We start from the raw sequence: 115,343 nt of genomic DNA, 5'->3' as shown, positions 1-115,343 counted from the left end.
TGCCTGAACGACATAGGTAAATAAAGTGTTAAAAAGACACAAGCTGTGAAATATATGCACTGTGTTACATAGCCCAGATATTCCCGCTTAAAAGCTTCATGCCCTTCTTAATTGGTTCGAGATTTAACCTTCCTGACTCTGAAATTTGCAATTAAATCAGTGTGTTAATTCGTAAGGTAACCAGAAGGTTTAATTCGAAAATTTTCCGTAATCTTTGTTCCATCAATACAGCCCAAAGCTAGGGGATAAGGAATGTTTTCAACAATGCTTAGTAAAAATATTAGTAAAAAACCCACAGAAAAGCTTTTTAACTTTTACCAGGATTCTTCACTTTCGCGCATGATTAATTTTCTCAATGAAGCAGTTGTCGTTATAGATGTTAACGGCACTATTGAAATGCTTAACTCTACATCCGCCTCATTACTGGGAATAGAAAAAGACAAATTGCTAGGACATAATTTACTTGAGCTAGTTATAGATGATACGGGTAAGTCTCAAACTTATGTTATTGAGAGCTTAGATGCAGGCCAAAGAGGTTTAATTTCCGCCCCTCCTATGGAAGTTAACCTTCAAGCAGACAAAGACAACCAAACACATGTGTGTGTTGAAATGTCGATATCAACGTTACCAGAAGCATTCTCATCGGCTAATACACTGTATCTTTGTATACTCCGCGACCTTACGCTTCACAAGGCAGAGTATGGTTCGCTATTACACAAAGCTAATACCGACTATTTAACAGGGCTAGCTAACCGCCATAGGTTTGCCGAATACCTTGATAAACAGTGGGATGTTTGCGAGCAAGACGATGTACCTCTAAGTATTATATTTATTGATATCGACCACTTTAAAGACTTCAACGACCAATATGGCCATATAGCGGGGGATAGATGCTTAAAGAGAATAGGGGAAACTATTTCGTTAAGCCTTCCTAATCGCGATACCTTAGCCGCACGCTATGGCGGTGAGGAGTTTGCCTTGGTGTTGCCCCGATGTTCAGCACAGACCGCCCAATTATTAGCGATACGTATTAAGCGACATATATCGCAATTAAGTACCAGGCAGTTTGCGTTATCGCAAGAATCAGAGTTAACAGTAAGCATGGGTGTGGCAACGCAAATGGAGAATCGCTACAGTTCAAAAGAAGGTTTGTTGAACGCGGCTGATACATTGCTTTATCAGGCTAAGTCTCAGGGAAGAGATCAGATTTGTTTTTTGTGAAATAGAATGGGGCTTCCTCACGAAGCCCTAAATTTTTAAACTGGTTTTCTATTTATAATTTGTGGATCACACATGAACCGTTCGCCGGTTTGGGTATCAAGTACCCATACTTCTATGTAGATGTCGTCGGCAACATCGTCACCGTCATCAACACCAATGTGAATGCTGGCATCGGTTTTATCCTCTAAAGTTACATCACCAGGGCTGGTTGCGGTAACCCAACGAAAGGCGTAACGGTCATTTAAAGCGGGCGAAAATTCGATATTCAATTTACGATTGGTATTGCTATCAAATGCAATAGCTTCGGGTGTGTAGCGATAGTAGTAGCCTTCACCAATTTCCACATGTTTGGCATCGGAAGGCGGCACTTCATCTGGTGCCCAAAGCTGTAAGGTAAAGGTGGCCGTGTTAGTCGCTTCAGTTGAATTTATTGTTGATGTGGCTTCTTGTGCTAACGTTGAGAAAGAGAGTAGTACCGCTAAAAAAAAACAATGGTTTAAGCAATATTTTACTATTCTTATATATAGACTTCATTTTTATTCCCTTCAAAAATTGAATATTAAATACGCTACTTTTAGTAGCGCATAAAAACTATATCAGTATTGTTTGGTGTATAGAATAAAAACAGGGAGGCTTAAGTAAGTCCTCAGATATTAAAGCGCATTTTAAACCAGAATTGGCAGCTAACAGCCGCCAATTCTATAAAACTAATTTTTCTGTTTATTAATGATTTGTGGATCTTGACTGGTATAAACGCTCGACTTAGGTGCTGTAACTAGTTTCATGCAAATACTTTCTGTTGCTGAGTCTGAATCTACAAAGATAATGGTTTGCCCATCTTCAGTTATACTGTAAGTCAAGTCATTATCTAAATCACCAGATATGACTGGGCCCACGAATTGTAAATCGCTAGACTCTTTCTTCAAAGTATACATTATCATGCTACTGGACTCAGTTACTGTTACATTACCTGTTGCAGGGTTGCCTGAGGTATCATAAATAGCATATCGAGGTGGAGTTTCGTCCGTAAATACTGAAACCATAAACTGAAATATCGGTGTTGGATTAGACATATTTTATTCCTTTTATAAATAATCAAAGTAGAAAGGTTTGGTCAAAGTTTTTGCGTGAGCTTTCAAAGTACCATTTATTTTAGAAGTATTGTTAGTACATTGACTCGCAAAAAAATGCGGTAAAATTGCATCGGGGTGATAAGATTTTTCGACGATTTTCGATGTGGTAAGTTGAAGCTCATGACAAAGTAAACTTTTGCGCTCATCGGTAAAAATGTTTTCACTTCTAATAAATTGAGATAATATTTTTTTTGTTTTTAAACTATATTCTGTAAAGCTTGGCTCACGGGACTTTAATGAAGACTCAATAATTTCTGGGGTAATTGAGCGTATATATTTTTGAATTTGAGTAATAATTTCCCAGTGCGAATTCATTTGAAAGTATTCAATTAAGGGAAAAAGTATCCATTCTGCATTAGATGCAATTACCTTGGCTAATACCTGCTGAGCATCAATAGAGCTTTTAAAACTTGAATCACTTACTAGTAAAAGTGCTTCTATACGAAAAAAAGCCAATTGCCATTCACTGTTGTTAATATCTTGCGAGATCGCCTGTTTTACAATTATATAACTTTTCTCTAGTGTTGTGCCGTAGTTTTTTTTCAGCATTAACTTTTTAGCTAAGAGCGCTTTTTGAACAAGAACTGCAACATAAGGTTCAATGGCGGCAGCATTAGAACTATGAAGTATATATATATCTTCAAAAGCTTGTTCAGCATCCTCGTACAATCCATAAGCTTTTTCATATTCCCCAGTATGAACAGTAGCCGACGCTATCCACGACAGGGTATCGGCAGCATAAAGTTGAGCATCAAGATCATCAGGGTTTTGTTCAGCGATATATTGTTTGAGCTTTAGTGATGCACTGAAGTATTCAATCGACTTACTAAATTCGAAGTTTTCATATTCAAGAGAGCCCAAAGAGTTTTGTGCGTAGGCCACTTCTAGCATAGCGTCTGTATTGTCTGGGGCTATTGATAGCATACGTTCGCTATAAGCTAAGTAACGCTCGAATGCCGTTCTGGCTATGTCCATCAAGCCATCGTTATAAGCGATGTGGCCCAACCAAAATGCGTTTGCACCCGCGGCTTTAAGTAGCTCGAAGTGATTGGGTGCATCGCTCAACAGCGCCTTTATATGTACATCGGCTTCTTCGTAAGCTTCTTTCGCGGTGGCTACATCGTCTCTATAAAATCGTACTTCTGCCATAGCTTGCAGTGAAAGCGCATGTTGAAAACGCAGTTCGAAACTAGGTTTTGGCGGGCTAATGGTAAAAAATCCATATTCACTCGTTTGCTGAGCTTGTTCAACATAACTCAGTGCTTGTTCGCTGATACCTTCCAATAAGTCCATACGTTTTACGCTACGTAGTTTATTGGCAAAGTCACCTATCATATAGCCCATTAAATTTTCAGCTTCTAATCGCTTCCTTTCGGCCAGTTGTTGCGATTGCTGACTTTGTAGCATGGCACCAAATGAAACTACGGTTAAACAAGCAAGGGCTGCAAAGGTAACCCCGCGAATAACCCGTTTGCGTTGCACCGTTTTCTGTGACGCCCGAATGAGCGCTAATTCGTCATTCGTCAGTGTTAAGCTAGTGTCGGCTTTTAACGCCAAAGCATCAGTTAAGGGCTTACCTTGTGTAAGTAAAAACGCCTTACTTTTGTTATCTTGCAGCCATTGTTTGGTTTGTTGTTCTAATCTGCCTTTGCTTACCAGCGCGCTTTGGTGTTGTTGAATCCAACCTTGTACTCGCTGCCAGCGCCTAAGGACGGCTTCATGCGCCACTTTAAAGCAGGCTTTGTCTTGATAAAGGTGCGATACAAATAACCGATGCTCTACCATTAGCTCGACAAAGTTTTTCTCGTTATCGTTACTAAGCTCACTCCACAATGCGGTGCGGCTGGTTAAGTTACTGCCATCTTGGGTAAGCGTTACAATTAGAGGAAGCACGCGGTCGAGTGCCGTTTTCACTAACACCGGCATCTGTTGGTAAAGCTGTTCAGCTTTGTGGCCAATTGCGCCTTCTATACCGCCCAACTGTTTGTAGGTACTAACTTGCAGCAAGTTGGCTGTTCGCTGCAAGTACAGTTCTTGTAAGGTGTATTGTAATAATGGAAGACAGTTGGGTTCTGCCGCGGCATCGGTAAGTATAATGTCGTCTAACGTAACATCGGTATGGTTATCTTCTTCCCACTCTAGCCCTGCGGCAATAGCTGGAAGGCGTATCATTTGGCTTAATTCACTGGCCGAAGGGGGCGTAAGGTCGAAATGTGCTCCACGCTCTTTATTTTTCATTAGGGTGGGGTAGGCAGCTAAGTGATGGTAAAAATCATTCCGACATACTAAAAGCATTAAAATGAAGCCACTTTCTGCTAATGCTTCAAGCAGCGTAAACACCGCTTCCTTTTGGGTACTATCAACATGGTTAGTGGCCAAATAGGCTTCAAGGCGATCGAGTACTATTACATAGCAAGGGAAAGCGACGTTATTGTACTGGCTTGCAGTTGTAAGTTTAGTTTTCGCTAAATGAATAACCGGCTTAGGGTCGCGTTTCAGTTTTGCCGCTAATGAATCGGCACTTTCCCCTTCAAACAACGGGGCATCGTTGATATCCCAATCTAACATACAGGCGGCAAGTTCTTCCACAATCTGTGCCGTCTGAATATCTGCAATATCAATACTGGCGTAATCGATGGCATGAACACCATTGGCGCCCTTGTTGTTTAATAACCTAGGTAATAAACCTGCGTGCACTAACGAGCTTTTACCTGAACCGCTAGGGCCGATAATAAGGGTAAAAGGACGTTTTTTGGTAAATTGATCCGAAAGCCTAGCCAGTAAATTTTTTACTGCCGCATTTCTACCGTAATACACTTGGCTTTCTTGTTGCGTAAACGCGGTTAAACCAGGGAACGGAGATTGACCCTGCCAATCGGTTTCGGCGGCACGTGTTTGTTCATCTTCTAAAAACTGAACATCGGCAATAACCCGATAACCTCGTTTACGTATGGTTTCTATAAAAGAAGGGGCACTGGCTTTATCACCTAATGCTTTACGTAATTGGGTTATGGTTTTATGAATAGGGTTATCGCCAACGGGCGCGTCTGGCCAGCACTGGGTAATAATGTCGTCGGCGCTAACCACTTCACCCGCTTGCTGACACAATAGCAATAGAACGTCCATTGCTTTGGGTTCAACGGTGCGCTTCGTTTTACCTAATATAAGGGTGTTTGAGGCTGGCTCTACTTGCCAGTCGCCCAAATAAAATTGCTTCAACATGTATTCAATTTGCTCAAAAGAAACCAATCAGAACAAACCTAACCTACTTTAGTTGTAAGGTAAACGAGTTACGCTGAGTTAGCACTACATTGGAACTATAAAAGTTAACTAAAAATACCTTTAAATTTTAATAATATAAAAAATATTAACAAAAAGTGAAATTTGATCCTCACCCCCTAGGTCTATACTACTACACGTGCTTACCGCACGTTAAAACCAGACTTATACTTTTGAGGGTAGACAAAATGAAACAAATTAAAAAATCTTCTGTTGCTACGGCACTCGGTGCGGTTGTTATTGGCTCGTTAGCATCTACGGTTGCTATGGCTGAAGTTAACCCATTTTCAATGCAGTCATTAGAATCTGGCTATAGCCAATTCGCTGCTGAAGGTAAATGCGGTGAAGGCAAGTGCGGTGGTGATAAAGCTGCCAAATCTGCAGATGGCAAAGCAGTTGAAGGTAAGTGCGGCGAAGGTAAGTGTGGTGGCGACAAAGCGGCGAAAGCAACCGAAGGTAAATGTGGTGAAGGCAAGTGCGGCGGCGATAAAGCAGCTAGCATGGCTGAAGGTAAAATGGAAAAAGCTAAAGAAGGAAAATGTGGTGAAGGTAAATGCGGTAGCATGTAACACTACGGCAAGTACAGTATAAAAAGGCCGTCATTCGATGGCCTTTTTAGTGTGAAATTGGGGTGGAATAATGAAGCATATTCAAGGTGCAGGTTTAGGTTTTCGTCGCGAGATGTTAGATGAAGTGTTACCAACACTGCCTAGTGAGGTCGATTTTTGGGAAGTTGCGCCCGAAAACTGGATCCCTTTAGGGGGAACATACGAACGCCAGTTTGCCCAAAGTATTCAACAAGCGCCTTTTACCACACACGGTTTGTCCCTTTCTATCGGTAGTAGCGACAAGCTTGATATCGAATTCGTTAAAACCGTAAAGCACTTTTTAGACACCCACAATATCGATTTATATAGCGAGCACTTAAGTTACTGTTCTGGTAACGGGCATATGTACGATCTCATGCCAATACCGTTCACAGAAGATGCAGTTAAACATGTGGTAGGCCGCATAAAGCAGGTTCAAGACATTATCGAGCGGCCATTGGTGCTAGAAAATGTGTCTTATTATTTGGCGCCTGGGCAAGAAATGTCTGAACTAGATTTTACCAATGCGGTACTAGCGGAGTCAGGTTGCTTGTTACTGCTTGATGTAAACAACGTTTATGTAAATAGCATTAATCACAAGTATGATGCTTACGATTTTATAAACCGCTTACCTAGCGATAAAATTGTATATGGTCATATTGCTGGGCACTTCGATGAAGCCCCAGATTTAAAAGTAGATACCCATGGCGCTGATGTTATTGAACCCGTATGGGATTTACTAAAACACGCTTATGAAACTCATGGCGTATTCCCTACATTATTAGAACGTGATTTTAATATTCCCGCGATGGAAGTATTAGTAAAAGAAGTGCAGCGTATTAAAGCGATACAAGCCCAGAGTATTGCAAATCACCAAACCGTTTTTGCAGGGCAGTCTGCATGAGCGAGAATTTTAAAACCGTCCAGCAACAGTTTGTTAACGCAATTAAAGATCCAGATTCGTTTGAAACAAACAATGCTGACATTAAACGCCGCATGGATATTTATCAGTCCCTTTTTTTTAATAACATTATGGGTTTTATAAGCACAGGTTTTCCGGTGTTAAAGTCATTGGTAAGTGAAGAAAATTGGAATGATTTGGTGCGCGCCTTTTTTATTCATCACGAAAGCCGTTCACCGTATTTTTCAGACATTAGCAAAGAATTCGTAGAGTATTTGTCAGCAAACCCAGAACTCGCATTTCAATTACCTGAGTTCGCCGCTGAACTTGCCCACTATGAATGGCTAGAATTAGATATCAGCATTCGAAAAACTCCTCATAAGGTGGTGTATTTTGAAGCTGGCGAACAGGTAACAAAGGTGAGCGTTTCCCCGCTAGCAACCCTTGCTTCATATGCATACCCAGTTCACTTAATTGGTATGGACTATATTCCCGATACCCCCGCACCCGAGCAACAGTTCTACGTGGTGTATAGAAATGAAGAACAGCACGTAGAATTTGTGCATTTAAATCCGCTGACTGCAGTTTTATTGCATACCATTGAACAGCACGAACAAGGCATAGAAATAGAGGCCTTAGGCGAGCAGCTTTGTAAGCAATTAAACCACCTACCAGAACACACTGTGCTTCAAGGTATGCAGCAAATAGTAAGCGATATGCTGCAAAAAGGTATTTTGTTACCTAGTTGAGGAGTTTGCTGAACACTAAATCACCAGTTTTTAACTGGCACTTAAGTGCAGAAAGGCTAAAGTTGTACGCGAGTGTATAGCTTTGGCTGTTAAATGTTGGGAAAGTAGGCAATTGACTACAATAGCGCTGTCAATCCGGTCTGCTTTCGATTAACATTTACGACCATTTTTTTGTTAGTTAAATTGTTTAGGTAGTGCATATGGCAGACAATTCAGATTTCAAAGAAGTCTACAATAAGTGGTACTTTCTAGCTTCTATCGTAACTTTACTCGCGTTTCCGCTGATGCATATCATCTGCGGCTGGTTTACCTTCTGGTTATAACGCAGACATTCAAGGCATAATTGTGACTGCACAGTATATAAAATCAGTTGTTAAAACCGTTCCTGACTATCCAAAGCCAGGTATTTTATTTAGAGATGTTACTAGCGTACTAGAAGACCATAAGGCTTTCAGTAGTTGTATCGCATTGTTGCTTGAAGAATTCCAAGATATGGGATTCAACAAAGTAGCAGGAACCGAAGCGCGCGGATTTTTATTCGGCGCACCATTGGCCATCGAGATGGGCATTGGTTTTGTTCCAGTAAGAAAACCCAACAAATTACCCCGTGAAGTGGTGAGTGAAACCTACGACCTTGAATACGGTACTGATACGTTGGAAATCCACAAAGATGCTATCCAGCCTGGCGATAAAGTTTTACTTATCGACGACTTGTTAGCAACTGGCGGTACCATCGAAGCATCAGCAAAGCTAATCCGAACATTAGGCGGCACCATTGAGCATGCTGGCTTTGTTATCGGCTTACCTGAACTAGGTGGTCGTGAAAAGCTAACCGCGATGGGTATCAAAAGCTTCACGCTTTGTGAGTTCGACGGCGAATAAGGATAAAAATACAAGCAATGAGTTATCAGGTATTAGCACGTAAATGGCGCCCGGGTAAGTTTAGTGAACTCGTAGGGCAGGAACATGTTGTTTCAGCTATTTCGAATGCGTTAGATAACGACCGCTTGCACCACGCGTACCTATTTACCGGTACGCGAGGGGTAGGTAAAACCACCATTGCTCGTATATTTTCCAAGAGTTTAAACTGCGAAGAAGGGCAGGGGTCTAACCCTTGTGGTCAATGTAATACCTGTAAAGAAATAGAGCAGGGTAATTATGTTGATTTGCTTGAAATTGATGCGGCATCACGCACAAAGGTAGAAGATACCCGAGAGCTACTTGATAACGTACAATACAAGCCTACCCGCGGCCGGTATAAAGTGTATCTTATTGATGAAGTACACATGCTGTCTAAGCATAGCTTTAATGCGTTGTTAAAAACGTTAGAAGAGCCACCACCTCACGTTAAGTTTTTACTGGCCACGACCGATCCACAAAAGCTTCCTATTACTATTTTATCTCGTTGCTTGCAGTTCAATTTAAAAGCATTGTCGCGAGAGCAAATAGTTGGGCAGCTTAATCATATTCTAGAGCAAGAAACCTTACCCTTTGAGCCGCAAGCGCTAGCGTTGTTAGCCCGCGCTGCACAGGGGAGTATGCGTGATGCCTTAAGCTTAACCGACCAAGCTATTGCACAAGGTGGTAATGCGGTTAACGCCTCAGTCGTTACCGACATGCTAGGCTTGATGGATAAAAATCAGCTTGTGAAGTTATTGCATGCGGTGGTGAGTAAAACGCCAGCCGATGTTATGCAATTGGTTCAGGATATGTCGGAACAAGCACCAGATTACGATCATGTGCTTGCCGAATTAGGCAGTACGCTACATCAAATAGCGTTAACCCAATGGGTGCCTGAAGCCTGTAAATTAGAAACAACTTCAGCCAAAGCTATTTACCAACTTGCTAAATCAATTTCTGCTGAACAAGTGCAGTTGTTGTATCAAATTGCGCTGCAAGGAAGGAAGGACTTACCATTCTCATCAGACGGCAGGAGCGCATTAGAAATGACGTTAATGCGTATGATGACATTTGCACCTAGTACGCCTTTAGCTGATGCGCCATCTGAGATAGCCAGCGGAACGGTTGATAGTTCGTTGCCTATTGCATCGGCGGAAAAAAAAACACTAATTTCTGAGCAAGACGCGCAAAGCACGACTTCTACCGCTAACTCTCTTAGTGCTAAAAGCACAGACGCTGGGTCATCGTCAGCCGGTGAAGAGGCTTTCAGCAATGAACAAGATGCTCACAGTGCAAATGTTCAAGATGCAGAAACTGCTACTGATGAAACCGACCGCGCACGAACTCACGAGATTTCATCTTCTTCTGACATAGCAGATTTAGCCACTTCACAGAATACCCCCCCTGAACCAGGAGCCTCGGCTCATGAAAAAGAGTCGTATGGCGAAGCCGCTTCGCAACAGGTAGCGTCTTTTGAACAGGCAGAGCCTTCGCAACAGGTAAAGCCTTCCCAGCCGGTAGCGTATTCAAAAGATGGCCAGCCGTCAGATGCCAATCAGTCTGTAATAAATAATCAGCCTACAGGTAGTGATCATTCTACAGGTAGTGATCATTTTACAGGCAACGATCAGCCTACGGGTAGCAATCAACCTGCAGGTGAGTATGGCAAGCCAGTCAGAAGTTTGGCGTCAGAGCATACTCCTTCAGATTCGGCCCCGTTTAATGATATGCCGCCAGCAGATGCATACATGGACGATATGCCACCGCCTTACGATGATGATGAGTCGTCATTTATGCCGCCTGATTTCGCCGATGCTCAGCGGACAAATACACCGCTATCTGATGAAGGCCCTGACACGCAATCTACACATTTTGCTTCGCAGCAAGCTGTTGATTCTGTGCCAGCCGCTACACCCACACCAGAGGCACAGCTAACATCCACTGCTGATATGCTCGCGCTACGACAGCGATTAAAGCAAAAACGTGATGAAAGCGCAGAACAAGCGGCGAAAAAGCCTGAAGCGACGAACGAAACTACTAGCTTTGTAGATAGAATGAGTAAGGCTTCAAGCCAAAGCTCTCTTGACCCTTCTAGTGAAGGCCGAGATGATAGGCAATCTAAAGGCACGGCTGACGACATCAGTGCTCAACAAGAATCAACTACTGCACCGGCAACTGCGCCATCAAGCTCTGATACTTTTAATGCAAATTTAGATGTTGGCTCTAACACGACTTCTAACGCTAGCATGCAAAACCAAACCGATATGCCCCCGTGGGATACTGGTATGCAGCATAATGACGAGCCGTTTACTGCCAACGAGCAAGATACCCACTTTGATTCACCAATGCCTGACGCGGCGCAGTATGGCGGCAATAGCGAAACAGCTCGTAATGAGCCTCAGACTTTAGAATCAGAGCCTTTAGAACCTCAGCCTTTAGAATCAGAGCCAAGCGATACCCGTAATGAATTTAGTGCTGAGCCAGTAAATCAGTTCAAAAGTCAGTATCAAGGTAAGCTAGCTGCGTATTTGGATGATGGTAGTAAGCTTGTTCATGCGAGCCAAATTGATAAGTGGAGCAATGACGTAGAGCAAATGCCTATTGCAGGTTTGCTTAAACAATTGGTGCTTCATGCCTCTTTTTTGCGAAATGATCAGGGTATAACGCTTGAAATTGATAACAGTCAGGCGCATCTACTAAAAGACAGTGCAAAACAACAGTTGCTTGATGTATTGCATCATAGTTTTGGCGAAGGGGAGAATATTACCATCACCCTTGGCTCGCCAAAACAAACGCCCTATGCGTTGCAACAAGACATTATTGCTATGCGCCAAGCGCATGCACAATCGGTAGTACATACCGACGAAACAATACAAGCGTTGTTATCAGCGTTCGACGCATCAATAGTGACCGACTCGGTTAAAGCGCGATAGCAATATTAACTAACACTAAGACAAAGTGAGAAAAGAATATGTTTAAAGGTGGAATGGGCAACATGATGAAGCAGGCTCAGCAAATGCAAGATCGTATGCAGAAAGTGCAAGACGATTTGGCAAAGCTGGAAGTCACAGGTGAAGCCGGTGCAGGCATGGTTAAGGTAACCATGACATGTAATCATAACGTTCGCCGCGTAGACATTGACGACACGTTAATGGAAGACGATAAAGACATGATTGAAGACTTGGTTGCCGCTGCATTTAACGATGCCGTTCGCCGCGTTCAAGAAACCAGTAAAGAAAAAATGGGTGACGTTACTGGCGGAATGTCACTTCCACCAGGCTTCAAAATGCCGTTTTAATGTGAATGTTTTAGTAACGCTTACCGTAAGTTAAGCATTACGTTGTAACAAAAAGCCCCGGTGAAACCGGGGCTTTTTGTTCGTCAGTATTCAAATAATACTAAGGGCGTCCGTATTACCACTGGTGTGATTAGACAGTGATTTACGTATAAGGTTAATGCCAAGTATTCGAATATATAGTTATTGCAACTTCGTTTTCGCCATCGCTATAAAACGAAACAGTAAATCAAAAACGCCTTTCATGTTTGCTTATACATGTCTCAACTGTTTAAGAGCGTGTAATTAATTTCTCATCGCCATCAAACGTTTTAACCGATAAGGTAAATGCATCGTAAGGGTAACTTTCAGCTTGGTCTTTAAGTATTCCCAACGCAATTTCTTCGCCCATTCTCAAACTATCGTAGTAGTCACTGAAAAAATGCACTCCACCCATATTTCTTCCAATCGATATATTAGCGGCGAGTTTGTTAAGCTCAGCTTCTAAGGTAATCACTTCATCAGAATCTTCAATAGTTAAGGTATCGTCGTTGTCAGTTGCTACAATCTTAACGGGTTGCCAATTATCCCGTTCAGCAATTTCTGGTTTTACGAAGCAAACAGATTCTCCTTTTCGGGCTAACTGCGCATTAGTATCGAAAAATGCTTTAAGTACGGTCACGCACGCTCCTGCAACAGTTGAGTGCCCTGCACCGTAAGAAGGGTGCATGGGGGACCCTTCAGCAAAGGCCATCGGTAGTAAATCTTCCGTGTGAAAAAGTTCATTGATCTTAGCCAATGTGTCCGATAAATCGGCTTTCATGTTCTCGAAATTTGTACTGGCCGCGCCTCCCACAGCAGCTTTGAACGCATCATTGTCAGATTTGGCTATTCTTGCTGCTAGCACTTCAGGGCGCAGGCGTCTATGCACTTGAAATTTTTGATACCTGACCGCTTTCAGCGCTCGAGTTGCCACTTCTGTTACCAACGATAGAATATGTGGCCCACCAAACAAAGCAAAACCTCCCGCTCGCGAGTTAGGAAATTCCCCAGAAAGGTTTACGAAGTTACTATCAAAAGGAGCAAAGTCTTGGCTCTCTTTTTGGCTTAGTAGTATTAGGCAGGCATTTAAATAGGCTTGATAGAGGGCGTCGAAATGAACGTATGTCGCTAAATCTCTTGGGGTTTTAATAAAAGTGAGTTTTAACTCTCCACTGTTTTCTTCATAGTTCCCCGTTCCTGTCTTTGGAGTGTTATTCCGGCTGTAACCGTTTTGAACCGCTACCCACTCGTCAAATTCCAACATGAAATTCTTATCACTTGCTTTTGGTACTTTTTGATTGATGGTTTGCGCGCCGTAATTAATAAGGCCGGATTCAACACTACTTTTGGTATTCCCTCCCCCCATCAACATGAAGCAAGAGAGGTAGGGACCGATACCTACGCCTGGCGAGGACCCCCTGAAAACTGTTCCGGGCGTAAGCACTTTGTCACCACAGGCGTTTTTTGCAGTGAGTCTGGGGCGTCCACAGAAGCCGCGCATTGCATAACTTAGCTTATTTAGTCTTTCGCATGGGCCTGCAATCTCATCTGACAATTCGCTGAACTTATTGAGAGCGGTGTCTCGTAAAACCGCTAGTTCATAAACTTCGGCCATTTCAAAGGTTAGCTCACTTGAGCCAAGCCCTGGCGGTGGCGCCATTGTCACTTCTTGTGCATCAGGGCCTTGAACATCAAATACAAAGCCCGCAGTTGGCGCTTCCCAAAGCCGGCGTTTGCCCTCGGCTGTAGGTACATCTATCGCGTGGAAAGGCGATATTTCCCCTCCATTAATTGCATCTATTAATGCCTCACAGGTTTCTGCATTTTGAACAAGGCCAGTTTCGGGATTGTGTTCTAATCCTTTGGTAAAGCTCATGGCGTAGTTGATACTCGACTTTTCATCGCCATTATTTATATGCATCACTTGAGAATGGATGGACTGATGCCTATTTAGCGAAGCGATACGAATACGGTAGTCTAGTGAGTCTTTTGAACGTTGATTTTGAGTTTCATTCATTGAAGTATTCCTTTTCGTTGAATAGTAGTGGTTATTCACTACTCCAGTTGTAGCTAACTGATGACGGGGATACATCATTGAACAACAACTGCCAGCCCTCCCTGTCTAGCGGCCTAGAATTAAACACTATTGGTTAAAATTTGTACACTGCGTTATTCTGTTAAATTGAGTTTTAAGTCTTGTTAAAGTTTAAGTCTCAGATTTGTAGTTAAAAAAATTTGCAGTTTTTTTAGATTAAAAGTGGAAGATGGGTATTAATTGAAGCGAAATAGAGGGGGGAGCAGAGTACTTCGCTTAATAAGGAAAGTGGTTGTAAAGCATTTCTGCAATACAACCAAACTAATTAGCGTTTTATTTGGGGCTTTATCAACAGCAAATTTACTAGCGTTTGCTGGTCGGGGAAGCCTGTAACTGCAATACCTTTTGCCCGTTGATATTGGGTAATAGCCTCCACGTATGACTTGTTAAAAGCGATGTCAGACGATTCGGTATCAATGTTATACCCACTTGATTCTAACGCCTCAACAGTCATATCAAGCACCGTTTGATAAATATAAATAGTACTGTCGTTAATCGACATCTCGATAATATCGGAACGTGTAGACATGCGTGTTGGCAAAAACGCTTGCAGCATAATATTAGTGGCATCTAGAAATTTTTGATCTGGATTATCGGTGCAATGCTTATTTAGCATCAATAACATCAGTTCAGTAGTCTGCCATGGCGTTATATCAAACGTTTTTTGCTGCAACGCATTGAACGCCGTGATGTAACCTTCTAGCCAGCCGCCGTATAAATATGTTTTTGAACCTTGCTCAGAATACGTACTTGCAAATTCAGAGCAGCTGCGTTTCGCTGTCCCTTTTGTGTTGAACGCGCCTTCTTCATCTGCCGCTACGGCACAAAATGAGAATAAAATAACTACTAAGGTTACGACATACTTCTTCATCTTTACTAAATACGGGGGCGGGTTTAGCACCCCCTCTCCATTACTTTTACGTTTACTTGCGTTTGCGAACTAGCGAAATGCCAACAAGTGAAAGTAAGAATATTGCAATCGTTGAAGGTGCTGGCACGCTGGTGGTAGATGTCACAATAGCAGCTTGGGTTATTGTATACGAACCTGGGTCAGCAAAAGAAACACCGGTAACGAATGCTGTTGGATCTGTAGGGTCTAACATAAGGTCTTCATTAATACCTGTCAGGGTGAACGTTGAGACAGGAAAAGGGAAGTCGAAGGTTTGTCCCGCCATTAAAGCTTCTGTGTACTCATCTCCTAACGAATTGCTAAAGGTGATTAGGTACCCATCGTCATCATTTACGCTGAGTAAAGTCGGTGCGGTAACACTGGCAAATTGACCACTGTTCCCGGCGGTGTACGTGTAGCCGGTCGATACATCTGGATCGAACCAAATGGTTTCGCCTGCATCAACCTCCGGTAGCGTGAATACAAATTCGCTCTCTTCACCTACTTCAACATCTTCATCCGGCATTAACGGTGTAAATTCCGACTCACCATTTTCTACGGCAAAATTACCAAAGCTGCTTAAATATACTGTTGTGTCTAATGCATCGTCTGATGCATCAGCTAGCAACATAGTAAACGTATTTCCAGTACTGCCTGGCTCTACGGGAATATCGAATTGTAAAAGCGGAATGCCATTTGGTGCTAATAAACCGTTCAATTCTGTGCCTTCAATGGCCTCGAAGTCAGGGTGGTCGATTGAGATAGGGGCAAATACACCGTCTACGGCAAGCTCAGCCACAGGTGCAAAAGCTACATTAGCACCGTTAAATAATAGGGCAAAGCCGTCGGTATATTCACTATCAACATAGCCTGGAAATTCTTCTGAGCCGAAGGCCGCAATAAATGACACAGTACTCACATCATCAGATACATCAAAAGTAATATCTAATTGCACAGCATCGAAATGTTCAGCTTGCCCGGTAATTGGGGTTAAAATTGTGTTTTGTGCCGCTGAGGCTGGGTTTTGAGGTACATATTCCTCGCCGCCACCATCTTCTGGCCCTGGCTGCTCATTTCCGCCTTCTAGCCCAGGCTGCTCATTTCCACCTTCATTCGTTTCACTTTGCTCAAAAATCTCTACAGGGTTGTTAGAAAACTCTGCTTCTGCCAAGTTGCCGTCATTGGCCGAGGGAAGAGGGATTTCGACTACTTCAGAACCATTATCGATATATTCATTCGGCCCATCGACATAATCGCTTACTTGACCTGTACTAAAGACAATACCGCCAGCACTTGGAAGACCGTAGGTTACTGAGTTATTAGTATAAAAGCCAGCTTGACCAAATTGGCCCGACAGCGATTGCTCGGTAATTGTTAAGCCTGAATTATTAATAAATAGCGCATCGGTTAAAATTTCGGCTGAGTCACTGCTTTCAATAACAATTGCATTGGCATATTGAGCAGAAAATAAAAGGCTAAACGAGAAAGTACTAATTTTTATGATTTTTTTAAAGGTAGGCATTTACTACATCCCTGATGTTCTAAAATTTTTATTTTTTTGAATGATCAATTTATGAAGTTCGAAAATGCCTCAGCAAGAAATTGGCCAGTTTTTAATTTATTGAATTTATTGGTTATTTTTAATTTCTAATCTTTCTGTGTAAAAATTATTGACGGTTTAGGGCTGTTTGGAAAGTGTGTTATTTCTATCACTTAAATTTATATCTATCTATAAATGGTTGAAAATGAAGTTTATGTTAACTAAGTCTATGTATTTTAGTGGGTTCTATTTTATTGATAGCACGTTAGCGCTGTGTATGTGGAGTCTTTACATAGCCTAGTTTCAGCTTTTTATTAAACGAAGGCTTTACCTATAATTTCGGATTGGTTTGCTTCAACTGATTGGTCAGTAAGTTCGGCATAAAACGCTTTAGTTATGGTAGACCATCAGTAATAATACGTTCCATCTTAATCTTCAGAAATATCAACATTTTCATGCTGAAAAAAAGTATTATCCTGTCGGTGACAGTAGTCGCTGTTGTAGCCATTACCTTATTTGGCATTTCAACTCACAGGCTATATAGCAAAAAACAGTTATCCGTAGACCCTAAGTTGAATGAAATTTCTGGTATCGAATACGATAAAAAAGGGTTTCTTTGGGCTATTAATGACAGTGGGGATGATCCCAAATTATATCGTTTAGATGATAACGGCGACATTACCAAAGAAGTCATGGTAGCCAATGCTAAAAACATTGATTGGGAAGATATTACCCAAAACGACTTCGGGCACTTTTTCCTAGGCGATTTTGGTAATAATGATAACGACAGAAAATGGCTGACTATTTACAAGATAGAAAACCCTATCGATATTAAAACCGAGTCGACGAACGCCGAAATTATTAAGTTTACCTACCCTGAAATGGACGGGAAAACACCGGTTAAACCGAATGATCGTAACTTTGATTTAGAAGCCTTTGTTGCGCTAGGGCGCCACCTTTATTTATTCACCAAAAATAGAACTGAGCCCTTTGATGGTATTACTAATGTATATAAAGTGGGTGATCACGCGGCTAACTTTGATGCCGAATTAATCGACTCTTTTAAAACCTGTACTACCATGGAGAAACTGTGCTGGATAACGTCGGCGGCATTAAGCCCCGACAGAACTAAGCTAGCGCTATTGGATTCCACTAGTATTTGGTTATTCGAAAACTTCAAAGGGGATAAGTTCTTCTCCGGCGATGTTTACCGCATTGATTTAGGGTTGATTACGCAAAAAGAGGCGGTCACTTTTAAAGACGACAACACCATTATATTTACCGACGAGAAATTTAAAGGTATTTTCGGCGGAAATGCGTATGTGATTAAACTCGATGAAGTGCATAAAAAATTGATTCGAAAGGCAGCAAAGCCAAAAGAAAAAATAATTGAGCCAAACTAGCCTATAGCAAACTTTTATTGAGAGTGTGCAACAAGCACTTTTAGTGAGTAACATGCGTAATTGTTTCGTAACCGATTTAACATGATAAGTAGTTTGTATGAAGTTTAGCCCGTTACTGAATGAATTAATTCAAGCGTTAACTTGCCTTCCTGGGGTAGGTAATAAGAGTGCCCAGCGAATGGCGTTTCATCTTTTGGAACGCAATCGTAAGGGGGCGATAGATTTAAGTAATGTGCTGCACAACGCCATGGAGCATATTCACCACTGTCAGCGCTGCAGAACGTTTACAGAAGATGAGCTGTGCGAGATTTGCCGACATCCCGAGCGCGAGGCCAGTGGCTTATTATGCATTGTTGAAAGCCCGCAAGATGTATTGGCAATCGAGCAAACGCTTAGTTATAAAGGCCAGTACTTTGTATTGATGGGGCATTTGTCGCCTATCGACGGAGTAGGGCCTGAAGAAATTGGCCTCAATGAATTAGAAACCCGTTTTAGTGCAGGTGGCATTAACGAAGTTATTCTAGCCACCAACCCCACGGTGGAAGGTGAAGCCACTGCGCATTACATAGCCCAGCTTTGCGCGGCACATAATGTTGAAGCGTCTCGTATTGCTCACGGTGTGCCCGTTGGTGGCGAGCTTGAATATATAGACGGAAATACCCTTACTCACGCCTTTTCTGGTCGCCGCAAACTCTAAATTGCGGCGCTTCCCCAATAATATTTTTTCGCTTTGCTGTTGAAAACTGCTAGTTCGGCCTTACCTGTTTGAAAGTAACGTGATCCATTCAACGAGGAGATATTGGATTATGGCTGAAGCAGCCCATAAAGAAACCCACGGTTTTCAGACGGAAGTAAAACAACTTCTACATCTGATGATTCATTCTTTGTATTCAAATAAAGAAATCTTCCTACGTGAGCTTGTATCTAACGCTGCCGATGCAGCAGACAAGCTACGTTTCCGCGCACTAGAAAACGACAGCCTTTATGAAAATGATGGCGACCTAAACGTAAAAATTAGTGTTGATAAAGAAGCGGGCACGGTAACTATTGCTGATAACGGCATTGGTATGAACCGCGATGAAGTGATAGCCAACTTAGGTACTATCGCAAAGTCGGGTACAAAAGATTTCTTCAGTAAGCTTTCTGGCGACAATGCAAAAGACTCACAACTGATTGGTCAGTTCGGTGTTGGCTTTTACTCAGCATTTATCGTTGCTGACAAAGTGACTGTTCGCACTCGTGCCGCTGGCGCAGATGCTTCACAAGGCGTTGAGTGGATTTCTGAAGGCGAGGGTGAATTCACCTTAGCAGAAATCAACAAACCAACTCGCGGTACTGAAATTGTATTGCACCTTCGTGAAGACGAAAAAGAATTCGCTGATGATTGGCGTTTACGTTCAATTGTTAGCAAATACTCAGACCACATTAGTATTCCGGTTAAAATGTGGAAAGAAGAAGTGCCTGAAAGCGAAGGCCCTGATGGCGAGAAGACCCCAGCACAGCCAGGTGAGTGGGAACTTGTCAATAAAGCTACTGCTTTGTGGACGCGTGAAAAGTCAGACATTTCTGATGAAGAATATAAAGAATTCTATAAGCACATTTCTCACGATTTTGCCGACCCATTTGCATGGGCGCATAACAAAGTTGAAGGTAAGACAGAATATACAAGTTTGTTGTACATTCCTTCTAAAGCCCCGTTTGATATGTGGAACCGCGACCAAGCGCACGGTTTAAAACTGTATGTTCAGCGCGTTTTCATCATGGATGACGCCGAGCAGTTTATGCCTAATTACTTGCGCTTCGTTAAAGGTCTTCTAGACAGCAACGACTTGCCACTTAATGTGTCTCGTGAAATTCTACAAGACAACAAGGTAACCCAAGCATTGCGTCAAGGTTGTACTAAACGCGTACTTCAAATGCTTGAGAAAATGGCCAAGAACGACGCCGATAAGTACCAGTCATTCTGGAACGAATTTGGTAACGTGCTGAAAGAAGGTCCTTCTGAAGACCATAACAATCGTGAAAAAATTGCTGGTTTACTTCGCTTCTCATCAACCAACGGTAACTCTGATGCACAAACCGTTTCGTTGGCAGACTACATTGAGCGCATGAAAGAAGGCCAAGATAAGATTTACTACGTAACGGCAGACAGCCTACAAGCTGCTAAATCTAGCCCGCACCTAGAAATCTTCCGTAAGAAAGGCATTGAGGTATTGCTAATGGGTGAGCGCATTGACGAATGGTTAATGTCGCATCTAAGTGATTTCAACGAAAAGCCGTTTGAATCTATTGCGAAAGCAAACTTAGATTTAGGCGACCTTGAAGATGAAGATACTAAGAAAGCCCAAGAAGAAGCAGAAAAAGAAGTAGAAGGTATTGTTGAGCGTGCTAAAGCAGCCCTTGGCGATAAAGTCGTAGACGTTAAGTTTACCCACCGTCTAACTGATTCTCCGGCGTGCATTGTTGCTGATGACAACGGCATGACTACACAGATGATGAAGTTGATGCAAGCTGCAGGTCAGCCTGTGCCTGACGTTAAGTACCTATTCGAACTTAACCCAGAACATGCTTTGGTTAAAACCTTAGCAGAAACGCAAGACGAAGATTTGTTTAAGCAATGGGTTGGTGTATTGTTTGACCAAGCGGCATTGTCTGAACAGGGTAGTTTAAAAGACCCTTCAACGTTTGTGCAAAACTTAAACACTTTATTAATGAAGTTAGCGAAATAAGCTTCATTATTAAAAGTTAATTAATATAAAACGGGCGTAATGCCCGTTTTTTGTTTCTAGGGTCTTTAAATCTATTTTGCACGTTAATTTATGCTATATTTTCCTCCTTTAGCTAACTTCATTCGGTACGTTTGAAAGTAAGCAGTGAGTTAAGACCAAAGTCGGATTTTATAACGGGCCATAAGTAGTATATATATTCATCATAAGTGTTTAGTTTCCCTCTACAGTAGGGCTTAGACTTGTCACTGTGGTGCTGAATGTGTAAAGTGCCCCAAGTAAAAAAGTTCAAAATCATAAGCGGAGAACGCACTCATGCGAATTATTCTTCTCGGCGCTCCTGGCGCGGGTAAGGGCACACAAGCTCAGTTTTTAATGGGCAAATATGGGATCCCCCAAATTTCTACCGGAGACATGCTTCGTGCTGCTATAAAAGCAGGTACGGAAATGGGCCTTGCAGCCAAGCGTGTAATGGATGAAGGTAAGTTGGTATCTGACGAAATCATTATCGGGCTGGTTAAAGAGCGTATTGCGCAAGACGATTGTAAAGATGGTTTCTTGTTAGATGGCTTCCCACGTACAATTCCTCAAGCTGATGCAATGAAAGAAGCGGGTGTTTCTGTCGACCATTGTATTGAGTTTGACGTACCGGATGATGTAATTGTTGAGCGTATGGGTGGCCGTCGTGTTCATCCTGCTTCAGGTCGTGTTTACCATGTTGTTTACAACCCACCTAAAGAGGAAGGGAAAGACAACGATACTGGTGAAGACCTTATTATCCGTGATGATGATAAAGAAGAAACAGTACGTAAACGTCTTGCGATTTACCATGAGCAAACTAAGCCGTTAGTTAATTACTATAGTGCTGAAGCTGATGCTGGCAACTGCGAATACCACAAGTTAGACGGCACACGCCCAGTAGATGAAGTAAGTGCAGAGCTTGCTGAACTTCTAGGTTAATTAAGCTTGTTGATTTGTAAAGGCCGCTACTGCGGCCTTTTTTGTTACTTGTATGTTATAAGCGAATAGCGTTTAATAATTGCAGAATAACTAATATAAACGTGGAGCTAACTCATGGTATTACCTATAACGGCGTTTTATGCCAGTCTGTTGGGGATTTGCTACCTATACTTGTCTTTTTTAGTAATAGGGGTTCGTAGAAAAAATCAAATTAGCTTGGGTGACGGTGGTAATGAAGACCTGAAAAGGCTCAGTCGCGCTCATGGAAATTTTAGTGAATATGTTCCTATTACCCTCATTATGGTCGCTTGCTTTGAAGCGAATACTGGGCAAGGTTGGGCGGTACATGCACTTGCATGTGCACTTTTATTCGGACGCATTTTCCATGCTTATGGATTAAGACATCATAGTGGAGCAAGCTGGCAGCGTATTGCAGGTATGATGCTGACATTTTTGGCCATGTTAGTCGCGGCCATTGCTAACTTAATGCTTATTCATTTTGGATTGTGATTGCCTGACATTCAGGCAATCACAGTGAGTGCTAACGTTTAGAACCTAAACGTTGCTTTGGTATATACGAAGCGGCCGCGTGGATTGTGGATACTACCCACATACCCATAAAGGTCGCTATCGCCATCGCCAATAGCAAAAGGTGGTTCTTCATCAAGTACGTTGTTTACGCCAAGTACAAGTCGGATAGTATCAGTCACGTTGTAGCCACCTTGAATATCCACTAGCACTTGTGAATCGACCATTCGGGATGTGTTTTCTTCAAAATCTAACACGCCGTCGAAGTCGATATCCGGTGTATCTTCAAATTCACCCACAAAACTAATATTCAAGTTAGCGTCAAACGCACCTTTGCTCCACGTTGTGCCAAACAACCAGCGGTGCTCAGGATACCCATACTCACCAGTGTAATCTAAACCATCCTTTTCAAACTCGGTAAGATAAGACCAATCAAGATTGAACTTCACGTCACCGTAGTCGTTTAGGGTAAGCATGTAGTTTGCACTTAAATCGATACCTGCAGCTTCTTGTGAAGACACGTTTTGGTAGGTATTAAATATCTTTTGGATAACCCCTAAGCTAGCGCTGCCTTGTGGATCTAAGCGTACGCAAATTTCGCTATCTTGGTTATTACACTCAGTGTCGTATACCAAACCAAATTGCTGCTCATCAATTTTGTTGTCTTGGGTGATACTCCAAATATCAACGCTTAGACCAAGTTCTTGTGTAGGTGCCCAAATAGCGCCCACATTCCACGATTCAGACTCTTCCGCTTCCAAATCTGGGTTACCCGCAAACTCAATATTATAATCTAATGATTCGCAGTCTAAACCTGTTGCTTCACAGCGGTATCTATCTACAAAGAACACACTCTTCTGCGAAGGGCCTAAACCTACTTGTGCCAATGATGGTGCTCTGAACCCTTGCGCCCACGAAGCACGAAGGGTAACTTCGTCGCTTGGCGCCCAGCGTAGCGCAACTTTCGGGTTGGTCGTGTTACCAAAGTCGCTGTAGTCGTCGTAACGACCCGCCAATTGAAGCTCTAGTTGATCATAGAGCGGAATTGATAATTCTAAATAGGCGGCGTATTGGTCGCGCTCTGCGTTAGCAGAAACAGATTCAGTACCAAAAATGAGCCCTTGCTGGAATTGAATGTCTGGAATGTCTGATACTTGCTCTTCACGGTACTCTATACCCGCTGCCATCATGACCATTTCATCACCTAACGCAAACGCTTCGCCAGTAATGTGAGCATCGAAGCTAGTCATGCGTGATTCACCTCGGCGAACCAAGCTGGTGGTAATGGCATCAATAACCTCAGGTGAGTTAGTTACACCACCGAAAGGATTGTAGTTACCTAGGTCAATCTGTTCCTGTAGCCAATCTACGCGAACCCAACCTTGCGATTGATCGCCGCTTTGTTCAGAACTACTTCTGCCTTTTTGGACAGATGCTTCCCAATCGTAGTCAAAAATTTGGCCTCGTAAGCCTGCTACAAACCTAAGTGTATCGGTTTCAATATCCCAGCGTCTGGCGCCCGCATCCACAGGGCGGTAACGGCCAATATCAATATCTTGCCCGAAAGGGTTATCAGGATGGGTGCCAGGTACGGTTAAGCCCGCATCTTCATCAAGGGGCGTGGCTGCACCGCCAGCTTCAGAGGTATTGTGCTGTACGGCGACTTCCATAAACGCGGTAACATCTGACGAAATTTTATAATCGAATTGACCAATAAAGCCGACGCGCTCCGATGCAGGAATAGTGAGGCCGTATGGGCCATAGTCGAACAAACAACTACCAGATGCAGTGGCGCTATCGGCTGGGCAATCGGGATCGATAGTTTTAACGCCGTCAACATAGAAATAACCTGGATACCCGCGAGAAGAACGAAAATCCATACCGCCATAAGGCGATTGATTGGCAGTACCAAACCGGCCCATTTCGTCAGCGCCTAGCTGGCTGTTGTTAAAGTAATCGAGAATGACAGTAGCGCTGCTTTTTTCACTTTGGCTGCCCCACAGCATATTAGCCGTGGTTTCGCCGTAGCTTGGCCCTGTGGTACCGCCATAGCCTACGTTTACTTCTAAACCATCATAGTCTTTCTTCAAAATAACGTTTACTACACCGGCCACGGCATCTGAACCGTAAATAGCTGATGCACCGTCTTTTAAAATATCGATGCGTTCAATGGCCGATACGGGAATAGCATTAATATCAACAAATGAATTGGTAATGCTTTCTGCAAATGCACTGATGGCAACACGTCGGCCATTAATAAGTACTAAGGTGGCATCTGGACCCATACCTCTAAGGGACACAGAGGCCGCACCATTTGCGGTTGAGTCTTGGCTATTGTTACGGGTTGAGAAAGTACCCGCACCGGTGGCCGGCATGCGTTCTAGTAATTGTTGTAAGTTCTCATACCCCATGCCTTTTATCATGGTGGCATCTATCGATTGAATAGGAGAGGGGCCTTCAATATCGGTTCGTTTGATACGAGAGCCTGTTACTGCTATACGTTCTACTCCCTCAGCTTGTTCTTCTGCTTGTTGCGCTTGCGAGGAAGAGATTGAGGAGAGTCCAGCCAGTGCGAGTGTGAGCGCACTAAATTTAACACCATGTTTCATTGTGATTTCCTTATGGTTCCATTTAACTTGTTATTTTTTATCTCAGTAACGCGAATGGTTACTAATTAATCAATAGCATTAACGTGGGTAAAGTAGCAAGCTGGCAAGCTATTGTTTTTGAATAGACTTAGTTACAAATTGTGTACAAATGGAAAATGAGCAGAGACCAGAAGCGCTGAGGCTCATCGTTGACATAGAGTAACTGGCAAATGTAGGCAAATTTGTGGGAAGTTGGGTAAGGCAGTAATAAAAGAGAGGGAGGGCATACCCGTTTGAGGGCATGCCTGTCGAACTGATATTATTGAAGCGCTAGCAAAGAACGCTCTCCTCTTGGTAAGTAGTAATTTTCTTTGTCTAATGAAAAAGCCACACGGGTAGCACGTCCTTGGACCTCTTCAACAGGAATAAAGCCGTAATAACGTGAATCTACGCTGTTATTTCGGTTATCACCCATCACCAACACATGTTTATCAGGTACAACAACTTCATTAAATGACGAGCGCGCCCCTTGTACAGGTAATAGCTGAATACTGCGCTGACTATCGCCTATATTTTCTTGGAAAACATAGTGGTCGCGCCTCTGTATTACGGCGTGCTCATCATTTACGGTTAGCGTGTTGTTACTCAAGCTAACCGTGTCGCCAGCAATAGCGACAACGCGCTTAACTAACCGCGTATCGGCCGCGCTACTTTGAATAACCACAATGTCACCACGGGCGATATCTCCCGTTTGGCTAAGCACCACATTGGTAAAAGGCAGTTCAAGAGTGTATGCACTTTTATTTACCACAATGCGATCTCCCACCTGAATGGTGGGCTCCATAGAACCCGTAGGTACATGATAGTAATCTGCCACACTGCTTCTGAATGAAAACATCAGTACAACAAATAGTATGAAAGGTAAGTTTCTTTTAATAAACGAGCCAGTTTGTTGCTTCATTTTAATTCCTAACAATAGGTGGTTAATACGGCGTAATTGTAGTTCGTTGCCACGTACTAAATAGGTTATGGCGCTAATAGCCGTAAAGGAGCTAGAAGTATAGAGGGTTTAGATTGGGAACAGTTCATACTGAAAGTGTTTCAAGATGTGTGTTCTTTATTTCACGCTAGCCTTCAGTTTTCATGCTAGTGCTTGGTCGATTCTGACAGGCGGTTGAGTGTTATAAGCTTTACTATTGAAGTACTGCAATGTACGTTTTGCGGCCCCTGATGCCAAAATAAGCATGACGCTGTTTGAAGAAAAAATTCCTGAATTCAAATTTTAGTCGTGAATACGAACTTCAGCGCAATACCAGACGCTCGTGGTTACTGAATACCGCATACATTCCAACGCTTGATTAGCGTTTTACCCAAGCGCCCTCATAACAGCTTTAGGCTCTTTAGCTACGACATTTAATAAAGCAAGTGCTGGTCCTTGTGGATTGCGATCACCTCGTTCCCAGTGACGTAAAGTTGAAACGCTGATGCAAAGCTTTGAAGCGAACTCCATTTGGGTTAGACCAAGATTACGGCGTATTTCTACAACGTTGACTTCTGGTGCTCTATGGATTTTAGCTTCGACTTTTTTTCCTTCAGTAAAATCGATGGCTTCTTGCAAACCTTGAGCGATACTATTGAATGCATTAGTCATTATATTTCTCCAACGCTTTTGTAGTTAGCAGCTTGACTAGTTTAGATAAAGTATTTCTGTCTGCTTTGACTAAATTAGCTTTTTCGTTTTTGCCAAATATTGTTAATAGAAAAAGTGGAATACGTTCATCATGATAATAATAAATAACACGTACACCCCCACTCTTACCCTTATTACCTTTGCTCCAACGCAACTTTCTAATCCCACCAGTACCTTCCATAACATCGCCTGCTTTCGGATGTTCAGATAAGTAATCAATGACACCTTTTCGTTCAGATTCACTTAATAGCGCATCTGCTCGCTTTATAAATTCTGGTAGTTCGGCTATTGTCGTTCTCATAGCACCATAGTAATCCAATGGATTACTGTATTCAACTTAAAAAACTTAAACTGCACGTCTAACTATCAATTCCTTCAGATATCTCAAGGGCGTCCTCTACTTCGATGCTTTGTTAGTATTTATAAACCCTCAGCGCGAACAGCCCTTTATGGCACAACTCGGAAATTTAAAACCTAAACCCTGAGGGTCTACTGTTTGTTTATTTCCGACTGTCAGCAATACCGAGACTTTACATAACACCGGTTAGCACATAAAGAATACATCATAGGATGAGAATCAGCTTACACGATGCTTTGCTAAGCTAAACCTTAGCGAAAAAACTGTCCTAAGGCAGATTGCATTATTTAACTTCAAGCTCCATCACAACACCGTCTTCGTCATCTTCCTCGGTTACAACAAAGCCGAACTGTGAATAGAACTTTCGCATTGCATGGTGCCCTGGCATATAGAGTATTGTTATCTTTTTACAGGCAGGGATTACGCTCATTTCTTTAATAACTTGTTCGGTCGCAATTTTTCCAATGCCTTGCCCCTGATGTTTGACGTCAACCATAAATTGCGCAATATAAAACTCGTCGGGTAGGTTTTCTTCTAACTCCTGATAATATTGAATAAAACCTACAGCTTCATCACCTTGATAAATAGCTCTGTTAACATAATGAGGGTAGAAGCTTGATTCGGCGATAGATTCCGAATTTAACGCCACATAGTTTTCTTGCTCTTTTGTAATTTCTAGATGAATAATATCTAGCCAATTGTCTTTGGTGACTTCTCGTAAACTAATATCCATATAAATCCTCAATGCTTCCCAAAAGAGATAAAAATATTTAGGCATAGTGATAAAAAACAATGCTACAAGGAGAAATAAATAGAAAATCAGTGAGGCAATAAGATGAGAGGTTCATGAAAATAAAAAGGGAGCAAGTTACGCTAGTAACTTGCTCCCTACATGTTATGTGTTGTAATTTCGCTCAATGAACTTGGGCGATGAACACTTACTTTTGACGTTCACGCAATACAGATAGTGCATCATCAAGCGACATGTCGCTTGCTTGCAGCAATACGGTTAGGTGATACAGCAAATCAGCGGCTTCGTTTTTAAGCTCTTCTTTGTCGTGTACCGTAGCAGCAAGTGCGGTTTCAACACCTTCTTCACCCACTTTCTGTGCAATACGCTTAATGCCTTTATTGTACAAGCTAGCGGTGTAGCTGCTTTTCGGATCTGCGCCTTTACGGGCAGCCAATAAGCGCTCTAAATCAGCCAGAAAGGTAAAGCTAGGCGTATTGCCTTCAAACCAGCAGCTTTCAACGCCTGTATGGCACGTAGGGCCGTTAGGGTTGGCTAACACTAATAGCGAGTCGAAATCGCAATCGGCGGCTACGCTGACTAAATCTAAGGTATTGCCTGAGGTTTCGCCTTTTTGCCACAAACGCAGTTTTGAGCGACTAAAAAAAGTGACTTTACCGCTATCTAGTGTAGTGGCTAGTGCATCTTGGTTCATGTAACCCTGCATTAGTACTTTGCCTGAAAGGGCGTCTTGTACTATGGCTGGAAGCAGGTTGTCCATTTTTTCCCATGCTAGGGTATTACTGTTTTCGGAAGTTACAATCACGGCTTTATTCCTTGTGCGTTTGGTAGGGCGTGACGCTTACGCATAGGTACGCCATTAGCGGTTAAATCGGCCTTTAGGTCATCAATGTTAATAATGCCTTTATGGAATACGGAAGCGGCTAGCGCGCCATCAACATCGGCTTGTTGAAATACATCGTTGAAGTGAGAGATCTCACCGGCACCGCCAGAAGCAATAAGGGGTACTTCGCACACTTCACGTACTGCGCTAAGCTGGGCTATATCATAACCTTTGCGTACACCGTCTTGGTTCATGCAGTTAAGCACAATTTCACCGGCACCGCGTGACTGCACTTCTTTTATCCAGTCTAGGGTTTGCCATTGGCTCTTTTGAGTGCGGTTCTCATCGCCAGTAAACTTATACACTTCGTATTGCCCGGTGGCGTCGTTGTAAAAGCTGTCTACCCCAATGACTACACACTGCTGGCCGTAAACGTCATGCATGGCATTAATTAATGCAGGGTTGTTTAGGGCAGGGGAGTTAATTGAAATTTTATCTGCGCCCATTTCTAAAATGCGCCCAGCATCTTCAATGCTTTTGATGCCGCCGGCTACACAAAATGGAATGTCGATAACCTGTGCAATACGGCTTACCCAGCTTTTATCTACCACGCGCTCATCTGAGCTTGCAGTAATATCGTAAAACACCAGTTCGTCAGCACCCGCTTTTGCGTATTGCTCTGCTAAGGGTACGATGTCGCCAATAATTTCGTGATTTCTAAATTGAACGCCTTTAACGACTTTGCCGTCGCGAACATCCAAACAAGGAATTATGCGTTTTGCCAACATGCGATAGCCTCCTTCACGGTAAATTTACCTTCAAGTAAGGCACGGCCCAAAATCACACCGCCAACGTTGGTTGGTTTCAACGCCGAAATGTCGTTTAAGCTACCTATGCCGCCAGATGCTTGCCAGCTAACATTAGGGAAGCGTGCACTTATCTCTTCGTAAAGTTCTACATTAGCGCCTTGTAGTGTGCCGTCACGGCTAATGTCAGTGCAAAGCACATGTGTAGCACCAACTGATGCAAAGTCGTTTAGCAAGTCTTCCAAGGCTACCCCTGAATTCTCCTGCCATCCGTGAGTGGCAATCAGCTTTTCGCCGTTCTCACTAATGTTAATATCTAAGGCTAATACGATATGTTCAGCACCGTATTTGGTTACCCACGATTTCACCAGTTCAGGCTGTTTAACCGCGAGTGATCCAATCACCACGCGGCTTACGCCAATATCGAGTAACTGGGCTACTTCTTCTTCACTACGAATACCGCCGCCGGCTTGAAACTGCATGCGCTTGGTATCTACCATTGATTTAATCAAGGTAAGCTGGCGCTTGCTGGTGTCTTTCGCGCCAGTTAAATCAACAATGTGCAACCACGTAGCGCCTTGGTCGGCATAGTCGTTTACCACGTCTACTGGGTCGAATTCGTATTTTGTTTTTTGCTCGTAGTCGCCCTGATACAAACGCACTACGCTGCCATCGATAAGATCAATTGCTGGAATAATCATTATAGGTTCACAAAGTTAGTCAGTAGTTGCGCACCAGCATCGCTGGAGCGTTCAGGGTGAAATTGTACGCCAAAGAAGTTGTCTTTATTAATGGCCGCTGAAAACGGGTTACCATAGTTACAGCTGGCTAGGGTATGGGCGTACTCTGGTACCGCAAAGCTGTGCACAAAATAGAAATAGGTATCTTGTGGGATGCCTTTAAACAAGGTGTCGTCGCTATGAGAAACCGTATTCCAACCCATGTGCGGCAAACGCAAGCCATTCGCTTCCATACGAGCAACACGACCAGGCATTAGCGACAAACAAGGAATGTCATCCTGCGTATCTCCTAAGCGGTTCTCTAAGCTACCTTCAGCGCTGCTTTCTACCATTAACTGCATACCTAAACACACGCCTAGTACTGGCTGGGTTAGGCTTTGCAATGTGCTTGATAAGTCTTTTTGCGTAACGCTTGCCATGGCAGCAGCTGCAGTACCCACACCGGGTAAAAATACTTTGTCGGCGCGGGTGATCACATCTTTGTCGTCAGATACTTCAACGGTTACACCTAAACGCTCTAGCGCAAAGCGAACCGATGAAATATTTGCGCAGCCTGTGTTCACAATGACAATCTTTTGTCGTTGTGATTTTTGTATTTCAGGCATTAAAGCGCTCCTTTACTGCTAGGCAGTGCATCACCTTGTCGCGTAATGGCTTGACGTAACGCACGGCCAAATACTTTGAATAAACTTTCTACCTGGTGGTGAGCATTCCCTTCGCTGGTGGAAAGGTGAAGCGACAGCCCCATGCTTTGCGCCAATGAATAGAAAAAGTGCGGCACCATTTCAGTGGCCATTTCGCCCACTTGGTCGCGGCTGAAATCAGCTTCAAACTTAAGGTGAGGGCGGTTTGAGATATCCATAATACATTCTGCGCGGCACTCATCCATAGGCAGGGCAAAACCAAAACGGCCAATACCACGTTTATCACCGAGGGCTTTCTTAAGGGCTTCACCCAATGCTAATGCAGTGTCTTCCACACTGTGGTGATCATCTATGTGCAAATCGCCATCTACGGTCACGTTTAACTCAAACCCACCGTGGGTCGCAATTTGGTCGAGCATGTGGTCGAAGAAACCCAACCCAGTGTGGATGTGCGACTTCTCGGTAGAGTCTAAATCTACGCGTACTTTAATGTCGGTTTCTGAGGTAGTGCGGATAACTTCGGCAATACGTGAAGACGACAACAAGGTTTTCTGGATGTGATCCCAGTTCAAGGTGTCAGGGTTATATTGCAAACCTTTAATACCCATGTTCTCGGCAAGTTGCATGTCGGTCATGCGATCGCCAATCACGTATGAACGGGTGAAATCCACCTTTCCTTGCTGAAGGTAATCTTTCACTAACCCCAGTTTAGGCTTACGGCAAGTACAGTTGTCTTCTTCAAAGTGCGGGCAAATAAGCACGTCGTCAAATGTAATGCCTTGGCTTTTAAAAATAGCCATCATGGCATTATGAGGCGCGTCAAAATCAGCTTGTGGAAAGCTGTCCGTGCCTAAACCATCTTGGTTAGTGACCATGACAAACTTAAAGCCTGCGGCTTTTAGCTTTAATAACACAGGAATAACGTTTGGCTCGAAAACCAGCTTTTCTAAACTGTCTAGCTGTTTATCTACCGGTGGTTCTTCTACAAGTGTACCGTCGCGGTCGATAAATAAAATGGCTTGCTGACTCATGCCGCTAGCTCCTTTTTAAATTCGTTGATCAGTTGCAATAAACGCTGGTTTTGTTCTTCAGTACCAATGCTTACTCGCAAGCAATTTGTAAGGTTAAGCTGTTTAGATTGGTCGCGTATTAATAACCCTTTGCTCACCAAATATTGCATGAGTTCGCTAGCACGCTCGTAGCGAAATAGCACAAAGTTTGCTTTTCTATCGCCAACCAATTCAAAGCCGTCAATATCGGCAAGCGCGGTTGCCAGTAGGTCTTTTTCTCTATTGATGGTATCTACCTGCAACTGAATTAATGTCAGTGAGTCAGTAGATAACGCCTGTGCAGCAATTTGTGCCACAGGCTCTGCAATAGGGTAGGGTGCAATAACTTTTAGCAACGCTTGAATAACCGGCGCTTGGGCTAGAGTAAAGCCGCAGCGTAAACCCGCTAACGCAAAGGCTTTTGAAAGCGTGCGTAGTACTACTAGGTTAGGGTAATTCGCTATTTCATTTGCCCAAGTATTTTCGGCATCAAACTCGATATAAGCTTCATCAACCACCACTAGTGCACTATCAGAAAAGTGGTTGAGTACTGTCCGAATATCTTCCCTGGCAACCTGTGTACCTGTTGGGTTGTTTGGTGCACAAATAAAAATAACATTAGCGTTATCGATTGCACACACGCCTTCAACGTCTAAGCTGAAATCGCCTTTTAGTGGCACTGTCGTAATACCCACATCACAGGTTTCTGCGCTAATCGCGTACATGCCGTAAGTAGGCGGGCAAATAACAATATTATCTTTGCCTGGGGTGCAAAAGGTACGAATCAGTAATTCAATGCCTTCGTCTGCACCACGGGTAACAATCAATTGTGAAGTATCAATGCCTGCATAAGCCGCATAGCTTTCAACTACTGATGATGGCTGGCACGACGGGTAACGATTAAAGTTACTCGCATCTATGTCATACTCATTCGCATAGGGCGACTCGTTAGCATTTAGCCAATCTTGGCCGCCTGAATATAAACGCCTTGCCGACTCATAAGGCTTAAGCGGCACCAAATTAGCATTAATCAGGTTATCAATAAGCGTATCAACAAGAGCAGGCATTAAGCATCTCCCTTATTGGTAACGTTTGCTAGCTTTTGCATACGCAGCGCTACCGCTTGTTCGTGAGCATCAAGGCCTTCAGCGCTGGCTAAGGCCATAATAGCGGGGCCTAAGTTACGCATGCCGTCTGCTGATAACTCTTGAATAGTGTAGCGACGCATAAAGTCGAGCAAACCTAAGCTAGAGTAGTTCTTCGCATAACCGTAGGTAGGTAATACGTGGTTTGTACCCGAGGCATAATCACCGGCAGATTCTGGAGACCAAGGGCCTAAGAATATCGAACCTGCATATTTGATTTTCGGCAGTAGGCTGCGAGCATCTTCTATTTGCACAATTAAGTGTTCAGGCGCATAAGCATTGCTTACTAAAATGGCGTCATCTACTGAATCTGCCAAAATATAGCGGGCATTCTCCATCGCAGGGCGAGCAATATCGGCACGTGAAAGCGTAGACAATTGGCGTTCAACCGCTGCTTTTGCTGCCTCAATCAAGGTTTCGCTATTAGACACTAAAATGGCTTGAGAATCTGGGCCATGCTCTGCTTGAGAAAGTAAGTCTGAAGCAACAAATTCAGCATCGGCAAATTCATCTGCTAATACCAATACTTCAGACGGGCCTGCTGGCATATCGATTGCTGCACCATCAGCACGTAAGCTTACCTGCTGTTTGGCTTCAGTCACAAAGCTATTACCCGGGCCGAATATTTTATCAACTTGCGGTATAGAGTCTGTACCTAATGCCATGGCTGCAATGGCCTGTGCCCCGCCACAAAGATATATGGCTTCAATGCCACATTTTCTTGCGGCATACGCAATTTCAGGGGCAATTAAGCCTTGCTTGTTGGGTGGCGTACAAAGCAGTTTGTTTTCACAACCGGCTACCAGTGCAGGCACACCCAACATCAATACCGTAGAGGGCAAAGGAGCGCTACCACCTGGAATATACAAACCTACCGCATCAAGAGCTGTGAAGCGTAATTCGCAGTTCACACCAGGTGTAGTGGTTAGGGCAATATCACTTGGCAACTGCGCATCGTGAAACGCTTTAATATTGTTAAATGCAATATCAATAGCGCCAGCCACTTCTGCGGTAACCGAGCTTGCTAACGTGTCGATGTTTTCTTGCGATAACACTAACGATTGCAAATCAGGGTAATCAAACTTACGAGTGAAGTCGATAACAGCTGCATCGCCTTTACTTTCAACGCTAGCGATAATGTCGCCCACGGTTTGTTTTAACTGTTGGCTATTGGCCATAGCCGGGCGCGAAAGCGCTGTTTTTTTCTCAAGCTTTGATAGAGATGACCAGATAATCATAATCTTTTGCCTTTTAGCCCATCATTTTTTCGATAGGCATAACTAATATTGAAGAGCAGCCTAGGGCTTTTAGTTTTTCCATGGTTTCCCAAAATAGGGTTTCAGTAGAAACAACATGAATAGCCACATGCTCTTCATTGCCAGACAAAGGCAATACGGTTGGGTTTTCAGCGCCAGGTAACAAGCTTTTCACTTGTTCTAGATAAGCTTTTGGTGCGTGAAGCATGATGTACTTGCTTTCTTTCGCCAGCAACACACCATCAACACGCGGCATAAGACGATTAATAAGCGTTTGCTTTTCATCACTCATGTTGCCGTCGGCACGTTGAATTAATACTGCTTTTGAGCGGAAGATGACATCCTCTTCAACCAGACCGTTCGCTTCAAGGGTAGCGCCCGTTGATACCAAGTCACAGATAGCGTCGGCAACGCCAGCGCGTGGTGCAACTTCAACTGAACCGGTAAGCATGACTGCTTTAGCATTAATTTTTTGCTCTGCAAAATAACGCTCTAATAGGAATGGGTAAGTGGTAGCCACTTTCTTGCCTTCTAAAGACTGAATGTTGGTGTAGTCCATTTCAGTAGGCACGGCGATAGACAAGCGACAGCCGCCGTAGTCTAAACGACGTAATACTTCATAATCAGAAGGCTTGTTAGATGCTTTGCGTTCTAACATTTTTTCTTCAAGTTCGTTTTCGCCAATGAAACCAAGGTCGGCTACGCCGTCCATTACTAACCCTGGAATATCGTCGTCGCGAACACGTAATAAATCGATAGGCTCGTTGGTAGAATGCGCAATCAGCAGGCGATCACGAATGTTTAATTTAATGCCAATAGCCTTAAGTAGCGCGATGCTGTCATCGCTTAAACGGCCTGATTTCTGTATGGCAATTCGAAGTCTTTTGCTGTTACTCATTGAAACGTTCCTTTCACGTTGTACTACTTTTTACTGTCTTAACGATTACGCCTAAAACGAAAAACCCCCGGAAGTTTCCTTCCGAGGGTCGAGAATTTTTTCTATCTGCGCCACTGGAAGGAATAATAGACCTTCCAGCACGAACCTGAAAGGCTATGCTTTATGATGGTGGTGATGTTTTACAGCGCAGTTATTCATTTGATTTCTTAATACCTATTTCCGAACGGCTGAAACATTAGCGGTTTGCCCCCTATTTTGCAAGGCGAAAGTGAACTCTTTTTGCAGTTTCAGTCTAAATTAATATGTATATAGTAAAACTTTTTGATCTGAGCCAATGTGATCGTTTTCCCTATTAAGTAAAGTAGATGATGAAATATCACAAAATTGACCTTAGCGGGTTGGGGTAGCCATGAGTAATGACTTAATTTTTTCCATTTTACCGCGCAACACCAAAGTGCCCATCGAATCTGATAATAGGGTTAAAAAAGTGGTGCGCAGCGAAAAGTCAGAGGCGCTCAATCAAGATGAAAAAGAGCAACATGATGAAGTGCATATTGTTGATGAAATGGCGCAGCGGGAACGGCACGAGGAAAACAACGAAAAGAAAGAACACCCGAGCAACCAAGTAAATCGCCAACAAGAAGACAGCCAAGACGATAATTCAATAGGACAGCAATTGAGCGAAACTGAAAGCAGTGAATTAGATACCGCAGATGCAACAGGTACTAAAATACCGCGGGGCATCAAGCATGTGGATATTACCATTTGATTACAGCAGGCTGCTTTCGGCTTCCTTACCATCATCTCTTAAATGTTGCCCCTCAGTATCTCTGCAGTAACAAAGACACATCAGCGAGTTTATATTATTTACTGCCCCGTTGTTTAATTGCACGCTTTAGTTCAGTAGGCAGTAAAAACGCATAGCTGATAAACATAAGCGCGATGCCAGTCACAATAAACAAATCATCTGCATTTAAAGAAAGTAGCGCTGTCATAATAATACCTCTAGGCGTTGAGAAGGAATGTAATAAACTACAACCCAATATTACCACTTCAGTGTCTATAAAATAGGGGGAGGCTACCCAACTTTAGTTTAAAAATCAGGCGTTTTTAGACTAATTGACTAATCACAGGTTATTGGTGGTAAGCGCATATCGCCTAATCTTCACTGGCAACACGGATCAGACAGAAAGCCAGAAGCAGGGTTGCGAGCACACCAAACCCTCCAGCCACCGCTGATGGTAAGAAAGCGTTACGGCCAAATACAATCAAAATTCCATTGGCGAGTATAGCAACAACACCCACTAGCGCAGTTAGTCCACCTAAGGGCTTAGCGCCATCTTTCATTTTTGCAATGCCAAAAATAAGCGCCGCAAAACCCAGCAGTAGCTTGGCAGCGTAATAAATCATGAAAGACAAAGCCACTACTGCGCCGGCTAATGGCCCTATGCTCTCGTTTTGACCAGCAGCCTCACGAAAGGGGGTAAACAGAGTAAGGCCAACACTCACTTGCACTAAATTAAGGGCTGCACTGAACGCAATGGCAGACCATCCTACATGGTAATGTTTAGCGCGCACCATTGCAGCGCCGGCAAAGGCCATAAGGAAGGTGAAAAGAATACTTTCCGTTCCCCAAAATAGCTGCCGTGGAAAATCGATGCCAGCCATGCGAAGCAGGGTATAAAGTGCTTGTGTAGCTGCCAGCAAAAAGAGTAAATACGATGTCACCCTAACTGTGTGTTTATTCGTAAAATCCATGGTTTTCCTTTGTTTTTTGTCTAACGTCTCTCTATTTAGTTTGTAGAGACATTTAAAATATCTACCCTAACACTTCAGATAAGGCTTCTTGTGCGCGCTAGCCGCCGCAGTCTAACCTAGACCCAATAACAAGCCTTGTTACAGCAAATTGCTAAATAAACTTGCACATGCCTAGGCCTAGTGTTTGACCGTCACGGGATGTGAACCCGAATTTTTCATAGAATTTCTCTTTACCATACGCTGAAAGTAATCCAACGGTTGAACCAACAGGGCAATGCAAAGTGAGATAGCGGTTGATGGATTGCATGATTTGAAAACCCAAGCCACGTTTTTGGTGTTCGGGGTTAACAATAATGTCTTGAACATAGAAGTACATAGCGTCATCACCTATTACCCGTCCACAGCCAATAAGTTGATTTTCTAAATAAAGTGAAACCCAGAATAAAGAGGAATCTATACTACTTTGAATGATTGAAAGTTCTGGGTTTTCCCAACCTACGATGCTTCGAAGTGATGCGAAGTCGACAACTTTCGGGGGCTCTTCTTTCAAAATAATCTGGGATGCTGACATTCTATTGCCCCATTAATTTGCTCTTCAGTTAAATGGTGGTAAACAACCTAAGCCAAATCCTTTTTTTATTGCTAACGCTTAGTCTTTCTCGAGAATTCTATACTGCATCAATATGTTATATTTTGGTAGTGAAATCAATGTCATAATTTATAGCCGAATAACAAAAACAAAAACAAAAACGAAAACAAAAGTCAAAACCATATATATAATTTAATAAAGCAATATCCCAGATGTGTTGTCGGCGGTTACAGCTGGAAAGGAGGTAGGAGAGGGCGCAAGGCTGCGGGAATGGAATTCACTGAAGTTGAGGCTATTTACCGGTGTGCAAGTCGCTTTCTTAAAAGAAAAACTGGCACTGGCCTTTTTAATAAAAATTAAAAAGGCCAGTGCCAGATTGTTATTTTTAGCGAAATCTAGCTTTTATTAGTTAAGTTCTTTATCTACCCAGAACTTGGTACCTTTCACCGTGGCTTGCAACGCTAAGCCGCTTTCGGTCATGGTATAAACCGTCACATTGCCTAAATAGCCTTCGCCTTCCGCTGACATTCCTTTGTTACCGGCTTTAGCCGCGGCATCAGCGTTACCGCCTACAGTCCAACCATTCTCGATAAAGTAGCTCATGGCTTTTTGCGTGTGGAAAACCATCACTACGCGGTAGTCTTTCGCACCTAGTCCAAGACCAACACCGCCTTCGGCCATATTCATGTAAGTTTTCGTACCAGTAATTTGGTTGTTCACTACGCCGTAACCCGTACCTGCAGCGAAGAAAATAACGTTAATGTTCGCGTTGGTGAATACTGCATAACCCGCTGCATCACGCACTTGAGAGCGAGTATCAGGCTTTTCTGTATATAGCCTAGCCAATGCATTTTGCTGCATATCTAAAATAGCTTGTCGCTTTTCAGCAACACTACCGTCACCCATAGAGGCACAGCCCGTTACTGCAAGTAAAACTAAACCTACCAACGAAAGTGAAGTTAAGCTTTTGAAATTCATATTTTTTCCTTCGATTCAATTTTAAAACGTACTGTCTAAACTTTGGGCTTAGGTATTAAATAAACCTAAACGGGTCGGTTTAATCGTTTATTGCATGTCGCTACAATTCTAGTACGCAAAAAATGTGCTCAAAGGTTAGTTTTGAATGTAAATGTTATTGCTACTTTACCTTCTCAACCTTGAAACCTTGCTGTTCTAGCATGTTCAATACGCCCAGTTCGCCTGGCAAATGCAATGCGCCTACCAGCACAAATTCAGTGGGTTTAGTTGCCAATGCTTTCACTAAAAATTGCATCCATGCTTTGTTTCTAGACGATAGAAGCGTATCGAATATATCAGGGTATTCGGATTTGAAATCAGCCATGCTTTCTTCGTACATTGTGTCGAGGTCGCCTGCTTTCCAACTCGATTTTAACTTAGGTAAAACCTCGGGGAGGGTTTCAACATCTTCAAGGGTGTATTGAATAAACGCATCTTCATCGCCGTTACCCATTTGCTGAATAAATGAAAGTTGTTGCTCTGGGCTTTCTAGCCAAAGAATGGTTTTATCGTCGTTTTTGCCGCGATTAAAGAAATATTTATCTACGCCCTCACTGGTTAGCCCCATGATTTGTAGTTCAATCATGCTCAAAGTAATGCTTAAAAATGCAGGCTTATACATCATAAAATTAGAAAGTGATAAACCACGGGCTTCCATATGTGCTGATAAATTCGCTATGGTTTTTTCTGAAAGCTCATCAGCAAGGCTGTTACCCGAGGTGTAAGTCAGCTTGTCCATCATAGACTGTGCAAATGCTTGTGTTTCTAAGGCATCTAGGTCTGTTTCAAACACTAAGGTTTCTGACTGTTGGTAAGCGGTGTTGTAAGCGTCAGGAAGGGGATAGTCGCTTTCGCTGAGTAAGTGGAGCGTACCGCCAATGTAAAGGGTGTTTTCGCCGTTACTAACTTTAAAAACTGAGGCAGAAAAGGCTGGCGTGGTTAGCGCTACTACATAAGTTGTAAGTAAAAGCGCTAAGCTAAAAGCACGTGGGCTGAATTTCATCATATTGTCCTATTAGATGATAATCAGCCACTTTACCGAGTAAGTTATCTCTATTCAACCAAGGTCTATTTAACCAGCATTCAACGACTTTCTTACCAACTAGCCACAGGACAGCAAATGTCAGGGCCGCTCACACCTAGGTAGCTCACACCTAAGTAGCTAACACAAAGGAAGCTCACGCAAACCTGGTAATAGAAGGGCAGTTAAGAAAAGAGCTACTAGCGATGCCAATCAATTTCGAGTTCCAGCGCATCTGGAATCTGTGACTGCCCTACCATTTCCTCGTAAGGGGTGGTTTGACGCAGCCAAACATGTTCAAACTCCTTGGAATTAAAGTGGTCTTTAATTTCATTTAGACAATGAAATGTCTTTGGTCGAGACGTTTTGTCTCTTACTAACGTGCGGGATGCACCTAGCCCTGTTGCCGCTAAATAGCTACCGCCTTCAATTGACTCTATGTACAGATTCATAATTGTTCTCCGAGATAACACGACTAGACACTACTATTTGTAGTTCATAGGCGGAAAAACGGATATTAAATTTAATTTAAACTTCGCGTCGCCTCACTAAAACCAAAGCGGCGCTTACACGTATTGCTAGATGCTAAGCTAGGTTTTCCACCAATGATTACGGCATACCATGATGCCTTCGTTACCTAGTGTTTCTTTTAGTAATGCGCGATCTTCAAGATTGAGGAACTCCCCTAAGACAATACGTTGTTCGCCATCCACTAGGCTGACAGTGGGAAGGCGCCAGTCGTTTTCATCTTCGGTAAATTCAATATGCGCGGACGGACGAGTAAAAGTGAGTGTGCGGTGACGTGTGCAAAAATGAATAGTGTGTGGGGCAATATCAATGGTTTCCCACCGGTAAGTGCTGCGGGACACTTGGTACATGATAAAAATAAGCAATACAACTTCTACACCAGCAAAGGGTAATATTACCCAAACGCCTACCAACGCCCAGCCAATAGCGATAGTGAATACAGCAACGGCAAAAATTAACATCAGCCATTTAGTATCTTGCCAGCTTGCTGAACGGTTAGGCGTGAGCCGCAACCTTTTCTTACCTTGGAGCGAGATTGTTTCTAACATAAAGTTCAAAGGATAAAACGGGAGCTACCTAGTAATATTAGTAGGCATTGGGTATTTTGCCGTCGTGATTTGTTTAAATAAAAACACTAGCCGTACACGAGAGTTCCATCTCCATGCGCCGTTTAGGAGAATGTGTTGAATCGTTTATTTCAATGGGTAATACAAAGCCCTTTAAAAATGCTTTTGGTTGTACTGTGGGTAGTGGTGATTTTTTCTCAATCCGCGCCGCTAGTGCTTATTGCCGAAAATAGCCTTTTTAGTTTGCTTGGCATTATTGGCGCTATTTTCGCCAACGCGACTGGTGCGGGTGGGGGCGTGGTATTTGTTCCTTTCTTTAACCACTTAGCGTTTTCCTCTCAGAGTGTGGTAGCCACCAGTTTTGCTATTCAATGCTGCGGCATGACTGCTGGCGCTATCACGTGGTGGCGTTATAAACGTTGTCATCATCAAACCGACAGTCAATGGCGCGCGTTACCTACAAGCTTAATGCTAAGCGTACCTGCCTCACTGTGTGGTGTGTGGTTCGCTCAGTTTGGCCCAGAGAAGTTTAGTGTGCTTTCACCCTTAAAAGGAGGAATAGAACAGATTCACTTAGGGTTTGGCGCATTTTCTATATTGCTTGCTGTGGCTATTTTTGCCTCTATTCCTTTTTTAAAACGGGTTGCCTTAAAACAAGATGCTGAGCAATTCGATATTGTCGCGCTGCCAGTTATTTCTTTTTTCGGGGGAATTGTTACCGCTTGGCTTTCTGTAGGGGTAGGCGAGCTGGTGGCTGTTTACCTTATCATTAGAGGGTTCAATGTGACGATGGCGATTGCTGTTGCAGTCATCTTGTCAGCCTTTACCGTTTGGGGCGCTGTGATTTACCACGTGTTAGTAACCCAAGCCGTAGTTTGGGACGTAGTGATATTTGCAGGTGCAGGAGCGATTATTGGTGGCATGTTAGCAAAGTATGTTGTGCTGGCTTTTTCACCCCAAAAACTTAAACTTTTCTTTGGCACTTGGGTTCTTTTGCTCGGCGTATCTGGTTTACCTATTTTCTAAGTGCATATTTTGTAGAGGAATAGTTTGGCAAAAAAGGATGCATGGATGACAATTCAGACAACTCCCAAGAAAATTTACCGTGTAACGCAGCCTGAATGGTCGAAACAAGCCGTTATCTATCAGGTGAATACTCGCCAGTTTTCTGTATCTGGTACATTCAAAGAGGTGACGAAACGCTTAAATCATATTTGTGATTTAGGTGCTGATATTCTTTGGCTTATGCCTATTCACCCAATAGGTGAAAAAAATCGAAAAGGTGAACTTGGTAGCCCGTACGCGGTTAAAGACTATTTGGATATTAACCCTGAGTTTGGCAATGCAGACGACTTTCAAGAGTTGGTGCAAGAAGCGCACAACCGGAATTTAAAAGTTATCCTAGACTGGGTGCCTAATCATAGCGCCTGGGACAACCCTCTAGTGGATACTCATCCTCATTGGTATGCCAGAGATCACCACGGTGAGTTTCGCCCGTCTCCTTGGTGGGATTGGTCAGATATTATCGAGTTTGATTACGACGAACCTGCGCTACGTGAGTATATGATTAATGCCATGCGCTATTGGGTAGAACGCTTTGACATTGATGGTTTTCGATGTGATGTAGCGGGGTATGTGCCGAACGATTTTTGGCATCAAGCGCGTGTTGCCTTAGATGCTATAAAACCCGTATTTATGTTGGCAGAGTGGGAAAATCGCGATTTACACGAAACCGCTTTTAACATGACTTATGCATGGAGCTGGAATGAAACCATGCATGAGCTCGCTCATGGGCGATGTTCTCTTGATAGACTGAGAAAATATTATTCATGGAATGAACGGGCGTGGCCGCACAGTGCTTATCGAATGACGTTCGTGAGTAACCACGATAAAAATGCGTGGGATGGTACTCAGGCAGAGCAATTTGGCGATGCGTTGGAAGGCGCCATTGTATTGTCGGTGTTAGGCGAAGGTATGCCGCTCATTCATAATGGCCAAGAAGCCGGGGAAACAAAGCGGTTAGCGTTTTTCGAACGTGATCCCATTGAATGGCAACCTCATCGCATTGGTGATTTGTATAAAGCGCTCATTAAGATAAAAAAATCTATTCCTGCCTTGGGCAATGGTGAATTTGGTTCACGTATGATTCAGGTGCCAAGTAACGCTATGTCACAGGTATTCAGCTTTGTGAGAATGGATGAACACAATAAAGTGTTAGTGATCATCAATTTTTCAGACACTTTAGGCAAGGTCACGTTTAATGACCCTATTCTTAATGGTCATTATTATAAGTGCACGCTCGATTCAAGCTCTTCCCACCACGAGAGTAAAAGCGAAACCGAACACTTGCATATTGATAAGGCCGTTCAAATTGACCCGTGGGGCTATCAGGTATGGATTAGCTCTCATTAAATGGTAAGTATGGCTGAGCTTATATGGGGGAGGTTGCATGGCTGAGCTCATATGGTAGAGCTCGCATACATCCGAAACTAGGGGGGAGTAAACGCTAGTGGTAAGTGAAATCTGTCATTCGGGATGGAATTTTTATGAATACTAACCATTTTTCGAAAAACTTTGGCATAATGCACCGCTTTGTGGCCTAGCGGCCAAATCTTCACTTTTACGTTAAGTACACTATGCCAACTATCGATGACATCTTTTCTTCCACGGGTTTACTTGCTAAGACTATCAATGGCTTTGTTCCCCGTGAAGCGCAAACAGAAATGGCGCAGGCGGTAAAAGAAGCCATTGATGAAACCGGCAGCCTAGTGGTTGAAGCCGGGACAGGTACGGGAAAAACTTTCGCGTATCTTGCACCAGCACTGCTGGCAGAGGGCAAAGCGATAGTGTCTACAGGAACGAAAAACCTGCAAGAGCAGTTATTTCATCGCGATTTACCTTTAGTGAAAAAAGCCCTTAGCAGCAGGCGTAAAACGGCGTTGTTAAAAGGCCGTGCGAATTACCTTTGCCTGCACCGACTAGAACAACATGGCGGTAACTCCACGTTAGTGGAAAAAGAGGTGTTAGGCCAGCTATCTGAAGTGAAACTATGGTCTACCACTACCAAAACCGGCGATATGGGCGAGCTGAAAAGCTTACCTGAAGATGCTCGGGTGCTGCCATTAGTGACGTCTACCGTTGATAATTGCCTTGGTCGGGACTGCCCTGATTATGAAGAGTGTTATTTGGTTAAGGCACGGCGTAAGGCGTTAGATGCCGACATTATTGTGGTCAATCACCACTTATTTTTCGCTGACATGGCATTAAAAGATACGGGTTTCGGTGAGCTTATCCCAGAAGCCGACGCCATTATATTTGATGAAGCCCATCAAATACCCGATATTGCCGCAGACTACTTTGGTGAGTCGCTTTCTACCCGCCAAATTCAAGATTTAGCCAAAGATATTACCCTTATTTTTAGAACCGTGTTGAAAGACGCGGCTCAGTTAGACAAAGCAGCCGACAAATGCCGCATGATTGCTGCAGATTTGCGCTTGTTATTCCCCGATACTACCCAACGGGGAAACTGGGCCGAAGCCTTGATGCGTGACGATGTGCGCTTAGAAGTGGGTAAACTAGCAGAAGCGCTAGGGGTTTTACATGAAGTGTGTAAGCTGCATATTGGTCGCGACAAAGATTTAGATAATCTTTATGAAAGAATAGTGTCCGTTAGGGAGCAACTTGACTCGTTAAGCGATGAGAAACAAGAAAATGTGAGCTTGTGGTATGAAACCACAACGCGCCATTTAATTATGCATTTAACGCCGTTGTCTATTGCAGCTAAGTTCCGCCGTTTTGTGGCATCGCCGCCTCGCGGGTGGGTATTTACCTCGGCGACCTTAATGGTTAACGGCGGCTTTGAACATTTTCAGCGCAGAATGGGGTTAGAAGACTCAAGAACGTTAGGCTTAGATAGCCCCTTTAACTACCCTGAACAAGCCATGTTGTGTGTACCGCGGTATTTGCCCGAGCCAAATAGTTTTTCAATGCGTGAAACCTTGCTGAATACGGCAAAAAGGTTAATTAAAGCCAGTAAAGGCCGATGCTTTTTGTTATTTACCAGTCATGCCATGCTGCGTGAAATAGCCGGTAAGCTAGAAGATGAAATTGATAACCCGCTGTTAGTACAAGGCACAACAACAAAGCAGGCGTTATTAGATGCGTACTTGGCCGACGAAAAAGCCGTGTTAATGGGCACGGGCGCTTTTTGGGAAGGGGTAGATGTACGAGGGAATGATTTGGTGTGCGTCATGATAGATAAACTGCCATTCGCATCACCAGACGACCCGTTATTGCAAGCACGAATGGACGATGTTAAAAAGCGCGGCGCTAATCCATTTGGCGTTATTCAAATACCCCAAGCCGTCATTGCGTTAAAGCAAGGTGCAGGGCGCTTAATTCGCGACCCTACCGATAAAGGTGTATTGGTAATTTGCGATAATCGCTTAGTCACCAAACCCTATGCGAAAACTTTTATAGGTAGCTTGCCGAATATGCGCAGAACCCGCAGTCTAGACGAAGTAGAGTCTTTTCTTGCAAGAATTGATGAAGAGTAAAAAATGAAGATTTTAGCCATCGACACGGCAACAGAAGCCTGTTCAGTAGCACTAAATACCGGCGACGCTGTCGTTTCACGTTTTGAAATTTGCCCTCAGCAACATAGTCAGCGTCTATTGCCTATGTTGGACGAAGTGTTAAAAGATGCAGGGCTTGTTCTGGGCGATTTAGACCTATTAGCGTTTGGGCGAGGCCCAGGTAGCTTCACCGGCGTGCGTATTGCCACAGGAATGATTCAAGGTTTAGCGCTTGGCACTGGTTTGAAGGTAGCTGGCGTAAGCACGCTTGCGGCTATGGCGCAGCAAGCGTTAGTCAATAACAAGGTGACAGCTAAGCAGGTTTCTTGGGTAGTGTGCGTTACCGATGCCCGGATGGGCGAAGTTTACTTTGCCATCTACAAATCTGAAAATGGTTTATTGAAAGAAGTGGTTGCAGAGCAAGTGTGCCCGCCTGAAGCTGCTGTGGAACTTATCAATGATGCTATAGCGGCCAACCAAGGTGAGAACGTGAGTGAGTTTGAGCCTGTTGGTACAGGTTGGCAGGCCTATCCTGCGCTTGCAGCATTGTTGCCTGAAGGCCATGAAGTGTCTATTGAATTTCCTGATGCGGTTTACATGCTTCCACTTGCTGAGCAACTCGCGAACAAAGGCGATGTACACGTGGCCAGTGATGTAAAACCTGTTTATCTACGAGACAAAGTAACGTGGAAAAAGTTACCGGGCCGCGAATAAGCGGGTAAACCTCAGGCCTGATAACTTTTTGAGGAACTTCATTCAAGAGCCTCTTCAAGAGCTTTTTCAAATGTTTCTTCAAGAACATTCTTCGAGCGCCTTATTCAAGAGCATTTAGTCTACGTTAAACCGAACTCTCAGCCACTAACGGCACCGTATACTACGAGCCTCTAAAACAAGGCTCTCAGGTGAGCGGGGAAAAGTCATAGTGTTCAGGCGCGATTCTTGCAAGTAACACCTTTATATTGGGCGGTGTATTGTTCAGGAGATGGCTTTTACAACTTAACATACGTTGTATTCATCCCATTACTTCACCTACTTGATTTCATTTAAAAGACTGACACGTTTTTGGTATGCATATAACTAACAATTTTTCGATACCTTCACCGCATCAATCAGAGCCCTCACAAGGGCGCGTTGCTAAAGTTAATAAAGATGCGCAACAGCAAAGCAATAATGAAGGCAAGCAGCAGAATAACCATATTGTCGTGGCCCCAGATGCACAAGGCACCGACAATGCACAGGCTTATCAACGTTTCGTTCGAGAAGATAGTGCCGGCTATTCTCAGCAGGCTATTGCTTCGTATACCAGTTTTGAAAAGCAGCAAGAGCGTGAGTCGGTACAAAGCATGTTCGGTGTAGATATATACGCTTAGCATTTACATTAAATCAGTGCATCCTTGCGCGTTAGTGCCTTAATTTAATGCCCTCCAACTCAGTGTTATAAAACCCAACTAAACTTTTTGCCAAAAAGCCCGTCTAAAGATTAACAGTCGTTTAAATCAATGTTCTTTATGGCATTTGTTAAGTATCAATGCTAACTTTTAAGCCAAAGTACCCTACTGGTAAGGTCATTTTTTAATGATAGTCTCTGGTGAAAATGTGGGTTAACAGGGTGACACCGTTACTCAGCGCATTAGGGTTCGATTCATTACTATTTGTAGTACTATATATTTTCTCGGCGCTTAGTATCAGTTACAAGTTAAAAGTGCTTAGGCGGCCAAAAGGAGGCTTCATGCTGGTTAGAATGTTAGTGATAGTAAGTGTGGTACTTTTCGCAGGTTGTGCGATTGTGCCAGAAAGCGTAGAGGTGCCAAAAGGTACTGAGCTAGTTTCTTATTCCAAGGCCGTTACCTCTGGCGCTAATGCTCAAGGTAAAATGGCGCGGTGGGGCGGTGTTATTGTTGGGGTTGAAAATAAGCCAAACAAAACCTTCATCGAACTTGTTCATTTTCCACTGAATAATTATGGCAAGCCTAATAGTAGCGGTGAAACTGTCGGACGCTTTAAAGTGCAAATCGACGGTTTTGTTGATCCTATCGTTTTTGAAGAAGGACGTTCGGCCACGTTTGTTGGCAAATTGGTACCACCCACATCAGGCATGGTAGGTGAACAACCCTACATGTACCCTACAATATTGGCTGATGACTACCACATGTGGCGTAAACAAGAGGTTTACGACGTGAACATGTATTATTTTGATTATGGTACGGGTTGGTATTCACCGTTTATGCGGCACAGACCTTGGGGCTACCCAAGCTATAGAAGGGTGCGGGTAACACGCTACGATAATTCGCCTTCTAGCCCTAAACCTTCAAAAAGTCGGTCTAATGCTATTTCAGCCTCGCATGAAAAAATGCGCAAGGATAAAGAGAAATAAGTAGTCTACCAGATGAAAACTTTCGTAAAGATAATCGTATTTGAATAAAAATATGTATTTACTAGGGAGGCAAGATATTGCCTCCCTATTTTTTATCTGGCAATATTTTGCGCTTTATAGGCAAAGTATTGCCGCACATATTGTGTGAGGGAGCAACATGATAGAAACTGAATTCACATCAGGAAATTTACACTTAGCTGCACTAGAAAACCAAGGTGCTGGCACCGTAGTGATAGGGCTACATGGGTATTTAGATAATGCAGAAAGCCTTAGGTTGCTGGCGCCATATCTGCAATCTCAACGCTTTATCGCCCTTGATCTTGCTGGGCATGGCCGTTCATCGCATAGGCCAATAGGCATGCACTATAATCAAGCTGATTATTTACAAGACTTGCATGCATTGATAGAAGATCAACAGTGGGAACAGGTTATACTGCTTGGGCATTCTATGGGCGGTATTTTAGCATCGTTGTATGCTGGGTTATTTCCTGAAAAAGTGAAGGGGGTAATAAGCCTTGATGCGTGTGGCCCACTAACGTTAGAGGCGAACACCAGCCAAGCGCAAATGCGGGAAGCTATTCTTAGCAGGAAGAAGAAACAGCGCAATAAGTTAACCTTGGTTAACTTAGATGATGCAGTTAAAGCCCGCTGTAAGGTCTCTGATATTCCAGCTGAGCATGCACGCGCAATTCTAGAAAGGAATCTTACGCAAGATGCCGGTGGCCATTGTTTTTGGTCGAGCGACCCGCGTCTTCGCACCAAATCTGTACTTCGCTTAACCGAAGATCAAGCAGAAAACATCATGAGTGCGATAGTTTGTCCTATACTTTTTATAGGCGCGTCAAGTAGCTTTAAAACCTTGGACAGTGTTTATGAGAAAAGGCAATCCTGGTTTAAAAATGCTCGGTTTGAGCAATTAACAGGCGGCCATCATATTCACATGGAAAAAACTGACGACGTTGGCATGTTAATCCGTCAGTTTGTTGAGCAAATGTAAACTGTATAGTTTATTTTTTTTTACACTTCCTATACTATTCGCAAGTTATTAGACCAGTTGCTCAAACGCGCGTGAGACTTCACGCGCCTTTGTGTTAAAAATAAGTGAAGGAGGTTTTGGTGGAAAAAACCTGGCTCAAGTTTTACGACCCTCGTGTATCTGCAGATATTGATGCAGATCGTTACGCATCCGTTGTCGATATATTCGAACAATCAGTAAAAAAGTTTAAAGACAAAGTTGCGTTTATCAACATGGGTCAGTCGATGACCTTTGGCGAACTCGACAAATTATCTGCACAATATGCTGCTTACCTACAAAATAGTGGGTTAAAACGCGGTGATGCCGTGGCGATAATGATGCCGAACTTGCTTCAGTACCCTGTTGCCATGTTCGGTGTACTTCGTGCTGGTATGGTTGTGGTTAATGTAAACCCACTGTACACCGCAAGAGAGTTGAAGCATCAGTTGAACGATGCGAATGCTAAGGCAATTGTTATTGTTGAAAACTTTGCGTGTACGCTTGAAGAAGTGATCAGCGAAACAAACATTCAAGAAGTGTTTCTTACTTCGTTAGGCGATATGTTGCCTGTACCAAAACGTTGGGTAGTGAATGCGGTAGTGAAGTACGTGAAGAAAATGGTGCCGGCTTTTAATTTGCCTGCTACCACGTCGTTCACCAGCGCAATAAAGAAAGGGCAATCGTTAACCTACACACGCCCCAATTTAACCAACGATGAACTGGCTTTCCTGCAGTACACCGGCGGAACCACGGGTGTATCTAAAGGCGCCATGCTGACACATCGCAATATGATTGCGAATCTTGAGCAGGTTTCCGGCATTTTAGAAACTGTAATAGATGAAGGCGAAGACTTCGTGGTAACGGCGTTGCCGCTTTATCATATATTCGCATTGCTTGCGAACTGCCTGATGTTCCTTAAATACGGTTGCCAAAACTTACTGATTACTAACCCACGTGATATGCCAGGGTTTGTAAATGAATTGAGTAAATACCCTTTCACTATTCTTCCGGGTGTAAATACCTTGTTTAATGGTTTATTAAACACACCAGGGTTTAGCGAACTTGATTTTAAGAACTTCAAGTTTGGCTTAGGCGGCGGCATGGCCGTTCAGCGTCCTGTTGCTGAAAAGTGGGAAAAGGTTACCGGTACTGTACTTCTTGAAGGTTATGGCTTAACGGAGTGCTCACCAGTTGTAACGGTAAACCCACCACAAATTGACGCTTACAAAGGCGCCATCGGTATGCCAGTACCTTCTACCGACATCAAACTTCTTGATGATGATGGTAACGAGGTAGAAAAAGGCGAACCAGGTGAGCTTTGGGTGAAAGGCCCGCAGGTGATGAAAGGATATTTAAACCGCCCAGAAGCCACTGACGAAATTCTTAAAGATGGCTGGCTTGCCACTGGAGACATCGCTACGGTAGACGATGAAGGTTATTTCTATATTGTTGACCGTAAAAAGGATATGATCCTCGTTTCTGGATTCAATGTGTTTCCAAACGAAATTGAAGAAGTGGCTGCTATGCATGACAACATTGTTGAGTCAGCAGCGGTTGGTGTGCCAAATGAAGCGAGTGGTGAAGTGGTTAAGTTGTTTGTTGTTCGCAACAACGACTCGCTTACTGCTGAAGCGGTTATTGCGCACTGTAGAGAACACTTAACGGGCTATAAAGTGCCCAAGCAGGTAGTCTTCAAAGAAGATCTACCTAAAACCAATGTAGGTAAAATTCTGCGTCGGGAACTACGAGATTAATTCGGTAAGTGAATTAGGAAAACTGTAGAGCCGGCGTAAGCCGGCTTTTTATTATTATGCAATATGAATTAGTAACCACCTTTGAAAAACTCGATAGCGTGTGCAATCTTGCCCAGCAACAAAAAGCGGTAGCGCTAGACACTGAGTTTGTTCGTACGAGAACACTGTCACCGCATCTTGGTTTAATCCAGTTATATGATGGGCATCAGTTAGTACTTATCGATCCGCTTGCGATTGATGATCTCTCGCCATTTATTGCCTTAATGGAAAATACCCGTGTGGTAAAAGTGCTGCACTCGTGCTCAGAAGATCTTGAAACTTTCCTGACCGCTTTTAACACCGTACCAACACCCGTATTCGACAGTCAATTTGCGGCGAGTATTTTAGGCTTGGGTGCATCGCTAGGATACGCAAAGCTGGTGGAGTTATTGTGCGATGTTAGCCTAGATAAAGGCGAGTCTCGTACTGACTGGATAGCACGCCCTTTAAGGGAAGCACAGCTTAGCTATGCGGCCAACGATGTACTGTATTTATTGCCTTGCTACGAACATTTAGTAGAAAAAATAAATGAAGCCGGGAAGTTAGAGTGGGTATATCAAGAAATAGCCCAGTTAGCAGATAAAAAGCGCAGTCAAATGCCGGAAGAATTTGCGTATATGCAAATTAAAAACAACTGGCGTTTATCAAAAGAGCAACTTACCGTACTACAAGCTCTTGCTGCATGGCGACTCGCCACTGCCCGTAAAAAAGACATGGCATTAAATTTTGTATTTAAAGAAATACATCTTTATGAAGCTGCGCGTCTAATGCCTTCAAGCAAATCGGGTTTGTCTCAACTACACGGGGTGAACCCACAGTCGATTAGGCGCTACGGTGAGACCATCATTACGCTAATAAGCGAAGCCCGAGATAAATATGCCGCTACTTCTGAGTCACAGAGGTTACCTAAAGTCAGTCGTTTGATTGACGTTGCAAGCTATAAGCAAACACTAGCATCGCTAAAAGCGGTCAGCGATAAAATTGCCAACGAAAATAATGTATCGCCTGAAGTCATTGCCTCTAAAAAACAATTAAACCAAGTGCTAAAATGGTACTGGTTCGACAATGACGAAACCCGAGTGCTAGGCCTTAAGCCAGATGTATTATCTGGTTGGAGAGCGCCACTATTTGAACCCCATTTAGAAAAGTTACTAGGTAATAAACCTAGTCTCTAACGTTGAAGAGTTTACGAAATGATGTTGTGCGCGATTTATAAATCACGAAAACACCTAGGCATGTACTTATACGTGCCTAATAAAGACCAATTTGAAGATGTGCCTGAAATACTTAAAGAGAAGTTTGGCAAGCCCGAGTTAGTCACGGTGTTATCATTAGATAAGCACGAGAAACTAGCTGGAGTCGACAAACAAAAGCTGGTTGCTGAACTTGAAGAGAAAGGCTTTTACCTTCAGTTGCCACCTAAAGAAGACGACTTATTGATGGCGCATCGAAAGTCTTTGGGTTTACAAGCCACACCAGATAAAAAGTTTTAGAAATGGGTAAATGGTTAAAAGCATCGCTGCTTATGGTCGCGGGTGTTTTGGCAAGCATTGGGTTTGCCCAAGCCGAAGACAAAACAGCAAAAGGGTTTGCCGAGTACGTAACAGCGTTAAAAGCCGAAGCCCAGCAAAAGGGCTTTGATGAATCATTACTTAACGACGCCTTTAGTGATATTAGTTTCCGCCCAACAGTCATTAAATCTGATAAAAATCAACCTGAAAAGAAAATTACCCTTGATAGTTACTTAGCCAGTCGTGTGCCTGATTGGAAAGTGCAGCAAGCGGTTGAAATGTACAATAAGCACAAGTCACTGCTTGAAGAGATAGGGAAGAAGTTTCAGGTACAACCCCGATTTATTGTTGCGCTGTGGGGGAATGAATCAAATTTTGGACGTATTCAAGGTAATTACAGTGTGCTGTCTGCCTTGGCGTCACTGGCGTATGAAGGCCGCCGAGAAAAACTGTTTAAAGACAACCTTTTTGCCGCGTTAACTATTCTTGATGAAGGGCATACCAGCGTTGATGCGTTTAAAGGTTCTTGGGCTGGTGCCATGGGGCAAAGCCAATTTATGCCAATCTCCTTTTTAAACTACGCGGTAGATTACGATGGTGATGGCAGAAAAGATATATGGCAAACCGAAGCCGATGTTTTTGCTTCTATTGCAAACTACCTTTCATCAGAAGGGTGGGATAATAACGGCACGTGGGGTAGGCAGGTATCTGTAACCCAGCCTATAGAAGAGTTCGGCCTTTCAAAAAGCCTGTATAGGCCTTTAGCCGATTGGCAACAAGCCGGCGTTAGACGTTTCGACGGTAGCGATTTGCCTAATGTTGATATTCAAGCTTCTCTCATTATGCCTGATGGCAGTGAAGGACGTGTTTATCTTGTCTATAATAACTTTCATACTTTGATGAAATGGAACCGCTCTAGTTACTTCGGTGTGTCGGTAGGTTACCTTTCTGAACGTATAAAACGAGGGTACTAATATGTATCAACATTTAGATGTTCAGGGCAATCCCATTGCCTTGCCAGTAGGAAAAGTGGCGTGCATCGGTCGCAACTATCTTGATCATATTGAAGAAATGAAATCCGTGGTTTCAGCATCCCCTTTGTTGTTTTTAAAACCCAAAGCGGCGTTGTGCGACATGGGCAAACCGCTCAGTATTCCTACCGACCAAGGTGAATGCCATAACGAACTGGAAGTTGCTGTGCTGCTAAAGCACGCGGTGTCTAAAGCAACAGAAGATGAAGTGTTAGCGGCCATTTGGGGTATTGGGCTTGGTTTAGATTTAACCTTGCGTGATGTTCAGCGCGAGCTTAAGGCGCAAGGGCAACCCTGGGAACGCGCAAAGTCCTTCGATTTAAGTTGTCCAGTGTCAGGCTTCGTTCCAATCGATAGCATCACTGACTTACAAGATTTACGTTTTACGTTAAGTATAAACGGTGAAGTGCGTCAATCTGGGCATACCGCAATGATGCTACATAAAATAGTGCCCTTAATTGCTCACATGTCGCAGACTTTTACTCTTGATGCGGGTGATATAGTGTTAACTGGCACCCCTAAAGGGGTAGGGCCATTGCTTGTGGGTGACACTATCGAAGCCACCTTACACGATAAAATTACTGTTAATACAAAGGTTGTACGCTAATGACTGCCCCTTTTTGGGAAACCAAAACCCTTGAAGAAATGACCCAAAAGGAATGGGAGTCATTATGCGATGGCTGTGCAAAATGTTGCTTACATAAGTTTATTGACGATGAAAACGAGGAAGCGCAAGCGCCTACAGATTACATCAATGCCAATGAGCAAATTCATTACACTAATATTGTTTGTTCTCTGCTAAATACAAAAAGTTGTGAATGTACCCAATATGCGAAGCGAACTGAGCTTGTTCCTGATTGTGTTCAGCTAACTAAAGCAAACCTAAAAGATATCTTCTTTATGCCTACAAGTTGCGCTTATCGCCGTCTGCATGAAGGGCGAGGTTTGCCGTCTTGGCATCCACTGTTGAATAAGGGCAAAAAGCACGTGATGCACAAAAATGGCATGTCTGTGCGAAACAAAACGGTGTTTGAAACCGATGTGAATTTAGATGCCTTCGAAGATTATATTGCCATTTGGCCGTTGGAAGATTTAGATTAAGCGGTAATACTGTAAAGCAGCGCATCTCGCCCAAAAATGCGCTTGCGGCACAGTCCTTCCTTTTCAGCACCAATTCTCTCGGCTACACGCAAACTGGCTTTATTGTTGGGCTCGATAAGGCATTCTAATCGGTGTAAATTCATTTGTGTAAAGGCTAATTTTTTTAACGCCTCACAAATGGCTGTTGCTAGGCCTTTTCCACATGAGTCGGAACGAAGCCAATAACCCAAATTCGCGGTTAGATGAGTGTGGTGAATATAGTTGATAATCCCCATGCCCAAACAGCGCTCATCGTGCATAAGCAAGTAGGTTAACCCATAGCCTGACTCTCGTGCGGCTTCCATAGATTGAATACATTGTTTCGCCAATGCAGGGGTAACTGGGCACAGCGTGGCACCAAGCCAGGGTTTTACATGATGAATAGATTGCTGTGAAGCCTCACACAAGGCTTCAACATGTTTAGGGGCTATGCGCTGTATTGTCACCGGTCCCTGTTCTGTGTGGATAGGAGGGAGCCTAGACGGCAAAATAGAAAGGTCTATCAAAAGGGTTTCTTATCCAGCAATCTACATGCAAACACAATAGCAAATACCACAAAGTAAGCGGCAAATAGAATTTGCATCCACTCAGCCATTCCCATTGAAAGAAACTGCCAACTGTCTTCTAAGCAATCACCCTCGGCGGCAAAAATGGCAGGTATCCACTCATGCAATTGCAGCCATGATGGGAAGTTAGGCACGATTTCACAGCTGGCGAAAAAAGGGTTCGGCGCATTTAAAATACCAATATGTTCTTTAGCGATTAAAAAGCCCCAACCAGCAGATACTGCCCAACCGGCAAAACCGACCATGCGGGTAAGGCCGTTATTTTTAATCAAAACAAAAAGTGCTGACAACACAATGCCGTACATGGCAGTTCGTTGGTAAATGCACATAATGCAGGGTTTCAAGCCCATACCATATTGAAAATAAAGTGCAGCTAGTTCTAGCCCCAGAGATGTGGCAAAAAGCACAAGCCATGAAGACTTGTGCTCTGCCCAGCGACTAATGCGATGTACTACTGAACGCATGTCTATTTCCTAGTGTGAAACCACACCGCTAACAGCTTCTGTCGCGGTATGATGTTCGATTAAGTGCATGTCGTACAGCCATTGGGTTGCATCGGCTAAGCCTACATAGGTAGCTACCAAGCCCACAATGGTTAGCACAATGGTGTATGGCAATGCCATCATCACCATGCGGCCGTAAGACAAGCGTAGTAAAGGTGCAATCGCAGAGGTTAGCATGAACAAGAATGCAGCTTGACCGTTAGGTGTAGCAACACTCGGCAAGTTAGTACCCGTGTTAATCGCAACCGCTAGCATATCGTACTGGTCACGAGTAATTTGGCCAGCTTGCAGGGCTGCGGTAACTTCTGTGATATACACAGAGCCTACAAACACGTTATCACTCACCATAGATAACACACCGTTGGCGAGGTAAAACATCACCATCTGGGTTTCACCTTCAAAGCTTAGTACCCAATGAATAACAGGTTGGAATAAGCCTTGGTCGATAATCACAGCCACAACACCAAAGAATACGCAAAGCAATGCGGTAAACGGTAGGGCTTCTTCAAACGCTTTACCTAAAGCGTGCTCTTCAATAATACCGCTCATCGACGTTGCTAGTACAATAACAGAAAGGCCGATTAACCCTACTGACGCCATGTGCGTAGCCAAGCCCACTACTAACCATACGCCAATTAGTGCCTGAACCACGAGCTTAGCTGTTTCACGTTTGCTGCGGCTTTTATCCATATGTTCGCTGTAATCGGTAAGAATTTTTCTTACTGAATTTGGTAGTTTTGCACCATAAGTAAACCAACCCGTTTTCTCTAGGATCATGGTGGTTAACAAGCCGAAAACGAAAACAGGTAAGCTAACAGGGGCCATGCGGATAAAGAATTCAACGAAATCCCATCCAGCCTTATCAGCAATAATTAGGTTTTGCGGTTCACCTACCATGGTCATCACGCCGCCCAGTGCGGTACCTACCGCAGAGTGCATCATTAGATTACGAAGGAAGGCACGGAAGTTTTCTAGGTCATTACTGCCTAGCGAATCTACACCGTCGTCACTCGTGTGGTCATGATCTGAGTGGAACTCTTTACCTGAAGCGACCTTGTGGTAAATAGAGTAGAAACCTAAACCCACACTGATGATTACTGCCACTACGGTTAGCGCATCAAGAAATGCCGATAAAAAGGCTGATGCAAAGATAAACGACAGTGACAACACCATTTTGTTTTTAACCCCAATCACTAACTTGGTGAATAAAAACATCAGCAGGTCTTTCATAAAGTAGATACCGGCAACCATGAAGACCAGAAGTAATAGTACTTCAAGGTTAACCTCAATTTCGTGCATCATGTGCCCGGGCGTAGTCATCCCAATGAACATAGCCTCAATGAGTAGTAAACCACCTGGCTGCAACGGATAGCATTTGAGCGCCATGGCGAGAGTAAAGATAAATTGGATCACTAATGTCCAACCCGCCAAGTAGGGGTCAACCATAAACAATACTGGGTTGATAATGAGGAAGGCAATTATGGTCTGCTTATACCAATTTGGTGCGTGTCCCAGAAAGTTACTAAAGACCGCCGAGATCATTGAGGTTTGCATGAGTTCCTATTCCTTTTACAACAAAGCCGCTAACATTGCGTCTTTACGTTTTGAATTTCTGGTTATTGCACACATAAACTGACTTTCATCGAGGGCAAGTGATTGCAAGTTGTCGATAATCGGGCAGTTTTGCTGCTTTCATTATAATAGTCCGAAATTAAGCGTACATGATATTACAACCTTGAGAAAGCAATTCACAGACCCCATAAAAGGAAAGTTAGCGGAATTTCTCACGTTAGGTTGTTAATCAACCTAACAATGTAGTTTATTGCGTTGAGTAAGTCTGCTTTTGCGTGATAAAAAACGATTAACGCAAAAGTTTTAGGATTATTTTAATGAAATGTTAACAAATGTTGTTGGCAGGGGATTTTTCATTGTGATAATAAAAGCGCATCTGGTACAATCAGTCGCAGAATAACAATAACGTGCAGGCGATTAGTTATGATTTATAAGGCGCAGAGTCCCGCTGGATTTGCCGAAGAATATATTGTTGAATCGATTTGGAGTGGACGCTTCCCGCCGGGTACAATTTTGCCTGCCGAAAGAGAGCTTTCAGAACTTATTGGTGTAACACGCACAACCTTACGTGAAGTTTTGCAACGTTTGGCTCGTGACGGTTGGTTGACCATTCAGCATGGTAAACCCACAAAAGTGAATAACTTTTGGGAAAGCTGTGGCTTGAACATTCTAGAAACGTTAGCGCGTCTTGATCAAGAAGGCATTCCTGAGCTAGTAGACAACCTCTTAGCGGCACGTACAAATTTAAGTGCTGTGTTTATCCGAGGTGCAATTCGTAACAACCCCAAAGAATCAGCTGAGATTATTGCTCGTTATAAAAACGTGGAAGAAGACGGCGCTGCTTTTGCGCAATTCGATTATCAAATGACCCATGATTTAGCATTGGCATCAAATAATAATGTGTTCGTGTTAATGATGAATGGTTTCAGAGGTATGTATTCGCGTATTGGTGGTTTCTATTTCGATCATGAACAAGCGCGAGATGTGGCTAAAGCTTATTACGCGAAATTGCTTGATGCTGCAGAAAACGAAAGACACGATAAAGTACCTGTTGTAGTAAGAGACTATGGTATTGAAAGTGGTAAAGTTTGGCAGCAAGTACGTGACAGTATGCCTAAAGATATTGTGGATTAGCGCAATGGCTGTAGGGGAAAGCGAATTCACCTTCAAGCTAAAATCGTAGTTATTAACGTATTATCAAAAACGTCCTTTCAGGGCGTTTTTTTGTTTTAAGACACAGCTTGTAACTATTTACTACTCAGTTTGGCTGCATTAGTGCTTTTTAACCCTATATAAACCTTACAAATTACCTATACTTTGGGGTTAAGTTTTGTCACATATCATCTCCCGGAAAAGGAACTATCATGAAATCTTTATGGATAGCATCGTGTATGACGTTGACGGCGAGTCTTTCGCTTGGAGCGTGCAGCGATAATAGCACTAGCATGAAACAATCCTCTCAAATAGAAAAACAGCAAGGCGTTAAATTGATTACTGATACTCCAGCACCGGTTGCACAGAAAATTCCTCATGAGTTAACAGCTCACGGCGTCGTTCGTAATGATGACTATTACTGGATGCGAGATGATAGTCGTGAAGACGAGAAAGTGTTAGCGCACTTAGAAAAAGAAAATGCGTATTTAGAAACTGTTATGGCGCCATTAAAAGATAACAGAGAAACCTTGTACGAAGAGCTGATTGCCCGAATAGAGAAAGATGACACAACGGTTCCCTATTTAAAAAATGATTATTGGTACTTCACCGAATACTCTGGGGAAAATGAATACCCTATTTATCTGCGTAAACCATCGATGGATGCAGAGGAACAGGTATTACTGAATATGAATGTGATGGCCGAAGGCCATGACTACTATAATATTGGCGACTACTCAGTAAGCACCGACAATAACTTACTCGCGTATTCTGAAGATACATTGAGCCGTCGCGTTTATACTATTCTTGTAAAAAATTTAGCCACGGGTGAGTTGCTGTCAGACCAACTGACAGGTACCTCTGGTGCTGTAGAGTGGGCCAACGACAATAAACACCTTTTCTATGTGAAGAAAGATCTGCAAACCTTATTAGGCTTCCAGGTTTATCGTCATGTGCTTGGTACACCCCAAGAAGACGATACGCTAGTGTTTGAGGAAACTGATCCTACGTTTTATACCTACATTAGTAAAAGCAAAGATGATGACATGATTTACATTCATCATAGTCACACAGACAAAAGTGCAGTGACCTTAATAGATGCGAACCAACCTACTAAAGCGCCAATTCCATTCTTGCCTATTAGAGAAGATGAGGAATACAGCATTGAAAAGTCGGGCGATAGCTACTTTGTTCTGACTAACAATGCAGCAACTAATTTTCGAGTTATGAAAGCGCCAGCTTCTGCAACCGATGATATGTCCAAATGGGAAGAGGTGATTAGCCACAACCCTGATGTATTCATTCAAGATATTGAAGTGTTAGGCGACTTTTTGGTAGTAAAAGAGAAGCAAGACGGTGTGTTACGTCTGGTTGCGCATAATCTAAACACTGATAAAGCCACAGTAATACCTACCGATGACCCTATTTACGGCGCTTACTTTACCGGTAACACTCAGCAAAATACCAATACCTTGCGTATTTATTATAGTTCGTTAACTACGCCCGCAAGCATTGTAGATATCGATTTAAACACCTTCGATAAAGAAGTCCTTAAACAAACTAAGGTCTCTGACACATTTTCTTCAGCGGCTTATACCTCTGAACGTGTCATGATTATAGCGCAGGATGGAGCAAGTATTCCCGTTTCGTTGGTTTATCGTAATGATATGTTTAACAAAGATGGCACTAATCCACTGTATCAGTATGCGTATGGTTCTTACGGTGCCACGATTGAGCCAACATTTAGAAGTAGTTGGTTATCGCTAGTAGATAGAGGCTTTGTGGTAGCGATTGCCCATATTCGCGGCGGGCAGATGTTAGGCCGACAGTGGTATGAAGACGGTAAGATGCACAGCAAAATTAATACATTTACCGACTTTATCGACGTATCAAAAGGCTTGATTGAAAAGCAATATGCCGATCCTAATCGTGTGTTCGCGATGGGCGGCAGTGCGGGTGGTTTGTTAATGGGCGCGATTGCGAATATGGCACCTGAACTTTATTTAGGGATTTCTGCTCATGTTCCGTTCGTGGATGTTGTTACTACCATGAGTGACGACTCCATTCCTTTAACCACTGGGGAATATACAGAGTGGGGTAACCCTGCGAATAAAGATGAATTCGACTATATTTTATCTTATTCACCGTACGATCAAGTGAGTGCCCAAGATTACCCTCACATGTTAGTGACAACAGGGCTTCACGACTCACAAGTGCAATACTTTGAGCCGATGAAATGGGTTGCGAAACTACGTGACTACAAAACGAATGATAATTTGTTGTTGTTTCAAACAGATATGGAAGCTGGCCACGGTGGTGCATCTGGTCGGTTCAAACGTTTTGAGTCAACAGCGCTAGAATATGCATTCGTGTTTTACCTGGCAGGTATAGAAATCTAGCTGACGAGATTTAAGCTAGCACCACTATGTTTTACTGACATAACGAACAGGCAAATGCTTCAGCATCTGCCTGTTTTTACATTTGGCATTTGTTAACACTAAAAGGAAACATGCTATGAACAGTAATCCCGTTGGTTGGTTTGAAATTTATGTTGAAGACATGCCTCGCGCGCAGGCTTTCTACGAAAGCGTGCTGACGGTTTCCTTGGAAGCACTGGAAGACCCCTCAGCAGATAAATCTCAAGGCGCATTCAGTATGATGACGTTCCCCTCTGACATGGAACACTATGGCGCCAGTGGTGCATTAGTTCATATGGAGGGTGCCCCAGTAGGTAAAAATAGCACCTTAGTCTATTTTGCATGTGAGGACTGCGCCGTTGAAGCGGGTAGGGTAGTTGACGCAGGAGGCGTTCTTGAGAAAGAAAAAATGGCGATTGGTGAATATGGATTTATTGCGTTAGCCATTGATACAGAAGGGAATATGATTGGGTTTCATTCCCAAGCGTAAACTTTTTACGGTTTTGTTTTTTTATTAGTATGCGGTTTCTAATTGTACTTTGTATAGTGATTCTGTAATCGAACATTCACAGGAGCTGACGATGACAACCACTGATACCATTAAAGGTAAAATTAACGAAGCAGAAGACATGGCTCGCAAAATTTGGCTAGCAGGGCTTGGCGCGTACGGAAAAAGCGTAGAAGAAGCACAAGGTCGTTACGAAAAGCTAAGTGAAGACGCGAACAAAATGTTTGATGACTTAGTAATCAAAGGTGAAACGCTAGAAGACGATGCGCGTAGTAAGTTTAAGTCGACCACCAATGATGTTGAAAACCGTGTGGCAGATGTACGTAAAAAACTGGGCTTAGATACCGACCCCGCCGATCATCGTATTGAAGAGCTTTCAGCAAAAATTGATGCGTTGACGGAAGCCGTAGCTAAGCTAGCGGCGAATAAATAGCACTTAAGTTTTATTGTTGCTATTTTTTAGCAAGGTAGTTGCTGTCGTTTTTTGTAGTCCTGTTACTTACAAAGGTATTAGTGCCAATGCTGGTGCTAATACTGATACTAATAGAACGTAATAACTACCTTGCCCTATTCGTTTTGAAGCGGGAGGTTACATGCCTAATAATCACAAATCATCACCACTATTTGGATGGCTTACAGCGGGTTCTGATTTAATATCAGCGCAACTTGAAAGTACAGCTAGTACAGTAAGTAAAAAAATTGATGATACTCACTCCTCAATTGAGGCTATGCAGCGCAAGGGCGCTGAAGTAGAAGGTGAGTTGAAACGTCGATTTAACCCAGTTTCATTAGTTGATAGCGCACAACAGTTGGTGATGTCTACGCCACTGTTTAGTTTACTTTCTGGTGGGAAAGCACGGGTTGAAAGAGAGCATCAAATAGAGTTACTTTCCGCAAAAGTTGACTTGTTGGTAGAACAAGTAGCATTACTTGCCGCAAAGCGTGCTGCAGAAAAAGCTGCGGGGAAAGCCCAAACGCCAACAAAAACGCCTGCAAAAGCCCCAGCAAAGGCCGCGCCAAAATCTACTGCGAAAGCCACCCCAAAAACAGCGGCAAAAGCTACCCCTAAAGTAGCCTCAAAACCTGCCACCAAAACAACAGCTGCATCAACTAAGGCAAGTGGAACGGCCAGTAAAACCACCACAGCTAAAAAAGCATCTTCCGCGACTAAATCAACCACTACGGCTTCAACTGCATCGAAGCCAGCAGCGACGAAAGCGACCTCGGCTAAGGCTACAGAAGCCAAGCCCCAGGCAGCGCAGTCTTCAACATCAAGCAGCACATCAGCGGCCACCAAAGCCACTGGCGATAGCAAGACCGATAGCGACTCGTAAGTCTGTAGCACGATAGTGTTTTGCAGAGAGATAGTGTTCGGTAGTACGTTGCTGGCTACCCCGTTAGGCGCAATAAAAAAGAGAGTAGGTACTCTCTTTTTTGCAGTCGCACTCGATAGCGTTATCAGTGCTTCGCCACAGGCGTTAATACTTCGCCACAGGCGTTAGTACTTCGCCACGGGCGTTAACGCTTTCGCAACAGGGCTAGCTTGATTTGCTCCACAGATTCTGGTGTTTCTTATAACTAAAATAGTCGTGGGGTTCCCAAAAACTGGGGATCAAATCATCTACCGCGTCTGAGGTGAAATTGCTAGAAAGCTGGCTCATGATTTCTTTCAAGCGCGCTTTATCAACACTCATCAATTTCTTTCTGCTAGCGGGGAAGTAGAGGTTTCTGCCTTTTTCAATCACTTCGATATGACCGCTGCTGATATGCTTTTGATTGCGCGTGGTTACTTTGCAAATTGGCTCGCCAGGTTTAGTTGGATTTAATCCTATCACCACCGCACATTCATATTGGTCTTTTTCTTGGCCGTTTTCATTAACAGGAATGAAAGTAATGCCGAAGCCTTGCGGGAAGTAACCGACCAAGTCAATAAAATCCTCCGCGAGCTTTTTATTTAACGCGCCTTTTTTAGATAGCTGCTCTATAAGTAAGTAGCCTTTAGGCAGGTTTTTACGGCTGTAATCGTTTTTAGTTGAAAAAATCACAGACGCATAAATTTGCGGTATTTTAATTAGCTCACCTAAACCAGTTTTAGACACAAAGGCATCTTTTACCAACTGGCTAACAAAGTCATTGGCCTCATTGTGGGTCTGCACAAATCGGTCACGTTCTTCTTTCACGTTTCCCACATAGGCTGGAATGCCTAACCCTTCAGTAAGGTATTTCATGGTGAAGTGATAGTTAAGCTTCAACAAGTCTTTTCGCTGAGATTCTTCTAGTAATCGGAATTCATCCAACTTATTGTCTGCGCCACGTAATATCGTTAATGCGGCGGGGCTTTGTAAGCCTACATCTTGTAGCAAAGAGGCAGTAATTAATGGTCGCCCTAATTCTATACGCCACTTTTCGCGCCAATAGCGGTTACCACGCATCCGAGAAATCGCATCACGATATTTTGAAAGGTACTTGTGCGCAATGGTGTCGTGATCAAGTAACTTATCAGTAAGTCTTAATACTAAAACGGCTTTATACAAAGGCTTAAAGCGCTGGTGAATGCGGGCAAATTTACCTTCTGGGCCTTGGGTAAGCAACATTAAAGTGCCAAGAAACTTTGCACTTAGCTGCTGAGTTTCTTGCCAGCTATCTCCCTCGCATAGCTTGATAAGCTTAGTGCTCACTTCATCAATTCGAGTAAGCCGCGCCAAGCGTTCCTCTTCAAGCTTTTGACTAGAGTTTTTGATTTGTTTTTTGAGCTGATCTACAAGAACTTCTTTCTTAGTTGAAGCTTTCGCTTTTTTTAGCTGTACCTTCAACTCCTCAACATGGGCTTCTAGCTCAGGGGTTAACGAAAAAAAATGTTTCGCATCTTCAAAGACTGAGCCATAGCCAACCTCTTGCGGGTACACCATGTTTATTAGTTGTTTTACTTGCTGCGTGTAGATGCTGTCAGGGCTTTGAATTTGTGCGCTCACCGATATCCTTTGTGTATGTTTTCAACCCCAATCACAGTCAAATTCCTGCGTTGGGTGGGTTAATAGGCACTGTGTCCTAATTCAACCGCTTCTCTTTGTTTCAATTTACCAAGATAATACCGCAAACTTTCGCTAATTTTGGTATTTTTTTCAATAACATCGAGCTGTGGCCAAGTTGATTTTTCTCCGCTCACTATGAGCGCATTTATACTTTCAAGGCTTGGATTAGCAATAACTTGTGTCAAATTACGAATTTGTTGTTTGGGGAGAATGTTTATGTTTCCTACATATTGTTGATCGATAATAGACTTCACTTTATGAATAGTAAGTTTAGCACCTTTATTGTCAGTCATATTTTCAATAATATCGATGGCAAAAATACTGTTACTTTTTAATAGCTGCCCCACGTGACGCGTTGATAACCCCCACAGTGATTGAGGATTGATACGCGCAGATTGGATGAAGGGCACGGCGAGTGGATTGGTTTGGCTAACAATACTATGGTTAACACCGTACAACCTAGCAAGCCTATCAAAGGGTAAGTCGGCCATTAGCGAGCCGTCAGCGAAACGTCGGTTAGGAATATAGGGAACGATATCACCTGCAGGTGTTTTAGCGCGAAGTTGTACAGGGCTAAATACTACTGGCACGGCACAAGACGCTCTTACCGCTTGGGTGATAATGGCGTTAGGCGAAGTTTTGGCATTTAGTAGCCTAGAATGCTGGTGTAAATCTGCAGGCGATACGGTTACGGTTACATGGCGACGGGTCTTTTTATACGCTTCTTCAAAGGTGGTTAAATCAAAAAGGCTGATTAACGCATTCTCTAACGCAGTGCTATCAAACAAACTATTTTTGCCAAAGCCCGCCCAACTTCGCCATTTTTTGAAGGTTTCATAAATATTTTCAGCGCTTAATGCATCGAGTAGTTCATCATGAGTACGTGTGCCTACCAAGGCTGCAATAATAGAACCCGCACTTGCGCCTGATACAACAGAAGGTAACAGCTCTTTCTCATTTAGCGACTTTACCACCCCGCAATGAAAGAACCCCAACCCAGCTCCTCCCGATAACATGAGGCAGCTGCGCCCGAATGCATGGGCGGTTTCTTCAAAAAATGACAGTTTCTCGTAAAAGTCTACGTCGTCTTCATTCGCTTGGTAAATTTGGTCAAGGGCAAGCTTCACCTCTTCAATGAATTGCACGATAAGATATTTAGTGCCCATCTTGCATTTGCGGCGTATAGCTGGGTTTGCAATATTGCCTAAATTCCCATGCAAGCCTTCATGAATAATTGACATAAGCGCATGCATGTCGCCATTGCCTCTGGCAATTTTCAGGCGTTGTACCCGTTTCTGAATAAGTATGTAGTCGTAATCATCTGATGCATCATCGGCTTTCCACGCTTCTGCACCGGAAATTTCGTCATGCGCTAAGCAAGCTTCTTGGTACGCTTGATAGCTTGAAGCATGGGCAATGTCTTGGTCTAATTTTTTTAAACGTAAGTCAAATAAAGCCATATTTTCAGTGTCTCAAGTGAGCATACAAAAAGTGTACAAAGGAAATTTAGAATGCGCTACCTAACAAAAGTTAATCAAAATTAAGAGGGTTTTATTTGATGTAATCTAATAAATTTCACAAACCTTGGTGCATTTAGAGATAAAACATTGACCAATTCGTAAGCACTCAGTAGCCTGAAAGAGAAGAAAAATAATTCGAGCAAGTTGTTCGCCATATGGAATGGAATTTAGAAACACTGAGTTTGCTGTCAATTCCGCTAATAAGCGCGCTGGTTGGCTGGTTAACGAATTACCTCGCGGTAAAGATGATGTTTTATCCCATCGAGTTTGTCGGGATCAAGCCCATATTTGGTTGGCAGGGTTTAATTCCTGCCAAGCGCAGACAAATGGCGGAAATTGAAGTAGAGCTTGTTTTAGGCAAGTTGTTGAGCGTCGAAGAGCTCGCACAGCGTATCGACCCTAGCGATCTCACCAAAGCAATAGAACGACGGCTTGGGCAAGTTACCCGCAAAGTCGTTAACGACGTTATGTCTGAGTCTGCCCCTCAATTGTGGGCAGCGCTTCCCGTGCAAGGAAAAAACCTTGTATATCAACGTATCGAAAATGATATTCCCAATGTGGTTCACAAGATGGTGGATGACTTTCAGCACAATGTAGCTGAAATTCTCGACATAAAAGAACTTGTGGTTGAGCAACTGGTAAATTCACCTTCGTTAATTAATGAAATTTTTCTTACCGCAGGTAGTAAAGAGTTTCCCTTTATTGTGCGCTCAGGTTTCTATTTTGGTTTCCTGTTCGGGCTACCCACCATGATTTTATGGTACTTCTTTCAAAACTGGTGGATTCTACCCCTCGGTGGGCTTTTAGTGGGCTACGCAACAAATTGGATTGCGATAAAAATTATATTTGAGCCTAAACGCCCCGTTAAATTTGGCCCAATCACCATACAAGGGATGTTTCTTAAACGGCAAAAAGAAGTGTCTGAGGTGTACGCCGAGATTATTGAGCAAAAGTTGATCACGCCTAAAAACATCACCCACGTTATATTGCATGGCTCTGGTTCAGCTCAACTCCTGGAGCTTATAGAGCTACACGTTAACGATGCTATAGAGCGCTATGTCGCTATTACTCAGCCATACTTTGCCCTAGGTGTGGGGTCTGAAAACTATCATAGGATGAAAGCGTTGGCGGTAAAGCAGATATTTGATAACTCTGATAAATATCTGTTGTATGCCTATGATTACGCTAACGATGCTTTGCACGTCGGCCAAGATTTATGCGAACGAATGCAAGCCTTAAGCGCTGAAGAGTTTGAAGGGGTGTTACGCCCCGCTTATCAACAAGACGAGTGGAAGCTCATCGTCACAGGTGCCTTATTAGGCCTACTCGCTGGCTTCGCGCAATTATATTTGGTGTTTTTGTAAATGAAGACATCGCAGCGGATTTTACTGACGGCGCTCACCCTGTTTAATCGGCATGGCGAGAATGGTGTTACCAGTGTAGACATAGCCATGGAGTTAGATATTAGCCCCGGCAATTTGTATTACCACTTCAAGGGCAAAGAAAGCATGGTGAGTGCGCTTATGCGTATGCATGAAAAGCAAATGCAGCGTGTGCTGGTACCCAACGCTTTAGATTCGCTTACCGCCGAAGAGGTAATGTATTACTTGTATCTGCTGGTAGACAGCTTGCACGTATTTCAGTTTTTTTATCGAAGCCCTGCGGATATTGTTGAAAAATATCCGTTAATTGAAAAGCCCCGTAAAAATATTCTTTCAAGTTTACACAAGCAGCTTTCTCAATTACTGACTACATTAAGCCATAAGAAGGTATTGGTCGCATCACCTTCAGATCTGACGTTGCTGGCAGATTTGCTTAGCCTCATCATTACTCAGTCTTGTCAATTTGATGAAACTAACAGCCATATGGATGAAACATCTCAGCGTTATCATGCGCTGTCGCTCATGATGGTGAGCTTACTTCCACGATTAATACTCAGTGAAGCACAACAAAACAGTATTTTAGAGGCGTTGCATTCACATGCATTAGCCAATGTCACAGAGCATGTGCCACAGGATATGTTTAATACAAAGGAATAGTCGATGAGTAAAACACTTAGTTTTCTTGATAAGTCCTTTTGGATAACGGAATCCGACGACAACCCTAAACATGTTGGATGTCTTCAGCTACTAGAGATGCCCGAAGGCGCGAAAAGCCCTGAATATGTACCTGCTATTTATAATGAAATTAAAGGGTTTGCAAAAGGGACGTCACCGTTTAATTGCGTTGTAAAAACCGTGCTAGGCTATCCGGTAGGGCTTTCGCCAGTGAAACATCTGAACATGGATTATCATGTTCAATTGCATCACATTGACGATGTGAGTGACCGACAGAATCTAGATGATTTTGTTGCGCAATTGCACGCTGCACGATTAGACCCTGATAAACCTCTGTGGCAATACCATTTCATCTTCGATACTAACAGTAGTACTTATGCCATTTACGCCAAGGTACACCATATGTATGGCGATGGCGCGACCTTAGTAAGGTGGTTTCAATCTTGTTATGTTTCTGCTTCCAATAATTCTGAATTCACGCCTATTTGGGCGGTGAAACGACTCCGTCATAAACGCAATGATTCCACCAGTTTCTACAAACGCTTAGTGAGTGTAGGAAGCGCCATAAAAACGGGCTTCGATTTACTTATCATTTTAATACGCATTTTTTTAAAACTGTTGAGAGTGAACCCTCATTACATGCCTGTGCCTTTTTCAGGTACGAAAACCGTGCTAACGGGGCAGGTGGTAGCGGGAAGGGTAGTCACTACCACAGATATCGATTTTAAACGGGTAAAAGCCTTAGCTAGACGCACGCGAGCATCAGCCAATGAAATTCTTCTGTGCGCTTTTGATATTGGGGTTCACCGGTTACTTCAGGATCATGGTCAGGTTTTTAAAAAAGCACTGTATACCAATATGCCTATAAACCTTCGAAAACCGGGAGAGAAAACCACAGGCAATAAAATTGCTATTGTGCCGGTACAGCTAGCCCATGGCGATCAAGACCCTTATCTTCGTTTACGCCAGATTATTATTAACCATAGAATCGTAAAACATGCCGCGATGCGAGCCCGCCCAGCTTCCTTTAGTGGCTACACCATCGTGATCCAATCTTTAGCCTTGGTATTTGAATGGCTTAAAATTTCCAATGTGGTTAAACCTATCGCTAATATTTTGGTATCGAACATACCTGGCCCACGAGATACGCGGTATTTAAAAGACAGTAAGTTACTTGCCTGTTATCCCATTTCCACCATGACCCCAGGCGGCGGGGTAAATATCACATTGATGACCTACGCAGGGGTGGCCAATGTAGGTATTGTTTGCTGCAACAAAAATATAAGTACACTGAAGCCGTTAGCCGGTTATGTGCAAGAAGCTTTCGAGATGTTGGAGGCATGCATAGATAACCCTCGGCTGCGCATTACTGATATAGGGGAACATGAAGAGTCGGTGCCTGTGTCGATTGTTAGCGAACACTAAAAATAGAACCGAAGCGAAGATGGTTCGACCCTAACTGTTTTTCCATAGCGTGCAAAAAGTACTTCCCGCCATTGATCTTCGCGCATTATATGGTGAAGAGGAAGTGTAGCCATTTTATCCAATATGGCTTTTTCAATTTGAGGCTTATGGAAATCAAGTACGGCTTGTTTCGAGCCGCTTAAATATAGCTTCAAATATTCTACCGCTTGGTCGGAAGTACCCACGGTTACCAGTGATAATATATTTTTTAACGAGCGACCCAACAGCGAATCTAAATTGCCGGGTACAAAGCGAGAAAGTAAAAATTGGGTGTCTTTTAATAAGGCGTAGTCGTCGTTCACCATAATAATGTTGTCTACCTGCTTATCGATAAAATAAAGGGTAGATTCATGTTTGTTGTAATCCGGTGAGGCACTTAGCGTAATGATAAGGTGGGCACGGTAAATGGTCGTTTCAGCAACGTTAATGGTTATTGACGCTAATAATTGAATGCATAGGCGGTTGTCTGGGGCATTAAAGGTCAATTTACCACTGTTTACCGCCACATGTGCTTGGCCTGCGGGTATGGCTAAGGGGAACGATTGAGGCAGATTTTCAGACAATAAAGCATTGAGCTCATCGGCTGAAAACTGGTCGTAGCGAAGCCTTCCTAGCTTGATTAAAAGCTGGGAAATAAGAAGCATACCTTTGTCGCGTAAACCTAGTTTCATTTTTTCATGCTATGCGTTTATTTACTTAAACGGGGTGTGATGGACTTAACTCGTTATACATAAAACAGTTTTTAAAATATATAACATATCACTTTTGGATGGGCTGTTTATTTTGATAGTCTGGTCTTACCACAATGCTGCATATCATTTTATTTTTGACAATAAGTGACTAATACTAAGCATCTAATAATAAGAGTCGGCACAGCTCAGTCATGCGCCTACAATTCGTAATTGCATAGTAATACAGGCATTAACTGAGTATTTCACCGCGTAAAAGTGTTTTGGAGCAATGCATGAATGAGATTCAGGGTAAGTATGACTATATCATCGTAGGTGGTGGGTCTGCAGGTGCGGTATTAGCGGCACGATTATCTGAAAACCCAGCTCTGAAAATTCTTATGCTAGAAGCCGGTACGAAAGACACTAACCCGCTTATTCATATTCCTTTTGGTTTATCGCTATTAAGCCGATTTGAAGGCATAGGGTGGGGGTATCATACCGCACCACAAAAAGAACTATACGATCGTGAGCTATTTTGGCCTCGAGGAAAAACACTAGGCGGCAGCAGTTCCGTTAATGCTATGTGTTACATTCGTGGTCAAAAAGAAGACTACGATTATTGGGTAGAGCAGGGCGCAGCTGGCTGGGGTTTTGAGGACGTACTACCTTACTTCAAGCGCTCTGAAAACTTCTTCAAAGGTGAAGACGAGTTTCATGGAGAAGGTGGGCCGCTGCATGTTTCTCAACTTAAGCACACCAGTGTGCTTTCCGATGCTTTCGTTGAAGCCGCAAGCCACGCAGATTTTAATGTTGTAGATGATTTCAACCGCGATATACGTGAAGGCATTGGCTATTATCATGTTACCCAAGTCAACGGACAGCGCTGCTCAACCGCAAAAGGCTATTTAAGCCAAGCACTTCACCGCAATAATCTTACTGTACTTACCGGTGTGGCCGCGGAAAAAGTACTATTTGACGACAACAGAGCCATTGGCGTGCAAGTACGAGAAAAAGGCAAAATTGCGCGGTATTCTATTAACCGTGAAGCGGCTAATAGCGAAGTAATACTCTGCGGCGGCGCTATCAACTCTCCCCAACTACTTATGCTTTCCGGTATCGGGCCAAGAAACGAATTGGAAGACAAAGGCATTTATGTCATGAATGACCTGCCAGGGGTGGGGCAAAATTTACAAGACCACCTAGACGCTATTGTTCAATTTACCTGTAAAGCACGAGAAGGTTATGCGATTGCTGCTGGTGCATTACCCTCTTACCTAAAGGCCTCGTACGATTATCTTTTTCACCGTAAGGGAATTTATTCTTCTAATGTGGCTGAAGCGGGTGGTTTTGTAAGTTCAAGCCTTGCTACCCGAGGCCCAGACATTCAATTTCATTTCTTGCCCGCTATATTAGATGATCACGGGCGAAAGTTTGCCTTTGGTTATGGGTACGGCGTGCATGTGTGTTGTTTGTACCCTAAAAGCAGGGGCAGTATTACGCTGCAAAGCAGCCATCCTGCCGATCACCCGCTTATCGATCCAGGTTACCTCACGGAACCTGAAGATAGACAAGTAATGATTGAAGGCATACGAATGGCAAGAAAGCTGTTAGCTGCACCTACGTTTGATAAATTTGAAGGCAGTGAACTGCATCCAGGCACTGATGCTGAGTCTGATGAAGCGCTTCTTGAGTTTCTAAGGGAGCGGGCTGAAACCATTTATCATCCTATCGGTACTTGTAAAATGGGGAGTGACGACGACCCTATGGCCGTGGTCGACAATCAGCTTAAAGTGCGCGGCGTAAAAGGCCTGCGTGTGGTAGATGCCTCTGTGATGCCAAGCCTTATTGGCGGAAATACCAACGCGCCTACCATCATGATTGCAGAACGAGCGGTAGATTTTATTAAAGCTGAGCATGAAGGGCTTACTGCGCCCATTTAACTGATGTCTTAGCTTTTCGATACTTGCATGAACAAATCGGCGGCGCAGTCACACATTTCATCAATGTGGCTGCGATCAGCATATATCCCATCAATTAATAACCGTGCAATACCATGCAAGGTGCCCCATGTTACCTGAGCCATGCGAAGTGCGTCTTGCCCTGCTGGTAGTAGGCCTGTTTGCTGCCAGTATTTTGTCATATCTACTTGGAACTGAAAGCAAGGGTAAGCCACTTCTTTTAGCCCTTGTGTTGCGCCATTGTCGTGCCAAATAGTACGACCAAACATCAGCTCATACATTTGCGGGTTGTCCGCTGCGTAGCCTATATACTCATGAATAAACTGACGAAACCGCGCTTGTGGTGTCACGTCGTGTTGTTCGAAAATTCGCTTGGCGTTGGTATGCCACTGGCTAAAACCTTTGGCCGCAATGGCGCTTAACAAGGCGCTTTTATCTTTAAAGTGATGATAGGGCGCGGTTCGCGACACACCAGCATCTTCCGCAAGCTTTCTAAGTGATAAGCTGTCTATACCGAATTCTGCCACCCGTTTCGTCGCCGCTTCTAATAAAGCGGTGCGCAAATCGCCATGATGATAAGTTTGTGCTGCGTTTGTCATACTGGTGTAAACCAAACCCTATTTTATGGTTGAGACGAATAGATAACGTTTTATCTTGACAGTGTCAACATTGCATTTTATCTTGACGCCGTCTAGTTTGCAAAAATGTTAACAGGAGAGTGAAATGGAAGCCGAGTCAATGTCGCAAGAAAACCCGTATTCTACCCTTGAAGTGATACAAGAAGGGTATATTGCAAAGGTCGTGTTAAACAGGCCAGAAGCCATGAACAGTATGAATCCTGCCTTTTGGACAGAATTCCCCGCTGCCATTCGCGCGATAGACGACGAGGGCACCGCCCGCGTTATTATCATTTCTTCTACCGGAAAGCATTTTTCAGCTGGCATGGACTTGTCGGTATTTTTGAATATGGCGAAAGACTTTAAAGGCGACCCATCAAGGCGTGCAGAGCGCATGCGCCGTATGGTGATGCTATTGCAAGATAGCTTTACGGCGATAGAGCAAGCTCGTATGCCTGTTATTGGGGCAGTACAGGGCGGTGCCATTGGCGGCGCAGTAGATTTGCTTAGCGCCTGTGACATGCGTTATTGCACCAGCGATGCCTTCTTTACTATAAAAGAAACGCAATTAGGCATGACCGCCGACGTAGGTACTTTACAACGTTTACCTAAGCTTATTCCTATTGGTGTTGTGAAAGAGTTGGCGTACACCGGCCGTAATTTTGGCGCCCAAGAAGCCCAGCAGTTAGGCTTTGTGAATAAGGTATTTGATGACCAAGATATCATGCTTAGCGAAGTGACTAAGTTAGCGCAGTCTATCGCGATGAATTCTCCCGTTGCGGTAGCAGGCACTAAAACCATGATTAATTACGCGAACGAGCACACTACTGCTGAGAGCTTAACTTACATGGCAACGTGGCAGGCAGGCATGTTCCAAATGGAAGATGTGATGAAAGCCATGGAAGCACAGAAAACCCAATCGCTTCCTGATTTTGAGCCACTTCATGGCGCAGTAAATAAGATGAAAGACTAGCGTGCAGGCAACCGAATAGCCTACAAGAAACACGCTGTAAAAACAGAATATAGAAGCATTAAGAAACAGGCACTAGTTAAGGATTTATGATGAATACGACCGTTACCGATCATCCTGTATACCCAAGTTTATTTCGCCCGTTAGATTTAGGTTTTACCCAGCTTAAAAACCGTGTGCTAATGGGCTCTATGCATACTGGCTTAGAAGAAATGCCAAAGGGCCATAAGCACATGGCTGCGTTTTATGCAGAGCGTGCCAGAGGCGGTGTCGCCCTTATTGTTACCGGTGGAATTGGCCCGAATGAAGAAGGCTCAACCCACCCTTCAACTCGCCGACTAGATACAGACGAAGCTATCAATCACCATAAAGAAGTGACCGATGCCGTGCATATTGCAGGTGGTAAAATTTGTATGCAAATATTGCATACCGGTCGTTATGCTTATAGCGATAAATTGGTGGCGCCTTCTGCAGTGCAAGCGCCCATTAATCCGTTCAAGCCAAAGGCATTAGAAGACGACGAAATAGAACAGCAAATTAAAGATTTTGTATTTTCAGCCACTCAAGCACAGCGTGCTGGTTACGATGGCGTTGAAATTATGGGCTCTGAAGGTTACTTCTTAAACCAATTTATTGCTAAGCGCACCAACCATAGAGATGATGACTGGGGCGGCGAATATGAAAACCGTATCCGCCTACCTATTGAAGTGGTTCGTCGAGTACGCGAAGCAGTGGGTAAACACTTCATTATTATTTACCGTTTATCAATGCTAGACCTTGTTGAAGGTGGCTCAAACTACGAAGAAGTGGTTCAGCTAGGTAAAGAGATTGAAAAAGCCGGTGCAACTATCATCAATACCGGTATTGGTTGGCATGAAGCCCGAATTCCTACTATTGCGACAAAAGTACCCAGAGCCGCTTTTACCTGGGTAACAGCGAAGTTCCGTGAAGCCTTGAGCATTCCGGTGATAACGTCAAACAGAATTAATACACCGGAAGTGGCGGAAGAAGTGTTGGCGCGCGGCGATGCCGACATGGTGTCGATGGCACGCCCTTTCTTGGCCGATTCGGATTTTGTACGTAAAGCGCAGCAAAATCGCGCAGACGAAATAAACACCTGTATTGGCTGTAACCAAGCCTGCCTTGACCATGTATTTAATGGCAAGTTAACCAGCTGTTTAGTTAACCCTCGTGCGTGTCACGAGTTAGAGCTTAACATTGTGCCGGCCGACACCAAAAAACGCATTGCGGTAGTTGGGGCAGGGCCAGCAGGTTTAGCGTCAGCCGTAACGTCTGCCCAGCGTGGTCACGACGTAGTAATTTACGATAGTGCTAACGAAATTGGTGGTCAATTCAATGTAGCGAAACAAATTCCGGGTAAAGAAGAGTTTTATGAAACCTTGCGTTATTTTGCTCGTCAAATTGAGCTGCATAAAAATATTACGTTAAAGCTAAACACCAGAGTTGATGCAGCCATGCTTAACGACGAAGGCTTTGATGAAGTGATGGTGGCCACCGGTATTAAACCGCGCACGCCTGCCATTGAAGGCGTTGAGCATGAAAAAGTGATGAGCTACTTAGACGTGCTTAAAGCGAAAAAGCCAGTAGGGCAGCGCGTAGCCATTATTGGGGCCGGTGGTATCGGCTTCGATACGGCCGAGTTCTTATCACACGGTAAATCGACCCCAAGCCAGGATATTCCTGCGTTTATGAAAGAGTGGGGTATTGATATGACCTTTACCGCGCGTTCAGGGATTGAAGGGGTCAAGCCACAGCCTGAGCCGTCTAGTCGCGAGATATTCTTGCTACAACGTAAAACCAACAAAGTGGGGGCTGGCTTAGGTAAAACCACGGGCTGGGCTCACCGCGTAGGGTTGTTAGCGAAAGGGGTTAAAATGATTCCAGGCGTAACCTACGACAAAATTGACGATGAAGGCTTACATATTACTGTTAATGGTGAAAGCCAACTACTTCCTGTCGATAACGTAATTATTTGTGCTGGCCAAGAGCCGATGCGCGACATCGTTGAAGGGCTTAATATGCCTTATCACCTAATTGGTGGTGCCGATGAAGCATTAGAACTAGATGCAAAACGTGCTATCGACCAAGGTACGCGAGTGTGTGCTGCGGTTTAAATTGATGTTTGGGATTTTGCAGCAGGGTTAGGAAGATACCTTAATATTTACTAACCCTGATATAGATGCCAACATTGATAATTGTCTAAAAGGCCTATTCCTGCGGGAATAGGCTTTTTTATTTGCTGTGGTATTTTATAGGTAGCTAAGCGCAGTAAGAGCCTTTCGGGGCTATTTTGGTATGCGGCGGTTGTGTACGTAAACCGGACATTTTCACCTTAGGCTTTCTTTTTGAGAACGGTTAGTAACTTTTTTCGTAACAGTGAAAGTAAGCTCGTAACATTTAAATTACGAGCAATATTTAGACGATGAAAGCGTTAGCTCTTTTGAGCTAACTTATCTTCAAGTCGAGAGATTTCTTGCTTTCTTCCCAAGTCGGCAAGCGGGCGTTCTGCTCTGGCAGGAGCTTGTTTCGCTTTTTTTGCATACGCTCGTGCTTGGTCGTACTTACCATTGTCATATAAAAATTCAGCGTAAAAGTAGTTGGGATCAATGCCATTAGGGTTGATTTCAAGGGCATGCTTTAACAGTTTCTCCGCTTTCTTGTCATTGCCAAAGCTTATCGGCCAACCCGGTAGCTTATGATAAAGTACCCCGAGGCTTGTCATGGCTGATCCTGCCAAGGCATTTTCTTCTAATCGCATAGCATGCTCAAAGCTTTTACGCGCGGCTTTAGCGTATTCGAGTGCACCTAACCCGCCTTTAGCCCCTGCTGCGCTAGATTGAATAATGCCTTGCCAAATAATCAACTCAGGATTGTTGGGATTTTTAGTAACGAAAAGCTTCGCTTTTTCCATAAGTGTGACAAAGGCTTTTTCTTTTTGCTTATCCTCCAACTCATAGTTGATATGAGCCCATTCGTGTTGAAGTATGGAAAGAGGAGACTGAATCTCTTGCTGCATCGACGGGGTTGATACTTCGTTTACGGACTGTCTTACGTTATCTTGGGCAAATGTGTAACTTACAAAGCCCAGAGATAATGTAAGTAAAGTAATTCGGGTTACAAAGGCTAAATTTTTCATCATGATCGCTCCGGTACTAAATCAACTTACTAGTTAATTCGTTAGTATTTTGCGCGTTGTCTATGCACGCACTCTGCTCTCTTTTGCTGAATGTGTGGTGTTTAATAATGGGTAGCTTTTTCGCCAACGCGTTATCTACAATGGTGGGAAGAATGCCATTCAATTTGGCAAAGATTCGCTCAGCAAAGCCGATGCTAAAGCGAGTTTTGTTTTGCTCTACTAATTTAATAAGCGCTTGTGCAACAACTTCTGGAGTATCAACTTGATTACCCAGCGCTTTATTGAGTGCAACAGCTCTCTCGTCATTTATTGCCGTTGAGGTCGCTCTTGGAGCCAAATAGTGAAACCGAATGTTGCTGTCGTGATATTCGCGGTGCAGGGCTTCACTCCAACCTTTAAGCGCAAACTTCGTCGCGCAATAAGTACTGTGAGCGGCAAAACCAATGCTACCGAATGCTGACCCAACATTGACGACATGCGCATGAGGACGTTGCGCCAAAATGGGAAGTAAAACTTGGGTAAGCAACATGGGAGACAAAAGGTTAGTTGTCACCACTGACTCAATAGGGGCACTGGTAAATTCACCGACATGGGTTGTACCAGCATTGTTAATCAGCATACTTACCGGTAAACGTTCGCAAATGTGAATAAGCTTTTCTCGACCTACATGGTGCGAAATGTCTGCAGCGACAATAGTATGTTGGTGTTTGAGGGACTGCTGTAACTGTTTAAGCTTTAATTCATCTCTACCAGTTAGAATGAGGTGCGCACCTTTTTCATCAAATGCTTTAGCAACGGCGTGTCCAATGCCACCACTGGCACCTGTTACTAGTATTACTTGATTTTGCCATTGAATATTCATCATACTTTACCTTGTGTTATCCCTACCTAAAACAGTGTTCAACAAGTTACGCAGTTTGTGCAACGGGGCGTAAACCATGTTCTGGCGTAAGTTCGCGAAAAATATCACCATACAAGCGATAAAACATGTTAGCGCTGTGTATGATCATGGCCTGCTCTTGCGGGGCGACTATTTTGTTCATTAACCCCTCAAAGAACACTATATGCTCTTGGTCAAGCGCACCATGTGAAGTCAAATATTTGAAAGCTGACTTGGGGAGCGACAGCTTATCTTTGATTTGCTTTGCCGTAGCATCAGCGAGCGCAATACTTGTGCCTTCCAGTACAAACACCATTCCAAAAAAATAAAGTGGATTTTTACGCGCAATGGCGTCAAACGCATAGGCAACCATAAGTTCAGTAGCAGGTGCAGGCTGGCCGTAGCGAGCTTCGTTCTTATCCACCCCACATGCTGCTAAGTCGTTTAAAATCCACTCTTGGTGTCCCATTTCCTCTTCAATATATTCGCCAATTGCTTCGCGAAGCCATTCTTTGTCTTCGGTTAATTTCGCGCCAGTAGCCATAAGAAGCGGGACGGTGAATTTAACGTGGTGATAGGCCTGTTGAAGGAACGCGATATAATCATCAAGAGAAAAGTCATTATTAAAACAACGTTGAATTATTGGCACTTGTAAAAACGCATTTCTAGCTTGCTCGGTACTTTCTTGAAGTTGTTGATAAAATGACACTATTTACTCTCCAATGTTAATCTTTTGAGACGCACTGTTTCCAGTATGCGAGATAATATGAGGGGGTGAATACAGTGCGCCTAAAGTGCAGCTGTAATGAGTGATTACATCGTCCCGTTTGACCTTACCTGTTTGAGTTAATAACCCATTTTCTGGTGTAAACGGCGCAACGACATCAAAGTTTTCTATTTGTGCATAGTCGGGTAATTGTTGATTAATCAGTTCAACGGCTTTTCTAATTCTGTCCGTTGAGATCTGAGGTGATAAAGGCACTATCAAAGCAACACAGTGGGGGCGAGCTTCACAGAAGACGAGCGCCTGACGCAATAATCCACTCCCCATCAGTAAAGATTCGATCCATTCCGGCGACACGTTTCTACCTGCGCTGTTAACCATAATATTTTTCTTACGGCCACTTAACGTTAGAACGCCATCGTTAATAACACCTAAGTCCCCAGTTCTCACCTCGGGTGGATAAAAACTTTCTGGTTGATTCAAATATCCTAAAAAGTGATTGCCCGCCACGACAACTTCGCCTTTGTCTATATAAAGAGTATTGTGGCCAAGCGCTTTGCCTGCAGAACCAGGCACATTGCAGTTTGGTGTATTGAGTGTCGAGACCGAAACAGCCTCTGACAGGCCATAGCCTTCATAAACCGGTAAGCCTCTGGCTCGTGCTTCAGTCAATAAGAAAGGCGAAACATGAGCACCGCCAACTGCTATAAACGATAACGACGTCGGTGGCAGCCAGCCTTTTGAGCATGCTTCGAGAAGCACCATGAGCAATTCTGGCACTAAGATAATTGATGTTGGCTGAACACTGTCTATGAGCTTTAGTAATGCTTGCGGGTTTACAAGTCGACTACCTTCAAAACCTCTCGCACTTGCAGATGCAAGCTGTACAGTACCGCCATGAAGTAGTGGCGCGTAAATACCCGCTATATTTTCAAGCAATGTGGAAAGAGGCAGTATGCATAAATGATTGACTTCGTCCTGTTGAAAAGCGCTATCAATAGACTTTGCAACTTGCCACTGAGATTCGCTAGAAAGGCACACACCTTTTGGCGTGCCTGTAGACCCTGAGGTAAAAGTAATCTTATTAGTGTCTTTAGGCATATTCACAGATGTTGCGAACGGAGTTAGTGTATATCCAGTAATGTTTAAACTATCACTTAAGGTTTCTTTTTTAGCCGCCGGAAATAAGGTTAATGTTCCGCTCGAAAGTAGGCATTCACACTGACTCTCTTCGATAACATGTCGCTGCTGCGTCTCACTGAAAAACAGTGGAATAGGTACGCAGCAAACTTGTGCTTCTTGGCATGCAAGGTCAGCTACCACCCACGCAAAACTATTGTCAAAGGCGATAGCAATGCGACTCACATTGTTGTTTATGATCCAAGTGGCGAGGTGAGTAACTGCTTCTTTAAGTGCCAAGTACGTCAACGATTTATCATTATGCTTCAGCGCAATAGCTGAGTCGTCACCGTTTAAGTAGTGTTCAAGCAACATGCGAGGCTCCTTTTGGGTAGCAAGCTAAGGCATCGTTTAGTTGTTGTTCGAAATTTGAACCAGTGATGAGTCCAATTGCCTGTTGATAGTATTGACGAAGAAGTACACTGTTCACTACCTGATGAGTAACTTCTTTGAGGGACAGGGCTATTACCTGTGGTGCTGTATCGTAATACGTACCCCAGTTATCTTGACTGGATATCAGTTTTCTTGCATCAGCGGGTGCCAAGAAAATAAGCGAAACACCTGAATTTTGAAGAAGTTTTTTTACCTGTTTCGTCGCACTAAAGACCACGTGCTTTTTACCAAGCTGAGAGAATAAAAAGAACAGTGACAGTAAAAGTGGTAGCGTATATCGCGGTGAACAACTAAATAAGTTACCTACTTCTACAATTTCGTGTCTTTGCGTGCTAATTCCATGACGTAATAATTCTCCCTCAATAGTGCTATCTAAGTACTGCTCGATGAAAAGTGCGTGGTTGGTGCTGTCAGTAGCACTACATCTCGCACCGGCGGCAGCCTTTACTCCGTTAAATTCAAGTGCAAACAACATAGGCATGAATGAAGTGATATGCGCGTTATAGCGAGTAGCGAAGCCATTAGCGATAAAGGTTTCAATTTGTTGCCTTGCTGGGTAAGTAAGATTTGCAGCAACAAAAGCAAGTGATGTGCGCTGTCTTCTGTGCTGAAATGCCACCCCATCGTCGAGGGGGGTTGGTGCTACCGATAAAGTAAGGCTCATACGTACACTCTTGTGTTCTTCGATAGTATGAGTATTACCGCGCTACCTTAAGAGTACCTTAAGTGGGTCACTTTTTTAGAAAAGCTAAATCAAAAACTTGCCGTGCTAAAATAATGCTGGACATTATACTGGCGTTGACGGGCACTCTATCCATAACAGTCGATTTCGTTTTCACTCCTTACTAACGGTAAACAGGAGCGTCTGAAGGTAGACTACATGTCGCATAAGCAGCATCTGAAGAGATAAGTAACCACTCGTCTCGATGTGCAAAACCTAAAGATAATGCCTTTTCTAAATCAACACATTGAAATAGGTAGTCCTTAGGGGCTAACAAAAAACGAGCGGGCCGCGCTTTAAGCCACGCCCAAGCAGTGCCATTCTCTCTTTCTTTTTCGGTATGGTAACCAAAGTGAGCTAGGGGAAATGGTGAATATAGTAAGTATTGTTCCTTAACGTCGACAATGCCCACATCGAAGTTACCAATGCTGGTCGAAAGAAAACTCATCTGCGTTTGAGCACGCACTAACAGTTGTGATGGGGTGCGTATTTCATTGAGTATCCATACGCCCATTGTCGATGGGATGACAGTTATTATCACTAACCACGATACGAGATGTTTAGATAAATTTAAAAACTGTGTGAACAAACCCATCATACCTATTAGAAGGCATATGGCCCCTAACTTGGTAATAGTACTTAAGTCGCTGTGAAAGCGTAAAATTAAGGAGCTTGCTGTTTTTTCATTCAACAAAAGCACGGTGCCAGTAATGAAGACAACTAGCGAAATCACAAGAGTCACAGAACGCGCAAAATTACCAATCGCTTTTGAGATGCCACTTCGAGAGAGTAATAACCCCGAAATCATAGCCACAGCAGGAAGTGCTGGAAGTACATAAACACCGCGCTTCCCAGGGCTAAAACTGAAGAATGCAACGACTAATAATACCCAAACTGCTAGCGCTAAATAGGCAGGGTTGTCGCTTAAGAGACGTTTTATGCCTTTACCTTTAAATGCTAGTACTATGAGGGCGGGGAACCAAAACACTGGAATAACTTTGAAAATATAGTAGTACCATGGCTCAATATGGTGCCAAGCATTTGCATATCGCTGCGCTGTCTGCTTCAGCAAAATATTTGATAAGTACTGCTGAATCGTTGGGTCTTGCTGATGTGCGCCTAAATAAAGCACAGGCCCAAGCCAAACTAAGACCACACCTAGCATAACCAAGGGCCCTAGTAATGCGCGTTTTTTCCATCTTGTTGTGGGGAGTTGTTTTTTGAAGGTTAAAAAAGAAAGGGGGATTAAGATAAAAATAGGCAAAAAACCCACGCCTTTAGTAATAATTCCCAGACCCATTGCGCCCCACGCGATGAAATAGCAGCGCCAGCTTTCGGCTATACAAAAATGGCGAATAAAGCCATAAATGCCAACCCAAATAAAACAAGCAACCAACGCATCTATTTGAGCAAACTTGGCTTGAATTAGAAACTGTGGGCTCAACAATAGCAGCAACATGCTGAGTATAGCTGTTCTCTCATCAGCAAGAGCTCGTGATAAACGATAAGTGACTGTCAACGTTACGAGGCTTGCGATGGCATTAGGTAAAAGCATTGCAACGCTTAAACTGCCAGTCAAAACGTAGAAAAGTGCGATACCCCACATAAATACAGGGGGCTTATCAGGGTAAATCTCTCCCCCACGCATTGGAATCAGCCATTGACCACTTGTCACCATCTCCTTGGCAACTAAAGCAAAACGTGGTTCGTCCGGCGGCCAGGCATCGCGAAAGCCTAAACCACTGAAAATAATGATGGCTGCAACAACAAAAAGTAAGAAAACCTTACGCTCGTGACGAAATATATTTGTCACTTGGCGTTGTCCTTGTGAGTAAAGCGCAACATTGAAAGTATTAGCAAAACGCTAACTACTAGGCCTGCTATATGAATAGGTTTTTCAACGGCATTAATATAACGTGAGCCACCTCCTAGCATTGAGAAAAGTAAGGTTTGCGGAATAAATCCTAGCGCACTTGCCGAAATGAAAGGAATAAAAGGTACTCGAAACGCACCAGCTAAAGCATTGGTCGCAACATTAGAGCCTATTGGAAATAGTCGAACCATGAGTATTGTTCGAAAGCTGCTCTTCACGAGTTTCACGCGCATTTGTGAAAAACGGTTCTCAAAAACTTCTGATTGAATGGCTTTGGCTATGAGCTTTCTAAAAGGACCGCGTACCAATAGATAGGCTGTACTTGCGGAGATACAGGTAAGTAGTAGCGCTATAATACTACCCTCAAATGAGCCAAAACCAACCCCACAAAAAAAGCTAACAGCTTGCCGGGGAATACCCAGTGTCATTAATACAACAAAGGCACTTAATACCAAGAATACTTCTTCCGTGCTGAGTTTCGCTATGTAAGATATCAACCAGTTTGGATCGGCGCTATGTGCAAGAATGTCACTGGTTACTTGAACTGATAGGTAACAAACCACTGCCATCAAACTGGTACTCACCAAGATACTGACAGTACGCATAAGAGGAAAACACTCACTTTTCATGCGTGAATATCTCGTTGATGGAACCGAGTTTATTGCGATACATCAACCACCTGACGCCGAGCATATCTACAACACCAGCCCAACCTCTATTCCAAGCATTGTAATTTGATTGACCTTCATGGCGAGCTCGATGATTCACAGGCACACACACTATATTGCCACCTAGACGTTTTGTGAGGGCAGGTATGTATCGATGCATATGATCAAAATAAGGAAGCAATAGGAAGGTACGTCGTGGAAGCAGCTTTAAACCACAACCCGTATCAGGTGTATCATCATCTAAAACATACTGACGAATGCGATTTGCCACTTTAGATTGCACGCGTTTCCATCTTGTATCTTTTCTTTTTTGTCGATAACCAATGACGCAAAAGTGGGGACTGTTTACTTGTTTAGCTGTTTCGATTAACTTTGGGATATCCGCAGGATCGTTTTGACCATCAGCGTCTAATGTAATAACCCATTTTCCGTGAGCAGCGAGAACGCCGTGATAAACAGAAGTGCTCTGTCCGCAACTGGAGGGATGCACTATTACCCTTAGAGTAAGGGGGAATGATCCTGCCAACGTGGCCAGTAATGTAGATGTGCCGTCATCACTACCGTCATCGACTACGATAACTTCAGTTTGTTCAGGAGTTACTGAATGAGTAATTTCCCATAGCAATGAAGGAAGATTTTTTGCTTCATTTTTTGCAGGAAGAACTACACTAACTTCTATCTGGTGCATATGGCGCGTGTATGAAAGTAAAGATGCGCAGTATTGTATGTAAAAAACCTTAAGGAAAACTTAAGCCCTTAATACGTCTGTGCATTAAAATTCGTATTCCAGTGACATACGCAATGTATGATCTTTACTGTCACCATTGAGCCCTGCGATAAAGCCAAGCTCCCATTTTAACTGCTTTTGCCTGTCGAAGCGTTTAATTCCCATAAAAGCCGGACCAGCACCCACATAGTCCTCTCCTACATATATCTCAATTCCGGGTTGAACCTCTGGGATCCAGCGATAGCGAAATTTCGTTTTGAATTCGCTTTCCCACTCATCGGTAATGGTTTCACCCCATTCATATACTAAGCTTACGTTAGTAGTTAGACTAAACTGGCCAAACTCTTTTTCAGTTAGAATGCCGGCCTTAGCCGCCCAGTCGTCCGTATTGTGTTGCTTTTCTAATTCAAATAAGGCTCCCCAATCAGCCCAATACTTTCCTTGTTCAGTGACCATCCAACGAAGCTCAAGCTCATAAGATTCGATTCCAAAATCTCGGTTTTCATCGCGAGCTCCTACAAGGTAAGCTTCCAGGACTACAAACTCAGAAAGGGCGTGCCCAAACGAATAGCGTTGCATCAATACATTACCGTTGTCATTTTGACGTGAGGTTAATTGCCACTCGAATTCGCGTTCAAAAGGCAATACGTAAGGGTGGTAGACTCTGTCTACTGTAAAATTGTCAGCGCTCACAGAAAACGCAGCAAGAAGAACCAACAATAATAAGATAGCGCGCTTCATTGTGTATCCTCCACTTGTTGCCACAACGCAGGTATGCGCTTCCGTATTGCAGCAATACCATTGGGCACAACTAGGGTAAATATAAATAGCATTATGTAACTCATAGATGGAGTGGCTTCATAGCCAATTAGCGCGTTCAATAAATGCCCATACTCACTGTTGTCATTGATGATCTGACTACTATCCCAAACTTGTTGTGGGGTAGGTAATATATCTATTTGTTCCAGAAGAAGCGCAATGTTTGCAACTTGCGCGGCAACAAAAACTGTAGTGAAAAAAAACGTCGCCTTATGGCTTAAAAAGTGAGTTAGAGCGATATTAAGCAAAATAGCAATGCTGATACTGATCCCCAACCCAATTGTAGTACCAAGAAAAAGCAATGTGCTATCACTGTTACGCGAGAGCTCTGATACAAAGTACACCATAAAATGCAAACTGTTAGGTAACCCAATACCAAGCACAAGCAACGTAATGCCCACACTCACTAAGTAACATCTTGAAAGAGGAAAAATCACAAGCGTACAAATACCTATCCAGGCAGTGACTAATAGCAGTGATTTTAGTAACTCAAAGCCAGCGCCCTCTGCCAGTTGAGAGATAACGCCTAGATAAGAATATGTCATTGCTGCGGTCACTAACAGTGAGGCTATTCGCCATACTAGCGACAATCGTGAAACGCCAGGTAATGCAAGAAGTACACTGAGCAATAGAAAAATAGGTAATGTGTCTCTTAAGAAGAGTACGACCGTATTAATGAGCATCAGGCTTCTCCTCTTGTTCCTTTACGACTACTTTGCCCACTGCACTGTTAGGGTGGAATTCTCCAAAGAAAGGATATTCACCTTGTGTCAGCGGTCCAATGTAAATACTGCCTTTGCTTTTGGCAAAAATCACTTTTTCTCTGTTAAGGGAAAAACTGTCTATTTCCTCGGGGCTATCGTCGAAATTGATGAAAGTAAGACGTACCTTTTTCCCCGCTGGAACCACTACATTCTGCGGGTAAAAAAGATGATCTTTAATTTCTATCACGACTTCAGTTAGTGCAAACGCACGAGGAGAGAAAAATGATAAAAGGCCAATAAAAAGGCCAATAGAAAATTTAAAGTAAGAGTTCATTTTCAAACTCCACCTTCACTTCAAGGCCTCCGATCTTAGCATCATCAAGCACAACATTGGCATTATGCAGAGCAGCAATTTGCAATACTATGGCCAAACCAAGGCCGCTGCCTGTTGTCGTCTTAGCTTGTGCTGCGCGGTTAAATCGCTTTAATACGCTGGCTCGTTCACTTATTGGTATGCCAGGACCCGAGTCCGCGACACTCAAAACTACGTTTGATGCGAGTTGTTCAATTCGAACAACAATTTGTGCCCCTTCAGGGGAATAATTACTGGCGTTGGTAATAAGATTTTGCAATAAGGTGTACAACATAAAATGTACGCTGTTTAACCAAATCTCATCGCCTTCTAAGGATATCTCTTGCTGTTTGGTTTCAATTTTTCCATATAGATCGCTAATCACTTCTTGCGCAACAAAGTGCAGATTAACTGCCTCTTTTTGTTCTACAAATGTCTCCGGACTGGTACGTGTCAGTAACAAAAATTGATTCACCGCGTCAATCATCCGATCGGTGTCGCGTTGAAGCGTTTCAAGTAGTTTACCGCTATCTCCTAATTCTTCAGCAATATTGTGAATATTGATTTTCATCACACTTAGCGGTGTACGCAGTTCATGTGCGGCGTTGGACGCAAACTGCTGTTCTCTTTCAAACGCAGCACTTAGTCGAGAAAACATTGAGTTGAGCGTAGAAACAACAGGTTTAAGTTCACTGGGTTCTCTATCAAGTGCAATGGTAGAAAAGTTATTACCTGTTCGTTTAGCCAATTTTCGAGAAAGCTGTTTTAGGGGGGCAAGCCCCCAGGTTATTCCTAAAAACAAAATTACGACAAGAAGGGGAACACTGACAATAAAAGGAGTAATGGAAGCAACGGTTAATGCATCTGCTAACGTAAAGCGATTACTCAATGGTTGCGCCACCATGTACCAAGAGCCATCATCTTTTACATAAGAGGTATGCACACGCCATCGTGTTCCAAGAGCATTTTTTTCTGAGAAACCGTCTTTAAAGTCAGAGAGTGGGGCCTTTAACACTTTGCTTGAACTTTTTATCAGCTTATCGTCCTGCCAGATTTGAAATAACAAAGCGTGATCTTTACCTGGTGAGCCACCATTGAACGAAGCAACGGCACTACTTAACGCGGTGAGTTCATTGTCTAGTAGCGTAGTTGATATACCTATTGTGGCACGATAGCCGTGGAGCGCCGCACTGAAGACAATAAGGACTAAAGCACTGGTAAGAGTTAAAATAAGAAAGCGACGAATCGACGTCACGTTAATCTCCAGAGTTGGATATGCAATACCCTACGCCTCTAATGGTTCGAATGAAGTTTTCTGGCATCTTTTTTCTTAAATTGCTGATATGCACTTCTATTGTATTGCTTGAAACTTCCTCACCCCATTCATAGAGTTTGCTCTCAAGTTGATGCTTACTCAATATGCGACCCGCGTTTTCAATTAGCGCTTTCAAAAGCATAAGCTCTCTACGCGGAAGATGTACTATGTCACTATCAATAGTCAATGTATGGTGCTTTGTATCAAGGCTGACGTTCTGCACAGTGATCACACTTTCTGAAGACGTACCTAATCTGCGCTCTAAAACCCGTAAGCGCGCCAGCAACTCATCAATTTCAAAGGGTTTGGGGAGGTAATCGTCTGCACCCGCATCTAGCCCTGATATTTTGTCAGAGGTCTTGTCTCTTGCGGTCAGAATTAAGACTGGCAGTACTGGATTAGTTTTTCGAATACTCTTGAGAACGATTAATCCATCCTGGTCTGGTAGACCTAGATCCAAAATGACAATATCATTTTGCGATGGGCGAAGTGTACTTATTGCGCTGGCACCATCGTAGACACAGTCTACAGTATAGTTTGCCTTTCTTAATGAAACTTTAAGCGCGTTGGACAAAGGCTTATCGTCTTCAACTAACAGTATGCGCATAACACTCCCATAATTTCTCAGTAAATTTAAGGATATACAAAAAAACTTAAGAAAACCTTAAGCATTTTTTATTACAGGTCTGAATCGAGCAGGTTTTTTCAGACCTTTCATAGCTTCTAATAATCGTCAAAAATGCTACCACACACTTCCTATGGGCTTTTATGACCTCAACAATTACGTTGGCTACAGAGGAGATATCCGCAATTAGTACAAAACTCAAAAAAGCCAATAATCTGTTTGTCCGATAATTGTCTACAGCAGTCGCTTAATACCTACAAGGGTAATGAAGCGGCTATGAAGTATGTTTCTACAAACTATCTGCCATTCATACAAAACTGTCTAGTAAATGCGTTCTTTAGCTACGCTAACGCTTTCATCTAGTTGAAATAAAATAATCATCAATAAAGCATATAATGAAACAATAGAATCCTAGACATCTATAAATAAAACAGGTTATTAATTTATAGGCGCTGCTTTTTCAATTTAAGCTATTAAATCATTACGAACATGAGATTCATTTATTATGTGGATTGTTTATGCGTTGCTCGCAACATTTTTCTTTGGTTTGCGAGGGATCTTGTATCAATGGACATCGCAGAAAAACTTAAATCGCGATCTACTACTATTTGGTGTTTTCTGTATAGGTTTTATCATCAGCGTAGTAGGGGTACTGTTGTTAAATCAACGATGGTACGGCTGGGCAGATGTCGCTGTTGGTATAGGGCTAGGCTTTGGATCTTTTGCCGCTAATGCTGTTTTACACAAAGGGTTTTCAGTAGGAAAAGCATCACTCATCAGCGTTCTAGCAGGGTTGACGCCTTTGTTTGTCCTCATCTTTGCCTTTTTAATTTGGAATGAGACGTTAACATCTATTCAATTAATTGGGTTTGTTATTATTTTTTGTGGCCTTTGTATTCTTAGATATTCTTCAGATATCTCTATTGATAATTTAAAAGGGGCGCAATGGGGGCTACTTGCTGCATTGTGTTTTACGTTTACAGATTTAATGGGTAAACAGTCCACACTTTTAGAGGCAGATGTTTTTGCGACGTTAACGTCTATGTTCGGCTTTGGAAGTTTTCTTTTTGCCATGAGATGGTTAGCAAAGCGTAAGAAATTTATAGGGTCTCAATATTCAGAGAAAACTAATTGGTCGGAAATAAAAACCTTTTCTTGCGGACTGATAGTAGGGGTCGCAAATGTAAGTGGAATGGTTGCAATAATATCCGCTTTTTCTATTGGTAATACCGGGTTAGTTTCCGCAATTTCAGGAATGAATATTTTACTTATTCTCCTTTATTCTCATATTGTTTTGAAAGAAACATTTAGCCGTCAAGAAGTGCTAGGCTTAACCGCTGCTTTTGTCGGTGTTATCGTGCTTAGATTGAATTAAAACTTTTTTGCCAGTAGCTTTTTCTGCCAGTACCTTTAACTGCAAGCACCTTTTTCTGTAAATACCTTTGCGCGCAAAAATACCAGCGCAATCGCGATGGTCGACTGGTAGGTTTTTGCGCTTAAGGGCTTAAGGAAAAGAGTAGCGAACAATGCGTTTTAGTACGCTAGTGTACTGCTTCCAAAAACTGCCTGTATTGTAGTGCATACCGTGCTGTTTAAATACGGCTTGTACTTTAGGAGCCATTTCTCGGTATCGTCTGGCGGGAATGTCAGGAAATAAATGGTGTTCTACCTGAAAGCTTAAATGCCCAGTAAGTATGTGAAATAAATTTCCGCCCTTGATATTTGATGAGCCTAAGGCCTGACGATAGTACCACTGGCCGCGTGTCTCATTTTTGCAATCCTCTGCTTTAAAGGTTTCCACATCACCGGTAAAGTGCCCGCAAAAGATGATGGTAGATGTCCATAAGTTACGTAGCAAGTTGGCAATAAGGTTGCCTGACAATACCCATAAGAACAGCGGGCCAGCCAGCAAAGGGAAGAGCACATAATCTTTTACCAACTGCCGTGCGCCCTTACTGAAAAAGCGTTTTTTAAGCTCGCTATGGGTTACTTGGTTTTTGCGGTTTTTTTTCTTCTTGCCGAAGAATACGCGCTCTGCGGCCATCTCGTGATACGACACACCCCACTGAAACATTACGCTAAGCAAAATATAGGTAGCGAACTGCCAAAGGTTTTTTACCCGCCATCTAAAATCATTCGATAAGCGAAGTAGGCCATAGCCAAAGTCTCTATCCTTGCCAATAATATTGGTGTAGGTGTGATGTTCGTAGTTGTGCACCCGGTTCCAACTTGCCCCATCGCAGGCAATATCCCACTCATAGCGCTTTGAATTTATATGACTGTCGTTCATCCAGTCATACTGACCGTGCATCACGTTATGGCCAATTTCCATGTTATCCAGTATTTTCGCTGCTGCTAAACTTAGTACGCCAGCTACCCAAAGTAGAGGCTGTAAGAAACCAAGCATTAATAATATGCGGCCACTCCATTCACAAATACGCTGGATAAGTATAATACGTCGAATATAGGCTGCATCTTCAGCGCCGATTTTATCTTTTACTTCCGACTTTATTGCATCAAGTTGAGTTTCCAACATGTCGTAATCGGGTTTGCTTACGCTCTGCGGTGGGGTAGTTGCTTGTTGTAATCGCGCGTCAGTTTTACTAGGCGCTTGTTGTCGTTCCTCGGTATTAATTAAGACGCGAGTGTTCATAGTTGAATCTCCAAATCGGTTACGGCTTGCGATACACACAGCTGAATAAGTTGCTCGGCACTATCGGATAACTCGCCGGTGCGGGTATCGCGCACTACGCCCCGCTTTTTCACACATTGGCATTGATGGCAAATACCCATACCGCAGCCATACGTTACAGGCTGTTTGGCTTCTTGAAGCTGCGAAAGCAGAGATTTCTGATTATTCACCGATAAATGCTGGCCGTTGTGCATCAAAGAAAAGGTTTCTTTTTCGCTCAAACTTCCAATGTTCACAGTGGGCAATGCGGCAAAATGTTCACTGTCTAACGTTGCCCTCACCAGTTTTGCTACTTCACGTACCTGCTCGTACATCGCATTAGGGCCACACACCAACCAGTGGGCATCAGCAAAGTGGGATAGGTAATCCTTTACATCGCCATCTTTTTGTCGAGTCAACACGGCAAAAGTAAAGTTGTTGGCGCGTTTTTGAAGTGCTAGTAATTCGCTTTGCAACACGTGCTCGTTGGGCTTTGCAAAGTAAAGCAGATGAACAGGTGCGCGGTGTATTAGGTTATTTTCAATGGCGTCTTCAAGCATAGCGATAAACGGCGTTATGCCCGATCCGCCCGCAACCATAAGTACGGGTTTATCGGTATTAGGCAAGGTGAAATTCCCCTTAGCCGCCGAAATATTCACCCATGTATTGGGTGTTATCGAGGAAAGAGCCGGGGTAAGTGCACCTTCGTTATTGACCTTAGTGATAAGCCGAATATTTTTCGTCTCGCGGTGAAAGCTTGCCCCGCAAGCAACGGTAAATACGCGGGTAGTAAGCCTTCCATTCACTTCAATGGTTAGCGCGATATGTTGCCCTGCAATATGACTAGGCCAAGCTTTTTCGGGCGTTAGAATAACTTCCAGCATGTCAGAACTAAGATTTCTGACAGCTTCAACTTGCGCTCTGTAATAGCCATCTCGCCACGCAGGTTTAACCTGCTGCACAAGCACTTCCCAATATCCTCTCCATGAACTGTGATGGAGCAAGCGATGGGCTAGATTATCGAGTAATAGTTTCAACGTTGAGATCACACCTATTAATTTTTCAAAACAGACTTAGCTAGAGAGTAAAAATAATTTAAGCGTACAAGTGTATGCTCAGTCAGCGCACAAGTGTAAGCTTAATTTTATTCTCGTCAAGTGAATAGTTAAAAATACGTACTCACGTAGGTAGATTTTTGAAAGGTTTGTAACGTGTATTTGATGGGGGCTACAGGGGATGAGTTCGAGGCGCGTGATACCGACATTGATTAAACAAAATTTAGATGATCTTACTGCTCGACGCTGACATTGAGCCGCCTTGAACGTGGCGCAGAAGTGTGTAGCATGATTTATAAGAACGCTTAATCTGAGGGATGAACGAAGGCGTCTGTGGTCCCACTTAATAGCAAAGTAGGGCGGTAATTATTTCTTGCAGTTTAATTTTGGTAAGGCGTATTCGCGAAGTATTTAAATTATAACTTGCGCAACAAAACCCTCGTAAATATCTATCTTGAAACCTTTCTTCTTTGTGCTATATCTTAAAACACGGTGTAAATTTTCTAATTAAAAAGCTCAAATCAATATTTAATTCAGTAAAGGAATACAGAATGAATTACTTAATCGTATTAGGCGCTCTATTCGTTTTAGTAGCGCCGCCTATCCTTAGCGCTAAAGAAAATCCAGTGCTGCAAACACTTGATAGTGTGAAACGGGAATTGAAAGAGGGGGAAACTCACAATTACCTCATTAAGGCCACAGAGAAGCACTTTTTTTCTGGAGAGGTTAGGCAAAACTCAGTAGATGTTAAAATTCAGGTCTTTGATCCCGAAGGCACGGAAATTAGATCCTTCAATAGTACTAAAACTGGTTTTGAGCCTTTCACCATAAATACCAAGATGACTGGCGACTATAAAGTAGTGGTAAGTCCCTTTGGTGAAAGTACCTCTGGTCTATATTCAATACAGCTCGTGCGTAACGAAGCTATCGCTAATAATCCTTCGAAACGTCTAGCGCAGTTGCTTAGTCCCTATGATAAAGAAGCTACTCCTGGTGCTGTAATTGGCGTTTTTGAAGGCGGGGAAGTCACCCACATTCATTCTGTAGGTATGGCGAACATTGCGCATGATGTCGCATTTACTCCTGATATGCCAACCAATATTGGCTCTGTTTCAAAGCAGTTTACTGCAATGGCAATACTACTGCTTGAACAACAAGGTAAGCTAAGCTTAGACGACAACATTCGTAAGTATCTCCCAGAACTCCCTGAATTCACTACTAGTATCACTCTCAAAAACGTCCTTACACATACATCGGGTTTACGAGAAATATTCAATTTATTAGGGATGCGTGGTTGGACCGGCGAAGAATTCATTTACAAAGATCAAGCTATTGACGTGGTTAAGAAGCAAACAAAGTTACAAGCTGCGCCGGGCGAGGAAATGAATTACAACAATACAGGCTTCATTCTGCTGTCACTCATTGTTGAGAGGGTTAGCGAGCAGTCATTTCCCGAATGGATGAAGGAAAATATTTTTGTACCACTTAATATGAGCAGCACTTATGTAAGACGGGACCCTGGCCATATCATCCCTAATGCGGTTCAAGGATACGACACTGACGAATTTGGTTTTCGAGAAACTGGTGACTTGTATTCAGCACCGGGTGCTGGCGGTATTTATACTACTGTCTCAGATATGGCTAAGTGGTCGCAAAATTTCATCACGGGCGCGTTGGGAGGCAAAGAATTAATTACTAAATTGACAACCCCTAATGTACTCACTAACGGTGAAGAACAAACTTATTCTCTAGGACTGGGAGTAACAGAATATAACGGATTATTGGAGTATTCTCACAGTGGTGCTGATATGGCACATTACACTAACTATGCTTTTTTTCCCAAGCTTGAAAAAGGGGTATTTTTAAACACTAATAACACAGCCTTTAACATGGGTATGTGGAACGATATTGTTGACCTGATTTTTGGCGAGCATTTTATAGAGCCATCAGAAGATGACGATAACAAAGAAGGCACAAGTAGTCTTAGTTTACCCGCAGAATATTTGGATCAGTTAGCTGGAAAGTATAAATCTGAAATGCTTGGAATGACACTGGAGATAATTGCTTCAGACGGACAGCTAAAAATGGCTTTTAATGATGAGAACAATTTGCCGATGATTGCGCTATCTGAGACAGAATTTACGGTTAACGATGGGCAATACAATGTACTCTTTTTAATGGACAATGAGGAAATAAGCGGCATCTCGATCAAAGCCAATTTCAGTACGCAGCGCTACGAGTTCACAAAGCTAGAGCTATTTGAGCCGAGTAAAGAGCAATTGGCCGACTACACTGGTAAATACTTTTCCAATGAATTAGAGGTTCTCTACACAATAGAAATTGACGAAGAGAATAGTCTTACACTCAAACTGTACAATCTCCCAGAATTGACGTTGACTCCCTCAGAGCGGGATGTCTTCAGCGAAACGTATTTCCTTTATAGTGATTTGAGTTTCATTCGAGATGAAAACGGCAAGGTAACTAAAATAGATATTAGTAACGGTAGAACGCAGGGGGTAATGTTTGAGCGTATGCCATTGTAGTTTTGAGCTTACCTGCATGGAAAGCCCAGTGATTGCTGGTGTAGTCAGATAATTTCGCAAAGAAAGCCGGTTTTCGTTCTAAGAAAATCGGCTTTTTAATGCTTACGCAAAAGATGAGTTTGACATTACGCTGAATTGAGCCAGAGACGAACGAGTAGAAGTTAGGATGTACTTGGCCTAGTCTAAAGCTTTACTTTCTTCTCTTACTTTTAAGGTCAGCTCGCTGTCTTGGGGGCTAATGGAAAAGTCGAATTTACCTAAAATATTCATGCCTAACAGCCCATCTGCGTTGGGTAACGCGTCTGTTGGTAGTACTAAGGCAGAAACTTCTTTAAATCGATAGCCCGCAAAAAGGAAACTAGGGATATGTACCAAAGGCGCATTAATGGTGCCCGACGCGGTATTTACGTCAAAGTTACCAATAAAAGTAAGGCGTCCCAAACCGCCTAAGCGGTTGAATAAGTCAGTGGTGATAGCAGTAGTGCTTGCTCCAGTATCTAACACCATGTCGGCGGTTTGATTGAGTGCTTCAACGTTTACCCGGTACTGATCGCCTTCTCGAAGGAGTGCCACGCGAGTAACGTCCTTAACTAAAAGTTCACTTCTTGCCAATGTCTCGTCTGTAGCAACTTCATTGTCATAGTTTCTTTCTCTATACGCGATATTTCGTATAGCATTGGCGGCGTTATCATCGTAAGCCAAGCTTGCAAGAACATCTTCCATTAAGGTTATTTTTTGCTGTCTAGCATAAGCTTCGGCAAGTTGAAGCGTATAACGTCTGTTATCTGGCACTCGCTGAAACAAAGGTTCATTCAAGCTTGCCACTAAATCCCACTGCCTATTTGCTTTAAGCTCTTTTTGCGCGTTGTCGTATAGGCTAGTAATCCGGCTTTCAACGTTATCTTGCATGTTAGGTGATAATGGTAGTTCAGCTAAATCGTGAAAATAAATAAGCGCTTCGGATAATGGCTGAGTTCTTAGTACCAACTCTGCCTCTAACAGTAAAAGATCTTCATTGTTAGGGAAGCGCTGTAATTCGTAGTTAAGTTGTTGATTGAGAAGTGCGTAGTTACCACTACTTAACAGTTGATGTAATGCATCAATGTTCGTTTCAGATATACCTGCCTCACGGTATGCTCTCGCATTATTGGTTGACGAGATGACCCCCTCGCTATTACCTTCGCCGTCAGTTGACGTCGAGCGCTTTGTACCTTCTGCATTCACAGCATTTTCTTTGTATGTAGCGATTTTTTCATAATCAGACATACTATTAGACGTAGCTATATCTACAGCCTGGTTTAATGACAGCCATAAATAGCCGTTCAGAAATACGGATGCAGTAAGTACCACAACTAAACATGCTAATAGCCCTTTATTCATAATGTAAAACTCCGTTGGGCTTCGCAATTAAAAGTTGGGTTTAATGCATGCATTACCATAAATTTCCTTAAAGGGTTCAGGCAAACGCTTGGGAGCGCCAGTATCTAAACTCACGCAAACAAAAGTGGTTAGTGCTTCAAATACGGTTTTTTGTCTGCGCTCACAAATAAATTGAAAGTGTCGTTTTAGGGTTAGCTTGTTATCACAACTCACAATCCACGTTGCGCATTGTAGATTGTCACCTTCGTGAGAGGGCAGGTGGTAATCAAGTTCATGGCGTTTAATCACCATGGCGCGGTTGAGCGACTGATAGTCAGAAAACTGCAATCCGAGTGAATTTGAATGGGCCCACGCCAATGCTTCTACTTGGGTTAAGTAAGCCACATTATTAACGTGGTTATAGTGATCTAAGTGACTAGCATCTATTTGCCAAGATTTGATAAAGGGCGATTGATATCGCCATGGTAATAAAGACTCTGGCATTCGGTGTAAACTCAGTTGCTACCTTGGTGCGACCGTGTAGAAGACCACATCAGGCTGTTAAATTAGTAGAAACGATAGGAAGCGGGTTATCTTCTGGCAAGGGGACTGACTCATCAAACAACACATGCATCAGTGCTTCTTCTCGTTCAAGTACAGGATGAATAAAGCTTTGCACATCGCCGATGGCTTTAAATGAGTGAAAACCATTTTCTAGTAGTTCGTGCAGCGACAATAGTCCAGCCAGTTTGGCGGGGCGTCTTGATAAGCTAATCAGCATGCCAATCCCCCTAATTTTAATTACATCGCCAAGTTGTTCGCCAAGGTGCGCAATAATATCGAGCTGGCGTTGCCTGTCTGTTTGCCGGCCTGTGTTGCGATAGGCTAGGGCGTAACTATCTCGATTTAATGGCGCTCCTTTGAGTTGATGCACCATTTGCATATCTAAATCGAAAGACAGGGCGTTCAGTGCTAACGCATCGTTCATGGCATTCATGGCTTTGGCGGGAAGCACTTTAGCAAGTTTGGGGATGACCCGAACTAAATCGGCGTCACGCTGGCTGAAATCTTTGGGGCCATACAGTTCATCTACAAAAAACTGCATGGCTTTTTGATATCGCGGTTGTTTGGCTAAATCATCGTGAGACACTAACAAGCGCTCACATTGCCAATGCTGAAGTTCGTGAATATTATCCATAATACTCACTTTATGCGCTAGGTCTCGAAGCGCATTCACTCTATGTATATGCTTAACGATATTCTGTGGCACGCAAATAACATCCTTCCGTAGTGCTTTAATACTAGCTTGACGCAAGCGAGTGGCGCATGCAAGCCGCTAAGCCTATTCCCGCCATATTTTCACTGTTATAATACCCGCCCTTAAATGTATGGCTAACGGGAAACGTCTTTGAATTTTAGTACTTGGTGCAATATAACACGGCTAACTTATTTACTCGCTACTGGAGCTGTACAGCGTGGCGAATAAGATAGACCCTGAAGTACCTGCGCTTATTACTTTGTTTAACAGCACCTTTACCGACTTTAAAACGCAGCTGGTATTAGGTGATGACGAGCCTATTTATCTTCCTGCCAATGAAGATACTCCCTATCATCGTATTGTATTTGCCCACGGCTTCTTTTCCAGCGCGCTGCATGAAATTGCCCACTGGTGTGTGGCGGGTGAGAAGCGTCGTTTACTTGAAGATTACGGTTATTGGTATTGCCCTGATGGGCGAGATGCCAAGCAGCAAGCTGAATTTGAAAGTGTAGAGATTAAGCCGCAAGCTATTGAGTGGGCGTTTACCGAAGCTGCAGGGCGCCAATTTCAAGTGAGTACCGATAATTTAAATGGTGCAGAGCCCGATAGAAAAGGTTTCACTAAAAATGTAGAAGCCCAGTTAGCGTGGTATAAAAACAATGGCTTCCCCCCAAGGGCGGCACGCTTTATCGATGCTTTAAAAAAACACACAGAAATTAACGGGAGCGCAGTAACCCAATGAACAAGCCGGTATTTCGATTAGGTGTGGTAGTTAACCCTTTTGCAGGTATAGGCGGCGCGCTTGCATTAAAAGGCAGTGACGGTGCCGATGTGCGTGAAAAGGCGTTAGCAATGGGCGCTGAAAAAAAAGCTAACGAAAAAATGGCTAAAGCGCTGTCTATAGTAGAGGCCTTGTCAGAACAGTTCACTATCGTTACCGCCGCTGGAGAAATGGGCGAAGACGTGTGTGCATCGTTAGGATTACCCTTTGAGGTGGTGTACAAGAGTGCATCGCAACAAACAGAAGGGGAAGATACCGAGCGTGCTGTACAGGCTTTCCTTAACTGTAATCTTGATGTTATTTTATTTGCTGGTGGCGATGGTACTGCCCGCAATGTGTGTAAAGTTGTGGGTGAAAAAGTGCCGGTGTTAGGTGTGCCGGCGGGATGTAAAATCCACTCGGGCGTGTACTGCGTGACTCCGTCTGCCGCAGGACAGGTCATTAGCCAAATGATCAAGGGCGAAATTGTCAGTGTGATGGAAGGCGAAGTGCGAGATATCGATGAAAACGCATTTCGAACCGGAAAAGTGATAGCAAAACACTATGGCGAGATGCGAGTGCCCGCCGAACTAACCTACGTGCAAGCCGTAAAAATGGGTGGTAAAGAGGACGAGGCGCTAGTCCTCGATGATATTGCCGCTACCATTAGCGAATTAATGGACGACAACCCAGACACCTATTTTGTTATGGGGTCGGGCTCTACCGTTGGCGCGGTTATGGAGTTTCTGGGTTTAGAAAATACCTTACTAGGTGTTGATGTAGTGCTGGATAAAACGCTTGTAGCTAGTGATGTAACTGCATCTGAATTGCTTTCGCTTACCCAAGGAAAGCCAACCCAAGTGGTATTAACCGTTATTGGTGGGCAAGGTCATATTTTGGGGCGTGGAAATCAGCAGCTTAGCCCAGACTTTATCCGCGCTATTGGCAAACAAAATATGCGGGTTGTTGCGACTAAACAGAAGTTACAATCGCTTGGTAATAAACCATTACGATTAGATTCTGGCGATGCTGAGTTAGATGCATCGCTACAAGGTGCGTTCACCATTATTACCGGTTACAAAGACAAGGTTCTTTATAACGCCGAATAGTTTAGAAATTTTAGATTACGTTTAAGAATAGGAGAAATACGTGTTACCTCCGGCTTCAGCCCCCCAACAAGTAGTAAACCAAATTGCAGCGATAGAGGCTGCGTTAGATGATGTGGTTAATCATGGTAGTGACGATGAGCTGTTTACAGCCAGTTACTTACAAGGCCATTTCGCAGTGGTATCTCGTCAGCTAGAAATGCAAAGCAGCGCAACTATGCAGCAACTAGATTCAGATATGGCAGCAAGCTTGCAAGCCGCATTTGATAACAAAGAACTAGAGGGCGAGGATGCTGCCCAGGTTAAGGGCCTTTGGTCACGATTATTCGACCAAGCGCGCAGCTAAGCGGCCAAATGTCGCACAACAAAGCGCGTAACAAGCGCACAATAAAGTGCTATGTATGAAAGCTGGAAACGGAATAATTATCCGGCAAATTACGCCTGAAAGCGGCATGGCCTTGCCGCTTAGGCACCCTCACTTTCTTTCAAGTGTTGGTGTTATTTTAAACCCCCCAGCCACGTTGACTGGCGTTCCTTTTCTAACGTTAGCTAAAAACAATATTTTCCCTCTAAGCGCCAAGTAGCGGAGTAATGCGGCTTACGGCTGTGTTTTATAGGCTTTCTGACATGGCTTGCTTTAGTTCGGCACTTTTCAGCGTTTACCTTTTCTCAGACTTTACGCGCTACATGTCATGCCCCCACAGGTTGTGGTGCGAATATTGCTAATCTTGTTGTTGATAAGAAAAGACAACAAGTGTGACGTAACGCGCTTTTTACAAATGGCTTATTTCTAGGTGAATATATGTTCGGTTTAATTCAACTTGCGAGTTACAAGCGTAGCGCTAGTAACGCACCCAAAATAGCAGGGTACTGCACGGTGCGCTGTACCTTTCGCTGTATCTTGCGCAACACTTCGCGAGCGATTTCTGCCGGATTAATACTTGCCATCATTGGGGGCTGTCAATCGTCGGACGACCCTAAAGCCCAAATGTCACAGTCTGATCCCTTGGCGGTTCCAGCCCTTGGGAATGTTGAATATCACACCTACATTTTAGCCAATGAGCTGTTTGCTGATTTGCGACCTTCTAGGCAAGCGCGCTATGCCGTGGCGGGATTTGTGCCTGTTGATACCATGAAATACAACAAGAATGATCAACATCCATTGATGATGTTAGGGCATCAATTAGAGCAGGGCATGATGACCGAAGCCACAAAACGTGGTTTTACTACTCAAGAATTTAAGCTTTCGAACGATATAATTGTTAATGACGAAAGCGATAGAGTACTTACGCGCAATATCGACCAATTGTCCGATATTGAACGGGTCGACTTCTACATAACGGGTACCTTGGTTTACCAACAGTCTGGGGCTGTGGTTAACGCAAGAATTATCAACGTAAGAAATAAAGACGTGGTGGCGGCAGCTACCCGCTTTTTCCCAGCGGAGATTTTTTGGGAAGAAGAGCGAGTAACGAGCCGTAATGGTCGACTGTACAGAACTGAAGGTGGAAGGTAACGGGATGAACGCACTATTTAAACGCACGGCTAAATGCACGGCATGTATCCTAGCAACATCAACGCTAGCCTTGAGCGGTTGCTCTATGATGTTAGGCGAAGAAGAAGTGGCAGTTGAAGAAACGTCTCGACCGGCCATGAATGTAGTAGATATTATGGCGATAGACCGTCCTTCACCAAAAAAAGAAGACGATGACGAACAGTCAGACGAGCAAGAGGGTATGGATGCGTTTGGCGCTATAGGTCAACCTACACTTTATTCCAGTGTCCAAGGGGCCTATAAAGGACGACCGCTAACTAAGCATATTGGTGATTACGTAAAAAATATGACCCAAGACCTTATCGCAAATATGGAATATGTGAATGAAAAAACGCCTATAGGCGTAACGCATTTCGCGCTTATTGATACCAATCTTCAAGAAACGGATTTGCTGGGTAAGCAAATGGCAGAGTCATTTGTTCACGAACTGCATAAATTTCGTGTGCCCGTTATCGATTTTAAAGCCACAGACTACATTCGTATTACCGACGGTGGCGACTTCGTTCTTAGCCGCGACTATTTAGAATTAAGCAGCAGTTTACCCATAGATTACGTACTTACGGGCACCATGGCTAAACACCAGGGCGGCGTGTTAGTTAACGCCAGAATTTTGGGCATAGAATCTCGCGCGGTAGTGGCGAGTGCACAAATGCTAGTGCCATTTTATGTGGTAGAAGCGCTAATCCCTAGCGACGGTAGCCAAAAGAACGGCATGCGTGATGGCGTAAAATTAAGTAGAGGTTAATCATGAAAAGGCTTATTGCTTTGCTGGCAATGGGGGTAGTCGCTAACCTCACCGCGTGTACCAGTACTGAATCAATCGGCTCTTTTTGGCTAGGTGATGACGGAGAAATTTCTCACTCTGCTGAGCCTGTTCCTGTGCCAAGGGGATCAGGCCTTGAGTACCACCCAGACTCTCGTGACCGTGAATATCAGCAGCACATTGCTGTGGATCCAGGCTACAGAGACCCTTTGCACCAAGGTTTTTCTCCTTCACAAACCCACAAACGCTTAAATGACTACGCATCGCAATTGGCGATGGACTTAATGGATAACGCAACCCGCCTTACACAGCAAGACATGGTGGGGGTGACCAGTTTTGTGCGCTTGAATGAATCTTTAGGTGATAGCACGGTGTTAGGAAATCAACTTTCTGAATACCTTATTGCCGAACTTCAAGAATTTGGGCTAGCCATTGTAGACTTTAAAATGGCTGGTGGCGTGACAGTAACGCCCTTTGGTGATTTTGTATTAAGCCGCAAAGCGAATGCACTGGCCAAGCAAGTGTCGATGGACCATGTAGTGACAGGCACTATTATTGAAGACGACAGGGGCGTTCGCATTAATGCCCGTATTGTCTCAATGCAAAACAAGCAAGTTGTTGCCAGTGCGAACATCTATATTCCCGCGTTCATCGTGACCGATTTAAATAAAGGCTTAACGGCGCAGGTGCCAGTACAATAACGGGTTACGCATCGGTGAGTTTCTAACTGCCGGTGACAATCGAATTTAACAAAAAAGCGCAGTCTGAAGTGGCCCAGTAAAATAGGCGTTCAGCACTGCGCTTTTTTATTGCAGCTTAAAAAATTGCTGCTTAAAAATAGCGATAAAAGCCATCGCTATTCATCAAAGATACTTCGTATACAGTCTCTCACCATAAACCGTGCAGGATGTACCGCCTGACACAAGTCGTTGTTTAACGGCAAAGGCTCATGAGTTAACGTGCTTGCTAATAATTCCGCCATTAAAGGCGCGGTAGTGAGGCCGCGTGACCCTAAGCAGCATAATGTGCTTACTGGAGTTGCTGGCAACGGGGCTGCGGTAGAAAGCGGCTTACCTAACGACAAACCAACATATTGAGTTTTAAGTGCGGAAAAATCTGCAAGCATGCCAGATACAGGTTGATGATCCGGTGAACCTAATCGCGTGGCAGCCCTTGCTTCGCCGTCATGCTCGAGCTGTTGTACAACATCGGTATTCGCCATGGCTTGCTGGTGGGTTTGCAGGTTTTGTTCACTTTCCTGAGCTCGTACTTCAGTAGATAGGTCGTTTTTGATGTAGGTTGAGCCAAGCGCATGTCGGTTATTTAATGCAGGAGTCATATAGCCTTTGTGGCATATCACAGTGGTTAATGCGTTTATGGGCGCTTGAGTGGTAATGGCTTCTACTTGCCCGCGCACGGGGCGCAGCGGTAATGAAGCAAAGGCATTACTGCCCACAGCACCAGCACCTGTGGCCAAAATAAGATGATCAGCAAACAAGGTCTTATTATTTGATGAATCCTTTATGCCCGCCGTTACACTAAACTCCACAGCAAGGTGGTGTGCTTGGGCAAGCGCATCTGATAATGATGTTTTGTCATTGTCATTCAGTACCGTGTGAGAAAGGTACTCATGGTGACATAATACGGTCACATCTGCGTACTGTTTTGCTTGCTCAATTAGCGCTTGCACTAAGTCAGGTGGCGATATCCAGCCCCCTTGCTCTATAAACAGTCCATCATAAGGTAAGGCAATGCTCGCTTTTTCCGATAGCGCCTCAGGGCTTATTGGTTTAATTAACGCTTCGGGCCATACACCATTAGCCTCCAGTTTTTTCTGCCGAACGGCGACCTTCTCGTTAAAGTTAAGCTGCGCAACACCGCAAAAGTCGTGTGCCACAGGCGTTTTTTTCAACGTAGTACTTGGTGGGGTATCTTTATCATCAAGCAAGGTGTGGTAAATATGCGAAGCATACAAAAAGCTATGCGCTTGAATACGGCTGGCAATACTGGCCTCGGAATGAAGCTGAGGGAAAAACCCCCCTTGTGGGTTGCCTGACGCGCCTGAGGCTAAAGCCTCTTGATCATGACATACCGTAACGTTAATGCCGCGCTTAGCTAAAGAAAGTGTCACCGTAGCTGCCGCAAGGCCATTGCCCACCACAATAACGTGGCTTTTAGGTGTAACAGCAGCTTGATTATAACGATAGTAGGGGCCTTCGAAGGCACGCTTTTCAGCTAATGTCGACGCAGCTTCTGTTTCATAAATACCCACCAACATATCGCGTTTTCTACCAAAGCCTTTACGTTTTGATACGGTAAATCCAGCGGCAGCCAACCCGCGCTTTACAAAACCCGCTGCTGTAAAGGTGGCAAAGGTAGCGCCTACTTTCGACAACCGCGCCATTTGCTCAAATAACGTGTCGGCCCACATATCAGGGTTTTTACTTGGGGCGAAGCCATCTAAAAACCATGCATCAATCAGCCCAGCTGTTGGGCTATGCCATTGAGGCAATAAATCGTGTACATCCCCAATCCACAAATCCAACGTGGTATCAAATTCAGCGAAATGACGCCTATGGCAGCCATCTAGCTCCATAGGGTAGCGCGTACTTAATGCGCCAGCTTCTCCTTTCAAAGCGGGAAATGCCAGTAATGCCTTTTCCATATCTGGTTTGGGTAGTGGGAATTTTTCCGTACTTAAAAAGAATAATTGTTTAAGCGGGTGGCTGGGATTGGCGTTTCTAAAGTGTTTAAACGCTTGCATGGCAACCAGAAAGTTAAGCCCAGTGCCAAAGCCGGTTTCAGCAATCACAAAGCTAGGGTTGCTATGTGCCTGCCAGCGTTCAACAATGCTATTTCCACCCATAAATACATATTGGGTTTCATTAATGCCACTGTCATTGGAAAAGTATACGTCGCCAAAATGGTCGGCGACAGGCGTGCCGTTTTCATTGAAATGCACGCTTGCTTGTTGAGATTTCACCGGTGTAATTTAACTCTTTATGCAGTTGATAACTAACTATTCAGAGACAGTCTGATTGCGACCTTGTTCTTTGGCTTTATACAGTCTCTCGTCGGCGACCTTGTAAATTTGAGACAACGCGTCACCATTTTCAGGCCAGCGGGCCACGCCGATACTTACGGTCATTTTCGCATCAAAGCCTTCTGCGCTTAACGTGTGTTCAACTGAATGCCGTAAGCGCTCTGCAATGCTATGAGCCTGAGAAGGCGTAACATCAGGTACAAGTAAACAAAACTCTTCGCCGCCGAATCGAAAAGCGCAATCGTTTCGTCTGCGCATACTATTGATAATTCGTGATACGTCAACCAGTACTGCATCTCCTACGCCATGGCCATATCTATCGTTTACCTTCTTGAAATGGTCAAGATCGACTAACACCATAGAGACAGATTTTTGTTTTTCGGGCAAGGTTTCGCAGAGCATGTCGAAAATTGAGCCTAGAAGCAAGCGGTTGTTCAGCCCTGTGAGCGGGTCTAATGAGGCCATTTCCTGCAAACGTTTGACGGTCTCTGCCCGTTTTCGTTCATAGGTATAAGATAACGCCCAAATAGCAGTAAGCGTTAAGGCAATATTGACAATGGCAATGACGGGTGTGTCGGGATTATGCACAATATGTCGGTAGGTCAAGATGCCGCAGCCTGATAATACATATAATACAGAGTAGATGGTGCCTAATTGGGTGCCCAACAACAAATAGGAAAGAACTGGCACAATGAATAGCCAACTGTACAGCGCTGAGGTAAATGAAGCGGTAAGAATGCCAATAAGAATAACCGTATATAGGGCAAATAAAAATACGGAAGACCATAATTTTAGGTTCGTTGTCTTTTTATGGATCGCTAAAATAGCGAGGGAAAGAACAACAACCAGTAACTCAACAAACGCTAATACTCTGTGACCTACAATCCAATTATTGATAGTGAAAATGACACCCGCAACAATGATAACAAGTAGAACAACGCTTAATACCGTTCGACGAAACTCGAGTTCATTGCCCCACAAGTTAGAAGTGGCCATGGTGATGTGTATTCCCTTACAAATTTGACTAAAGATTTTTATCTTTCAAGAACTGCACATAGTAGAGGGCGCAGGAGCATAGTGACACGACACAATGTTATCTGAATTGACTCAATGTGTTTATCTTAATTGTTAAAGATAGACGAATGGATAAGAGATGTGACCAGTTTGATGAAATTAAACAAGTATATCGATAATCATCAAAGCATTGGTCTTGCCGTCAAACCCCGTGCATTGTTTAAGAATTTAGTGAAGCTTTTGTGAACTTGCTATTTTCTTCTAGTATTTGAATGTGCCTTTCATGATACATTGCATGAAGCAATTCACGTGGCGCAAGAATAATTAAAGCAAATGCATCAGGATGCGGTTAGAAAAAGTGAAGTGCTGGGTCTTAAGCTGCAAAGCAGACCACTTTACCAATCAAAATCGTTACCATAGCCGCATCAACGCAAAGGGTAAACTATGAGAAGAGCAGTTATCACCGGTCTTGGAATTGTTTCAAGCATCGGCGTCAATAAACAAGATGTACTTGCTTCATTAAAAGCAGGTAAGTCAGGTATTACACACTCTGAGCAGTTTGCTGAGATGGGCTTAAGAAGCCAAGTGTGGGGTAATATCGATATCGACCTTAAAGAGCACATCGACCGCAAAGCGATGCGGTTTATGGGTGATGCAGCGGCCTATGCTTATGTTGCAATGCAACAAGCCATTGAAGATTCAGGCCTTGAAGATAGCGACATTTCAAACGATCGCACCGGCATTATTGCTGGCTCTGGCGGCGCGTCTTCTGAAAACCAAGTACTTTCGGCAGACATTCTGCGTGAAAAAGGCGTAAAACGTGTGGGTCCTTATATGGTGCCACGTTGTATGGCCTCTACGGTTTCAGCGTGTCTTGCTACGCCATTTAAAATTCGTGGTGTGAACTACTCAATCGCATCAGCGTGTGCCACCAGTTCGCATAGTATTGGTAACGCCATGGAGCTTATTCAACTGGGTAAGCAAGACGTTGTATTTGCAGGTGGCGGTGAAGAATTGCACTGGGCACTGTCAAGTCAGTTCGACGCCATGGGCGCACTGAGTTCTAAATATAACGACAACCCTTCAGTAGCATCACGTACTTATGATGCAGCACGCGATGGCTTTGTTAGCTCAGGCGGCGGCGGTATGGTAGTGGTGGAAGAGCTTGAGCACGCCTTAGCCCGTGGCGCAAAAATCTACGGTGAAGTGGTTGGCTACGGCGCAACTTCTGATGGCTTCGACATGGTAGCACCATCAGGCGAAGGCGCAATCCGTTGTATGAAAATGGCTATGCAGAATGTGTCTGCACCCATCGACTACTTGAACACCCACGGTACTTCAACACCAGTAGGTGATGTAAAAGAACTGGCGGCTATTCAGGAAGTATTCGGCCAATCTGGTGTGCCAATTAGTGCAACAAAGTCACTAACAGGTCATGCGTTAGGTGCAGCTGGCGTTAACGAAGCTATTTACAGCTTATTAATGATGGAAAATAACTTTATTGCACCATCAATCAATATTGACACATTAGATGACGCAGCTGATGGTCTCGACATTGTGACACAAGCACGTGAAGCAACGTTGAACACGGTGATGTCTAACAGTTTTGGTTTTGGCGGCACTAACGCAACGTTGGTGATGCAACGTTACCAAGGTTAATAAAGCAATTAGTTAACTGGTTTGAATTAGCGTCGACAGTCGGCTTTAAAACAAACCTGATACTAGACTACTTAACAGCAGCTTACGTTCAGCCGTTAATTTTAAAGGCTCGATGATGGTAATTTAGGTTACTGACATCGGGCCTTTTTGCTTCCAGAGATTTATTCGTACCTTTTAATAAGCCAGCAGAAGTACGTCAAACTCACTCTTTATCTTTTAAAAGAGCAAACAGAGCACTTGGTCGACTAATCGTTATTTTCCCATAATGTAAATGCAGTAATCCTTGGTTTTGTAAATCGCCTAAGAGCTGATTTACGGTTTGTCGGCTGCTATTTATCATTTGCGCTAAAGATTCTTGCGACAAGGTTAAGGTAATGGCACTGTCTTGCGGTAAATGCTGACCATAACTGGTGGTTAGCATGAGCAAGCGCTTAATTAGCTGGTGTTGTAAGTTTAGCCCTGCGCTGGAATCAATAAATTGAAATGCACTTCTTACTCGTGAACAAAGCAGGCGGGCAAAGTGTGGATAAAGCTCGGGATGTGCTTTTAACACTGCGTTAAACGCGACTTTGGGAATAACGGCAATAACGGTATCGATTTCACACACACTGTTATGAGTGCGGGGTAAATCATCGAATAAGGATATTTCACCAAACCACGTACCCGGGCCCAGCAAGGCAAATAGCATTTCTTTCCCGTTTTCCCCTATGTTCAATACCCGCAGGCGGCCTTCGCACAGGCCATAAAAGCCAATTCCCTCTTCACCTTTTGCATGCAATTGTTGGCCTGCCTTTAAATGGCGAATACGCACTTTATCGAGCAAGGCACTTTGTAAGTTTTCAGGGAGTGAAGAAAACCACATCGAGCTGGTTAAAACTGAAGTGTATTGTTGGTTTAACATTTTCATTACAGTGTCGTTTATCCGACAGTTTAGCCTGTAATTTAGGCGTAAGGTAGCAAAAAATGTAGGAGATCTATGATGAGTTCAAAAGTAAAAGCACAAGTGAGTGAGCAAGAGTGGCAAACCCGTGTGGATTTAGCCGCCTGTTATCGCGCAGTGGCCATGTATGGCTGGGACGATTTAATATTTACCCATATTTCGGCACGGGTGCCGGGGCCCGAACACCATTTTTTAATAAACCCATATGGCATGATGTTCGATGAAGTTACTGCATCAAGTTTGGTGAAAGTAGACTTACATGGTAACAAGGTGATGGAAAGTGAGTACGACATCAACCCTGCGGGCTTTACTATTCACAGTGCGGTACACGAAGCCAGAGACAATGCGAAGTGCGTTATGCATTTGCATACTACCGAAGGGGTAGCGCTTTCAGTATTAGAGGAAGGATTGCAAGCGTATTCACAGCAGTCTTTGTTCCCGTTAGCGTCGCTGTCTTACCATGCCTATGAAGGGGTAGCCTTGAACCCTGATGAGAAAGCGCGACTAGTTCGTGATTTAGGTGATACGCAATTTATGATATTGCGAAATCACGGGCTGCTTACCTGTGCCGATAACATTCCTGATGCGTTTTTATTTATGTTCATCTTTCAGCGAGCCTGCGAAATTCAGTTAAAAGCGCAAGCCACAGGCCAGAAGTTAATCCCTATTCATTCTGCTATTTTACAAGGGATCCGTGCCCAAGCGTCTGAGGTAACGAAGCAAGCGGGTGGAAGCCTAGCGTGGCCAGGAATTAAACGGCGGGTTGCTCGTCGATTCCCTGGTTTCGATGAATAAGCGCTAAATTAGACTAAAAAACTGTATTGATTCATGGTGCTCAAGGTTACTAATCCGAAGGATTGAGGTAGACTTAGCACCATGAAAATACTCTTTGAAGACACTATCCCTTTAGGTCGTGAATACTTCAGCGGCTTAGGCGATGTTAGCAGTTATGCATGGCAAACCCTTACTCCGGAAGATATCAAAAACGTAGATATCTTGGCTGTGCGTTCCACTACCAAAGTCAATGAAGCCTTGCTTAGCCAAGCTTCACAACTCCAGTTCGTTACCACTGCTACCTCTGGCACTAACCACATGGATAAAACCTGGCTTAATAGTCAGGGGATCAGCTGGAATTCCGCGGGCGGTTGTAACGCCGTTGCCGTGGCCGAATATGTGCTAAGCGCATTATTTTTGGCTGACCGTGCAGGTAAAATAGACATTAATGCTATTACCGTTGGTATTGTGGGGGCAGGGCATGTAGGCACTGCGTTGGCTAAACGATTAGCGGCATTGAACATTGAATATAAGTTGTGCGATCCCCCATTAAATGAGTCGGGTGACCCACGTAGTTTCGTTGATTTTGAAGATATTATCGATTGTGATGTCATCACGCTTCATGTGCCTTATGTGAATACAGGCCGCCACACCACAGGTAAGTTGATTAATGCTGATGTGCTAGGGCAGCTAGGTAGCAATAAGCTGCTAATTAATGCATGTCGCGGTGAGGTGATTGATGAACTGGCCTTGTTAAATAGGCTTAAACAACCCAACGCGCCCACAGTAGTGTTAGATGTTTTTGAAAATGAGCCCGCCATTAATCCTGAACTATTACAATACTGTTGGTTGATGACACCTCATATTGCTGGGCATTCAGTTGAGGGTAAAGTGCGTGGTACCCAGTATGTTTACGAACAAATATGTAACTTATTGAAAGAACCAAACACGAAAACTCTCGGCGACTATTTGTCTGCTGTCGAACCCATTAAAGTAGAATTGGCATCTGCGACAGCTTCTGCATTATCGAAACAAGATTTGATAGGATTAATGCTACAGGTTTATAACTTGCGTGTTGATGATGAAGCGTTTCGTGAAAAGTTAGGGGAAGCGTTGAAAAGACAGCAAAATGAAAGTGCGCAAAGCGAAGAAATTAGTGCCAGCATTAGCCACACCTTTGCTACTATGCGCAAAAGCTATCGAATAAGACGGGAATGCAGTGCATACACGCTGATATTGCCCAGTCACACATCAGATGGAATTAAACAGCAATTGAAAGGGTTAGGTTTTTTGTTGCAAGCCTAGCTTGCCAGCCTAACGTCTTTTATTTTTAAGCAATACTATTTACAGGAGAAACAACACTTATGTCACAAGCCTTTGACGTTGCCGTATTAGGCGCGACCGGTCTAGTTGGGCAAACTATGATAGAACTACTGGCAGAGCGTGGCTTTCCAGTAAATCGTTTATATCCACTAGCCAGCAAACGTTCAGCGGGAACCAGTATTAGCTTCAAGGGCGAAGATGTAGAAGTGTTGGATGCAGATACTTTCGATTGGTCGTTGGTACAGTTTGGCTTCTTTTCAGCGGGCGGCAGCATTTCTGCGGAATTCGCGCCACGTGCTGCTGATGCAGGCTGTATTGTTATTGATAACACATCTGAATTTAGGTACGAGCCAGACATTCCGCTTGTCGTGCCAGAAGTTAATGCTCATGTATTAGCTGACTTTCGTAACAGAAACATTATTGCCAATCCTAACTGTTCAACCATTCAAATGATGGTGGCGCTAAAGCCGATACACGATGCTGTAGGTATTGACCGTATTAACGTCAGTACGTATCAGTCTGTATCGGGAGCAGGAAAAGAAGCGATGGAAGAGCTGGTGAAACAAACTGCTAGCCTGTTAAATGCGCGAGAGCTTGAGACTAAAGCGTTTAGCCGTCAAATCGCCTTTAACGTTATTCCGCAGATTGATGCGTTTCAAGATAATGACTACACCAAAGAAGAAATGAAAATGGTGTGGGAAACACAAAAAATTATGGGTGATGACAGCATCTTGGTTAATGCGACCGCAGTAAGAGTGCCAGTGTTCTATGGTCACGGTGAAGCCATTCACTTAGAAACTCGCGCGCCAATAGATGCTGAACAGGTTAAACAATTACTTGCCGATGCCCCAGGCGTTAAAGTTTATGATGCTGCCGACGAGTTTCCTACTCAGGTAAGCAGTGCTAGTGGCAATGATATGGTTCACGTTGGACGTATTCGAAACGATATTACCCATCCCTGTGGTCTTAACCTTTGGGTTGTGTCAGACAATATCCGTAAAGGTGCGGCAACAAACAGTATTCAAATTGCTGAAACCCTAATTCGCGATTACCTGTAATCATAGGGTAAGTAAGCAAAGCCTCAAATAGGGCATATGACATTGATTTCGCCGAGTAAGTAAACATTTTGCTTACTCGGCCGATAAGCAGTTATATCGATATTCAACAAATAGATACCGAAAACAGAAGGGCTAACTAGATTGCCATTAATAACTGGTTTATAGTTTCCTAAACCAGATTGGAAATACCACCGGCCTTAGTGATGTTGTCGATACATCAATAAAGGTAAAAAATAGCGGTAAGCAATGTAGAAAATCTGTATTGATAGAGCATTTTCATTCGTGCGCACGCGCTATCAAATGATAAGAATAAAAAGCTGGACCGGTTTGCAGCATTTAAGCGCAAATGAAAAGAGGTTTAGCTACGAATCTCCACCATGATATTTGGTGGTGTTGACGCTTGAGGGCATATAGGATTGCTATGAAATTGCATTTGACGGGCTTAGTTTTACTTACTTTATGTTTACTAGCCCCCCACAATAATGTCGATGCACAGGAACGCGCTACCCTGCTGAAAGGGCCCAAGAACGCGACCAGTCAGTATTCGGGATTAGAATACGGCCCCATTGATTCTCAAGATACCCTTTGGCGTATAGCTGAGCGTTATCGTCAAAATAATAACCTGTCGGTTTATCAGGTTATGTCCGCTATTTATGAGCTGAACCCCAATGCGTTTGAACAGCAAAACTTAAATTTACTGGTTGATGGTTCAATACTGAAGTTGCCATCAGAACGGTATATTTCTCGTATTGATGCAAGACAAGCACAAATTCGAGCAGAAAATGACGAGCGAACCTTCGCTGAGTTGCTAAACAAACCTGGTAGCAGCGTACGAAATATTAAACCGCCTGCGCCTTTGGTGAATCAAAACGATTTAAGCCAAACTCAATCCAATATAGAACAAAAAATTACGCGTTTAGATCAAGAGCAAACCCGTCAGTTTGATGAACTTCGGATGCAATTTGCTGCGTCTTTAGAAAACGTGGAAGCCTTGTTAAATGAAAATCGCAAACTGTATGAGCGGGTAGACGAGGTTAATGGTGAACTTCAAGAGCTTCGTAATCAGGTTGAAGGCGATGTTAAAACACAGATAGATACGCAAGTGGCGCTGCAACAAGAGCTGCTCGATATGATGAAAGCCGAGCAAATGCAGCGAGAAGCAGAAAAACAAAAGTCGATGTGGAGTTCGCTTTCTAGCCCAATGCTTCTCATTATAGGCTCCGGCATTATTACCTTATTATTGGTCGGCGGGCTAATTGCGTGGTTGTTGAAACGCAAACCAGCTGAAGCTGCAGAAGCACCAGAAGTACCAGAAATCTCTGATGATGTGCCTGTACCAGATACTGACATGGCTGACTTGGCCAGTGCACTAGAGCCAGATCTTGGCGATAGCATGGAGCTGACGGATGACGATCTGTTCAACGACGACGACTTGCTTGATGATGTGCTTACGTCTGAATTAGAAGAAAGCCTTGATGATGACTTAGAAACCTTCGGCGACCTAGACGATGACATGTTGGTGCCTGAAGACGATACCGATGACTTATTTGAGTCGGGCAGTGATGAGCTTGACCAGAATGAGCTAGACAGTTTGTTCGATGATGATGATTTGTCTGATAAGCTCAGTGAAGATGGAGATAGCAGTTTAGAAGGGTTTGATTTATCTGGTGATGACGATGACGACGTAGCTAACTTTGACGAATCGCTTGATACAGATCTTGGTGAAGATTTAGACGAAGCACAAGACGAAACCGATATTGAAGAAGCGCCAGATGCGTCTGAACCCGACGCCTTAGATGACGACTTTGATATTGATGATATTTTAGATGGCGCAATGGCAGAAGCTGAAACGAGTGATTCTGTTGACGACATTTTTGAAGCAGCACAGTCTGCATCGAATGAAAGTGAAGAAGATACTGACACCTTACCCAGTGTTGATGACGAAGACGAAACGCCTGAGATCAGCATTGATGATTTGCTTGAACAAAATGCACCAGAACCTACGCTGCTTGACGAGCTAGACAGTAAAGATGAGCTTATTAACGAAGAAATGATTGATAAGCTTGATGATGAAATTAATCAGCAGAATCAAGAACTCGATCGTATTACCGATGATTTGCTTAACGAGATTGAGCAAATTGAAATGATGGGTGGCCTTGACGAAGGTGACGAAGACAGCGAAAGCGAAGAGGATACAATAGAATCTGTTGCTTCAGCTCCTTCACCACAAGCCATTCAAAGCCTAGACAGTATTACCGATGACCTAGACGAAATTGATGTTGAAGACATGGAGAATGCTGATGATTTCTCTGATCCTTTGTCGGATAACTTAATTTCTGAATTGCAGGCTGAAAGTGAAGAAGCGTTGGGATTCGATGAAAATGCATCTGACGAAGAGCTGGCTCCTGAAGTAGATGAATCTGCAGATGATGATTTTTCTGACCCTTTCACAGATGACTTGCTGGCCGAGCTTGAAGCTGACATTGAATCGGATGATGACGATGTAGACCCCGAATCAGCAGACGCTCAGATAGATGGTGAATCAGACAATGATAATGCTGATTTTGACGACCCATTAACAGACGATTTAATTGCCGAGCTTGAAGCGGGAATCGACTCTGAAGATGAAACTCAGCCTGCCTTTGACGAAAATGGCGATTTTGATGACCCACTTACTGATGATTTATTAGCAGAGCTAGAAGCTGAAAATCAACCAGATGACGCGTTTGAAAACGATTCAGAAGAAACCTCTGAGGCTACTGAAGCACCAGAAGTTGACGATGACTTTGACGATCCACTTACTGATGATTTACTCGCTGAGCTAGAAGCAGATATTGATTCCCATGAAGGTACTGATTCCGGCGATGCGCTTGCAGATGAGCTTCTTGCTGAGCTTGAAGCTGATATCGACAGTGATATTGAACAGACTCAGCCCGATGCGCCGCTAGGCAGTGATGAAACACTATCTCGTGACGACCTGAGCGATGAAACTGATGTTCCTCAAGAAGCTCCCGAAATCGATGCGCTTGAGAATGGCCCCACCGAAAATGAAGTCTTAGAGGCCGAAAGCACAGACAGTGAAATCGAGCAGCAAGAAACATCAGATTTTGACGAAGCTGACCAAGATGTTGCTGACGAATTATCTATTGATGAAGCACTAGCTGAAGATGATTCTAGTGATGAAGAACTTGAGGCCGATGCGCTAGCGCCAGAGCCCGAAGAATTAGCATTAGACAATGAAGATGAAGCAGCTTCCCATGACGAGCTTGTTGAAGAGTTATTCGCTGATGAAGAGCACGGTGAAGAAGTACCCGCCGAAGACGAGCTTGCTGAAGGTGAGTCAGAAACAGACGCAACAGATTTAAGCAATGATGAACCGTTAGACGAACTTGAATCTTTAGGTTCCGCTGAGCAAGTCATTGATGATCCAGAAGCAGAAATACAAGATATAGCCTCGTTAGAAGAAGCCGAGTCACAAGATGACATTGACGGGTTTAACGAAGACGAAGTATTAGATGAAGCACCGCCAGCTGAAGCTCAACTAGACTTTGATGGTGATGATGACAGGGACGATGCTCTCGAGTCTGCTGAACCCGAAAATGTAGAAGTAGACGTAGACGGTGCCCACAGCGACGAAGAAAGCGACAGTGATGAAGACGAGTTACTGACTGAGGACTTACTTTCTGAGCTTGATTCTGATATCGAAACCGGTCTAGACGTTGCGCCAGATGAACCTCATGTTGCTGATGAAGAAGATGTAGAAGATACTTTTGACATCGAGCCAGATGCTGATGAGCCTCTTGCCGAAGCCGAAGCCGAAGCCGAAGCCGAAGCCGAAGCCGAAGCCGAAGCCGAAGCCGAAGCCGAAGCCGAAGCCGAAGCGGATCCACTTGACGATGCGTTAGCGGCGTTTGATAAACAAATGATGGATGATATTCCTACATTTGGTGAATCAAGCGATGATGCTGAAGAGCCAGAGCCAGAGCCAGAGCCAGAGCCAGAGCGAGAGCCAGAAAGCAACGATTACGATGACAGTATTCTTGATAGTGCATTTGATGAAATTGATGAATTTGAATTAGAGCATGAAGTTGATGGCGTGGTGCCAGAGCCTTCAGCTAGTGAAGAGCCTTTAGCCGGTGAAGAGCCCTCAGCCAATAAAGAGCCCTCAGCCAATAAAGAGCCTTCTTCCGATGAGAAAGACCCTAGCGACTTCGACGAATTAGAAGATGTGCCAGGGTTAGATGACTGGTTGTCAGGAACCGAAGAGTCAGAACAAGAAGAGATATTTGACGATTTAGATGGTGCAGAATTTGATGAATTGCTGCAAAGCATTGAATCCGAGCAAGAAGATGAACCAAGCGTTGCAGCTGACACCACTGAATCGACAGAAAGCCTAAATCTTGAAGAAGGTCCCGAGCCTGAACTCAAGCTCGACAATCCAGATTTAGATTTAAGTGCACTACTAAACGATGTGGATCTTGATGCTGAAACCGAACCACGCACTCCACCAGAAGATTTCTTGGATGTGGAAGCGCTGATGGATGATGGTGAAGACAATGATATAGATCCAGACAGTGCAGAACTTGATTTAGATGTAAGCCTATCTGATTTTACCGGTGTTAATGATGCCGATGACGTCATTGATATTGATAAAGATGCTGGGCAAAACGCGAACCTCGACCTCGCACGGGTTTATCTAGAAATGGATGATATCGTTGCTGCGAAGGAATTACTCGAAGATGTGATGAATCTGGGTAGTGAAGAGCAAAAGCAAGAAGCTGAAGGTATTTTAAAATCCATCAGTTAATTGCATGTTGAGTGCGGTATGACTACACTTAGCGGCTTTTCAATTTAGAGGTGTTTGAAACATGGGGCGAATCGCCTTAGGCATCGAGTATGATGGTGCATCGGTACATGGTTGGCAACGTCAAAAAGACGTGGCTAGCGTGCAAGAATACCTAGAGAAAGCACTCACCGTTATCGCAAATAAGCCTATTATAGTATTTTGTGCTGGTCGCACCGATGCTGGTGTACATGCAACTGGCCAGATAGTCCATTTTGACAGCGATGTAGAGCGTCCAGAGCGTGCTTGGACACTTGGTATAAACGCTAACATGCCTGACACGATAGCCGTAACCTGGGCCAAACCTGTCTCTGATGATTTTCATGCCCGCTTTTCGGCTACCCATCGTCGTTATCGCTACGTTATTTATAACTCCCGTATGCGACCTGCTATCCTGCACAATGGTGTTACTCACGAATACCGCGAGTTAGACGCAGAAAAAATGCATGAAGCCGCACAGGCGCTGGTAGGGGAGCACGATTTCACTACATTCAGGGCTTCGCTGTGCCAAAGCAAAACGCCTCACCGAACCGTGAGTAGCGTGAGTGTACATAGGCAAGGTCGTTATGTGGTGTTAGATATC

Annotated in this window: 105 protein-coding genes and 1 other annotated feature (1 of these 106 only partly in view); of the genes, 51 read left to right on the top strand and 54 right to left on the bottom strand. The window is 43.6% G+C overall.

Annotated features, from left to right (window positions below):
* Positions 1-264 precede the first annotated feature (264 nt).
* Positions 265-1,221, top strand: a complete 957-nt coding sequence (locus tag J5X92_RS11840) for a sensor domain-containing diguanylate cyclase (protein ID WP_232363183.1) — start codon at positions 265-267, stop codon at positions 1,219-1,221.
* Between the two features lie 35 nt (positions 1,222-1,256).
* Here the strand turns inward: J5X92_RS11840 and J5X92_RS11835 are convergent, their stop codons facing one another.
* The 3 genes from J5X92_RS11835 to J5X92_RS11825 all read right to left on the bottom strand — a co-directional run bounded on the left by J5X92_RS11835 (position 1,257) and on the right by J5X92_RS11825 (position 5,576).
* Positions 1,257-1,589: a hypothetical protein gene (locus J5X92_RS11835; protein ID WP_013783393.1), complete on the bottom strand. Its 333-nt coding sequence runs from the start codon at positions 1,587-1,589 to the stop codon at positions 1,257-1,259.
* 339 nt (positions 1,590-1,928) lie between these two features.
* Positions 1,929-2,294 carry a DP-EP family protein gene (locus tag J5X92_RS11830; RefSeq protein WP_013783395.1) on the bottom strand — a complete coding sequence of 122 codons (366 nt, stop codon included), beginning with the start codon at positions 2,292-2,294 and terminating at the stop codon, positions 1,929-1,931.
* 12 nt (positions 2,295-2,306) lie between these two features.
* Positions 2,307-5,576, bottom strand: coding sequence for a winged helix-turn-helix domain-containing protein (locus J5X92_RS11825; RefSeq protein ID WP_244360675.1), 3,270 nt, complete (start codon positions 5,574-5,576; stop codon positions 2,307-2,309).
* A 245-nt stretch (positions 5,577-5,821) separates the two neighbouring features.
* Here J5X92_RS11825 and J5X92_RS11820 point away from each other — a divergent pair, with 245 nt between their 5' ends.
* The 6 genes from J5X92_RS11820 to J5X92_RS11795 all read left to right on the top strand — a co-directional run bounded on the left by J5X92_RS11820 (position 5,822) and on the right by J5X92_RS11795 (position 12,068).
* Positions 5,822-6,202: a hypothetical protein gene (locus J5X92_RS11820; protein ID WP_208805811.1), complete on the top strand. Its 381-nt coding sequence runs from the start codon at positions 5,822-5,824 to the stop codon at positions 6,200-6,202.
* A gap of 70 nt (positions 6,203-6,272) precedes the next feature.
* Positions 6,273-7,124: a DUF692 domain-containing protein gene (locus tag J5X92_RS11815; RefSeq protein ID WP_013783398.1), complete on the top strand. Its 852-nt coding sequence runs from the start codon at positions 6,273-6,275 to the stop codon at positions 7,122-7,124.
* On the top strand, positions 7,121-7,870 hold the full coding sequence (locus J5X92_RS11810) for a putative DNA-binding domain-containing protein (protein ID WP_013783399.1): 750 nt from the start codon (positions 7,121-7,123) through the stop codon (positions 7,868-7,870). Before J5X92_RS11815 ends, J5X92_RS11810 begins: the two co-directional genes overlap by 4 nt.
* 345 nt (positions 7,871-8,215) lie before the next feature.
* On the top strand, positions 8,216-8,752 hold the full coding sequence (apt, locus tag J5X92_RS11805) for an adenine phosphoribosyltransferase (protein WP_013783400.1): 537 nt from the start codon (positions 8,216-8,218) through the stop codon (positions 8,750-8,752).
* A gap of 17 nt (positions 8,753-8,769) precedes the next feature.
* On the top strand, positions 8,770-11,703 hold the full coding sequence (gene dnaX, locus J5X92_RS11800; RefSeq protein WP_208805810.1) for a DNA polymerase III subunit gamma/tau: 2,934 nt from the start codon (positions 8,770-8,772) through the stop codon (positions 11,701-11,703).
* Positions 11,704-11,741: 38 nt separating this feature from the next.
* A complete protein-coding gene (locus J5X92_RS11795) occupies positions 11,742-12,068 on the top strand; it encodes a YbaB/EbfC family nucleoid-associated protein (RefSeq protein ID WP_013783402.1) in 327 nt (108 codons plus the stop codon).
* A 268-nt stretch (positions 12,069-12,336) separates the two neighbouring features.
* Here the strand turns inward: J5X92_RS11795 and J5X92_RS11790 are convergent, their stop codons facing one another.
* The 3 genes from J5X92_RS11790 to J5X92_RS11780 form a co-directional block, all read right to left on the bottom strand.
* Positions 12,337-14,103 carry a vanadium-dependent haloperoxidase gene (locus J5X92_RS11790; protein ID WP_013783403.1) on the bottom strand — a complete coding sequence of 589 codons (1,767 nt, stop codon included), beginning with the start codon at positions 14,101-14,103 and terminating at the stop codon, positions 12,337-12,339.
* Positions 14,104-14,446: 343 nt separating this feature from the next.
* Positions 14,447-15,052 carry a peptidoglycan-binding domain-containing protein gene (locus tag J5X92_RS11785; RefSeq protein ID WP_208805809.1) on the bottom strand — a complete coding sequence of 202 codons (606 nt, stop codon included), beginning with the start codon at positions 15,050-15,052 and terminating at the stop codon, positions 14,447-14,449.
* 52 nt (positions 15,053-15,104) lie between these two features.
* Complete coding sequence (locus J5X92_RS11780; RefSeq protein WP_208805808.1) at positions 15,105-16,592, bottom strand: choice-of-anchor L domain-containing protein; 1,488 nt, start codon at positions 16,590-16,592, stop codon at positions 15,105-15,107.
* Positions 16,593-17,065: 473 nt separating this feature from the next.
* On the opposite strand from J5X92_RS11780, the gene J5X92_RS11775 reads away from it, so the two are divergent.
* The 5 genes from J5X92_RS11775 to J5X92_RS11755 all read left to right on the top strand — a co-directional run bounded on the left by J5X92_RS11775 (position 17,066) and on the right by J5X92_RS11755 (position 22,209).
* Entirely contained in the window at positions 17,066-18,013 is a 948-nt protein-coding gene (locus J5X92_RS11775; protein WP_013783406.1) for a hypothetical protein, read from the top strand.
* A 97-nt stretch (positions 18,014-18,110) separates the two neighbouring features.
* Positions 18,111-18,710, top strand: a complete 600-nt coding sequence (gene recR, locus J5X92_RS11770; protein ID WP_013783407.1) for a recombination mediator RecR — start codon at positions 18,111-18,113, stop codon at positions 18,708-18,710.
* Between the two features lie 109 nt (positions 18,711-18,819).
* Positions 18,820-20,742, top strand: a complete 1,923-nt coding sequence (gene htpG, locus J5X92_RS11765) for a molecular chaperone HtpG (RefSeq protein ID WP_208805807.1) — start codon at positions 18,820-18,822, stop codon at positions 20,740-20,742.
* Positions 20,743-21,054: 312 nt separating this feature from the next.
* Positions 21,055-21,699: an adenylate kinase gene (gene adk, locus J5X92_RS11760; RefSeq protein WP_013783409.1), complete on the top strand. Its 645-nt coding sequence runs from the start codon at positions 21,055-21,057 to the stop codon at positions 21,697-21,699.
* A gap of 114 nt (positions 21,700-21,813) precedes the next feature.
* Entirely contained in the window at positions 21,814-22,209 is a 396-nt protein-coding gene (locus J5X92_RS11755) for an MAPEG family protein (protein ID WP_013783410.1), read from the top strand.
* Between the two features lie 38 nt (positions 22,210-22,247).
* Here J5X92_RS11755 and J5X92_RS11750 read toward each other — a convergent pair whose 3' ends face one another.
* The 13 genes from J5X92_RS11750 to hisG all read right to left on the bottom strand — a co-directional run bounded on the left by J5X92_RS11750 (position 22,248) and on the right by hisG (position 34,975).
* Positions 22,248-24,836: a TonB-dependent receptor gene (locus tag J5X92_RS11750; protein ID WP_208805806.1), complete on the bottom strand. Its 2,589-nt coding sequence runs from the start codon at positions 24,834-24,836 to the stop codon at positions 22,248-22,250.
* A 298-nt stretch (positions 24,837-25,134) separates the two neighbouring features.
* Positions 25,135-25,776, bottom strand: coding sequence for a signal peptidase I (lepB, locus tag J5X92_RS11745; protein WP_126871416.1), 642 nt, complete (start codon positions 25,774-25,776; stop codon positions 25,135-25,137).
* A 405-nt stretch (positions 25,777-26,181) separates the two neighbouring features.
* Entirely contained in the window at positions 26,182-26,466 is a 285-nt protein-coding gene (locus tag J5X92_RS11740; protein WP_013783416.1) for a helix-turn-helix domain-containing protein, read from the bottom strand.
* Complete coding sequence (locus J5X92_RS11735) at positions 26,459-26,806, bottom strand: type II toxin-antitoxin system RelE/ParE family toxin (protein WP_013783417.1); 348 nt, start codon at positions 26,804-26,806, stop codon at positions 26,459-26,461. Before J5X92_RS11735 ends, J5X92_RS11740 begins: the two co-directional genes overlap by 8 nt.
* Before the next feature lie 340 nt (positions 26,807-27,146).
* Positions 27,147-27,596 carry a GNAT family N-acetyltransferase gene (locus J5X92_RS11730; protein WP_013783418.1) on the bottom strand — a complete coding sequence of 150 codons (450 nt, stop codon included), beginning with the start codon at positions 27,594-27,596 and terminating at the stop codon, positions 27,147-27,149.
* Between the two features lie 205 nt (positions 27,597-27,801).
* Positions 27,802-28,419: a bifunctional phosphoribosyl-AMP cyclohydrolase/phosphoribosyl-ATP diphosphatase HisIE gene (hisIE, locus tag J5X92_RS11725; protein ID WP_013783419.1), complete on the bottom strand. Its 618-nt coding sequence runs from the start codon at positions 28,417-28,419 to the stop codon at positions 27,802-27,804.
* Positions 28,416-29,225, bottom strand: coding sequence for an imidazole glycerol phosphate synthase subunit HisF (gene hisF / locus J5X92_RS11720; protein WP_013783420.1), 810 nt, complete (start codon positions 29,223-29,225; stop codon positions 28,416-28,418). Before hisF ends, hisIE begins: the two co-directional genes overlap by 4 nt.
* Entirely contained in the window at positions 29,207-29,944 is a 738-nt protein-coding gene (hisA, locus tag J5X92_RS11715) for a 1-(5-phosphoribosyl)-5-[(5-phosphoribosylamino)methylideneamino]imidazole-4-carboxamide isomerase (RefSeq protein WP_013783421.1), read from the bottom strand. The genes hisF and hisA overlap by 19 nt, the downstream gene beginning before the upstream one ends.
* Positions 29,944-30,588 carry an imidazole glycerol phosphate synthase subunit HisH gene (gene hisH, locus J5X92_RS11710; RefSeq protein WP_013783422.1) on the bottom strand — a complete coding sequence of 215 codons (645 nt, stop codon included), beginning with the start codon at positions 30,586-30,588 and terminating at the stop codon, positions 29,944-29,946. Before hisH ends, hisA begins: the two co-directional genes overlap by 1 nt.
* The gene (hisB, locus tag J5X92_RS11705; protein ID WP_126871417.1) at positions 30,588-31,658 is read right to left on the bottom strand and encodes a bifunctional histidinol-phosphatase/imidazoleglycerol-phosphate dehydratase HisB; all 1,071 of its coding nucleotides are present in this window, start codon (positions 31,656-31,658) and stop codon (positions 30,588-30,590) included. The genes hisH and hisB overlap by 1 nt, the downstream gene beginning before the upstream one ends.
* Positions 31,655-32,743, bottom strand: coding sequence for a histidinol-phosphate transaminase (gene hisC / locus J5X92_RS11700; protein WP_126871418.1), 1,089 nt, complete (start codon positions 32,741-32,743; stop codon positions 31,655-31,657). Before hisC ends, hisB begins: the two co-directional genes overlap by 4 nt.
* Complete coding sequence (gene hisD / locus J5X92_RS11695) at positions 32,743-34,059, bottom strand: histidinol dehydrogenase (protein ID WP_208805805.1); 1,317 nt, start codon at positions 34,057-34,059, stop codon at positions 32,743-32,745. The genes hisC and hisD overlap by 1 nt, the downstream gene beginning before the upstream one ends.
* Positions 34,060-34,072: 13 nt before the next feature.
* Positions 34,073-34,975, bottom strand: coding sequence for an ATP phosphoribosyltransferase (hisG, locus tag J5X92_RS11690; protein ID WP_013783426.1), 903 nt, complete (start codon positions 34,973-34,975; stop codon positions 34,073-34,075).
* 59 nt (positions 34,976-35,034) lie between these two features.
* Positions 35,035-35,153, bottom strand: a sequence feature (His leader region).
* A 231-nt stretch (positions 35,154-35,384) separates the two neighbouring features.
* Between hisG and J5X92_RS11685 the strand changes: the two genes are divergently transcribed.
* On the top strand, positions 35,385-35,744 hold the full coding sequence (locus J5X92_RS11685; protein WP_013783427.1) for a hypothetical protein: 360 nt from the start codon (positions 35,385-35,387) through the stop codon (positions 35,742-35,744).
* A gap of 94 nt (positions 35,745-35,838) precedes the next feature.
* Here the strand turns inward: J5X92_RS11685 and J5X92_RS21295 are convergent, their stop codons facing one another.
* The 7 genes from J5X92_RS21295 to J5X92_RS11655 form a co-directional block, all read right to left on the bottom strand.
* Entirely contained in the window at positions 35,839-35,970 is a 132-nt protein-coding gene (locus J5X92_RS21295) for a hypothetical protein (RefSeq protein WP_013783428.1), read from the bottom strand.
* Positions 35,971-36,133: 163 nt separating this feature from the next.
* A complete protein-coding gene (locus J5X92_RS11680) occupies positions 36,134-36,733 on the bottom strand; it encodes a thiamine biosynthesis protein ThiC (RefSeq protein WP_126871420.1) in 600 nt (199 codons plus the stop codon).
* Positions 36,734-36,884: 151 nt separating this feature from the next.
* A complete protein-coding gene (locus tag J5X92_RS11675) occupies positions 36,885-37,304 on the bottom strand; it encodes a GNAT family N-acetyltransferase (protein ID WP_013783430.1) in 420 nt (139 codons plus the stop codon).
* A gap of 423 nt (positions 37,305-37,727) precedes the next feature.
* Complete coding sequence (locus J5X92_RS11670; RefSeq protein WP_013783432.1) at positions 37,728-38,300, bottom strand: YSC84-related protein; 573 nt, start codon at positions 38,298-38,300, stop codon at positions 37,728-37,730.
* Between the two features lie 160 nt (positions 38,301-38,460).
* Positions 38,461-39,345, bottom strand: a complete 885-nt coding sequence (locus J5X92_RS11665) for a TraB/GumN family protein (protein WP_041452490.1) — start codon at positions 39,343-39,345, stop codon at positions 38,461-38,463.
* A gap of 215 nt (positions 39,346-39,560) precedes the next feature.
* On the bottom strand, positions 39,561-39,812 hold the full coding sequence (locus J5X92_RS11660; RefSeq protein ID WP_013783434.1) for a DUF6482 family protein: 252 nt from the start codon (positions 39,810-39,812) through the stop codon (positions 39,561-39,563).
* 138 nt (positions 39,813-39,950) lie between these two features.
* Entirely contained in the window at positions 39,951-40,436 is a 486-nt protein-coding gene (locus J5X92_RS11655) for a DUF2244 domain-containing protein (RefSeq protein WP_049791747.1), read from the bottom strand.
* A gap of 177 nt (positions 40,437-40,613) precedes the next feature.
* On the opposite strand from J5X92_RS11655, the gene J5X92_RS11650 reads away from it, so the two are divergent.
* The 13 genes from J5X92_RS11650 (at position 40,614) to J5X92_RS11590 (ending at position 53,853) form a co-directional block, all read left to right on the top strand.
* Positions 40,614-41,480 (top strand): sulfite exporter TauE/SafE family protein, encoded by an 867-nt coding sequence (locus J5X92_RS11650; protein WP_126871488.1) that lies wholly within the window; start codon positions 40,614-40,616, stop codon positions 41,478-41,480.
* A 45-nt stretch (positions 41,481-41,525) separates the two neighbouring features.
* Entirely contained in the window at positions 41,526-42,866 is a 1,341-nt protein-coding gene (locus tag J5X92_RS11645) for an alpha-amylase family glycosyl hydrolase (RefSeq protein WP_013783437.1), read from the top strand.
* 224 nt (positions 42,867-43,090) lie between these two features.
* Positions 43,091-45,010, top strand: a complete 1,920-nt coding sequence (locus tag J5X92_RS11640) for an ATP-dependent DNA helicase (protein ID WP_126871421.1) — start codon at positions 43,091-43,093, stop codon at positions 45,008-45,010.
* A 3-nt stretch (positions 45,011-45,013) separates the two neighbouring features.
* On the top strand, positions 45,014-45,742 hold the full coding sequence (gene tsaB, locus J5X92_RS11635) for a tRNA (adenosine(37)-N6)-threonylcarbamoyltransferase complex dimerization subunit type 1 TsaB (RefSeq protein ID WP_126871422.1): 729 nt from the start codon (positions 45,014-45,016) through the stop codon (positions 45,740-45,742).
* 353 nt (positions 45,743-46,095) lie between these two features.
* Positions 46,096-46,398, top strand: coding sequence for a hypothetical protein (locus J5X92_RS11630; protein WP_126871423.1), 303 nt, complete (start codon positions 46,096-46,098; stop codon positions 46,396-46,398).
* Between the two features lie 359 nt (positions 46,399-46,757).
* On the top strand, positions 46,758-47,402 hold the full coding sequence (locus tag J5X92_RS11625) for a Slp family lipoprotein (protein WP_231882102.1): 645 nt from the start codon (positions 46,758-46,760) through the stop codon (positions 47,400-47,402).
* 157 nt (positions 47,403-47,559) lie between these two features.
* On the top strand, positions 47,560-48,399 hold the full coding sequence (locus J5X92_RS11620) for an alpha/beta hydrolase (protein WP_013783442.1): 840 nt from the start codon (positions 47,560-47,562) through the stop codon (positions 48,397-48,399).
* Between the two features lie 119 nt (positions 48,400-48,518).
* Complete coding sequence (gene fadD / locus J5X92_RS11615) at positions 48,519-50,171, top strand: long-chain-fatty-acid--CoA ligase FadD (RefSeq protein ID WP_013783443.1); 1,653 nt, start codon at positions 48,519-48,521, stop codon at positions 50,169-50,171.
* Between the two features lie 56 nt (positions 50,172-50,227).
* Positions 50,228-51,385, top strand: a complete 1,158-nt coding sequence (gene rnd / locus J5X92_RS11610) for a ribonuclease D (protein WP_013783444.1) — start codon at positions 50,228-50,230, stop codon at positions 51,383-51,385.
* Between the two features lie 21 nt (positions 51,386-51,406).
* Entirely contained in the window at positions 51,407-51,703 is a 297-nt protein-coding gene (locus J5X92_RS11605; RefSeq protein ID WP_041452773.1) for a YcgL domain-containing protein, read from the top strand.
* Positions 51,704-51,705: 2 nt separating this feature from the next.
* The gene (locus J5X92_RS11600; protein WP_126871424.1) at positions 51,706-52,695 is read left to right on the top strand and encodes a lytic murein transglycosylase; all 990 of its coding nucleotides are present in this window, start codon (positions 51,706-51,708) and stop codon (positions 52,693-52,695) included.
* 1 nt (position 52,696) lies between these two features.
* Positions 52,697-53,359 (top strand): fumarylacetoacetate hydrolase family protein, encoded by a 663-nt coding sequence (locus J5X92_RS11595; protein WP_013783447.1) that lies wholly within the window; start codon positions 52,697-52,699, stop codon positions 53,357-53,359.
* Positions 53,359-53,853 (top strand): YcgN family cysteine cluster protein, encoded by a 495-nt coding sequence (locus J5X92_RS11590; protein ID WP_013783448.1) that lies wholly within the window; start codon positions 53,359-53,361, stop codon positions 53,851-53,853. The genes J5X92_RS11595 and J5X92_RS11590 overlap by 1 nt, the downstream gene beginning before the upstream one ends.
* Here the strand turns inward: J5X92_RS11590 and J5X92_RS11585 are convergent.
* From J5X92_RS11585 to nhaB, 3 genes are read right to left on the bottom strand one after another with little or no spacing between them, the layout of a single operon-like run.
* A complete protein-coding gene (locus J5X92_RS11585; protein WP_013783449.1) occupies positions 53,850-54,338 on the bottom strand; it encodes a GNAT family N-acetyltransferase in 489 nt (162 codons plus the stop codon). The genes J5X92_RS11590 and J5X92_RS11585 overlap by 4 nt on opposite strands.
* A gap of 56 nt (positions 54,339-54,394) precedes the next feature.
* Positions 54,395-54,922, bottom strand: coding sequence for a disulfide bond formation protein DsbB (gene dsbB, locus J5X92_RS11580; RefSeq protein WP_013783450.1), 528 nt, complete (start codon positions 54,920-54,922; stop codon positions 54,395-54,397).
* Positions 54,923-54,931: 9 nt separating this feature from the next.
* Positions 54,932-56,515 (bottom strand): sodium/proton antiporter NhaB, encoded by a 1,584-nt coding sequence (nhaB, locus tag J5X92_RS11575; protein WP_013783451.1) that lies wholly within the window; start codon positions 56,513-56,515, stop codon positions 54,932-54,934.
* Positions 56,516-56,956: 441 nt separating this feature from the next.
* On the opposite strand from nhaB, the gene fadR reads away from it, so the two are divergent.
* The 5 genes from fadR (at position 56,957) to J5X92_RS11550 (ending at position 61,944) form a co-directional block, all read left to right on the top strand.
* The gene (gene fadR, locus J5X92_RS11570) at positions 56,957-57,667 is read left to right on the top strand and encodes a fatty acid metabolism transcriptional regulator FadR (RefSeq protein ID WP_013783452.1); all 711 of its coding nucleotides are present in this window, start codon (positions 56,957-56,959) and stop codon (positions 57,665-57,667) included.
* Positions 57,668-57,978: 311 nt separating this feature from the next.
* A complete protein-coding gene (locus J5X92_RS11565; RefSeq protein WP_126871490.1) occupies positions 57,979-60,084 on the top strand; it encodes a S9 family peptidase in 2,106 nt (701 codons plus the stop codon).
* Positions 60,085-60,199: 115 nt separating this feature from the next.
* Positions 60,200-60,592, top strand: coding sequence for a VOC family protein (locus tag J5X92_RS11560; protein ID WP_013783455.1), 393 nt, complete (start codon positions 60,200-60,202; stop codon positions 60,590-60,592).
* Positions 60,593-60,683: 91 nt separating this feature from the next.
* Positions 60,684-61,043 carry a phasin family protein gene (locus J5X92_RS11555; RefSeq protein ID WP_013783456.1) on the top strand — a complete coding sequence of 120 codons (360 nt, stop codon included), beginning with the start codon at positions 60,684-60,686 and terminating at the stop codon, positions 61,041-61,043.
* Between the two features lie 160 nt (positions 61,044-61,203).
* On the top strand, positions 61,204-61,944 hold the full coding sequence (locus tag J5X92_RS11550) for a hypothetical protein (protein ID WP_126871425.1): 741 nt from the start codon (positions 61,204-61,206) through the stop codon (positions 61,942-61,944).
* 204 nt (positions 61,945-62,148) lie between these two features.
* Here the strand turns inward: J5X92_RS11550 and J5X92_RS11545 are convergent, their stop codons facing one another.
* Positions 62,149-63,582 (bottom strand): hypothetical protein, encoded by a 1,434-nt coding sequence (locus tag J5X92_RS11545; protein ID WP_126871426.1) that lies wholly within the window; start codon positions 63,580-63,582, stop codon positions 62,149-62,151.
* Positions 63,583-63,641: 59 nt separating this feature from the next.
* A complete protein-coding gene (locus J5X92_RS11540; protein ID WP_126871427.1) occupies positions 63,642-65,102 on the bottom strand; it encodes a DUF3336 domain-containing protein in 1,461 nt (486 codons plus the stop codon).
* 215 nt (positions 65,103-65,317) lie between these two features.
* Here J5X92_RS11540 and J5X92_RS11535 point away from each other — a divergent pair, with 215 nt between their 5' ends.
* The 3 genes from J5X92_RS11535 to J5X92_RS11525 are packed head-to-tail and all read left to right on the top strand — an operon-like array spanning position 65,318 to position 68,644.
* On the top strand, positions 65,318-66,526 hold the full coding sequence (locus tag J5X92_RS11535) for a DUF445 family protein (RefSeq protein ID WP_126871428.1): 1,209 nt from the start codon (positions 65,318-65,320) through the stop codon (positions 66,524-66,526).
* On the top strand, positions 66,527-67,201 hold the full coding sequence (locus tag J5X92_RS11530) for a TetR/AcrR family transcriptional regulator (protein WP_126871429.1): 675 nt from the start codon (positions 66,527-66,529) through the stop codon (positions 67,199-67,201). It begins immediately after the preceding gene.
* Between the two features lie 3 nt (positions 67,202-67,204).
* Positions 67,205-68,644, top strand: coding sequence for a wax ester/triacylglycerol synthase domain-containing protein (locus J5X92_RS11525; RefSeq protein ID WP_126871430.1), 1,440 nt, complete (start codon positions 67,205-67,207; stop codon positions 68,642-68,644).
* On the opposite strand, the gene J5X92_RS11520 is transcribed toward J5X92_RS11525, so the two are convergent.
* Complete coding sequence (locus J5X92_RS11520) at positions 68,641-69,354, bottom strand: DUF1439 domain-containing protein (RefSeq protein ID WP_126871431.1); 714 nt, start codon at positions 69,352-69,354, stop codon at positions 68,641-68,643. The two genes, J5X92_RS11525 and J5X92_RS11520, sit on opposite strands and share 4 nt — an antisense overlap.
* Positions 69,355-69,647: 293 nt before the next feature.
* Here J5X92_RS11520 and J5X92_RS11515 point away from each other — a divergent pair, with 293 nt between their 5' ends.
* Positions 69,648-71,294 carry a choline dehydrogenase gene (locus J5X92_RS11515; protein ID WP_013783463.1) on the top strand — a complete coding sequence of 549 codons (1,647 nt, stop codon included), beginning with the start codon at positions 69,648-69,650 and terminating at the stop codon, positions 71,292-71,294.
* Positions 71,295-71,302: 8 nt separating this feature from the next.
* Here the strand turns inward: J5X92_RS11515 and J5X92_RS11510 are convergent, their stop codons facing one another.
* Positions 71,303-71,911: a TetR/AcrR family transcriptional regulator gene (locus tag J5X92_RS11510; RefSeq protein ID WP_013783464.1), complete on the bottom strand. Its 609-nt coding sequence runs from the start codon at positions 71,909-71,911 to the stop codon at positions 71,303-71,305.
* 124 nt (positions 71,912-72,035) lie between these two features.
* Here J5X92_RS11510 and J5X92_RS11505 point away from each other — a divergent pair, with 124 nt between their 5' ends.
* Both J5X92_RS11505 and J5X92_RS11500 read left to right on the top strand, forming a co-directional pair.
* The gene (locus tag J5X92_RS11505; protein ID WP_126871432.1) at positions 72,036-72,902 is read left to right on the top strand and encodes a crotonase/enoyl-CoA hydratase family protein; all 867 of its coding nucleotides are present in this window, start codon (positions 72,036-72,038) and stop codon (positions 72,900-72,902) included.
* 89 nt (positions 72,903-72,991) lie between these two features.
* Complete coding sequence (locus tag J5X92_RS11500; RefSeq protein WP_013783466.1) at positions 72,992-75,034, top strand: NADPH-dependent 2,4-dienoyl-CoA reductase; 2,043 nt, start codon at positions 72,992-72,994, stop codon at positions 75,032-75,034.
* 317 nt (positions 75,035-75,351) lie between these two features.
* Here J5X92_RS11500 and J5X92_RS11495 read toward each other — a convergent pair whose 3' ends face one another.
* The 13 genes from J5X92_RS11495 to J5X92_RS11435 all read right to left on the bottom strand — a co-directional run bounded on the left by J5X92_RS11495 (position 75,352) and on the right by J5X92_RS11435 (position 87,018).
* Positions 75,352-76,059 carry a tetratricopeptide repeat protein gene (locus J5X92_RS11495; RefSeq protein WP_126871433.1) on the bottom strand — a complete coding sequence of 236 codons (708 nt, stop codon included), beginning with the start codon at positions 76,057-76,059 and terminating at the stop codon, positions 75,352-75,354.
* 13 nt (positions 76,060-76,072) lie between these two features.
* A complete protein-coding gene (locus tag J5X92_RS11490; RefSeq protein WP_312847911.1) occupies positions 76,073-76,918 on the bottom strand; it encodes an SDR family oxidoreductase in 846 nt (281 codons plus the stop codon).
* Positions 76,919-76,964: 46 nt separating this feature from the next.
* Complete coding sequence (locus J5X92_RS11485) at positions 76,965-77,645, bottom strand: iron-containing redox enzyme family protein (RefSeq protein WP_013783470.1); 681 nt, start codon at positions 77,643-77,645, stop codon at positions 76,965-76,967.
* A gap of 3 nt (positions 77,646-77,648) precedes the next feature.
* On the bottom strand, positions 77,649-79,154 hold the full coding sequence (locus J5X92_RS11480) for an AMP-binding protein (RefSeq protein ID WP_126871435.1): 1,506 nt from the start codon (positions 79,152-79,154) through the stop codon (positions 77,649-77,651).
* Positions 79,144-79,896: a thermostable hemolysin gene (locus J5X92_RS11475; RefSeq protein WP_013783472.1), complete on the bottom strand. Its 753-nt coding sequence runs from the start codon at positions 79,894-79,896 to the stop codon at positions 79,144-79,146. Before J5X92_RS11475 ends, J5X92_RS11480 begins: the two co-directional genes overlap by 11 nt.
* Before the next feature lie 181 nt (positions 79,897-80,077).
* On the bottom strand, positions 80,078-81,766 hold the full coding sequence (locus tag J5X92_RS11470) for a glycosyltransferase family 39 protein (RefSeq protein ID WP_013783473.1): 1,689 nt from the start codon (positions 81,764-81,766) through the stop codon (positions 80,078-80,080).
* Positions 81,763-82,455 carry a VTT domain-containing protein gene (locus J5X92_RS11465; protein ID WP_013783474.1) on the bottom strand — a complete coding sequence of 231 codons (693 nt, stop codon included), beginning with the start codon at positions 82,453-82,455 and terminating at the stop codon, positions 81,763-81,765. The genes J5X92_RS11470 and J5X92_RS11465 overlap by 4 nt, the downstream gene beginning before the upstream one ends.
* Complete coding sequence (locus J5X92_RS11460) at positions 82,445-83,182, bottom strand: glycosyltransferase family 2 protein (RefSeq protein WP_013783475.1); 738 nt, start codon at positions 83,180-83,182, stop codon at positions 82,445-82,447. Before J5X92_RS11460 ends, J5X92_RS11465 begins: the two co-directional genes overlap by 11 nt.
* An 84-nt stretch (positions 83,183-83,266) precedes the next feature.
* A complete protein-coding gene (locus J5X92_RS11455; protein ID WP_126871436.1) occupies positions 83,267-83,962 on the bottom strand; it encodes a hypothetical protein in 696 nt (231 codons plus the stop codon).
* A complete protein-coding gene (locus tag J5X92_RS11450; protein ID WP_126871437.1) occupies positions 83,959-84,723 on the bottom strand; it encodes an FTR1 family iron permease in 765 nt (254 codons plus the stop codon). Before J5X92_RS11450 ends, J5X92_RS11455 begins: the two co-directional genes overlap by 4 nt.
* Positions 84,713-85,078 (bottom strand): cupredoxin domain-containing protein, encoded by a 366-nt coding sequence (locus tag J5X92_RS11445; RefSeq protein ID WP_013783478.1) that lies wholly within the window; start codon positions 85,076-85,078, stop codon positions 84,713-84,715. Before J5X92_RS11445 ends, J5X92_RS11450 begins: the two co-directional genes overlap by 11 nt.
* Positions 85,062-86,351 carry an ATP-binding protein gene (locus J5X92_RS11440; protein ID WP_013783479.1) on the bottom strand — a complete coding sequence of 430 codons (1,290 nt, stop codon included), beginning with the start codon at positions 86,349-86,351 and terminating at the stop codon, positions 85,062-85,064. The genes J5X92_RS11445 and J5X92_RS11440 overlap by 17 nt, the downstream gene beginning before the upstream one ends.
* A 1-nt stretch (position 86,352) precedes the next feature.
* Positions 86,353-87,018: a response regulator transcription factor gene (locus J5X92_RS11435; RefSeq protein WP_013783480.1), complete on the bottom strand. Its 666-nt coding sequence runs from the start codon at positions 87,016-87,018 to the stop codon at positions 86,353-86,355.
* A gap of 523 nt (positions 87,019-87,541) precedes the next feature.
* Between J5X92_RS11435 and J5X92_RS11430 the strand changes: the two genes are divergently transcribed.
* Positions 87,542-88,411 (top strand): DMT family transporter, encoded by an 870-nt coding sequence (locus J5X92_RS11430; RefSeq protein ID WP_013783481.1) that lies wholly within the window; start codon positions 87,542-87,544, stop codon positions 88,409-88,411.
* Positions 88,412-88,540: 129 nt separating this feature from the next.
* On the opposite strand, the gene J5X92_RS11425 is transcribed toward J5X92_RS11430, so the two are convergent.
* Together J5X92_RS11425 and J5X92_RS11420 are read right to left on the bottom strand one after the other, a co-directional pair.
* Complete coding sequence (locus tag J5X92_RS11425) at positions 88,541-89,689, bottom strand: acyl-CoA desaturase (RefSeq protein WP_126871438.1); 1,149 nt, start codon at positions 89,687-89,689, stop codon at positions 88,541-88,543.
* Complete coding sequence (locus tag J5X92_RS11420) at positions 89,686-90,744, bottom strand: iron-sulfur cluster-binding domain-containing protein (RefSeq protein ID WP_244360669.1); 1,059 nt, start codon at positions 90,742-90,744, stop codon at positions 89,686-89,688. The genes J5X92_RS11425 and J5X92_RS11420 overlap by 4 nt, the downstream gene beginning before the upstream one ends.
* A gap of 569 nt (positions 90,745-91,313) precedes the next feature.
* Between J5X92_RS11420 and J5X92_RS11415 the strand changes: the two genes are divergently transcribed.
* Positions 91,314-93,305: a serine hydrolase gene (locus tag J5X92_RS11415; protein WP_126871439.1), complete on the top strand. Its 1,992-nt coding sequence runs from the start codon at positions 91,314-91,316 to the stop codon at positions 93,303-93,305.
* A gap of 177 nt (positions 93,306-93,482) precedes the next feature.
* Here J5X92_RS11415 and J5X92_RS11410 read toward each other — a convergent pair whose 3' ends face one another.
* The 3 genes from J5X92_RS11410 to J5X92_RS11400 are packed head-to-tail and all read right to left on the bottom strand — an operon-like array spanning position 93,483 to position 95,934.
* Positions 93,483-94,685: a retropepsin-like aspartic protease gene (locus J5X92_RS11410; protein ID WP_126871440.1), complete on the bottom strand. Its 1,203-nt coding sequence runs from the start codon at positions 94,683-94,685 to the stop codon at positions 93,483-93,485.
* 27 nt (positions 94,686-94,712) lie between these two features.
* Positions 94,713-95,168, bottom strand: a complete 456-nt coding sequence (locus tag J5X92_RS11405; RefSeq protein WP_126871441.1) for a thioesterase family protein — start codon at positions 95,166-95,168, stop codon at positions 94,713-94,715.
* 49 nt (positions 95,169-95,217) lie between these two features.
* The gene (locus J5X92_RS11400) at positions 95,218-95,934 is read right to left on the bottom strand and encodes a hypothetical protein (protein WP_126871442.1); all 717 of its coding nucleotides are present in this window, start codon (positions 95,932-95,934) and stop codon (positions 95,218-95,220) included.
* 178 nt (positions 95,935-96,112) lie between these two features.
* On the opposite strand from J5X92_RS11400, the gene J5X92_RS11395 reads away from it, so the two are divergent.
* The 6 genes from J5X92_RS11395 to J5X92_RS11370 all read left to right on the top strand — a co-directional run bounded on the left by J5X92_RS11395 (position 96,113) and on the right by J5X92_RS11370 (position 100,807).
* A complete protein-coding gene (locus J5X92_RS11395) occupies positions 96,113-96,664 on the top strand; it encodes an elongation factor P hydroxylase (RefSeq protein WP_312847912.1) in 552 nt (183 codons plus the stop codon).
* Entirely contained in the window at positions 96,661-97,791 is a 1,131-nt protein-coding gene (locus J5X92_RS11390; protein ID WP_013783488.1) for an ATP-NAD kinase family protein, read from the top strand. Before J5X92_RS11395 ends, J5X92_RS11390 begins: the two co-directional genes overlap by 4 nt.
* A 40-nt stretch (positions 97,792-97,831) precedes the next feature.
* Positions 97,832-98,134 carry a YfcL family protein gene (locus J5X92_RS11385; RefSeq protein ID WP_126871444.1) on the top strand — a complete coding sequence of 101 codons (303 nt, stop codon included), beginning with the start codon at positions 97,832-97,834 and terminating at the stop codon, positions 98,132-98,134.
* A 456-nt stretch (positions 98,135-98,590) separates the two neighbouring features.
* Positions 98,591-99,304 carry a FlgO family outer membrane protein gene (locus tag J5X92_RS11380; protein WP_126871446.1) on the top strand — a complete coding sequence of 238 codons (714 nt, stop codon included), beginning with the start codon at positions 98,591-98,593 and terminating at the stop codon, positions 99,302-99,304.
* A 4-nt stretch (positions 99,305-99,308) separates the two neighbouring features.
* Entirely contained in the window at positions 99,309-100,088 is a 780-nt protein-coding gene (locus J5X92_RS11375; RefSeq protein ID WP_126871447.1) for a FlgO family outer membrane protein, read from the top strand.
* 2 nt (positions 100,089-100,090) lie between these two features.
* A complete protein-coding gene (locus J5X92_RS11370) occupies positions 100,091-100,807 on the top strand; it encodes a FlgO family outer membrane protein (protein ID WP_013783492.1) in 717 nt (238 codons plus the stop codon).
* Positions 100,808-100,962: 155 nt separating this feature from the next.
* On the opposite strand, the gene mnmC is transcribed toward J5X92_RS11370, so the two are convergent.
* Both mnmC and J5X92_RS11360 read right to left on the bottom strand, forming a co-directional pair.
* Positions 100,963-103,089: a bifunctional tRNA (5-methylaminomethyl-2-thiouridine)(34)-methyltransferase MnmD/FAD-dependent 5-carboxymethylaminomethyl-2-thiouridine(34) oxidoreductase MnmC gene (mnmC, locus tag J5X92_RS11365; protein ID WP_208805804.1), complete on the bottom strand. Its 2,127-nt coding sequence runs from the start codon at positions 103,087-103,089 to the stop codon at positions 100,963-100,965.
* Positions 103,090-103,125: 36 nt separating this feature from the next.
* Positions 103,126-104,145, bottom strand: a complete 1,020-nt coding sequence (locus J5X92_RS11360; RefSeq protein ID WP_013783494.1) for a GGDEF domain-containing protein — start codon at positions 104,143-104,145, stop codon at positions 103,126-103,128.
* A 462-nt stretch (positions 104,146-104,607) separates the two neighbouring features.
* On the opposite strand from J5X92_RS11360, the gene fabB reads away from it, so the two are divergent.
* Entirely contained in the window at positions 104,608-105,822 is a 1,215-nt protein-coding gene (gene fabB / locus J5X92_RS11355) for a beta-ketoacyl-ACP synthase I (protein ID WP_013783495.1), read from the top strand.
* Positions 105,823-106,024: 202 nt separating this feature from the next.
* Here the strand turns inward: fabB and J5X92_RS11350 are convergent, their stop codons facing one another.
* A complete protein-coding gene (locus tag J5X92_RS11350) occupies positions 106,025-106,729 on the bottom strand; it encodes a Crp/Fnr family transcriptional regulator (protein ID WP_013783496.1) in 705 nt (234 codons plus the stop codon).
* Positions 106,730-106,801: 72 nt separating this feature from the next.
* On the opposite strand from J5X92_RS11350, the gene J5X92_RS11345 reads away from it, so the two are divergent.
* The 5 genes from J5X92_RS11345 to truA form a co-directional block, all read left to right on the top strand.
* A complete protein-coding gene (locus tag J5X92_RS11345) occupies positions 106,802-107,557 on the top strand; it encodes a class II aldolase/adducin family protein (RefSeq protein ID WP_013783497.1) in 756 nt (251 codons plus the stop codon).
* 81 nt (positions 107,558-107,638) lie between these two features.
* Complete coding sequence (locus tag J5X92_RS11340) at positions 107,639-108,841, top strand: 4-phosphoerythronate dehydrogenase (RefSeq protein ID WP_013783498.1); 1,203 nt, start codon at positions 107,639-107,641, stop codon at positions 108,839-108,841.
* Between the two features lie 59 nt (positions 108,842-108,900).
* The gene (locus J5X92_RS11335) at positions 108,901-109,917 is read left to right on the top strand and encodes an aspartate-semialdehyde dehydrogenase (RefSeq protein ID WP_013783499.1); all 1,017 of its coding nucleotides are present in this window, start codon (positions 108,901-108,903) and stop codon (positions 109,915-109,917) included.
* Between the two features lie 421 nt (positions 109,918-110,338).
* The gene (locus tag J5X92_RS11330) at positions 110,339-114,724 is read left to right on the top strand and encodes a FimV/HubP family polar landmark protein (protein WP_208805803.1); all 4,386 of its coding nucleotides are present in this window, start codon (positions 110,339-110,341) and stop codon (positions 114,722-114,724) included.
* A 61-nt stretch (positions 114,725-114,785) separates the two neighbouring features.
* Positions 114,786-115,343: the 5' portion of a tRNA pseudouridine(38-40) synthase TruA gene (gene truA, locus J5X92_RS11325; RefSeq protein ID WP_013783501.1), read on the top strand. The gene runs 234 nt beyond the window's last position; only the first 558 of its 792 coding nucleotides appear in the window; it begins with the start codon at positions 114,786-114,788; its stop codon lies off the right edge, out of view.

This window comes from Alteromonas sp. K632G (assembly GCF_017653625.1).
Lineage (GTDB): Bacteria > Pseudomonadota > Gammaproteobacteria > Enterobacterales > Alteromonadaceae > Alteromonas > Alteromonas naphthalenivorans.
This window is presented reverse-complemented; position numbering and strand designations above follow the sequence as displayed.

Coding starts and splice junctions, on each gene's coding strand:
- J5X92_RS11840 (WP_232363183.1), top strand. CDS start 265: ATGCTTAGTAAAAATATTAGTAAAAAACCCACAGAAAAGCTTTTTAAC.
- J5X92_RS11830 (WP_013783395.1), bottom strand. CDS start 2,294: ATGTCTAATCCAACACCGATATTTCAGTTTATGGTTTCAGTATTTACG.
- J5X92_RS11825 (WP_244360675.1), bottom strand. CDS start 5,576: ATGTTGAAGCAATTTTATTTGGGCGACTGGCAAGTAGAGCCAGCCTCA.
- J5X92_RS11820 (WP_208805811.1), top strand. CDS start 5,822: ATGAAACAAATTAAAAAATCTTCTGTTGCTACGGCACTCGGTGCGGTT.
- J5X92_RS11815 (WP_013783398.1), top strand. CDS start 6,273: ATGAAGCATATTCAAGGTGCAGGTTTAGGTTTTCGTCGCGAGATGTTA.
- J5X92_RS11810 (WP_013783399.1), top strand. CDS start 7,121: ATGAGCGAGAATTTTAAAACCGTCCAGCAACAGTTTGTTAACGCAATT.
- dnaX (WP_208805810.1), top strand. CDS start 8,770: ATGAGTTATCAGGTATTAGCACGTAAATGGCGCCCGGGTAAGTTTAGT.
- J5X92_RS11795 (WP_013783402.1), top strand. CDS start 11,742: ATGTTTAAAGGTGGAATGGGCAACATGATGAAGCAGGCTCAGCAAATG.
- J5X92_RS11790 (WP_013783403.1), bottom strand. CDS start 14,103: ATGAATGAAACTCAAAATCAACGTTCAAAAGACTCACTAGACTACCGT.
- J5X92_RS11785 (WP_208805809.1), bottom strand. CDS start 15,052: ATGAAGAAGTATGTCGTAACCTTAGTAGTTATTTTATTCTCATTTTGT.
- J5X92_RS11780 (WP_208805808.1), bottom strand. CDS start 16,592: ATGCCTACCTTTAAAAAAATCATAAAAATTAGTACTTTCTCGTTTAGC.
- J5X92_RS11775 (WP_013783406.1), top strand. CDS start 17,066: ATGCTGAAAAAAAGTATTATCCTGTCGGTGACAGTAGTCGCTGTTGTA.
- recR (WP_013783407.1), top strand. CDS start 18,111: ATGAAGTTTAGCCCGTTACTGAATGAATTAATTCAAGCGTTAACTTGC.
- htpG (WP_208805807.1), top strand. CDS start 18,820: ATGGCTGAAGCAGCCCATAAAGAAACCCACGGTTTTCAGACGGAAGTA.
- adk (WP_013783409.1), top strand. CDS start 21,055: ATGCGAATTATTCTTCTCGGCGCTCCTGGCGCGGGTAAGGGCACACAA.
- J5X92_RS11755 (WP_013783410.1), top strand. CDS start 21,814: ATGGTATTACCTATAACGGCGTTTTATGCCAGTCTGTTGGGGATTTGC.
- J5X92_RS11750 (WP_208805806.1), bottom strand. CDS start 24,836: ATGAAACATGGTGTTAAATTTAGTGCGCTCACACTCGCACTGGCTGGA.
- lepB (WP_126871416.1), bottom strand. CDS start 25,776: ATGAAGCAACAAACTGGCTCGTTTATTAAAAGAAACTTACCTTTCATA.
- J5X92_RS11740 (WP_013783416.1), bottom strand. CDS start 26,466: ATGACTAATGCATTCAATAGTATCGCTCAAGGTTTGCAAGAAGCCATC.
- J5X92_RS11735 (WP_013783417.1), bottom strand. CDS start 26,806: ATGAGAACGACAATAGCCGAACTACCAGAATTTATAAAGCGAGCAGAT.
- J5X92_RS11730 (WP_013783418.1), bottom strand. CDS start 27,596: ATGGATATTAGTTTACGAGAAGTCACCAAAGACAATTGGCTAGATATT.
- hisF (WP_013783420.1), bottom strand. CDS start 29,225: ATGTTGGCAAAACGCATAATTCCTTGTTTGGATGTTCGCGACGGCAAA.
- hisA (WP_013783421.1), bottom strand. CDS start 29,944: ATGATTATTCCAGCAATTGATCTTATCGATGGCAGCGTAGTGCGTTTG.
- hisH (WP_013783422.1), bottom strand. CDS start 30,588: ATGCCTGAAATACAAAAATCACAACGACAAAAGATTGTCATTGTGAAC.
- hisB (WP_126871417.1), bottom strand. CDS start 31,658: ATGAGTCAGCAAGCCATTTTATTTATCGACCGCGACGGTACACTTGTA.
- hisC (WP_126871418.1), bottom strand. CDS start 32,743: ATGCCTGCTCTTGTTGATACGCTTATTGATAACCTGATTAATGCTAAT.
- hisD (WP_208805805.1), bottom strand. CDS start 34,059: ATGATTATCTGGTCATCTCTATCAAAGCTTGAGAAAAAAACAGCGCTT.
- hisG (WP_013783426.1), bottom strand. CDS start 34,975: ATGAGTAACAGCAAAAGACTTCGAATTGCCATACAGAAATCAGGCCGT.
- J5X92_RS11685 (WP_013783427.1), top strand. CDS start 35,385: ATGAGTAATGACTTAATTTTTTCCATTTTACCGCGCAACACCAAAGTG.
- J5X92_RS21295 (WP_013783428.1), bottom strand. CDS start 35,970: ATGACAGCGCTACTTTCTTTAAATGCAGATGATTTGTTTATTGTGACT.
- J5X92_RS11680 (WP_126871420.1), bottom strand. CDS start 36,733: ATGGATTTTACGAATAAACACACAGTTAGGGTGACATCGTATTTACTC.
- J5X92_RS11675 (WP_013783430.1), bottom strand. CDS start 37,304: ATGTCAGCATCCCAGATTATTTTGAAAGAAGAGCCCCCGAAAGTTGTC.
- J5X92_RS11670 (WP_013783432.1), bottom strand. CDS start 38,300: ATGAATTTCAAAAGCTTAACTTCACTTTCGTTGGTAGGTTTAGTTTTA.
- J5X92_RS11665 (WP_041452490.1), bottom strand. CDS start 39,345: ATGATGAAATTCAGCCCACGTGCTTTTAGCTTAGCGCTTTTACTTACA.
- J5X92_RS11660 (WP_013783434.1), bottom strand. CDS start 39,812: ATGAATCTGTACATAGAGTCAATTGAAGGCGGTAGCTATTTAGCGGCA.
- J5X92_RS11655 (WP_049791747.1), bottom strand. CDS start 40,436: ATGTTAGAAACAATCTCGCTCCAAGGTAAGAAAAGGTTGCGGCTCACG.
- J5X92_RS11650 (WP_126871488.1), top strand. CDS start 40,614: ATGCTTTTGGTTGTACTGTGGGTAGTGGTGATTTTTTCTCAATCCGCG.
- J5X92_RS11645 (WP_013783437.1), top strand. CDS start 41,526: ATGACAATTCAGACAACTCCCAAGAAAATTTACCGTGTAACGCAGCCT.
- J5X92_RS11640 (WP_126871421.1), top strand. CDS start 43,091: ATGCCAACTATCGATGACATCTTTTCTTCCACGGGTTTACTTGCTAAG.
- tsaB (WP_126871422.1), top strand. CDS start 45,014: ATGAAGATTTTAGCCATCGACACGGCAACAGAAGCCTGTTCAGTAGCA.
- J5X92_RS11630 (WP_126871423.1), top strand. CDS start 46,096: ATGCATATAACTAACAATTTTTCGATACCTTCACCGCATCAATCAGAG.
- J5X92_RS11625 (WP_231882102.1), top strand. CDS start 46,758: ATGCTGGTTAGAATGTTAGTGATAGTAAGTGTGGTACTTTTCGCAGGT.
- J5X92_RS11620 (WP_013783442.1), top strand. CDS start 47,560: ATGATAGAAACTGAATTCACATCAGGAAATTTACACTTAGCTGCACTA.
- rnd (WP_013783444.1), top strand. CDS start 50,228: ATGCAATATGAATTAGTAACCACCTTTGAAAAACTCGATAGCGTGTGC.
- J5X92_RS11605 (WP_041452773.1), top strand. CDS start 51,407: ATGTTGTGCGCGATTTATAAATCACGAAAACACCTAGGCATGTACTTA.
- J5X92_RS11600 (WP_126871424.1), top strand. CDS start 51,706: ATGGGTAAATGGTTAAAAGCATCGCTGCTTATGGTCGCGGGTGTTTTG.
- J5X92_RS11595 (WP_013783447.1), top strand. CDS start 52,697: ATGTATCAACATTTAGATGTTCAGGGCAATCCCATTGCCTTGCCAGTA.
- J5X92_RS11590 (WP_013783448.1), top strand. CDS start 53,359: ATGACTGCCCCTTTTTGGGAAACCAAAACCCTTGAAGAAATGACCCAA.
- dsbB (WP_013783450.1), bottom strand. CDS start 54,922: ATGCGTTCAGTAGTACATCGCATTAGTCGCTGGGCAGAGCACAAGTCT.
- nhaB (WP_013783451.1), bottom strand. CDS start 56,515: ATGCAAACCTCAATGATCTCGGCGGTCTTTAGTAACTTTCTGGGACAC.
- fadR (WP_013783452.1), top strand. CDS start 56,957: ATGATTTATAAGGCGCAGAGTCCCGCTGGATTTGCCGAAGAATATATT.
- J5X92_RS11565 (WP_126871490.1), top strand. CDS start 57,979: ATGAAACAATCCTCTCAAATAGAAAAACAGCAAGGCGTTAAATTGATT.
- J5X92_RS11560 (WP_013783455.1), top strand. CDS start 60,200: ATGAACAGTAATCCCGTTGGTTGGTTTGAAATTTATGTTGAAGACATG.
- J5X92_RS11555 (WP_013783456.1), top strand. CDS start 60,684: ATGACAACCACTGATACCATTAAAGGTAAAATTAACGAAGCAGAAGAC.
- J5X92_RS11550 (WP_126871425.1), top strand. CDS start 61,204: ATGCCTAATAATCACAAATCATCACCACTATTTGGATGGCTTACAGCG.
- J5X92_RS11540 (WP_126871427.1), bottom strand. CDS start 65,102: ATGGCTTTATTTGACTTACGTTTAAAAAAATTAGACCAAGACATTGCC.
- J5X92_RS11535 (WP_126871428.1), top strand. CDS start 65,318: ATGGAATGGAATTTAGAAACACTGAGTTTGCTGTCAATTCCGCTAATA.
- J5X92_RS11530 (WP_126871429.1), top strand. CDS start 66,527: ATGAAGACATCGCAGCGGATTTTACTGACGGCGCTCACCCTGTTTAAT.
- J5X92_RS11525 (WP_126871430.1), top strand. CDS start 67,205: ATGAGTAAAACACTTAGTTTTCTTGATAAGTCCTTTTGGATAACGGAA.
- J5X92_RS11520 (WP_126871431.1), bottom strand. CDS start 69,354: ATGAAACTAGGTTTACGCGACAAAGGTATGCTTCTTATTTCCCAGCTT.
- J5X92_RS11515 (WP_013783463.1), top strand. CDS start 69,648: ATGAATGAGATTCAGGGTAAGTATGACTATATCATCGTAGGTGGTGGG.
- J5X92_RS11510 (WP_013783464.1), bottom strand. CDS start 71,911: ATGACAAACGCAGCACAAACTTATCATCATGGCGATTTGCGCACCGCT.
- J5X92_RS11505 (WP_126871432.1), top strand. CDS start 72,036: ATGGAAGCCGAGTCAATGTCGCAAGAAAACCCGTATTCTACCCTTGAA.
- J5X92_RS11500 (WP_013783466.1), top strand. CDS start 72,992: ATGAATACGACCGTTACCGATCATCCTGTATACCCAAGTTTATTTCGC.
- J5X92_RS11495 (WP_126871433.1), bottom strand. CDS start 76,059: ATGATGAAAAATTTAGCCTTTGTAACCCGAATTACTTTACTTACATTA.
- J5X92_RS11490 (WP_312847911.1), bottom strand. CDS start 76,918: ATGAATATTCAATGGCAAAATCAAGTAATACTAGTAACAGGTGCCAGT.
- J5X92_RS11480 (WP_126871435.1), bottom strand. CDS start 79,154: ATGTTGCTTGAACACTACTTAAACGGTGACGACTCAGCTATTGCGCTG.
- J5X92_RS11475 (WP_013783472.1), bottom strand. CDS start 79,896: ATGAGCCTTACTTTATCGGTAGCACCAACCCCCCTCGACGATGGGGTG.
- J5X92_RS11465 (WP_013783474.1), bottom strand. CDS start 82,455: ATGAAAAGTGAGTGTTTTCCTCTTATGCGTACTGTCAGTATCTTGGTG.
- J5X92_RS11460 (WP_013783475.1), bottom strand. CDS start 83,182: ATGCACCAGATAGAAGTTAGTGTAGTTCTTCCTGCAAAAAATGAAGCA.
- J5X92_RS11455 (WP_126871436.1), bottom strand. CDS start 83,962: ATGAAGCGCGCTATCTTATTATTGTTGGTTCTTCTTGCTGCGTTTTCT.
- J5X92_RS11450 (WP_126871437.1), bottom strand. CDS start 84,723: ATGCTCATTAATACGGTCGTACTCTTCTTAAGAGACACATTACCTATT.
- J5X92_RS11445 (WP_013783478.1), bottom strand. CDS start 85,078: ATGAACTCTTACTTTAAATTTTCTATTGGCCTTTTTATTGGCCTTTTA.
- J5X92_RS11435 (WP_013783480.1), bottom strand. CDS start 87,018: ATGCGCATACTGTTAGTTGAAGACGATAAGCCTTTGTCCAACGCGCTT.
- J5X92_RS11430 (WP_013783481.1), top strand. CDS start 87,542: ATGTGGATTGTTTATGCGTTGCTCGCAACATTTTTCTTTGGTTTGCGA.
- J5X92_RS11425 (WP_126871438.1), bottom strand. CDS start 89,689: ATGAACACTCGCGTCTTAATTAATACCGAGGAACGACAACAAGCGCCT.
- J5X92_RS11415 (WP_126871439.1), top strand. CDS start 91,314: ATGAATTACTTAATCGTATTAGGCGCTCTATTCGTTTTAGTAGCGCCG.
- J5X92_RS11410 (WP_126871440.1), bottom strand. CDS start 94,685: ATGAATAAAGGGCTATTAGCATGTTTAGTTGTGGTACTTACTGCATCC.
- J5X92_RS11405 (WP_126871441.1), bottom strand. CDS start 95,168: ATGCCAGAGTCTTTATTACCATGGCGATATCAATCGCCCTTTATCAAA.
- J5X92_RS11390 (WP_013783488.1), top strand. CDS start 96,661: ATGAACAAGCCGGTATTTCGATTAGGTGTGGTAGTTAACCCTTTTGCA.
- J5X92_RS11380 (WP_126871446.1), top strand. CDS start 98,591: ATGTTCGGTTTAATTCAACTTGCGAGTTACAAGCGTAGCGCTAGTAAC.
- J5X92_RS11375 (WP_126871447.1), top strand. CDS start 99,309: ATGAACGCACTATTTAAACGCACGGCTAAATGCACGGCATGTATCCTA.
- J5X92_RS11370 (WP_013783492.1), top strand. CDS start 100,091: ATGAAAAGGCTTATTGCTTTGCTGGCAATGGGGGTAGTCGCTAACCTC.
- J5X92_RS11360 (WP_013783494.1), bottom strand. CDS start 104,145: ATGGCCACTTCTAACTTGTGGGGCAATGAACTCGAGTTTCGTCGAACG.
- fabB (WP_013783495.1), top strand. CDS start 104,608: ATGAGAAGAGCAGTTATCACCGGTCTTGGAATTGTTTCAAGCATCGGC.
- J5X92_RS11350 (WP_013783496.1), bottom strand. CDS start 106,729: ATGAAAATGTTAAACCAACAATACACTTCAGTTTTAACCAGCTCGATG.
- J5X92_RS11345 (WP_013783497.1), top strand. CDS start 106,802: ATGAGTTCAAAAGTAAAAGCACAAGTGAGTGAGCAAGAGTGGCAAACC.
- J5X92_RS11340 (WP_013783498.1), top strand. CDS start 107,639: ATGAAAATACTCTTTGAAGACACTATCCCTTTAGGTCGTGAATACTTC.
- J5X92_RS11335 (WP_013783499.1), top strand. CDS start 108,901: ATGTCACAAGCCTTTGACGTTGCCGTATTAGGCGCGACCGGTCTAGTT.
- J5X92_RS11330 (WP_208805803.1), top strand. CDS start 110,339: ATGAAATTGCATTTGACGGGCTTAGTTTTACTTACTTTATGTTTACTA.